General features: G+C 48.7%; 89 protein-coding genes and 3 pseudogenes. 66 read left to right on the top strand and 26 right to left on the bottom strand.

The window, feature by feature from the left end; genetic code table 11:
- Window positions 1-90 precede the first annotated feature (90 nt).
- The 10 genes and pseudogenes from ACYVH9_RS27305 to ACYVH9_RS27260 all read right to left on the bottom strand — a co-directional run bounded on the left by ACYVH9_RS27305 (window position 91) and on the right by ACYVH9_RS27260 (window position 13,271).
- Complete coding sequence (locus ACYVH9_RS27305; protein ID WP_460639607.1) at window positions 91-1,185, bottom strand: WD40/YVTN/BNR-like repeat-containing protein; 1,095 nt, start codon at window positions 1,183-1,185, stop codon at window positions 91-93.
- 198 nt (window positions 1,186-1,383) lie between these two features.
- Window positions 1,384-2,535, bottom strand: coding sequence for a lipase family protein (locus tag ACYVH9_RS27300; protein ID WP_460639606.1), 1,152 nt, complete (start codon window positions 2,533-2,535; stop codon window positions 1,384-1,386).
- 94 nt (window positions 2,536-2,629) lie between these two features.
- Window positions 2,630-4,159 (bottom strand): insecticidal delta-endotoxin Cry8Ea1 family protein, encoded by a 1,530-nt coding sequence (locus tag ACYVH9_RS27295; RefSeq protein ID WP_460639605.1) that lies wholly within the window; start codon window positions 4,157-4,159, stop codon window positions 2,630-2,632.
- Window positions 4,160-4,592: 433 nt separating this feature from the next.
- Window positions 4,593-5,969 carry an insecticidal delta-endotoxin Cry8Ea1 family protein gene (locus ACYVH9_RS27290; RefSeq protein ID WP_460639604.1) on the bottom strand — a complete coding sequence of 459 codons (1,377 nt, stop codon included), beginning with the start codon at window positions 5,967-5,969 and terminating at the stop codon, window positions 4,593-4,595.
- A gap of 119 nt (window positions 5,970-6,088) precedes the next feature.
- Complete coding sequence (locus tag ACYVH9_RS27285) at window positions 6,089-6,700, bottom strand: YceI family protein (protein WP_460639603.1); 612 nt, start codon at window positions 6,698-6,700, stop codon at window positions 6,089-6,091.
- Window positions 6,701-6,823: 123 nt separating this feature from the next.
- Entirely contained in the window at window positions 6,824-10,393 is a 3,570-nt protein-coding gene (locus tag ACYVH9_RS27280; protein WP_460639656.1) for a hybrid sensor histidine kinase/response regulator transcription factor, read from the bottom strand.
- A gap of 198 nt (window positions 10,394-10,591) precedes the next feature.
- Window positions 10,592-10,975, bottom strand: a pseudogene (locus ACYVH9_RS27275) (hypothetical protein); the annotation flags it as partial.
- 748 nt (window positions 10,976-11,723) lie between these two features.
- Window positions 11,724-12,788 (bottom strand): zinc-dependent alcohol dehydrogenase, encoded by a 1,065-nt coding sequence (locus tag ACYVH9_RS27270; protein WP_460639602.1) that lies wholly within the window; start codon window positions 12,786-12,788, stop codon window positions 11,724-11,726.
- 166 nt (window positions 12,789-12,954) lie between these two features.
- A complete protein-coding gene (locus ACYVH9_RS27265) occupies window positions 12,955-13,185 on the bottom strand; it encodes an erythromycin esterase family protein (protein WP_460639601.1) in 231 nt (76 codons plus the stop codon).
- The gene (locus ACYVH9_RS27260) at window positions 13,131-13,271 is read right to left on the bottom strand and encodes a hypothetical protein (protein ID WP_460639600.1); all 141 of its coding nucleotides are present in this window, start codon (window positions 13,269-13,271) and stop codon (window positions 13,131-13,133) included. The genes ACYVH9_RS27265 and ACYVH9_RS27260 overlap by 55 nt, the downstream gene beginning before the upstream one ends.
- 489 nt (window positions 13,272-13,760) lie before the next feature.
- Between ACYVH9_RS27260 and ACYVH9_RS27255 the strand changes: the two genes are divergently transcribed.
- From ACYVH9_RS27255 to ACYVH9_RS27240, 4 genes are all read left to right on the top strand, one after another.
- Window positions 13,761-14,213, top strand: a complete 453-nt coding sequence (locus ACYVH9_RS27255) for a hypothetical protein (protein ID WP_460639599.1) — start codon at window positions 13,761-13,763, stop codon at window positions 14,211-14,213.
- 140 nt (window positions 14,214-14,353) lie between these two features.
- Window positions 14,354-15,004 (top strand): cyanophycin synthetase family protein, encoded by a 651-nt coding sequence (locus ACYVH9_RS27250; protein WP_460639598.1) that lies wholly within the window; start codon window positions 14,354-14,356, stop codon window positions 15,002-15,004.
- Between the two features lie 18 nt (window positions 15,005-15,022).
- The gene (locus ACYVH9_RS27245; RefSeq protein WP_460639597.1) at window positions 15,023-15,502 is read left to right on the top strand and encodes an ATP-grasp domain-containing protein; all 480 of its coding nucleotides are present in this window, start codon (window positions 15,023-15,025) and stop codon (window positions 15,500-15,502) included.
- The gene (locus ACYVH9_RS27240; RefSeq protein ID WP_460639596.1) at window positions 15,499-16,854 is read left to right on the top strand and encodes a Mur ligase family protein; all 1,356 of its coding nucleotides are present in this window, start codon (window positions 15,499-15,501) and stop codon (window positions 16,852-16,854) included. The genes ACYVH9_RS27245 and ACYVH9_RS27240 overlap by 4 nt, the downstream gene beginning before the upstream one ends.
- Here ACYVH9_RS27240 and ACYVH9_RS27235 read toward each other — a convergent pair.
- From ACYVH9_RS27235 to ACYVH9_RS27220, 4 genes and pseudogenes are all read right to left on the bottom strand, one after another.
- Window positions 16,820-17,559: pseudogene (locus ACYVH9_RS27235) on the bottom strand (isoaspartyl peptidase/L-asparaginase family protein). The gene ACYVH9_RS27240 and the pseudogene ACYVH9_RS27235 sit on opposite strands and share 35 nt — an antisense overlap.
- A 281-nt stretch (window positions 17,560-17,840) precedes the next feature.
- On the bottom strand, window positions 17,841-18,071 hold the full coding sequence (locus tag ACYVH9_RS27230; RefSeq protein WP_460639595.1) for a hypothetical protein: 231 nt from the start codon (window positions 18,069-18,071) through the stop codon (window positions 17,841-17,843).
- 91 nt (window positions 18,072-18,162) lie between these two features.
- Entirely contained in the window at window positions 18,163-20,049 is a 1,887-nt protein-coding gene (locus ACYVH9_RS27225; protein ID WP_460639594.1) for a cytochrome c oxidase subunit I, read from the bottom strand.
- A gap of 710 nt (window positions 20,050-20,759) precedes the next feature.
- The gene (locus ACYVH9_RS27220; RefSeq protein ID WP_460639593.1) at window positions 20,760-21,500 is read right to left on the bottom strand and encodes a response regulator transcription factor; all 741 of its coding nucleotides are present in this window, start codon (window positions 21,498-21,500) and stop codon (window positions 20,760-20,762) included.
- A 1,009-nt stretch (window positions 21,501-22,509) separates the two neighbouring features.
- Here ACYVH9_RS27220 and ACYVH9_RS27215 point away from each other — a divergent pair.
- From ACYVH9_RS27215 to ACYVH9_RS27060, 32 genes are all read left to right on the top strand, one after another.
- The gene (locus ACYVH9_RS27215; RefSeq protein ID WP_460639592.1) at window positions 22,510-23,616 is read left to right on the top strand and encodes a sugar transferase; all 1,107 of its coding nucleotides are present in this window, start codon (window positions 22,510-22,512) and stop codon (window positions 23,614-23,616) included.
- A gap of 121 nt (window positions 23,617-23,737) precedes the next feature.
- Window positions 23,738-24,904 (top strand): DegT/DnrJ/EryC1/StrS family aminotransferase, encoded by a 1,167-nt coding sequence (locus ACYVH9_RS27210; protein ID WP_460639591.1) that lies wholly within the window; start codon window positions 23,738-23,740, stop codon window positions 24,902-24,904.
- Window positions 24,905-25,367: 463 nt separating this feature from the next.
- A complete protein-coding gene (locus ACYVH9_RS27205; RefSeq protein WP_460639590.1) occupies window positions 25,368-26,222 on the top strand; it encodes a polysaccharide biosynthesis/export family protein in 855 nt (284 codons plus the stop codon).
- A gap of 18 nt (window positions 26,223-26,240) precedes the next feature.
- A complete protein-coding gene (locus ACYVH9_RS27200) occupies window positions 26,241-28,586 on the top strand; it encodes a GumC family protein (RefSeq protein ID WP_460639589.1) in 2,346 nt (781 codons plus the stop codon).
- An 8-nt stretch (window positions 28,587-28,594) separates the two neighbouring features.
- A complete protein-coding gene (locus ACYVH9_RS27195; RefSeq protein ID WP_460639588.1) occupies window positions 28,595-29,170 on the top strand; it encodes an acyltransferase in 576 nt (191 codons plus the stop codon).
- 22 nt (window positions 29,171-29,192) lie between these two features.
- Window positions 29,193-30,188 (top strand): Gfo/Idh/MocA family oxidoreductase, encoded by a 996-nt coding sequence (locus ACYVH9_RS27190; RefSeq protein WP_460639587.1) that lies wholly within the window; start codon window positions 29,193-29,195, stop codon window positions 30,186-30,188.
- 3 nt (window positions 30,189-30,191) lie between these two features.
- Window positions 30,192-31,058: an ABC transporter permease gene (locus tag ACYVH9_RS27185; RefSeq protein ID WP_460639586.1), complete on the top strand. Its 867-nt coding sequence runs from the start codon at window positions 30,192-30,194 to the stop codon at window positions 31,056-31,058.
- 19 nt (window positions 31,059-31,077) lie between these two features.
- Entirely contained in the window at window positions 31,078-32,373 is a 1,296-nt protein-coding gene (locus ACYVH9_RS27180) for an ABC transporter ATP-binding protein (protein ID WP_460639585.1), read from the top strand.
- Window positions 32,370-33,128, top strand: coding sequence for a hypothetical protein (locus tag ACYVH9_RS27175; RefSeq protein ID WP_460639584.1), 759 nt, complete (start codon window positions 32,370-32,372; stop codon window positions 33,126-33,128). The genes ACYVH9_RS27180 and ACYVH9_RS27175 overlap by 4 nt, the downstream gene beginning before the upstream one ends.
- A 57-nt stretch (window positions 33,129-33,185) precedes the next feature.
- The gene (locus tag ACYVH9_RS27170; RefSeq protein WP_460639583.1) at window positions 33,186-34,253 is read left to right on the top strand and encodes a glycosyltransferase; all 1,068 of its coding nucleotides are present in this window, start codon (window positions 33,186-33,188) and stop codon (window positions 34,251-34,253) included.
- A 33-nt stretch (window positions 34,254-34,286) separates the two neighbouring features.
- On the top strand, window positions 34,287-35,225 hold the full coding sequence (locus tag ACYVH9_RS27165; protein ID WP_460639582.1) for a nucleotide-diphospho-sugar transferase: 939 nt from the start codon (window positions 34,287-34,289) through the stop codon (window positions 35,223-35,225).
- The gene (locus tag ACYVH9_RS27160; protein ID WP_460639581.1) at window positions 35,222-36,079 is read left to right on the top strand and encodes a glycosyltransferase family 2 protein; all 858 of its coding nucleotides are present in this window, start codon (window positions 35,222-35,224) and stop codon (window positions 36,077-36,079) included. Before ACYVH9_RS27165 ends, ACYVH9_RS27160 begins: the two co-directional genes overlap by 4 nt.
- On the top strand, window positions 36,076-36,783 hold the full coding sequence (locus tag ACYVH9_RS27155) for an FkbM family methyltransferase (protein ID WP_460639580.1): 708 nt from the start codon (window positions 36,076-36,078) through the stop codon (window positions 36,781-36,783). Before ACYVH9_RS27160 ends, ACYVH9_RS27155 begins: the two co-directional genes overlap by 4 nt.
- Before the next feature lie 261 nt (window positions 36,784-37,044).
- Complete coding sequence (locus tag ACYVH9_RS27150) at window positions 37,045-37,872, top strand: glycosyltransferase family 2 protein (protein ID WP_460639579.1); 828 nt, start codon at window positions 37,045-37,047, stop codon at window positions 37,870-37,872.
- 91 nt (window positions 37,873-37,963) lie between these two features.
- Complete coding sequence (locus tag ACYVH9_RS27145; RefSeq protein ID WP_460639578.1) at window positions 37,964-38,779, top strand: nucleotide-diphospho-sugar transferase; 816 nt, start codon at window positions 37,964-37,966, stop codon at window positions 38,777-38,779.
- Window positions 38,780-39,162: 383 nt separating this feature from the next.
- Window positions 39,163-40,236, top strand: a complete 1,074-nt coding sequence (locus ACYVH9_RS27140; RefSeq protein ID WP_460639577.1) for a glycosyltransferase — start codon at window positions 39,163-39,165, stop codon at window positions 40,234-40,236.
- Window positions 40,237-40,262: 26 nt separating this feature from the next.
- Complete coding sequence (locus ACYVH9_RS27135; RefSeq protein WP_460639655.1) at window positions 40,263-40,967, top strand: GNAT family N-acetyltransferase; 705 nt, start codon at window positions 40,263-40,265, stop codon at window positions 40,965-40,967.
- On the top strand, window positions 40,964-42,142 hold the full coding sequence (rffA, locus tag ACYVH9_RS27130) for a dTDP-4-amino-4,6-dideoxygalactose transaminase (protein WP_460639576.1): 1,179 nt from the start codon (window positions 40,964-40,966) through the stop codon (window positions 42,140-42,142). The genes ACYVH9_RS27135 and rffA overlap by 4 nt, the downstream gene beginning before the upstream one ends.
- A complete protein-coding gene (locus ACYVH9_RS27125) occupies window positions 42,111-42,950 on the top strand; it encodes a glycosyltransferase family 2 protein (RefSeq protein WP_460639575.1) in 840 nt (279 codons plus the stop codon). The genes rffA and ACYVH9_RS27125 overlap by 32 nt, the downstream gene beginning before the upstream one ends.
- Entirely contained in the window at window positions 42,950-43,903 is a 954-nt protein-coding gene (locus tag ACYVH9_RS27120; protein WP_460639574.1) for a glycosyltransferase family 2 protein, read from the top strand. Before ACYVH9_RS27125 ends, ACYVH9_RS27120 begins: the two co-directional genes overlap by 1 nt.
- Complete coding sequence (locus tag ACYVH9_RS27115) at window positions 43,900-45,021, top strand: glycosyltransferase family 4 protein (RefSeq protein WP_460639573.1); 1,122 nt, start codon at window positions 43,900-43,902, stop codon at window positions 45,019-45,021. The genes ACYVH9_RS27120 and ACYVH9_RS27115 overlap by 4 nt, the downstream gene beginning before the upstream one ends.
- Complete coding sequence (locus ACYVH9_RS27110) at window positions 45,014-46,429, top strand: glycosyltransferase family 39 protein (RefSeq protein WP_460639572.1); 1,416 nt, start codon at window positions 45,014-45,016, stop codon at window positions 46,427-46,429. Before ACYVH9_RS27115 ends, ACYVH9_RS27110 begins: the two co-directional genes overlap by 8 nt.
- Before the next feature lie 56 nt (window positions 46,430-46,485).
- Window positions 46,486-47,370 (top strand): glycosyltransferase, encoded by an 885-nt coding sequence (locus tag ACYVH9_RS27105; protein ID WP_460639571.1) that lies wholly within the window; start codon window positions 46,486-46,488, stop codon window positions 47,368-47,370.
- Window positions 47,367-47,996, top strand: a complete 630-nt coding sequence (gene hisH, locus ACYVH9_RS27100) for an imidazole glycerol phosphate synthase subunit HisH (protein WP_460639570.1) — start codon at window positions 47,367-47,369, stop codon at window positions 47,994-47,996. The genes ACYVH9_RS27105 and hisH overlap by 4 nt, the downstream gene beginning before the upstream one ends.
- A gap of 53 nt (window positions 47,997-48,049) precedes the next feature.
- Window positions 48,050-48,820 (top strand): AglZ/HisF2 family acetamidino modification protein, encoded by a 771-nt coding sequence (locus ACYVH9_RS27095; RefSeq protein ID WP_460639569.1) that lies wholly within the window; start codon window positions 48,050-48,052, stop codon window positions 48,818-48,820.
- A gap of 40 nt (window positions 48,821-48,860) precedes the next feature.
- Complete coding sequence (locus tag ACYVH9_RS27090; RefSeq protein WP_460639568.1) at window positions 48,861-50,018, top strand: N-acetyl sugar amidotransferase; 1,158 nt, start codon at window positions 48,861-48,863, stop codon at window positions 50,016-50,018.
- Window positions 50,018-51,124, top strand: coding sequence for a hypothetical protein (locus tag ACYVH9_RS27085; RefSeq protein WP_460639567.1), 1,107 nt, complete (start codon window positions 50,018-50,020; stop codon window positions 51,122-51,124). The genes ACYVH9_RS27090 and ACYVH9_RS27085 overlap by 1 nt, the downstream gene beginning before the upstream one ends.
- 65 nt (window positions 51,125-51,189) lie before the next feature.
- The gene (locus tag ACYVH9_RS27080; RefSeq protein ID WP_460639566.1) at window positions 51,190-51,600 is read left to right on the top strand and encodes a VanZ family protein; all 411 of its coding nucleotides are present in this window, start codon (window positions 51,190-51,192) and stop codon (window positions 51,598-51,600) included.
- An 8-nt stretch (window positions 51,601-51,608) separates the two neighbouring features.
- Complete coding sequence (wecB, locus tag ACYVH9_RS27075) at window positions 51,609-52,766, top strand: non-hydrolyzing UDP-N-acetylglucosamine 2-epimerase (RefSeq protein ID WP_460639565.1); 1,158 nt, start codon at window positions 51,609-51,611, stop codon at window positions 52,764-52,766.
- 165 nt (window positions 52,767-52,931) lie between these two features.
- Entirely contained in the window at window positions 52,932-54,392 is a 1,461-nt protein-coding gene (locus tag ACYVH9_RS27070) for a capsule assembly Wzi family protein (RefSeq protein WP_460639564.1), read from the top strand.
- Between the two features lie 27 nt (window positions 54,393-54,419).
- Window positions 54,420-55,088, top strand: a complete 669-nt coding sequence (locus tag ACYVH9_RS27065) for a hypothetical protein (RefSeq protein WP_460639563.1) — start codon at window positions 54,420-54,422, stop codon at window positions 55,086-55,088.
- 300 nt (window positions 55,089-55,388) lie between these two features.
- Window positions 55,389-55,922 (top strand): Rad52/Rad22 family DNA repair protein, encoded by a 534-nt coding sequence (locus tag ACYVH9_RS27060; RefSeq protein WP_460639562.1) that lies wholly within the window; start codon window positions 55,389-55,391, stop codon window positions 55,920-55,922.
- Between the two features lie 174 nt (window positions 55,923-56,096).
- Here the strand turns inward: ACYVH9_RS27060 and ACYVH9_RS27055 are convergent, their stop codons facing one another.
- Both ACYVH9_RS27055 and ACYVH9_RS27050 read right to left on the bottom strand, forming a co-directional pair.
- Window positions 56,097-56,936 carry an FtsZ/tubulin family protein gene (locus ACYVH9_RS27055; protein ID WP_460639561.1) on the bottom strand — a complete coding sequence of 280 codons (840 nt, stop codon included), beginning with the start codon at window positions 56,934-56,936 and terminating at the stop codon, window positions 56,097-56,099.
- 206 nt (window positions 56,937-57,142) lie between these two features.
- Complete coding sequence (locus ACYVH9_RS27050; RefSeq protein WP_460639560.1) at window positions 57,143-57,532, bottom strand: T9SS type A sorting domain-containing protein; 390 nt, start codon at window positions 57,530-57,532, stop codon at window positions 57,143-57,145.
- Between the two features lie 321 nt (window positions 57,533-57,853).
- Between ACYVH9_RS27050 and ACYVH9_RS27045 the strand changes: the two genes are divergently transcribed.
- The gene (locus ACYVH9_RS27045; RefSeq protein WP_460639559.1) at window positions 57,854-59,020 is read left to right on the top strand and encodes a glycoside hydrolase family 43 protein; all 1,167 of its coding nucleotides are present in this window, start codon (window positions 57,854-57,856) and stop codon (window positions 59,018-59,020) included.
- Window positions 59,021-59,405: 385 nt separating this feature from the next.
- Here ACYVH9_RS27045 and ACYVH9_RS27040 read toward each other — a convergent pair whose 3' ends face one another.
- Together ACYVH9_RS27040 and ACYVH9_RS27035 are read right to left on the bottom strand one after the other, a co-directional pair.
- Window positions 59,406-59,942, bottom strand: coding sequence for a GAF domain-containing protein (locus ACYVH9_RS27040; RefSeq protein ID WP_460639558.1), 537 nt, complete (start codon window positions 59,940-59,942; stop codon window positions 59,406-59,408).
- A 116-nt stretch (window positions 59,943-60,058) separates the two neighbouring features.
- On the bottom strand, window positions 60,059-61,462 hold the full coding sequence (locus tag ACYVH9_RS27035; protein ID WP_460639557.1) for a sulfatase family protein: 1,404 nt from the start codon (window positions 61,460-61,462) through the stop codon (window positions 60,059-60,061).
- Between the two features lie 259 nt (window positions 61,463-61,721).
- Between ACYVH9_RS27035 and ACYVH9_RS27030 the strand changes: the two genes are divergently transcribed.
- The gene (locus ACYVH9_RS27030) at window positions 61,722-62,510 is read left to right on the top strand and encodes a hypothetical protein (RefSeq protein ID WP_460639556.1); all 789 of its coding nucleotides are present in this window, start codon (window positions 61,722-61,724) and stop codon (window positions 62,508-62,510) included.
- Between the two features lie 259 nt (window positions 62,511-62,769).
- Here the strand turns inward: ACYVH9_RS27030 and ACYVH9_RS27025 are convergent, their stop codons facing one another.
- From ACYVH9_RS27025 to kaiC, 4 genes are read right to left on the bottom strand one after another with little or no spacing between them, the layout of a single operon-like run.
- The gene (locus ACYVH9_RS27025; protein WP_460639555.1) at window positions 62,770-64,050 is read right to left on the bottom strand and encodes a sensor histidine kinase; all 1,281 of its coding nucleotides are present in this window, start codon (window positions 64,048-64,050) and stop codon (window positions 62,770-62,772) included.
- Window positions 64,050-64,367, bottom strand: coding sequence for a circadian clock KaiB family protein (locus tag ACYVH9_RS27020; protein WP_460639554.1), 318 nt, complete (start codon window positions 64,365-64,367; stop codon window positions 64,050-64,052). The genes ACYVH9_RS27025 and ACYVH9_RS27020 overlap by 1 nt, the downstream gene beginning before the upstream one ends.
- A gap of 1 nt (window position 64,368) precedes the next feature.
- The gene (locus ACYVH9_RS27015; RefSeq protein WP_460639553.1) at window positions 64,369-64,662 is read right to left on the bottom strand and encodes a circadian clock KaiB family protein; all 294 of its coding nucleotides are present in this window, start codon (window positions 64,660-64,662) and stop codon (window positions 64,369-64,371) included.
- Between the two features lie 26 nt (window positions 64,663-64,688).
- Window positions 64,689-66,401: a circadian clock protein KaiC gene (gene kaiC / locus ACYVH9_RS27010; protein WP_460639552.1), complete on the bottom strand. Its 1,713-nt coding sequence runs from the start codon at window positions 66,399-66,401 to the stop codon at window positions 64,689-64,691.
- A 413-nt stretch (window positions 66,402-66,814) separates the two neighbouring features.
- Here kaiC and ACYVH9_RS27005 point away from each other — a divergent pair, with 413 nt between their 5' ends.
- Complete coding sequence (locus ACYVH9_RS27005) at window positions 66,815-67,510, top strand: SIP domain-containing protein (RefSeq protein ID WP_460639551.1); 696 nt, start codon at window positions 66,815-66,817, stop codon at window positions 67,508-67,510.
- Window positions 67,511-67,520: 10 nt separating this feature from the next.
- Window positions 67,521-68,387 (top strand): AraC family transcriptional regulator, encoded by an 867-nt coding sequence (locus tag ACYVH9_RS27000; protein ID WP_460639550.1) that lies wholly within the window; start codon window positions 67,521-67,523, stop codon window positions 68,385-68,387.
- 81 nt (window positions 68,388-68,468) lie between these two features.
- Here ACYVH9_RS27000 and ACYVH9_RS26995 read toward each other — a convergent pair whose 3' ends face one another.
- Complete coding sequence (locus tag ACYVH9_RS26995; protein WP_460639549.1) at window positions 68,469-69,455, bottom strand: site-specific integrase; 987 nt, start codon at window positions 69,453-69,455, stop codon at window positions 68,469-68,471.
- Between the two features lie 290 nt (window positions 69,456-69,745).
- Here ACYVH9_RS26995 and ACYVH9_RS26990 point away from each other — a divergent pair, with 290 nt between their 5' ends.
- From ACYVH9_RS26990 to ACYVH9_RS26975, 4 genes are all read left to right on the top strand, one after another.
- Entirely contained in the window at window positions 69,746-69,988 is a 243-nt protein-coding gene (locus ACYVH9_RS26990) for a type II toxin-antitoxin system prevent-host-death family antitoxin (RefSeq protein ID WP_460639548.1), read from the top strand.
- A gap of 486 nt (window positions 69,989-70,474) precedes the next feature.
- Complete coding sequence (locus ACYVH9_RS26985; RefSeq protein WP_460639547.1) at window positions 70,475-70,924, top strand: Hsp20/alpha crystallin family protein; 450 nt, start codon at window positions 70,475-70,477, stop codon at window positions 70,922-70,924.
- A gap of 407 nt (window positions 70,925-71,331) precedes the next feature.
- Window positions 71,332-71,709 (top strand): hypothetical protein, encoded by a 378-nt coding sequence (locus tag ACYVH9_RS26980; protein WP_460639546.1) that lies wholly within the window; start codon window positions 71,332-71,334, stop codon window positions 71,707-71,709.
- 240 nt (window positions 71,710-71,949) lie between these two features.
- A complete protein-coding gene (locus ACYVH9_RS26975) occupies window positions 71,950-72,519 on the top strand; it encodes an HdeD family acid-resistance protein (protein ID WP_460639545.1) in 570 nt (189 codons plus the stop codon).
- A 68-nt stretch (window positions 72,520-72,587) separates the two neighbouring features.
- Here ACYVH9_RS26975 and ACYVH9_RS26970 read toward each other — a convergent pair whose 3' ends face one another.
- Window positions 72,588-72,734, bottom strand: a complete 147-nt coding sequence (locus tag ACYVH9_RS26970) for a hypothetical protein (RefSeq protein ID WP_460639544.1) — start codon at window positions 72,732-72,734, stop codon at window positions 72,588-72,590.
- Between the two features lie 423 nt (window positions 72,735-73,157).
- Between ACYVH9_RS26970 and ACYVH9_RS26965 the strand changes: the two genes are divergently transcribed.
- Window positions 73,158-73,775, top strand: coding sequence for an outer membrane beta-barrel protein (locus ACYVH9_RS26965; RefSeq protein WP_460639543.1), 618 nt, complete (start codon window positions 73,158-73,160; stop codon window positions 73,773-73,775).
- Window positions 73,776-73,957: 182 nt separating this feature from the next.
- Here ACYVH9_RS26965 and ACYVH9_RS26960 read toward each other — a convergent pair whose 3' ends face one another.
- Window positions 73,958-74,176, bottom strand: coding sequence for a Kazal-type serine protease inhibitor domain-containing protein (locus tag ACYVH9_RS26960; protein ID WP_460639542.1), 219 nt, complete (start codon window positions 74,174-74,176; stop codon window positions 73,958-73,960).
- 262 nt (window positions 74,177-74,438) lie between these two features.
- Between ACYVH9_RS26960 and ACYVH9_RS26955 the strand changes: the two genes are divergently transcribed.
- Together ACYVH9_RS26955 and ACYVH9_RS26950 are read left to right on the top strand one after the other, a co-directional pair.
- Window positions 74,439-74,597, top strand: coding sequence for a hypothetical protein (locus ACYVH9_RS26955; RefSeq protein WP_460639541.1), 159 nt, complete (start codon window positions 74,439-74,441; stop codon window positions 74,595-74,597).
- A gap of 215 nt (window positions 74,598-74,812) precedes the next feature.
- On the top strand, window positions 74,813-75,088 hold the full coding sequence (locus tag ACYVH9_RS26950; RefSeq protein ID WP_460639540.1) for a hypothetical protein: 276 nt from the start codon (window positions 74,813-74,815) through the stop codon (window positions 75,086-75,088).
- A gap of 260 nt (window positions 75,089-75,348) precedes the next feature.
- Here the strand turns inward: ACYVH9_RS26950 and ACYVH9_RS26945 are convergent, their stop codons facing one another.
- Entirely contained in the window at window positions 75,349-75,885 is a 537-nt protein-coding gene (locus ACYVH9_RS26945) for a pyridoxamine 5'-phosphate oxidase family protein (protein WP_460639539.1), read from the bottom strand.
- A gap of 423 nt (window positions 75,886-76,308) precedes the next feature.
- Between ACYVH9_RS26945 and ACYVH9_RS26940 the strand changes: the two genes are divergently transcribed.
- The 19 genes and pseudogenes from ACYVH9_RS26940 to ACYVH9_RS26850 all read left to right on the top strand — a co-directional run.
- The gene (locus ACYVH9_RS26940; RefSeq protein WP_460639538.1) at window positions 76,309-78,306 is read left to right on the top strand and encodes a sensor histidine kinase; all 1,998 of its coding nucleotides are present in this window, start codon (window positions 76,309-76,311) and stop codon (window positions 78,304-78,306) included.
- 164 nt (window positions 78,307-78,470) lie between these two features.
- On the top strand, window positions 78,471-82,589 hold the full coding sequence (locus ACYVH9_RS26935) for a hybrid sensor histidine kinase/response regulator transcription factor (RefSeq protein ID WP_460639537.1): 4,119 nt from the start codon (window positions 78,471-78,473) through the stop codon (window positions 82,587-82,589).
- A gap of 345 nt (window positions 82,590-82,934) precedes the next feature.
- On the top strand, window positions 82,935-84,257 hold the full coding sequence (locus tag ACYVH9_RS26930; protein WP_460639536.1) for a beta propeller repeat protein: 1,323 nt from the start codon (window positions 82,935-82,937) through the stop codon (window positions 84,255-84,257).
- Window positions 84,258-84,339: 82 nt separating this feature from the next.
- A complete protein-coding gene (locus ACYVH9_RS26925; RefSeq protein ID WP_460639535.1) occupies window positions 84,340-86,304 on the top strand; it encodes a hypothetical protein in 1,965 nt (654 codons plus the stop codon).
- Window positions 86,305-86,688: 384 nt separating this feature from the next.
- Window positions 86,689-87,348 carry a sigma-70 family RNA polymerase sigma factor gene (locus ACYVH9_RS26920; RefSeq protein ID WP_460639534.1) on the top strand — a complete coding sequence of 220 codons (660 nt, stop codon included), beginning with the start codon at window positions 86,689-86,691 and terminating at the stop codon, window positions 87,346-87,348.
- A gap of 72 nt (window positions 87,349-87,420) precedes the next feature.
- Entirely contained in the window at window positions 87,421-88,443 is a 1,023-nt protein-coding gene (locus ACYVH9_RS26915; protein WP_460639533.1) for a FecR family protein, read from the top strand.
- 48 nt (window positions 88,444-88,491) lie between these two features.
- A complete protein-coding gene (locus ACYVH9_RS26910; RefSeq protein ID WP_460639532.1) occupies window positions 88,492-92,022 on the top strand; it encodes a SusC/RagA family TonB-linked outer membrane protein in 3,531 nt (1,176 codons plus the stop codon).
- Between the two features lie 27 nt (window positions 92,023-92,049).
- Window positions 92,050-93,840: a RagB/SusD family nutrient uptake outer membrane protein gene (locus tag ACYVH9_RS26905; protein ID WP_460639531.1), complete on the top strand. Its 1,791-nt coding sequence runs from the start codon at window positions 92,050-92,052 to the stop codon at window positions 93,838-93,840.
- An 18-nt stretch (window positions 93,841-93,858) separates the two neighbouring features.
- Entirely contained in the window at window positions 93,859-95,739 is a 1,881-nt protein-coding gene (locus ACYVH9_RS26900) for a glycoside hydrolase family 127 protein (protein ID WP_460639530.1), read from the top strand.
- Window positions 95,740-95,801: 62 nt separating this feature from the next.
- Window positions 95,802-98,879 (top strand): PVC-type heme-binding CxxCH protein, encoded by a 3,078-nt coding sequence (locus ACYVH9_RS26895; RefSeq protein ID WP_460639529.1) that lies wholly within the window; start codon window positions 95,802-95,804, stop codon window positions 98,877-98,879.
- Window positions 98,880-98,923: 44 nt separating this feature from the next.
- Entirely contained in the window at window positions 98,924-99,859 is a 936-nt protein-coding gene (locus ACYVH9_RS26890) for a ThuA domain-containing protein (RefSeq protein WP_460639528.1), read from the top strand.
- Window positions 99,860-99,875: 16 nt separating this feature from the next.
- Window positions 99,876-101,336 (top strand): hypothetical protein, encoded by a 1,461-nt coding sequence (locus tag ACYVH9_RS26885; protein WP_460639527.1) that lies wholly within the window; start codon window positions 99,876-99,878, stop codon window positions 101,334-101,336.
- Window positions 101,337-101,405: 69 nt separating this feature from the next.
- Window positions 101,406-104,444, top strand: a complete 3,039-nt coding sequence (locus ACYVH9_RS26880; protein WP_460639526.1) for a PVC-type heme-binding CxxCH protein — start codon at window positions 101,406-101,408, stop codon at window positions 104,442-104,444.
- A 22-nt stretch (window positions 104,445-104,466) separates the two neighbouring features.
- On the top strand, window positions 104,467-105,588 hold the full coding sequence (locus ACYVH9_RS26875) for a 3-keto-disaccharide hydrolase (RefSeq protein WP_460639525.1): 1,122 nt from the start codon (window positions 104,467-104,469) through the stop codon (window positions 105,586-105,588).
- 28 nt (window positions 105,589-105,616) lie between these two features.
- Window positions 105,617-108,274: a c-type cytochrome gene (locus ACYVH9_RS26870; RefSeq protein ID WP_460639524.1), complete on the top strand. Its 2,658-nt coding sequence runs from the start codon at window positions 105,617-105,619 to the stop codon at window positions 108,272-108,274.
- Window positions 108,275-108,323: 49 nt separating this feature from the next.
- On the top strand, window positions 108,324-109,952 hold the full coding sequence (locus tag ACYVH9_RS26865) for a glycoside hydrolase family 28 protein (RefSeq protein WP_460639523.1): 1,629 nt from the start codon (window positions 108,324-108,326) through the stop codon (window positions 109,950-109,952).
- A gap of 37 nt (window positions 109,953-109,989) precedes the next feature.
- The gene (locus ACYVH9_RS26860) at window positions 109,990-111,372 is read left to right on the top strand and encodes a hypothetical protein (protein WP_460639522.1); all 1,383 of its coding nucleotides are present in this window, start codon (window positions 109,990-109,992) and stop codon (window positions 111,370-111,372) included.
- A gap of 10 nt (window positions 111,373-111,382) precedes the next feature.
- Entirely contained in the window at window positions 111,383-114,910 is a 3,528-nt protein-coding gene (locus ACYVH9_RS26855) for a PVC-type heme-binding CxxCH protein (RefSeq protein ID WP_460639521.1), read from the top strand.
- 27 nt (window positions 114,911-114,937) lie between these two features.
- Window positions 114,938-115,343: pseudogene (locus ACYVH9_RS26850) on the top strand (VCBS repeat-containing protein); the annotation flags it as partial.

The following is a 115,343-nucleotide window of genomic DNA, read 5'->3' as shown; positions in this document are numbered from 1 at the left end:
CTGATTTGTGTGATAAAGAAGGATAGGTGATCCGGTGTTTTACATACACCGGATGTCGTTTTCTCCAGATAAAAGGTTAGGGGCAGAATTTTACGTGGGCTTATACAGGAAAAGCCTGATCTTTTCCCGAATGGGATCGTAGAGGACGATAGCAGGATAGCTAGGAGTTGCCAGGATCTTGGTTATCTGGGCAGAAGCCAGCGTGGAATCTGCTGCTACCGGCGTAATCTGTTTTCCTTCGTCAAAAGTTTCAAATAAGCTTAGCGAGGTTTGAGGACCATTGACGGCTCCTCCGAAAAGGAGGTGATGGGGATCGGCGGGGTCGATCCAGATGCCATAAAAATACGTATACGGAAATTTTGGATCGTCCTCCTCCACTTTAACGATAAACTGGGTGGTTGTCCCGGTTACTTTGGCCAAGGCGCCTTCCTGACCCACGTAAATGCTGTTTCCGGTATACGCGTTCGTCTGAAGTTCCACCGGCCTTCTATTGCCAAAAACATTTCTATTCACCACTTTGGTGAAATTTGTTAGTCGCACCGGATCCTGTCCATCAATGTCGTACCGACCTAGCCAGGCATCGTCCAATGGATTTTCACTGCCCTGAAAGAGTTGATTGGGATTATCGGGCAAAAAAACAATCGTACTTCGATATCCCCAGTGAGAATCTGTCTCATTATTCATTCTTTTCCAGTGGTTTCCCCCATCGGTTGATACGGCGATCATGCTGCCTCCTTCTACGTTGGCATAGATGTGATCGGGATGAGCGGGTCGAACGGCCAAACTGACATAGGTTTCATACTGATTGTTCAGCTTATCGAAGATCGGTGAGTTCGCTGCCGTCCAGCTTACCCCACCGTCGTTGGAGATAAACAATGATTTTTCGTTCGTCTGTTCGTTGGGCACAATACCGGCAAACAGCTTGTTGTCCTGGGTAGGGTGCTTGTAAATACAGGACACCTTCTGACCGGCAAATCCACTGATGGACCACTGTTTGGTTTGGAGATTGATTTTCCATAATCCATTTGAGGTAGCCACAAAGACAAAATTGTTATGGTAAACGGCCATCTGGAATTCATTGGAAGCGAATTCGGAATGGCCCGCTACCGGTACAGGTATTTCACCCAACTCCACAAGCGTACCCTGGCCCGCCCTCGGAGTAGGCACACCCCTTTCTCGGTTCATACAACCACTAGTAACCATTAAAAGTATACTCAATAGGATTAGTGGAATGATGAGTTTACATCCTATTATTTTCATGGTAGGGCTCATTAAAAAGATGATTATTCTTTCCTCGTGCTTGACAGGGGCCACCTTATCGTTGCTGAAGATCCGTGATCGTGTCAACCTGATTTCGGTTGAGCTGACGTATTTATACGGTAATTATTTCGAAATGGCATCAATAACCGCTTGGGGAAACGCAAAGGCGTCCTTATAATACGCCATGACATGTTGATACTTAGCCTCTTGAAAATAAGTGCCGGATCCATCAGGATACACATTCGCCCTCCCCTGGAAAACAAACTCCCGCTCGGGGGCAATGCGCTGGTAGGTTTTTGAATCAATCACCAATTTGAGCGCATCATACGCTAACTGGTCCTTGAGGGGTAAGCGAAATCCCGCTTTGCCACCCGGATTGAACGGGGGGGCGTTCTTGTACAACGACGGAATCTTTGCGAACATATCCTTTTGCCAGGCATGGGGAACGATGTCGTTGGCGTTGATGACCGAGTGGTAGCCCTCCCCAAATTGCCCGGTAGCATAAAGAGCAAACTCCTTGTTTCCGGGCGTGGGTCCGGCAATGGGGTAGACACTCACCGTCAGGTTGGTATAGCCCATCTGCTGCTTTTGCTCAATAAATTTGAGCGCCATCAGGGGTGAGAGAGCACCGCCCAGACTATGGCCCGTAAAGGCTACCTCGGTAGGCCCGTCATCGCTGAGCGTACTGAGAAACTGGAGCAATGTTTGTCCGGTGGCGGGATCGGTCATGGTGTTGAGGATGGTAAAGCCCAGTGCGCTGCCCGCACTGATTTTACCACTGTTGGGCGTATCCCAGGCCTTCTCGTTGATGACATTGAAATCTTCTGATAGGGCACCTTTGCGCGAGACCGCATTGGTACCCGCGATGGCTACCACATACTGCCGCTTCCCCGTGGCCAGTTCGGTGCCCCGGGCCACGTACATCGTATTATCGGTGACGAAACTGTCAACTTTACTAGTGCTGGATTTTCTGATGCTATTGGAAATCGCCGGACCCCAGACGACCTGCCAGTCGGTGCCCAAGTAAGCGCGGATCGTGGTGTTGTTTTGCAGGGCATCATTGATTTTGAGCGTGTTCTGACTTAACTCTTGCTCCGATGCTGCTACCAGATCGTAGTTGATATTCGAAAGCATACAGAGCAAGGCAATGCGTTTGTGGGCATCGGTTAGCAGGGTAGGTTCACCAATACCTGGCGGCACTCGGTGGTCGCTACAGGCCGCGAGGGTGATGACGCCCAGCAGCAGGGCGACCAACAGACTTTTCTTTTTTATCATGTTCACGTACGGCAGATAATTATGTCGCAAGGCAATCCCGGAAACAGGCTGCCTTAAAATGCTCAAGGCAGCCTGTTTACAAAGACGAAAAAGGCTATTTGGCAATCGATTTTATGTAATCCCAGTGCGCTCTGCGAGCTGCCCTTAACTCATTGGTAATCAAATCAGCTGGAATGGTACGATGCGGTAAGGCCTTGGCGAAATCAGCGGCTGATCGTTCTTTCGGACTTCTTATGTAGATGGCACGAATCGCGTTCAAGGCTTCTGCGGGTGAGTTCCAGTATTGGAACCCAAACACAATGCAGTCAGCGGAACCATAGAAACCACTTACTCCATTGATATGCATACTCGAAAGAGCCATGTTGGCATATTGCCAAGCAGCACCCTGACTACCAAATTTTCCGCCAAAATCATTGGTAGTTGTCCCGTCATTGAAGACAAACTGCATCGAATTAACAATGTCACCGAACGTGACTCTGGCTAGGGTAATCGGGTTATTGGGAGATATTGGCAGATTGCCCTGGTTACTGCCACCATTAGCACCCATTCGTTTTGTTTGAGTAACCCCACCTGGTCCGCTGTTTGCCGGATAAGTTAGCTGGACCGCATTAACTCGATCACCACCCCAGACGCTTAGATTAGTCGGGAATTGTGTTGCTGTAGGAGTCGCCATGACGATATTTCCGCTGTTATCGCAGGTACCCATTGGATCCGTGTAAATCTCGCGGGTTAACCGATCTTTCGATCCATTCGGGTAAACAGTGGCATCAAAATAAGGCCAGGCATCTCTAAAGTAAAACACCTTAAACGACATCTCGCGGTCCCAATGATTCACTGTTCGGAAAGGCTCGCAGTTATGGTCATTTCGCTTCGTACTGTTTACTATACGAGATCGGCCAATACCCCCTATTTCATCGACCCAACTTTGGTACTTTTGGATAGAAGCTGTTAATTTTGTAGCTTGGTCCTGCACTTGTTTATCAGTAAAACCCCACTTTTTCCCTGAGATAACCATATCGCGTAATACAGACAGGTGCATGTTGGCAAACTGCGCAAATAAGCCCAACAGTGGCAACTCGAACCCTTGTTCCTGAAAATTGGGCAAGTAAAGATCAAAATCGTCTGATAGGTCTATCCAATAATCTCTGAGAGTTTTTCCATAATCCTTCGTGGGATCATCCTGAATGATAGCATTAAAATTATTAATTTCATTTAAGTAGTTACCTGAAACGTTTTTCAGACCTGCCAGATTGCCTGTAACACGTCCGTAGACTTCATCTGTGATTTGCGAAGTGACTAATGCTATTACTTGATTTTTGACCTGGCTCCAGACGTCCTCCCCCGATTTGGGCCAAAAGATGTCGACCAAAGGCCCAAGGATTTCACCGGCTTCGGGTATCATCTCAATCCCGGTGGTGATTACAGTTTTCGCTGCGTCATTCCAATCAATACTATATCCCTCTCCAAGCGGAAGGATAGGCGGAATGACAGCCCCACCAGGGCTGGGAAAGTTGTGGTCTTTGATGCAGCTTTGCAGCATACTGGGCAACAAAAAGGCGCTACCAAATCCCAGCATGGAGCGTTGCAGAAAATTTCGGCGATGAATAACGTTTTGTGAAGACATGACTAACTAGTTTTGATAAGTAGAAATTGTATGGAAAGAAGTTGAGTAAACAGCGCTTCGAAAGAGCTTCACCGAATCCGTCACCTGACGGGCCGGCATGCCCCGGCTCGGGTCACGGATTAAGGATTTTGTTTCACGGCAACCAGCTTGAACTGTACATCCATGCCGGGGTTGATGTACTGGTCGTTCTTCCTATAAGCTTTGCGTGACGCCTTAGAATGGCCCGGCGGGGCCCGGGCCATTGATCAAGTAGCCGCTTCGCGGAGACTGAGACAACTTATTGGTTGGCAAGTGCTTTAATCCGCTCCCGGTGTGGTTTGCGAGCTGTTCTTATCATCGTTGTGAACGAATCAGCCGAAAATCCAGGATTGGGAAGGTGTTGGACCCATTAGTCGCCGAGCGTTCGATAGGGCTTGTTACCGGCCAATCGCGATTAGTTGTGGAACGGCCAGGGCACAAAGCCAAACACGATGCAGTTGATACTTTTGCCCGGATCCCAATAACTGGTTCCCTGAACGTAAATGCTGGACAGTGCATAACCGGCATACCCGATGGAAAATAGCTTGGAATCCCCAGTTGTTTTGCCCATCCTACCAGTACCTGTGCCATCGTTAAAGATGAACTCAAGCGTATCAGTAGCCATTTCGTCACCATTGGAGGGGGAGTGATACGTATTAATATTTACCTGAGTAATCGGATTGAAGGGCGAAAGGTTAAAGGTATGTGCAGTACCCCCATTTTTGTCCCCCATCCGGGGCGTTTCTGAAGCGAAGCCGGGTCCACCATTGGCCGGATAGCCGGCCACCTGAACCGCATCAATCCGATCGCCCGACCAGACGGTTAGCAGAGTCGGAAGCTCGGTGGCCGGTGAGGGTAATATGAGGGGCATTACCGGGTTGTTCCCAACACCTAAGATATTGCCATGCGGGTCTGAATAGATTTCGCGGATAAATAAGCGCATCGGTGTTCCATCCGGGTTCTTGGCTCCATTAGGATATCTTGTGTAATCATAATAGAGCCAGGTGTCTTTGTAATCAAGAACTAGCATTGTCATCGTGCGGTCAAATTCGTTCGTGGATCTAAACGGTTCGACTTTCCACATATCCACATTTTTATTCGCCCGAGGTGATCTTCCTTTATCATACCAGTTATTGACCCAATCTGTAAATTCAGTGACTCTATCATGTGTTAGGTCGACATATGACTGCCACTCAGTCTGAGACATTCCCCAGGTTTTGCCGTAGAGTATCCCATCACGTAACAGACCCAGGTGCAGGTTGACAAATTGCGCAAACAAAGGCAGCAGAACCAACTCTTGGCCTTCTTCTTTGAACTGCTCTTTATCATGCTCAAGTTGATAAAATACATTTGACCAACTCGTATAGACGTTGGTATTGTTCTTGACAGCGCGATTGTAATCGTCGATGATAGCCCGATCACCTTTTAATACAGACGCCATGCGATCGTAAGCTTCAGTAGCGATTTTACTATCTATTAAGGCACCCACCTGGGCTTTGACCTGGTCCCACGGACTGTCTCCGGAGCTGGGCCAAACGATGTCAAGCAAATTGCTAAGGAATTTACCAGCTTCGGGTAACTCGCCAAGCCCTTCGCTGACAACTTTTTTAGCCAGGCCATTCCAGTCAATGTCAAGGTCTAAGAGGGGACCATCGGGGCCTTCGGGACCGGGAAAGTTGTGGTCTTTGATGCAGCTTTGCAGCATACTGGGCAACAAAAAGGCGCTACCAAATCCCAGCATGGAGCGTTGCAGAAAATTTCGGCGGGAATTCAGCCTACTTTGTAATGACATGACTAACTAGTTTTGATAAGTAGAAATTGTATGGAAAGAAGTTGAGTAAACAGCGCTTCGAAAGAGCTTCACCGAATCCGTCATCTGACGGGCCGGCATGCCCCGGCTCGGGTCACGGATTAAGGATTTTGTTTCACGGCAACCAGCTTGAACTGTACATCCATGCCGGGTCTGATGTACATGCCGTTCGTTACCGTTTCATCACTGGCGTAGTTCATGCCCCATTGGGTTCGGTCGATGCTGGTTTCACCGGTTACTTCCAGCCTGTTTCCCTGCGCGTTTAGCTTTATCGGAAAGCTGACCGGTTTGGCTTTTCCCAACATGGTTAGCTCACCTGCTGCCTGATAAGTGCCCGGCAGTAATGGATCCGGAGTCAGGGAAGTAAGCCGGAAGCCAATTTCAGGGTGGACGGCCATGTCGAAAAAGTCCGGACTTTGCAGGTGGTGGATAAGCTGGTTTTTGAGCTCATCGGTGGGCAGGTTGATATTGATCAGTGATCCCAGGGGCAACCTGATCTGTCCGCCGATGAGCTCGCCTGTTTCAGCGCCCAACAATTCTCCTTTGATTTGAATGGTGCCGTTGTTGCCACTGCCATCTTTCAGGTACCCTTTCCATTCCATGGCAGATGCCGACTCGTCGATGGTAAAATGATGCAGGTTGTCTGCCTTCTGGCAGGCCGTCAGCAGAAGCAGGCAGGAGGTAAGCAGCGCTACGATCAGGCTTATTTTCATAGTACTTCAATTTGTAGTCCGTGACACGGTTACAAAATTGAAGGCTGGGCAAGAAATGGACTATAAGCCACGTTGCAGATCCTATAACTGATGTTGCAAGGTGTGATATGTCCTACAATAGCTTTAAAAAGTGCTATTTATAAAGTCGGATGGTGTGACTCCGTAGAATTCCCGGAAACATTTAGTGAAATAGGCCGGACTATCAAACCCGGCTTTGTAAGCGGATTCTGAACTGCTAAATCCTTCTTTGAGAAAGGCAGCGGCTCTGGTCAGTCGGAAATTTCTGACCAAATCACTGACGGGCATACCCGCCACGGCCCGCATTTTGCGGTGCAACTGGGATCTGCTCATGTTCATCCGCGACGCCAGTTGCTCCACGCTCACCGAAGAGTCGTCAAGGTCCTGGTCAATCACTGCATAGAATTTTGTTAAAAACGGATCCAGTTCGACGCTTTTCCCGGACTCGGCAGAAGGTGAGCTGAGCTGCTTCTGGATGTGTGCGCGCAACCGGCGCTGGCGTTCCAGCAGATTATAAACCCGCAGGTTCAGCTCCGGTACATGAAACGGTTTGGTCAAATAGTCGTCAGCTCCCGTCCTCAGTCCTTGCATGCGGCTTTCAAAGGCCACTTTTGCCGTCAGCAGGATTACCGGGATATGGCAGGTTTGTTCGTGGTGTTTTACTTGTTCGCAGAATTCAAATCCGTCCATCACCGGCATCATGACATCGCTGATGATCAGGTCAGGAATGGTCTCCAATGCTACTTTGAGACCATCCGCTCCATTAACTGCCCGGTCGATACTATAGTGGCCTGGTAAGCTACCGGCAATTAAATCGGCTAACTCGGTATTGTCCTCCAAAAGCAGAATGTGGATTTGCTCGGTTTCCAGGACAGGTATATCCAATGATTCGTGCAGCCCAGCATTCAAAAGGGTTACATCAACCGGTTCTGCGGGGCGGTAAGGCATGAAAATGCGGAAGGTAGTGCCTTTTCCAGGCTGGCTTTCAACCTCGATATGCCCCTGCTGCATCTCAACCAGCTCCTTGACGAGCGCCAGTCCTATGCCACTGCCCTTAACGGTCTGACTATCGTTCTCATGTACCTGATAGTACCGCTTGAATATAGACGCCATCTGGTCGGTGGGGATGCCAATGCCGGTATCCGCAACCGAGTACTGAATATACTCGCATGCTGCCGCTACGGCCATCGTGATTGCTCCACCGGCAGGGGTGAACTTTATCGCATTTCCGATCAGATTGCTCAGAACCCGTTCCAACTTAGGGCCGTCAAACCAGAAATGCCCCTGCAGCTGATTGCTGAACTTGACTGCGATGCCTTTTTTAGCCGCTTCTTCCCGAAACAAATCAAGTATATTTTCCGCGAATAGGCCAGGATCACCTGCCGACTCGTCCACGGCCAACATCTTGGCGTCGAGTTTTGAAAAGTCCAGCAGCTGATTGATCAGGGCCAATACTTGTTCGGCATTTCTTTTAATGGACAGCAATTTGCCCTCGTCTTCCGTCCCGGTGTATTTCCGGATTAACGGGGCCAAGGGTGAAAGGATCAACGTCAGCGGGGTCCGGAAGTCGTGGGTGACATTGGTAAAGAAACGCTCCTTGAGTTCCACCAGAGCCCGGAGCTGCTGGGCTTCTTGTTTCTTGAGTTCAGCGGCTTTGCGTTGCTCTATTCGGGCTAACTGCAGACGCAGCCAATACCATAGGCTACTGCCGATCACCAAAGCATAAATCAGATACGCCCACCAGGTCTGCCACCAGGGCGGCCGAACGATGATGACGAGTTTCTTTATTTCTTTGCTCCAGCGCCCAGCCGTATTACTGGCATTGACCGAAAACTCATAGCTGCCGGGCGGAATTTTTGTGTAGTTTGCAAAGGATATTTGCCCCGAATTTACCCAGTCATTGTCATATCCTGACAATTGATACCGGTATCGCAAATCCTGCGGCTGATTGAACTGCAGCCCTGCGAAGAAAAAGGTAACCGTGTTTTGATCGTAGGGCAACACGAGTTCCCGGGCCGCATTGACCGGTTTTGTAAGCAACCCGTCTGCGGATGGTGTTATGGTCTCATTGTTGATTTTAAGCGCCGTTAATGCAATCGAAGGTTGGTAAACATCGTCTTTTATCTTATCCGGATCAAAGACGGTCCAGCCATGCGTCCCGCCAAATGCCAGGCGACCATCCGGCAACATTAACTGGTGAAACCGGTTGAATTCGTCTTCCAGCAAGCCATGCCGGGTCTGAAAAACCCTAACTTTGTGCGTAATCGGGCTGAATATGCAGAGCCCTTTGTTGGTTCCAAACCACAAGTTACCGTAATGGTCGGTCAGCAGGGTATAGATGGTGTTGTCTGGCAGACCGGTCCCGGTGTTGAAGATCGCTGCTTTGAGCGTTTTTTTGTTCAAACTAATCAGGCCATTACGGCTACCGATCCAAAGTAAATCGGGCCTCGACGGATCGGACTTCAACCCCAGTAACTGGTTGGTCGGCAAGCTCCCGGGAGCCTGGGTATACCTAAGTTGCCTGATCTGACCCGTTTTACGTTCAATAAAGAGTAATCCGTCCATCTCAGTTGTGATCCAGATGCGCTCGGCATCCATCGCGATGTCCTGAGGGGTAAGCTTGGTGCCAACTTGAAGGCCGATCTTTCCGGGTGGCACCAGCCAGTCCCACGTTGCTTTGGTTTGATTGTAAATCAACACGTTCAGGTTATACCCGATCACAACGGGTGCGCCCTCGGGACTCACGGTCAGCCCCTTGATTCCAATTCCGCTTTCAGCCGGATTGGATACCTGGGTTAGCCGGGGAAGCTTCGAAAAGGTTTTGGCAGCCGTGTCGTAGCGAACAACCTGTTCCTTTAAACCCATCCAGAGCATCCCGGATTGATCATACACCGAACGCAGATGGTATCCCGATGCCGCAAAACGCTGGTCCCTGGGCCCCCAGGTAAACAAGCCCGATAATGACTGCTTAAATTCCTTTTGCAGGATATCGCCGGCAAAACCGTCCCTGACCGGAAAGGATGGAAAAAAGGGCGTAGTAAGGTCTACCTGGGTGATTCCGTGGGCATTGGTGCCCAGCCAAACCAAACCCGACTGGTCCACTAAAAACGATTGAATGGGATCTTTGTCCACTTCGGTTTGGCCATAAACCAACTTTAGACCCGTTTGATCGTTGTACCGGTAAATCGCGCTCCCCCGCTCGAAATACTCGCTCCCGTCAGCTCCCGTGCGTATCCAGGTTACCCCACGGTCACTCGGCGAGGTAAAACGGATTTTCTTCGAAAACATCTTTCGGGAAACAGAAAAAAAATACAGGAATTTTCGGTCAGCCCACATCAAATCGCCATTCTTTCGTTGATGCAGCCCCACGGGGAAACGGACTGCATTGCGGTAATCATGAAAATCGGGCAGTTGTGGTGATCCATAATTTTCAACCTTACCTGATTTCCTATCCAGGCTGCTAAGCCCATATTGGGTCAATAGCCATAAACGTTCGTCGGTTCCTTCACACAATCCCCAAAGTGTATCACTGTCAAACCCATTGGATTTTCTATTGTAAATTTTGGGTGTTGCGCCATATTGGATCAGGCCGGCTCCATCTATGATGCGCCAGATAGTACCCCTGGAGTCGGCTAGCCAGGCGCGACGAAGAAAGGCACCACTGGTGAACTTCATCGGAATAGAATAGTGTTTGAGCTCTTCTGAAACGGGATCAAGCTGATCAATGACACCCGTTTCGTGCTCGATCCATATGCTATTATGAAATCCTTTAATGTTGATAATTAAATTGGAGGCAAGTGAAGAGGGGTCAGCATTTTTATGTTGGAAAACTTTAAAAGTGATCCCATCATACTGGGCGAGCCCGTTTCTCGTACCTACCCAAACAAATCCGGCTTTATCCTGTTCCAGACCGGACACAAACGATTGCGGAAGACCGTCAATCGTGGAAAGGTTTCGGGTGGTCTGCCCAGCTACCTCTGTAGTAGCCAAACCCGATAAAATATAGATAATAGGAATAGCACCGAAAACTGTTTTAGTAATGGCAAGGGGTTTTATGTTTTTCCAAAAGCTGTTCGGACGGTTGAATAAAGTCTCCAGGCAGTTTAGTATTTGCGATGTGAGTGTCAAATAAAGTAGATTAGAATAAGCATAGCTTTGACGGTAATTGGAAGGTGGGTTTGGCCAGATATTCGAATTGGCACCCGTGGATTTGATACCACTGTGCCAAAGGCTGACCTGATTGAATACATCTTTCATCGGCTCAAAACGGGTTGCCAGCGGCAGCTCTCCAAGAACTCTTTAGCAAAAGGTCTTAAAGTGGAATTCCGTCTTTTCTACTACAGCAAATAAACGGGGCCATCCGGCAGGAAGGCCGGCTGTTGGCGCTCCAGCTGGGCTAATATACTGACGAAAAATGAAAATAGTTGGCCCTTTCAAATGTTGAGCTAGCGTGAGCCACACACTAGCCCAAAAAGAGGGGGGCTGCGATTGGGCGTTTTAAGGACGTAAAGCCTGTACTCAAGCGAAATACTTCGTTTTGCGGGAATAAAGTCTAGGGCCACTCCCAAAGAGGACCAGCTTCATGACCTGTTTCAAATTTAGGTTTTGATTGAGCAGAGGTGTCAGCTGCTCAAGGAAGGCTATCTTACCCCTTGAAGCGTTTGACATACTGTGGCGACGGATCGCTTGTAAAAACGGCCGGCTTACCGGTATGCTTACTCCACTTAACCTCGGGAACAATGAGCAAAATACGACAAACGTTCTTGCCAGAGGACCGTTACTTAGTGGGTCAAAAAGCCCAATATGTTGGGACCTCCAACGTTTGTCCGAGGTATAATCGTTGATCCATTCTGCTCCAAAGAAAATGGATTACGTTACTGTTTTTTGCTAACTTTTACTTCTGACACAGGTTAATGAACAGTCTCTCCCGTTAGAAGATAAAGCAACGCCCGCTGGTCACCTTCCGGGTGATTAGGGGCTAATCTGGGAGATCAATACCGTGCCTTCAAATAGTTAACGCCACAAAGACGGCATGCGTTTTTTCTTTGTCTTGAGCCGTTTCAAAAGCCTGATTAATTTCATCCAGGGAGAATTGATGAGTGATCAACTTTTGAGCATTTAATTTCCCTTTGGCCAGCAAATCCAGGCACATCTGCATTTCCGGATCAATGCCCCAGAATGAGTAGCTCGCACTTGGAATGAGCTGGATTTCGGCCATTTGAATACGTTGCCATTCCAACGCGATGCTGGTTTTGCCTGGATCAAAGCCGCCAACAATCACGACTTTTCCGCCGATGCGGGCGAATGAGGTCGCTTGTGGCAGGGTCGTGGGCATCGATGGACCCCCGGCGCATTCAAAAGCAATATCAACGCCCCGGTTATTGGTAAATTCCATCACTTTCTGGTAACTGTCTTCCGTCTGGGTATTTACCACAACATCTGCGCCCAGCTCTTTTGCCAGTTGCAGAGATGAATCAACTACATCCGTAATAATGACTTCGGCCCCACTTAATTTTGCCAGTTGCAACTGCCCTAATCCGATCGGGCCGGCACCAATCACGGCCACCTTGTCGTTAATCTTGATGCCACTCAGATGGATGGCGTGCAAGCTTACCGAGAAGGTGTCCAGTAAGGTCGCTTCTTCGTAACTCACCTGATCGGGTAATTTATAAAACTTTTTGGCGGGCCCAATTACATACTGAGCGAAGGCTCGGGAAATTGTTTCCATACGTACCTCATAGAGGTGCGGGCACAGGTTATATTGCTGAACCCGGCACCAGTCACAGGTCTCGTCGCCCAGCAGGGTTTCAATCACGACTCGGTCGCCGGGTTTGACGTGCTTAACCGCCGGTCCAACTTCTACCACTTCGCCGGCCAGTTCGTGGCCCATGATCTTGCATTCCAGGTGAGGCTCTTCCTTTTTCCAGTGTCGCAAGTCCGTTCCGCAGATTCCCGCTACTTTAACCCGGGCCAGAACCCAGTCCGGTTGCGGGATGGTAGGCATTTCAACTTCAGTTACTTCAAACTCACCATTGGCGGTCTTGAGAGCCGCTTTCATTGTTTCTTTCATCGTGTTTTCTAAATTTCGGTTCAGCGGGTGAGGCCGCTTCTAAAAAGATATCCAATTGTCGCTGTTCATCAGGCACCCTTAAGTCAGGCTCCTGGCATTGGAGTCAGGCCTTCAGAAATTGGAAGTAGATTCGTCATTCATTTAGTCGTCACTTTGGATTGATAATCTAGTCATTGATAAGAACATACGTCCCGGCGGGAGCCTTGGTCTGGTCTTTTCGAACTTGCTGAGTAATGGGTAGTGGGTGGAGGGCCTGAGTCTGATCAAAAAACACATACCTATCATACCGTTGCCGTAAAATGGTTGGTACATAATGACCCTGTTCATGAGCCGGGTCATACACTACGCCAATGGCTCGCTGCCTCCGTTGTTGGGCCGAAGCGTCTGCTTCAAGCATTGATTGAGATAGACGATCCGGTTTTGCGGGCCGGTTCGGTGCAAGAATTCATTCCAGCTTCCCCGCTGAGCGTTCGGCACTGACATTCGCTCGGCGGGTGCACCCCAATAGTCTCCGGCAATTACCTCGGCTTAAAAGGTGCCAAATCCAACAAGGTATACGCCTTCGGGTTGGTGTGCCTGCCGGATCAACAGACCTAAATTAACCATTCCACCCTGCGTTAATGAATCGGTACTTTTTCACGACTTAAATCCCCCTCAGCCGCGTTGCTTTTCCATCGCATTAACCCCGAAAAAATAAAACCCGCTGGCTGTAAGCCGTTAAATAAGGCAACGGTCTGGCCGTAGAAAATCAGACCATGAACCGTACGCACCGACCCTCCACCGCTGTGAGGGCTTTTTTTAGGTCGGAAGGTGATTTTTAGGGAGGAGCGAATGGTGCGCTGGGTGTCAGTGGTGAGGATCGCCTAGACGGGCAGGCCGAATCCTCACTCTTTGCATTTCCCCGGTGACTTATTCGAATGGCTGCCTGTTGATGTGATTATTTAACGAATAAATTGCAACGCAAAGGAAGCCATGAAAAAAGTAGTTTGGGTAGCAGCGATGGTGGTGGTGATGGCCAGCCTTCATGCGCAAGCGCAGTCAACTGCCGGGAGCAGTTCTTCTTCATCCAGTCAGCAACGCCCCAATACCAGCGGTAGCGGGACAAGCGGACAGACGAGTGGTGCTGGTGCGCAGTCATCTGGTAACTCGGGCCAAAGCAGCGGAACGGGTACATCCAGCACGGTGGACCAAGGGAGAAGCGGTACAACATCCACGACAACGGGTACTGATCAGCAAAATAGGAATGGCCGTTCAGGTACCCAGCTAAATTCGGGTTCTGGCGCTATGGGGCAGGGAACCATGCAGGGCAGTGGTTCGGGCAATAACAAAAAGATGAAACGTTCCAACAAAAAGAACAACAATGATCCGAGTGGAACCTCATCGGGGAGCACCAGTGGATCTTCACGGAATGGTACGCAGCGATAACGGTTTGGGCAGTGCAACGGGACGCAGTCGAAAATTACGGGCTGCGTTCCCCTTTATTAAAATCCGATTGGACCCTACTCGCTCAACCGTTCATAAGCTCTCCCTCCACGCCAGTTAGTACCGTGATTTAGTATCCTACCATGAAGATCATTGAGATTCGCGCTTTACGAGGACCCAGCTATTGGTCTGTGCGCCGAACCAAGCTCGTTGTGATGACGTTGGATCTGGAGCAGTTAGAAGACTCCCCCACCAATACCATCGACGGATTTTACGAACGCCTGAAGCAATTATTACCCAGTTTGCATGAACACCGCTGTTCAGAGGGGCGGCCAGGCGGTTTTTTTTACCGGGTGCAAACCGGCACCTGGATGGGTCACGTTATTGAACACATTGCCCTCGAAATTCAAGCGCTGGCGGGGATGGAATGTGGTTTTGGACGCACCCGTTCAACGGGCGACTATGGGGGCTACCATGTTGTATTTGCCTACCAACAGGAACGAGCCGGTTTGTTCGCAGCGCAATCTGCCGTAAACATTGCGCAGGCGCTTGTGGAAGGCCTGGCGTATGATTTGCAGGCCGATATTGCGTTTCTTCGTCAACTGGATGAACAGGAACGGCTAGGCCCCAGCACTTCGGCCATTGTCAACGCTTGCCTGCGGAAAGGAGTGCCTTTTATCCGGTTGGATTCGGACTCGACGGTGCAGCTGGGTTACGGGCCCCGCCAAAAACGTATTCAGGCCACCGTTAGCAGTCAGACCAGTGGTTTGGCTATTGATCTAGCCGCGAACTAGCAGGAGACCAAACGCCGATTGAGCGATGCCAATATTCCCGTACCCCGTGGCAACGTTGTCCGTTCCGAAAAGGATCTTCAACATGCGCTCCGACACCTGGATTTTCCTCTGGTGGTCAAACCGCTGAATGGCAATCACGGCCGGGGCGTTACGACTAACATTCAAAGCGTTGAAGCGTTGTATACCGCTTTTCTGCTGGCAAAAAAACAGAGTGAGGAGGTGCTGGTCGAACAGTTCGTGGAAGGAGATGATTACCGGCTGCTGGTGATCGATTATAAACTATATGCCGTGGCGAAACGGGTTCCGGCCCGGGTCATCGGCGACGGTTTTTCCACGATTCGGCAGTTAGTCGATCAGGCGAATCGTGACCCCCGGCGTGGAGAGGGACATGTTAACCTGTTAACTAAGATTAAACTGGATGAAGCAACCCTCCACCTGCTGGCAGAGTACCAACTGACTGTCGATTCAGTTCTGGAAGCTGGTCAGGAGCTCCCTTGAAAAAAACCGCTAACCTGAGTACGGGAGGAACAGCAATCGATATGACCGCCCATGTGCATCCCCAAATTAAGGCGCTGGCCGAACGTACGGCCCGGATCATTGGTTTAGATATTTGTGGGATTGACCTGATGGCTCGGCATATTACAAGTCCGTTGCGTGCTTCGGGGGCAATGGTTATTGAAGTCAACGCCGGGCCGGGTTTACGAATGCATACGCACCCCTCGGAAGGCCAGCCCCAAGACGTTGGGAAAGCCATCGCCGATATGCTCTTTCCGGGCGATAATCCCGGGGGTATTCCCTTGGTCGCCGTGACGGGTACTAACGGCAAAACAACGACAACTCGGTTAACGGCGCACCTGTTCCGTCAGAATGGACTTCAGGTTGGTTATACAACAACGGAGGGAATTTACGTCGGTGATGATCTCCTGGAGGAAGGCGATTGCACGGGTCCCGTCAGTGCGTCCAAGGTTCTGATGGACCCTACAGTGGAAGCGGCCGTTTTGAAATGCGCCCGGGGAGGAATTCTGCGTTCGGGTCTGGCTTTCGATCAGTGCGACGTGGGCATTGTTACCAACGTCGCAGAAGACCACCTGGGTTTAAAAGGAATCCACTCCATTGAAGAAATGGCCCGGGTCAAATCCATTATTCCTGAAACCGTAAAAAAGAAGGGGTATGCGGTCCTGAACGCCGATAACGACCATACGTACGCCATGCGGGATAACCTGGCTTGTCATGTCGCGCTATTTAGCTTGAATCCGGAAAGTGACAGAATTCGTTCACACTGTGCCAATAATGGGCTGGCGGCTGTCTATGAAGACGGTTTTATCACCATTCGTCATCGAAATTGGAACGTTCAGGTCGAACATGTCAGCCGAATTCCTCTTTCTTTCGACGGAAAAGCGTTGTGTATGGTCGAGAACATTCTGGCGGCCACCTTAGCCGCTTATTGTTTTAACCTACCCGCCAGCAAAATCGCGGCTGGTTTACGGACCTTTGTGCCTTCTCCCCAAAATACGCCGGGTCGAATGAATCTGTTCCAATTCGAGCAGTTTAGCGTTATGGTGGACTATGCACATAACGCGCACGGTTTGGCGGCCCTGGGCAATTTCATTCAACAAACCGGATTATCCCGTAAAGTGGGTATTCTTACGGGCGTGGGCGACCGGCGTGATCATGATCTCACTTTGCTCGGCCAGGTCGCAGCCGGGATTTTTGACGAAATCATCATTCGGTTGGATGACGACACTCGTGGACGCGACCGCGAACAGATTGTTAAATTACTTCAGGAAGGTATTCAAACCGTCAACAGGAACATTGTCATCGAAGTGATACCGGACGAACGGCCCGGATAAAAAACTCACCATAACCTGTACACGGCACCGTGCAGGTTTCGTCGTTGGCGTATGTTCCGGCCCCGATGACCGGCGTGTTACCCACGCGCCCGTATTTTTATTCGTTAATCCTCCCGTTGAGGTGGCAGCAGCCAGGTTGCCATGCTTATCAAGCGCCACTGCCCCGACCGTTCCTTTCCCGGTATTTTTTTTGCTGTGATCCAACTGCGTTTTATTGGCTTTTTGGGCTTCTTTGAGTTGCCGAAAGCGCAATTCCGGAAAAAAGTACTCATCCGGAAAAAAGTACTCATCCGGTTCAAGCGTCAAATTATGGTCTTGAGCGAAGGTTTTTGCTCCGTCTCCCAGTAACAAGACATTTTCCGATTGCTCCATGACGGTCCTGGCTAGCGTGATGGGATTGCGGATGTTGGTTACACTGGCCACAGCTCCGGCTTTTAGCGATCGACCGCACATGATCGACGCATCGAGCTCGTGCTTGCCTTCGGCCGTAAAAACCGCCCCTCTGCCGGCATTGAAGAGTTCATTTCCCTCCAGACTCCTGACGGACTCTTCTACTGCATCCAGGGCTGAACCGCCCCGGGCCAGAATATGGTATCCGGCATCCAGGGCATCATTCAGACCCAATCGGAAAGCGTTTTCTTGTTCGGGTGTAATTTCAGACCGGGTAATGGTTCCAGAACCTCCGTGTATGGCGATGGTATACATAGCAAATCGTCGATTTAAAGCAGCCAACTTAGTCGTGTTTACCCAATCAAAAGGGCGTCGGATAGCCGTTCTGCTGCCTTCGTTTGGCAATATGCGCTGCCTCCTTATTGCGGGTCTATTCCGCCGGCGATTGGAACGGGAAGGGCGGCTTCCAATCGCCGTTATCCAACCCGTATTGGCGTTGTCGTTCACGGTATCATCAGAATCCGCCACCCTCAATCCATTTACTTGACACGCGTTTTTAGTTAATTAAAGCTTCAGCTCTCGGCGGAAATCTCCCATCATTTATCGCCCTGTTCCTCCTCGGGGTACCGGTAGTTCTCGCCAGAGGTGACAACGCCACCACTGGTCCATAAACCGCCACCGCGCGCTCCGTTATTTTTCGTGTTTTCTCCACTGGGTCCATCCTTTGGCACGTTCCGTTTCTTTTTTGGGTTGGTTTCTTCTACGTGCCCTTTGGGTACAGCGTCAATGCTGGCTCGTACCTCTTCCGTTGACTTGGTCTTTTTCATGATATAACTGATTTGATAGTAGGTTACCTATGACTGGGATTGGCAGAACGGTCTCCGTACCACCGGATTATAGGGTAATTCGTTTGGTATCTCAATGATGCTGTTTGAATTGATCGTTAAAATTTTGGGTTTCGATTGCTTTTTCCTGTTTGATTAATTCATTTTCATGGGGCAAATTTGATTTCGGAGTGAAAGAGTAGGGCACATTTTGGGGAATGAAATCCTGAGCGGCACCCGGTTTGCTGTAGTCATAAGGCCAGCGATAAACGGGCGGAATTTCGCCCGGCCAATTACCATGTCCCGGCTCAACGGGCGTTGTCCATTCCAATGTATTGGCCTGCCAGGGATTTTGAGGAGCCTTTTCACCCCAAAACAGATTATAAAAGAAATTATACAGAAAGATCAACTGGGCACCCGCAGTTAGAAAAGCCGCTACGGAGATAAATACATTCAGGTCGTTGTATTTGTGAAACATTTCAAAAGCGGTAAAGGCATAGTACCGCCTGGGAAAGCCAGCAATACCCAGATAATGCATGGGAAAAAAGACTAAATAAATACCGACAAAGGTCATCCAGAAGTGAATGTGCCCCAGTGTAGAATTGATCATGCGTCCGAACATTTTAGGATACCACTGGTAGATGCCAGTTAACAGACCAAAGGCGGATGCAGCCCCCATGACCAGGTGAAAGTGAGCAACAACGAAATAGGTATCGTGCAACTGGATATCCAAAGTGCTATTGCCCAGGACAATTCCCGTAACGCCCCCAGAAATAAAGAAGGAAACCATCCCAATCGCAAAGAGCATAGCGGGTGTAAAGATGATGTTCCCCTGCCATAACGTTGTGATGTAATTAAAGGCTTTGACCGCTGAGGGAACCGCAATGATCAACGTTAGGAACATAAAAATGGAGCCTAGGAACGGGTTCATCCCCGACACGAACATGTGGTGCGCCCAGACGATGAACGAAAGAAAGGCGATGCCCAGCATCGAAACAATCATGGCCCGGTAGCCAAAAATGGGTTTGCGAGCGTTTACGGAAATAACCTCTGACGTAATGCCCAGCGCTGGCAAAATCACAATGTATACTTCCGGATGGCCCAGAAACCAAAACAGGTGCTGGAACAAAACTGGAGAACCACCGGCGCGTGCCAAGGGCTCTCCGCCAATGTAGATTTCGCTCAGGTAAAAGCTAGTGCCAAAGTGGCGGTCAAAGATCAACAGTAAAACCGCGGAAAGCAGAACTGGGAACGAAATCAACCCTAGTACAGCGGTTAGCAGAAAGGACCAGATGGTTAACGGCAGTCGGCTGAAGGTCATACCCCGTGTCCGGAGATTGATCACCGTGGTGATGTAGTTGATCCCGCCGAGCAACTGTGATACGATAAAAAATGCCATGCTGATCAGCCAAAGCGTCATGCCCGTTCCTGAACCTGAAACCGCCTGGGGTAAGGCGCTTAAGGGTGGGTATACGGTCCAGCCGCCCATGGGCGGTCCTGTTTCCACGAATAAGGATCCAAACATGATGAGGCTGGCCAGAAAGAAAAACCAGTAGGAGAGCATGTTCAGAAACCCGGAAGCCATATCGCGGGCACCTATTTGCAGCGGAATTAGAAAGTTGGAGAACGTGCCACTCAGCCCTGCTGTCAGGACAAAGAAAACCATGATCGTCCCGTGCATCGTGACCAGCGCCAGGTAAAATTCAGGATCAAGTTTGCCACTATCGTCAATCCAGCTCCCTAAGAGAGGACGAATCCAATCCAGCTTCGCATTCTGAAACGCCAATTGTACCCGAAACAGCATGGAAAGCAGAATGCCCAGTATTGCCCAGAAGATACCGCTGAATAGATACTGTTTGGCAATGACCTTATGGTCTTCAGAAAAAATATACCTGCGCCAAAACGGGAGTGGGTCATGGTGGTCTATTTCCGCAATTTCTCCCCGTGTAATGGTTAGGGCATGTGGGTCAGGCGATTCCATAGTTAACCATGTAAAGATGTTCGCGATTGCTACAAAAACACGGTGGTTATGGGAGGGGCAGAAAAAAAGCAGAGTTAATAAGGCAATGGCCCGCTAAAAGCGCCTTGGGAATAAAGTAAGGTCCCATTTCCCACGAAGCAGGGTCGCTGATTCCAGGAGGCCAATTGGAGAAAATCTTCGCATCGGATAACCCGTTGGTGAGATGGACATGCAGGAGGTGATTCTCAAAACTCAATTCGGTTCCAAAAAAATCGCAGCTGTTTTGATAGAATGCTAAAAAAGGTCCAGTAGCCATTTCATATAAGAAAATGTAAGTATTCACCTCCAATGCGTGTGACTTTCCTGAATAAGCTACGTCTTACAAGGCAGCTGGTCTTGCAGGAGGCTGATGGGAGCCAGCGTGAAAACTCTGTTCTATCTTTAACCCGGTCGCTTGCGACCGGGTTTTGTTTTTTACAGAAGGTTTCCTGTTTCTTCTAACGAAACGCAGTGGACTTGCTTCGCAGGTTAAAAATGGCCGGTTTTGTTTATCATTTCCCTACCGTATCGGACCTGAATTCAACAGGTTACCTTATCCCCAAACAAGCCACGGTACATTTTATACGTCAGTTGGCAGTGCTTGGCGGCGTATCATTGAAAATTAGCTGAATAGCAATGGGGCTGCAAGCAAGAGAAGCCCAATCGTTTTCATGGCCATTGATGCTGTTACGTCAGCGTGTACGAACAATGACCAGTCGTTTTAAGAACTCACTACGGTTTCCTTCTGGAATAGTAAAAGAGTTTTTAAGGTCTAGCATAAACAGTTGATTCCCTTCAATTCGATCTAGATGATCTAAATTGATCATGAGAGAGCGGGATAGCCGATAGAAGTTTGATGCTTGAAAATAATGAGCCACATAACCCAGATTCATCGTTAACAAGAGGGGAGGGGCTTCATTCATCATAAAAATTTTGACGTATGCTCCTTCGGCCTGAAGATAGATTACGTCTTTTTTGGTGATTTTTTTATACCCTTTATTGATGGGCAAATAAAGGGTTTCAGAGACTAACAATTTGTCTGTTTGCCTGTTCTGTGACCGGTGATTATAATGAGCTAATTCAATCTGTAACATTAGCTCATGATGGCGGAAAGGTTTGAATAGGTAGGCAGCAGGCATTGTTTCTTTAGCTTGCTGAAAATAAGTAGGTTCTGAAGTGTCCGTGAGATAAATAATGGGCATGGAGTGATAGATTAATAAGTTGCGGGCGGCATCAATGCCGTCGCCCGTAATCCCGTCGAGCCGGATAGCAATCAATGCTACATGGGGTGGTTCTTTCTTGACAGCCGCAATGGCTTCCTGGGTATTTCGGGCGATGGCTGTTACGGTATGCCCAGCACTTTCTATAGTAGCTTGGATGTCAGTGGCGGTAATGAGCTGGTCTTCGACAATCAAAATCTTTAATGGCTCCATTTTAATACGTACTCAGTTAAATGGTACTGTGATATGGTATTATCGTTTGTTTGCTCAACCTAAATCATAGGTTTACTTCTATCTATCCGTTTCAAAGGCAATCCGAACTTCTGTGTAAATGTAGCCTGCTGCTAAAACCTTAGTGGTCGTGCGGTAGATAAAAGGGAGCATCGAGTCTCCTTCTTAAGCCGGCGGTCATCTTTTATGGTAGAGCCGATCTAGTTTGTGAAATTTTTTGCGAGGTTCCAAGGTTCATAAAAATTAACTGAGTAATCATTTCCAAGTCTTAAGGTCCGGTTTTTACTTGTGCGATAGCCGCGAAATGGAATTTGGAGTAATCGTACTCAGGTAAACCGAGTCAGCGGAGAATAGTTATCAGTTAAAAGGGCCCAAAAAAGCAGTTCGTTGGGTTATAAAGCAAGTTACCCATTGAATAGTAAAACAAGTTGAGGAAACCCAATTAATGCGATTTAAGTATGGAGTCATAACGGAAGAGAGATAACGGTTGCTATCAGTAGGATAAGTTATGTTAAAAATGAAAAATTAGGTCTGATATTTGATTAGAATACTAGAAAGTAACAGTATTTGTTAAAGGTATAAGTTTTGTGAATGATTATTGCAAACTTAGATACTTAAAATTAACATTTACTCTTATTGGTAACATAAATTTATGTAAAGTATGAATTTTAAAATGTTACCGATTGATGTTGTTTAGTGACTTATTTGCTGGTTTAGTTTGCTATATTTCCTTGTAATAGGTACTTAGAAAATCTCTTAAGTTTATTCACTTATGGAATTGAATTCGTTAAATGAAAACGTATCTCCGTAAAGGAAACAGGTGGTTTAATACAATATATTGTGTCTTTTTACCCGCTTGTACTATATTAGAAACCACTATAACAGCCTGGGATATAAGGCACGAGCAGCAGCTATAAAGGGGCTTTCAACTATGTTGAAGTGTCACTGATCTTTCAATCGGAATCGAATTAGCAATTGGATCTTACGGATTATGATAATACCCTCTACTGCGCTTTCCACCGAATCCGAATTAGCGTACCACCAAACTCAACCTGCCCCGGAAGAAACGGTGTGTGAGGCTTCTGATCCTATCAAGCCTGAGCCTGACCTTGTCCAATTTCTGGCAAAGCTGGCTCCGATTGAACAGTGGCAGTCCATTACTCATTCCACGATTGCGAAGCATCAGGTCCCACCTACCCGTCAGCATGTGTATTTAGATAAATTGCTTCTGAAGGCAGATAATCCGAGTCACCTGTTTGAACAAGTGCGGGAAGGGTTGTCACCCAATCATTATTTTGCGTTCAAAATTACCACGGCTGAAAATATCAAATCACTGATCAAAAGCAGATACTCGAATTTTCTGTTTACGGCTTATTACCCGTTTCACTTCCTTGGCCATCGAGTGCTACCTAAATTAAAAGGCTTCCGAAAAGTATGCCGACTGCTCCATATCGCTGTTGATATGTCGAAGGCTGAGGTAATGGGAAGACTGATTTTTCACGGGTTTGAAATTGTCCAGCTCATGGAAACCGATCAGGAGACGTATTTCGTGACCAAGCCCCACCCCTCGTATAGGCCCAGCGTTAGTCTTTCCCCCCCTAGCGAAGGTTTTTTATTCACCATGAAACGCGTAGGGAAAGAAAATAAACCGATAACGATCTACAAACTTCGGTCCATGCATCCCTACGCCGAGTATGCTCAGGAATATGTGCATAAAACCCAGGGTTTGGACACGGGCGGAAAATTCAAAAATGATTTCCGGGTTAGTACGGGAGGGAGGCTCATTCGAAAATACTGGATTGATGAACTGCCCATGCTGTATAATCTTCTGAAAGGCGATATCAAACTCATTGGTGTACGGCCCATTAGTGAACATTATTTTAATCTGTATCCTGAACGCCTTCGGGCAATTCGATGTAAACACAAACCGGGTTTATTGCCGCCTTTTTATGCCGATTTGCCAAAAGGCCTTGATGAGATTGTTCAATCAGAATTAATGTATCTGGAAGCTTACGAGAAAAATCCACTCAAAACCGACTTGACCTACCTGGGGAAAATTCTTAAAAATATAGTAGTAAACAAAGCCAGGAGCCAATGACTGAGCGCGATGCACTGGGTTCAAACGACTTGTAAAACACCTCAGCAGTCGTTCAGGTTGAAAATGCAAATCATGATTCGGAAAAAGAAAGTAATCGAAGTCAAGTAGCTGTTTCGTACGTATGGGTACTTATTCAGGGGTGGATGACACCATCCAAATGGTTGATTTAAAGAAACAATACTTGCGTAATAAAGTGGCAATCGATACTGCCATGCAGCGTTGTGTTGATGATGCAACTTTTATTAATGGTCCCCAAGTCGGGCAATTTGAGCAGGCCTTGTCCGGGTATCTAGGGGTACAGAGGGTGATTTCCTGCGCGAATGGCACCGATGCTCTGCAATTGGCCATGATGGCTTTGAATCTTAAACCAGGCGATGAAGTTATTGTGCCGGCATTCACTTACGTAGCTACAGCTGAAGTTATTGCGCTGCTGGGGTTGGTGCCGGTAATGGTTGATGTTGATCCGGTTACCTTTACCATTGCGGTACAAGAGATAGAGAAAGCGGTATCGAAAAAGACACGGGCGGTCGTTCCTGTGCATCTGTTCGGCCAGTGTGCCGATATGGAATCAATTTTAAAAATTTGCCAATATAACGATCTGGTAGTAATTGAGGATACCGCTCAAGCCATTGGAACTCAGTATACCTTTAGTCATGGGGAGGTTAGGTCGGCAGGTTGTTTAGGCAACGTAGGAACTACTTCTTTTTTTCCCTCTAAAAACCTCGGCTGTTTTGGCGACGGAGGAGCCGTTTTTACCAATGATCCTGCGGTAGCGGACCGTGTACGTCAAATTGCAAACCACGGACAAAGCCAGAAATACAAGCATGATGTAGTCGGTATCAATTCTCGGCTGGATACACTGCAAGCCGCTGTACTTCTTGAAAAATTAAATTATTTAGATGCCTATACAGCAGCTCGCCAACGGGCTGCTACCTGGTATGATCAGGCATTTGAAGATGTCTCAGCCATTGAACTCCCAGGACGCGTGCCTTACTCAACCCATGTATTCCACCAATATACGTTAAAGGTTCCTGCGCGTGACCGCGATAGACTAAGGGCTTTTCTCCTTGAGAAGCACATTCCAAGTATGGTATATTATCCTATTTCTTTAGCAAAACAAAAGGCTTATCAAGGGGTAGGGCGGGTCATTGGTGACTTGGCTGTAACAGAGGAGCTATGTCAACGTGTTGTTTCTCTTCCAATCCATACGGAATTGTCGGAATTGCAATTGGATTACATCTGTCATACGGTAAAACAATACTTCAATATAAAAAAGTATACAAATTGACAGGACAAACGAAGCTTTTGGTGTAATTTTTGTTTGGCTAACAAAATATACCACCGTTGACTTGAAAGACTTTTGAATGAAGAGTGCCAAAATCTGCATTGCGTAAAAGCTGAACGGAAAATAATCGGATACGTAACGGATAAGTTTCAATACGGATGAATTCATTTACATCTGCAGAAAAGGGTTACAACAAAACACCCACATCGAATGTCGAAAGTTTGATTTCTATGTTTTATTCAGCGAAAGTTATTTGATAAAGCTTTCAGTATTGTTTTGTGTAGTATACAATGCATTAGTGGAGGATCTTATTAATTACTTCGCTAATCAAACGTATTAATACAATTCCCCATTCCCATATTATTAATTCATTTATTTATAGGTTACCAGGGTATGGGACTGAACGGGCGAAGCCATCGATAATTTACAGCCAACTAACTATAGTGCGTATTTAGATCACTTGTTTATGCTTATAGAAATGGGTAAAAAATTCTTTTGTAAGAATACTTTATATATTTTCCTCTTTTTTGTACACGTATTCTATCTTTCATCTTGTGTTACCACAAAACAACTTCCACCTCAATTAGAATATTTTCAGAGTAACGATTCTATTTACCCCGTACTTGTTGAAACCGCTATCCCCCCTGTATCGACAATTCAAAAAGGAGATATTTTAGGGATCATCGTTAGCAGTTTGAATAAGGAATCTAACGAAGTTCTTAATTTCTATAACATTAGTTCCTTACCCTTAGCGTCGTTTTCGCCAGGCACGGCGGGTGTTGGTACACAGCCTTTGGGGTATCCAGTCGACTCGTTGGGTACTGTTTCAATGCCACTTATTGGGAAACAAAAATTAGAAGGAATGACCCTTCAGCAGGCCGAAGAAAAGATTCGGATTGAAGTTGAAAAAACCTTAAAAGATCCGGCAGTAAATATTCGGTATATGAACCATAAGTTCACGGTTCTGGGTGAGATCGGAAATCCTGGTATTTTCAATTTACTTAACGATAAAACTACTTTGATAGAAGCGATAACCGTTGCGGGTGATTTGTCAATTTATGGTAAACGAGATAGTATTACGGTTATAAGAGATAGAGGAGGTAAACGAGAAATTGGAAAAGTAAATCTTCATACCAGAGATATTTTTATGTCTCCATATTTTTTTGTACAAAATAATGATATTATATATGTTGAACCTACGAAAGAAAAAATGATTCCGAAGCAACAAGATCAGAAAAGCTTGTTTGCGCAGCGCGCTCCTATATACTTAAGCTTAACAACGACCTTGTTGTCATTTGTTTATTTAATATCTCGTTTCTAATAACTGTTTGTATAACCCATGAGTAGCGTTGAGCAACTATTTACTGAAGGAGATGACAGCGATATTCTAAGTTACTTTTATAAGTACATTAGGTACTGGTATTGGATAGCGTTGTCGTTAATTATAAGTATTGCATGTGCTTATATCTACCTAAAGAAATATACTCCTATTTACCAAGTAAGCGCAACGCTTCTTATTAAAGATGATAAGAAGATGAATACAGAGGTGCTTGAGAAACTGGATATGGGTGGTCGAAGCAAATTAGTTGAAAATGAAATTGAGGTTTTAAAATCTAGAGCACTGAGTAAAAAAATTGTTGAGGATTTAAATTTAGAAGTTACGTATTGGAAAGAAGCTAAGGCTCGTGATAATGAGTTACATACCACGAGTCCTATTGTTCTGAATGCATCGAATATTTCTGACTTTGCATATGATAATCCATTATATATAAAGAGTGAATCTGCTACTAAATACAAATTGTTGGATCATGATCAAGTTGAAATAGGTGCCTTTCATTACAGCCAATTAGTGAGTTCTAAATACGGTAAATTTCGCGTCTTTAACCGAGAAAAGTTTAAAACTAATGATGCTATTGTTAAGGTTGTATTTCAAAAGAAAGACTTCTTGGTAAATGACTTGATTCATGGACTCCAGATATCGCTATTAAACCCTAAAACTACGCTCATCTCATTAGGTCTTGAGACTTCAGTTCCTATAAAAGGAATCGATATTTTGAGTAAGTTGCTGAATGAATATACATTCTTATCATTGGAAGACAAGAATCGGGAGGCCACAAATACCCTTCGTTTTATTGAGGAACGATTAAAATTAGTTACAGCAGAGCTTGGGGATGTTGAACAAAATGTCGAAAGTTATCGGAGGAAAAAAGGGGTGAATGATTTAAGCTCTGAGGCTAATCTTTTTTTAGGTAAGGTAGAAGAGAATGATTCAAAACTCAATGAATTAGAGATTCAATTAAAAGTATTAGATGGAATCGAAAAATATTTAAATAGTGCTCAAGTGGGTATAGTGGCCCCGGCTACTATGATGGGCGTATCTGATCCTGTCTTAAATTCCTACATTGAACAGCTCTCGAAACTTGAGATCGAACGTAGTAAATTAGCGCAGACCGTTCAGCCCGGTAATCCCTATTTAGAAACGATTCTGTCTCAAATGCGGAATGTGAAACAGGCCATTAATGAAAACTTAATCAATCAGAAAGCTAGTTTAAATGTTTCTAAAAAGAGTTTAATTGATTTGAATAATAGATTAGAGGCTTCCATTTCATCGATACCAAGAAAAGAAAGAGAGTTTGTTGGTATTAAACGGCAGGCCAATATAAAAGAGGATTTGTATTTATTATTGCTTAAAACGAGGGAAGAGACGGCCTTATCTTATGCGTCCGCTGTTACAGATAGTCGTATTGTTGACGCTCCTTACACAACTGGCGATCCGATCCGACCTAATACTCAGAATATATATTTGGTAGCGCTATTATTGGGTATAGCCGTGCCAATTGCCCTAATTATTGCTAAAGAATCGTTGACAAATACGGTTCAGTCAAAAAAAGAGATTGAACGAAAAACAGGATTAGAGGTCTTTGCTGAAATAGGTGTGAAAGATAGAAGTGACAAAGGAGAAGTCATTGATATCAAAAGCCGTAGCTTTGTTAGCGAGCAAGTTCGAATGCTCCGGTCAAACCTTCAGTATTTATTTCATGAAACACAGGAAGACGTAGGAAAGACGGTACTCATCACTTCGTCTTCCAGCGGAGAGGGCAAAAGTTTTGTCGCGATTAACTTAGCAGCGTCATTAGCTTTCCTTGATAAAAAAGTTGTGATTTTAGGCTTTGACTTACGAAAACCGAAGGTTCAGGAATATCTTCAGGTGAGTAACATGACGGGACTCTCAAATTACCTGATCGGAAAAGCGGATATTGAAGATGTTATACAAACGACCAGTACCAATAATGTCTACATTATACCCAGTGGTCCAATCCCTCCAAATCCTTCTGAGCTAATCGCCAACGGCCGAGTAAAATACTTATTTGATTCCTTAAGAAAGTCTTTTGACTTTGTTATCGTTGACACCCCGCCGGTAGGGCTTGTGACCGATGCAACCCTTTTAGCTTCTTTTACCGACGTGTGTTTTTATCTGGTTCGTCACGAAAGAACGCCCCGTTTATACCTAAATACGATTTCTGATCTAAATAGGAAAGGGGTCTTTAAATCACTGAACATAATTTTCAACGGAGTCAATTATAAGAATTCCGCTGAGTACGGATATGGCTATGGATACGGCGGCTATTATGAGGAAAAGGTGACTCAAAACGGTTGGTTGAGCCGACTTGTAAAACGAGGATAGGGAGAAAAGTGGAAAAGGTTTTTATTCACCCAACAGCGGTTGTTGATGAAGGCTGTGAAATAGGCGAAGACACCTGTATTTGGCATTTTTCACACATTATGCCAGCGTGCATTATTGGAGCAAAATGTAATATTGGCCAGAATGTGGTTATATTTCCGCATGTTATTTTGGGTAATAACGTGAAAGTTCAGAACAATGTGTCAATCTATACGGGAGTCATTTGCGCGGATGACGTGTTTTTGGGACCTTCTATGGTATTTACGAACGTCATAAATCCACGTAGCGCGATCAACCGGCGGGGCCAATACCTTAGTACCCGCGTGGGCAAAGGAGCTAGTATTGGCGCGAATGCGACGATTGTATGCGGAAATGATATTGGTGAATTCGCTTTTATTGGCGCGGGTGCTGTTGTGACCAAAAGCGTGCCACCATACGCCTTGGTTGTTGGAAATCCGGCCCGTCAACTAGGGTGGGTCAGTGAATACGGGCATCGACTATTTTTTGACTCGCTAGGTCGTGCAACCTGCCCGGAAAGTGAAACTGATTACGTACTGAAAGAAGGCAAGGTTATGGCCATCGCCTAAATCGCTTCTATTTTTTTCGCTCATGAAAAAGTTTGCTCTGATCGGTGCGGCAGGTTATATCGCACCTCGCCATCTGAGAGCTATCAAGGATACGGGTAACCAACTCGTAACGGCTTTCGACAAATTCGATGCGGTAGGCGTTATGGATAGTTTTTTCCCCGATGCGGATTTCTTTACTGAGTTTGAGCGGTTTGATCGGCACGTCGATAAAATTCGACGGGATGGCGATTCGATTGACTACCTGGCGATTTGTAGCCCTAATTACCTTCACGACGCCCATATTCGGTTTGGCTTGCGTAATGGGGCCGATGTCATTTGTGAAAAACCACTCGTGTTGAACCCCTGGAACATTGAGGGATTAGCCGAAATGGAGCAGGAAACCGGTAAGCGAGTTAACAATATTTTACAACTCAGGTTGCACCCAAGTTTAATCCGTTTGAAAGAGCGGGTGGACCAGGGACCCGTTGGCAAAATTTACGATCTGGACCTGGCGTATATTACCTGCCGTGGGAAATGGTACAACATAAGTTGGAAGGGGGATCCAGCAAAATCTGGTGGTATTGCCACGAACATTGGGGTGCATTTTTTTGATATGCTCACCTGGATATTCGGAACGGTAAAGCAGAATATCGTTCATGTTCGTGAAGAAAATACCGCTGCAGGTTACCTGGAATTGGAACGGGCCCGTGTGCGCTGGTTTCTGAGTACAGAGTACGGATCATTGCCCGAACCCATCAAACTTGCCAACCGACGTACGTACCGATCGCTGCAAATAGAAGGGGAAGAGATCGAATTTAGCGACGGTTTTACGGACCTGCACACAAAGAGTTATGAAAAGATTCTGGAAGGGGATGGGTTCGGCTTGGGAGAAGCCTATCCTTCCATCGACATTGTACACCATATTCGAAATGTTAAACTGACGCGCCTGAACGGGGACTATCACCCTTTGATTAAGGTAAAACGGAATGGAATTGTGAGGGTCCCCGTAAATTCCTTTTTAAGCGATTTTGGCAGGTAGATAATGGTTCAAAATAACGAGATTGCAGATAGAGAAACCTATTCTCATTCCATTACCCCACAGAACAGCCTGTTCGATTTGCGTTTAAACGAGATTTGGCAATATCGGGATCTTCTGATGTTGTTTGTTCGCCGTGATTTTGTGGCAAAATACAAACAGACCATTCTTGGGCCAATCTGGTTTTTCGTTCAGCCTATGTTCCAAACATTGGTAATGGCCATCGTCTTTGGGGCCATGGCCGGTCTCTCTACCGATGGCGTTCCCCCCATCCTGTTTTACCTGGCAGGGGTTACAGCCTGGAATTATTTTTCCAATTGCCTGCGGGCTACGTCCAATACCTTCACTGCCAATGCGGGTTTATTTGGTAAAGTATATTTCCCCAGAGCAGTAACCCCACTGTCGATTGTCATTAGTAACCTGATTCAGTTTGGCATGGGCATGATCCTGTTTACGGTGCTGTATTTCTGTTATATATTGACAGGCACCCGGGTACATCCAACGAATGCCCTGCTTTTATTGCCGCTCCTTGTCGGTATGATGGGTTTTATGGGCTTGGGCTTGGGCATGCTGGTATCTGCAATGACCACCCGCTACCGGGATTTGCAATATTTGGTAGAGTTTGGGGTGCAACTCTTGATGTATGCAACTCCTGTTATTATTCCGTTGGCGGCTATTCCTGCAAAGTATAAATGGGTTATGCTCGCCAATCCCATGACGGGTGTTATTGAAACCTTCAAATACGGTTTTTTCGGAACAGGTACCTTATCTGGAGGGCTGCTTGGCTATTCGGCTGGATTTACCATCATTGTTTTTCTGGTTGGTTTAGCGGTTTTTAACCGGATAGAAAAAAATTTTATGGACACGGTGTAAACCGGTCTTCTTTGTCGGAATGAAGCCAAGTATAAGAGTCGAAATGTTATCCAAACAATACCGGTTAGGAACCATTGGAGCTGGAACCATTCGGGAGGATGTGCAGCGATGGTGGCACCGTATCCGGGGAAAAGAAGACCCCTATCTGAAAATTGGGGATACCAACGATCGACGTAGCAAAGGGAGTAGTGATTACGTATGGGCGCTTAAGGACATTAATTTCGAAGTAATGCCCGGGGACATACTGGGAATTATTGGTAAAAATGGGGCCGGTAAATCAACCTTGCTAAAAATTCTTTCGAAAGTCACTGGACCCACCACCGGCCGGATTGACTTCAATGGACGAATTGGTAGCCTTCTGGAGGTTGGAACCGGTTTCCATCCGGACCTAACAGGCCGTGAAAATATCTTTCTGAATGGGGCAATTTTAGGGATGACCAAACGCGAAATTCGGTCAAAGCTCGAGGAAATAATTGACTTTTCTGGTTGTGAACGGTACATCGATACGCCGGTTAAACGCTATTCTAGCGGCATGACAGTACGCTTGGGATTTGCTATCGCTGCTCATTTGGACCCGGAAATTCTGGTTGTCGATGAAGTTTTAGCTGTGGGGGACGCTGAGTTTCAGAAGAAGGCAATTGGGAAAATGCAGGACGTTAGTAAGAATGAAGGACGAAGCGTATTATTTGTTAGCCATAATATGGGTAGCATTCGTCATTTATGTAATAAAGGAGTGCTGCTTTCAAATGGATGTGTGGAGACAGTAGGAGCGATTGATACACTAATAAATCAATATCTAGAAGTACAAGCGAATACGGCCAACATTACCCATGTTAATATTTCAAGTCTCAACCGACGGTTTGAGACATCCAGACAATTAGAATTCATAGAAGTATACCGAAAGAATGCTTATCAAATTGCGATGGATGAACCTCTTCAAGTCTCTTTGCTCATTAAGAGAAATAATCAGGTGAAGCGGGCGAGGCTAATAGGCATGCTAAATTACGAAGATGAAACTCGAGTTGGATTGTTTTTTTCAAAGGAATTCGAGGTGCCTAATGATCAGGAATATTTCTTATTAAATGTAGTTTTGGAGAATCATAATTTGGCGTATGGGCGCTATTTCTTTGACTTTAACATAGGGCGTGGAGATTATACAACGACATCAATGGAAGATTATGATGTTGTATACAATACGGTTTCATTTAAAGTCGAATACAGCGATCGGGTCAGTCGGAGCTATATTACTAGTTGGAAAAATCATTGGGGAAGAAACTGCTTTCAGGATGTAGAAGTTAATCTAGCTCAGGTATGAAGAAATATCTAATCGAAAAGATAAGGAAATTGGTTGGGGTAGAAAAAAATAAGTTTCTGCTTGAAGCAGTTTTAATGAGACTTGATAAGCAAGAAACAGTTTTAAATGAGATATACAATGCGAATCTATTCAGGGATTCTATATCCAGTAGTGAATGGTTGGAAAAAAAGAGTTTTTCTCCTGGCCGTTGGGCTGTAGATTATTCTTTTCTTTATATATTATATAGGGTATTGAATCATGTAAAACCTAAATATATTGTCGAGTTTGGCTTAGGTCAATCGACAAAAATGATTTCTCAATTTGCTGAATTTTATGATTTGGAACTTTCAGTTTTTGAAAATAATCAAGAATGGATAGATTTTTTTCAAAAAGATTTTGATATAGGGCGGAATTGCCGTCTCAACAAGGTAGAATTAGAATCTGTGCATTATGATGGGTTCGAATCTATTCGCTATAAAGATGTTGTTCATTATCTCTCTGCTTCAGAAATTGAGCTAATTGTACTTGATGGTCCGATAGGATCAAAACGATATTCGAGGACTCAAGTTTTAGATTTAATCCCAAAATACATTAATCAGAAACATTTTTGCGTATTGATTGACGATTATAATCGCCAAGGGGAAAAAGATACGGTTAACGAACTGTTGAATCAGCTAGAAGTTGGCAATATAGACTATGCTAAAGTCGTGTACACGGGTGAAAAAAATGTCATGTTAATTTGTTCTACAAACAATATTTATTTGACATCATTATAGTTGTTTGACAGACCCCTGCTTGATCTCTTACGATAAATATTGATATACATAGAGATTATGGATAACTCACTCGTCTCAATCATTATCCCTGCGTTTAATAGGGAAACCCTAATTGCTGAGACGCTAGAATCTGTCTTATATCAAACTTATCCATATTGGGAGTGCATTGTTATTGATGATCACTCAAATGACAATACAGTGGAGGTTGTTAAAGCTTATTGTAAACAGGACCACCGGTTTAAGTTAATAAGCCGAGATAGAGATCCTAAAGGAGCACAGACTTGTAGAAATATTGGCATCCAGCAAAGCAAAGGGGTGTTTCTACTTTTTTTAGATTCGGATGATTTACTATTTAGGAATGCAATACAGGATAGGGTATCTTTTTTGAAAGAGAATACAAATTTAGATTTTTGTGTATCACAGGGCGTACTAGGCCAATATCCGCTCTCAAATGACAATAAATATTACTATACAACGGATTTATTGCAGACGGATTATATTTTTAAATTTTGTAGATTTTTAGCCAGTTGGATTACGCTAAATGCAATGTGGAAAAAAGAAAGCATTGTTAAAAACGAAATGTATTGGAATGAAAAATTGCCCGCTCTGCAAGATATTGACTTTCACCTAAAGGCCGTTTTAAAATGTTTTAATTTTGAATTTGTATCCAATACACCCGATTGTTTTTACCGAAACCATTCTTTAATAAGAATAAGTGTGAACGCTAAAAGAGAAAATGCATCATTGGTTATTTTGAATGAAAGCGTACTCCCCTTAGTTTCAAAAAAAAATAGAAATGATGTGTTGCCTTTGCTAAGTTATATAATTAATACTCACTATTTACTTCAAAATCCCATGTGTGGGATTTCTGAATTTGTTTATTTTAAATTGGTTGGTGTTCAGGGATTTATTCGTTTATGGCTAACTCTTCCAATACTGAGGAGATTGCTGTATATGAGAATTAAGGGTAGGTCATACCTATTGAGATGGCTTAACGATTTGTCTGGAATAAACCGTTATCTTACTATTGATGATAACGTAAAAAATTTTTCCAATGAAATAAGTAATGATGTATTACTGTACTCTAAGGAAGCCTTGGGTTTAACACGTAAAATTGATGTGTAGTGGTTTTATATAATATAAATATTACTAATTCAAATGCTTAATACGCCTATTTTATTTATAATATTTAATAGGGTAGATTTGGCTAAAACTGTATTTGATAAAATTCGTGCGCAGAGGCCTGTTAAATTATTTATTGCAGCTGACGGACCTCGGCCAGGGATTGAAATGGATCGGATAAACTGTGAAGTAGTTAGAAAATACGTCTTAGATAGTATTGATTGGGAATGTCAAGTGTATAAGCTCTTCAGAGAGACTAATTTAGGCTGTGGCCGAAGTGTTTCTTCGGCCATAAGCTGGTTCTTTGATGAAGTAGAAGAAGGAATCATTTTGGAGGATGATTGTGTGCCTAACGAACACTTTTTTAAATTTTGCGAAACGCTTCTGCAGCGTTATCGTAGTAATCATTCTATCTCTGCGATTTCTGGTAATAATTTCCAGCCATTGCAGCCTATGCTGATAGAGCCTGATTATTACTTTTCTGTTTTTCCATCAAGTTGGGGTTGGGCAACCTGGAGGAGAGCTTGGACGGGCTTTGATTTACATATATCAGATTGGCCTACAGCCCGGCAAAAAGAACTGGAATCGTTTCTATTCCAGGAAAAAAAATATTCGCACTGGTGGAAAAGACAGTTTGATCACTATTCTCATGATAAGGTTGAGCATACCTGGGATTTCCAATTTCATTATTTATCGATGAGCCGAAATCAACTTGCTGTGTTGCCAAAAGTGAACCTAGTATCGAATATTGGTACTGGAGATGATGCGACTCATTTTAAATCTGCTGAAAGTGAGTTGGTTAACATGCCAACTTTTAAGCTTTCGTTTCCATTGAAACATCCAAAATCGATTAGTAGAAATTATGAAGCGGATTTGTATCATCAAAAACTACTATTTGGTGAGGTAGAAATTCACAGCATCTACAAACGATTTAAGAAATTTGTAAAACGGGTTATCCGCTATCGGTTATTTTGATAACGTTGTCCATCATAACGGTTAATTTGAATAATAAGGATGGGTTGGAAAAGACAATACGTAGCGTATCCCAACAATCTTTTTCTGATTTTGAATATGTGTTAATCGATGGTGGCTCTACCGATGGCAGTATTCAAGTTGTTCTTGATAACGAGTATTTGTTTCAATATTGGACTTCAGAATCTGACAACGGTATTTACCACGCCATGAACAAAGGCATACTTGCTGCGAAAGGTGAGTACTGCCTGTTTTTGAATTCGGGTGATTGGTTGGTGTCTGCTGAAACGTTAGAAAAGGTGTTTGCCCCAAATCCACAAGCTGATGTGATTGCGGGAGATGTTTATTTTTTCAATACGTCAACAAACCAGGTGAAATGGCATAGTAATTCGCCTGATCGACTCACGGCTAAAACGCTGTTTCTAGGCACCTTGCCCCATCAGGCAACATTTATTCGACGAAGTTTATTCTCTAAACTAGGCTTATACAACGAACACTTAAGAATAGCATCGGATTGGCTTTTTTTTCTGGAAGCGTTGCTGGAGCACCATAGTTCATACCATCACCATGCCGAGCCGGTTGCTTATTTCAACATGGATGGGATTAGCTGTAACCCCCAGACGACCGATTTACCGCGCCGGGAGCAACTTACTATCCTTCAGCAAAAGTATCCGCGTTTTTTGCCTGATTATGAAGAGTTTGATCAACTCGAAAAACAAAGCCAGCATTGGTTGCAGAGCCGTGAGTACCGGGTTTATTGTTTTTTGAAGCGTATTGGGGTCATTCAGGTTGGTATTTGGGTGCGTCGGCTAAAACGATTCCTGCTACGAATTTTTAAATTGGATCACCTCGTTTGAAATCCTTTGTAAAGAAACTTGCCCAACGCTTTGGGTACGATATTCAGCACCTACCCACCGATCCTATTGTTCGGCAATGGTGCGATTTGATGCAGTCTAACGGTATTGACTTAATTTTTGATGTAGGAGCCAATATTGGTCAGTATGCTTTAAAAGTCAGGGGGTTGGGTTATGCTGGTGATATTATATCATTTGAACCCATGAGAGAGGCCTATCAACAGCTGCAAGTAAATGCCGCAACTGACGCTCGCTGGCATACCCTGCATACGGGCATTGGTCATTATGACGGCACCGCAGTGATCAACGTTTCTACCAATTCGTACAGTAGTTCGATCTTAGATATTTTGCCGCTGCACCTTGAAAGTGCACCTGATGCGGTGTATACCCGACAGGAACCTATTTCCATTCAACGATTAGATACACTGATTGATCAATTTTACAAACCAGGCAAGAATCTGTTTGTGAAGATTGATACGCAGGGATTCGAGCGGCAAGTGTTTGAAGGAAGCAAAAATGCCCTAAATAAAATCCGGGGGTTTCAGATGGAGTTGTCGCTCCAGCCGCTGTACGAAGGCGAAACCCTAATGCAGGAAATGATTGTGCTGATGCGTCAGAACGGATTCAAATTGAAACTAATTGAAAGTGGTTACCGAAGTGATGAAACCGGAGAGTTAATGCAAGTGGAAGGATATTTTTTCAGATAGGCAGCCTACCAACTAGTTACTAAAGGATTATTCCAGGGCAGAATATGGGCTATCGTTTCATTACCAGGCGGGGTACGTATTGAAACTTTGTTTTTTCGAGAAGCCCCAACGATAAACCATTGAGCGAACGGAATGCCATCACACGGACCGAAAAGAGCAGGTCGATGAAATCTCCAATAGATCGATATCATTTCTAGAAACGAGATGGAGCCAGTTTGCGAGGAAGGATTGCAGGGTAGGCAGCTTGTATCCATCATAACCGTGAATCTTAACAACGCTGGCGGGCTACAAAAAACAATTGATAGCGTTTTTCAGCAAACCTACACGGATTACGAATACTTGATTATTGATGGAGGTTCTACTGACGGCAGCCGTTTCGTCATTGAGCAGCACGCTCACCGGCTAAGCTATTGGATATCAGAGCCGGATGGGGGCATTTATCCAGCCATGAACAAGGGGATTGAACGGGCTAAGGGGGCGTATTGTTTATTCCTAAATTCAGGCGATTGGCTGGTCAATGAATACGTTCTCGAACAATGTTTCGGGATAAGACAAACAGCTGATGTATTGATCGGAGGGTGCCAGGTTTCAAAAAATGGGTCGATCGTTCATACGTACACACCATCTGAAGAGATCACCCTTCAATCCTTTTATGAAGCGACCATACCCCACCAATCAACCTTCATAAAAAAAACGCTCTTCGACAGGGTGGGGATGTATACGCAAACGTATAGGATTCATGGCGATTACGAATTCTGGATTCGCGCCATCATCATTCATCATTGCTCTGTCTCGCTTCTTAAATCTATTGTAGCTGATTATAACCTGGAGGGCTTGTCGAACAGCGCTGCGTGGCGCAGCCAATCGAAGGAAGAGGTTTATCAAATCCTTCGATTGATGATTCCAGAGCGTGTCTTGGCTGATTATGCAAGTTGGAAGGCTAAAAAAAGCGAACAACAACTTTGGGATTGGGTGAAATCTAAATATTTGATTTATAAGGTAATTCGGTTTGCCTACTTGCTAGCCACGAGGATGGTAGCACTAAAACGCGGACTGAAACCGCCAAAATCAGACCGAAAAAATGATTGAGACGCCCGTTTTACTCATCATTTTTAACCGACCCGACCTCACCCAGCGCACGTTTGATTCGATTCGAGCCGTAAAACCGCGAAAACTGTTTGTGGCTGCCGATGGGGCACGGTCCACTAAGCCAGCAGATATAGAGCGGTGCCGCGCTGCGCGTTCAATAATTGAACAGGTGGATTGGCCATGTGCGGTTCAGACTTTGTTCAGGACCGAAAATCGAGGTTGTGGACGTGGGCCAGCCGAGGCTATCACCTGGTTTTTTGAGCAAGTTGAAGAAGGAATTATTCTGGAAGATGATTGTTTACCTGATCCCAGTTTTTTTTCCTATTGTCAGGCATTGCTGGAGAAATACCGGCACGATGAACAAGTTTATATGATAAGTGGTACTAACGCCCTCAAGAAGTGGAGGCCTTACAAGTCGTCCTACTTTTTCAGTTATATGGGCCATAGCCTTGGTTGGGCTTCCTGGCGCCGAGCCTGGGCCGCCTTTGATTACGACATGCGCGGTTGGTCCACCGAAACCGGTAAGCAAAAGGTTCTTTCTACGCTCTCGTCACCCCTGTATTTTAACCATTTTAGCGGTGAATTTACCAAGTATCAATTAAGCCGGCCCGACGATGTATGGGATTTTCAATGGTTATTTGCCCGTTGGTCCAACGGCGGACAAACAATTGTTCCTGCCGTTAACCTGATTACGAACATTGGATTTCATGCAGATGCTACGCACTCATTCAATGAGACCGATTTGCGGGCTAACCTTCCTCGCTATGAAATACCGTTTCCCCTTGTTCACCCATCCCATCGAATCGATAAACTGTTCGACTGGTGTGTATTTGAGCGGTTTGTGAATCCGCAACGAAGACCATTCTGGAAAAAAGTATTGCTGAAGGTAATAAAGCTCATAAGTTGAAATAAAGCACAATAGAAGGCTTCCGCAACCGGAACGGCTTTCCAGGGGCTGCTTCCTGATTCGCGGCAGTCAGGTTTCGGTCTGTAAAGGAAAATTGTTCAGGGATAAAATTAGTTGAAAACGTCTTTTTCGATAGGGCAGGTTTCTGGTATCCTGTTAATAACTAAGTTCTTGGCTATTGAATGGGCCAAATAGCTGACGTAAGATGTATGGTTCTTCCGAACAAAGTAGTACTTAATTTATCCGCTTTAGATTATGGTGGGGCTGGTAGGTTCGCAGTAGACTTCAACCGGCTGCTGGTGGAGAATGGGTTATCATCGTACTTGGTGGTTAAAGACTGTAGAACAGATGGCCAGAATGTTATTGCCTACCCGGATAGACCGATGGACAACCTGTTTGGAAAGTTCTGGCGCAGGCATTATAAGCAAAAACGACCCGACGATTTATTTGCGTATGATTACTACTTCTACAATCGATATGAGACATTGTCGGTCGTGTCGGCACGAACTATATTGGCTTTGCTACCCCAAAAGCCGGACGTTATTTTTATTCATTGGGTGACGGATTTTATTAATGCCGAGGTCATGCACGAGTTAAAACGACTGACGAATGCTACGCTTTACTGGCTTGTCATTGATAACTCCCCTTTGACCGGGGGCTGTCACTATCCCTGGTCTTGTGAAGGGTATAAACATAGCTGCTCGTCCTGCCCCGCCATTCTAGCCGAACCGCTCAAGAAACTTGCTGAGCAAACGTTAGCGTATAAGCAGAAATACATACCCCTTGATCTGCGACTGATTACCTTTTCGCAAAAAGACTATGCCCGGGCCAAACAATCAACGCTCTTCCGTAATAAATCAGTGTTGAAGTGGCTGGGTTTTGTGGATGACGAGATATTCAAGCCGGGCAACCAAACCGTGGCCCGACAGCAGTTTGACTTGTCGGCAAATCAGCCGGTATTGTTTTTTGGAGCGGCTTCATTGAAAGAAAAACGGAAAGGAATGCAGTTGTTACTCGATGCGCTGGCGCTCAACCCAATTGACAATTGTGTGCTTTTGATGGCGGGTGACTTTCCCACGGAGCATTTGCCCACCAATGTCAAAAAGCTGGGATATCTGAATGATACCGAGCTGGTACTGGCCTATCAGGCTGCTGATGCATTCATCTGTCCATCCCTGGAAGACTCCGGCCCGATGATGATCAACCAAGCTCTAATGTGCGGAACTCCGGTAGTAGCCTTCGATACGGGTGTTGCGCAGGACTTAGTGATAACCGGCCAAACAGGCTACCGGGCCCAATTAGGCGATGCTCAGGATCTGGCCCAGGGCATAGTTTATATCCTCAATCAAAGTGCAGAAAGCCGGACTACTCTCCGAAAGCATTGCCGTACCCTGGCCTATAAATCATACGGCCGCGCAGCGTTTTCGGATCGTTTGCAAGAGGTACTAACTACTTAACCGAGCGCTGTTTGAAGGTGTCAACGATGAACCCTGTCTTTCTGGAGTGGGATAGTCAATTTTTCGGATTTAAAATTGGTCAGCTTACTCAAATACATGCTCAACACCTTACGGAAGTGCTAGAAGTGGCTCGTAAGCAGCACTATAAGCTACTCTATGTCTTTACTGATGTTGAGGTAGCGATACCTGAGCAGACACTGCAAACCTACAACGGACGGTTTGTCGATCATAAACGCACCTATGAAAGAGAGCTGATCAGCAAAAGTGTACCACTGGCAACGTCCGTTCGATTGTTCCAAGCAAATGATGACATTCACCAACTGTACAAGTTGGCTTATCAGAGTGGCGGATTTTCACGATTTAAAATCGACCCGGCTTTTGGGGAAGCAAGGTTTCAGGAACTATACAGGCAGTGGATTGACCGCTCTGTTGCCGGGGGAATAGCAGATGCCGTGTTTGTCTGGAAAACGGCGGGTTTCGTCAACGGATTGATTACAGTCAAGCAAAAAGGAAACACCGGCGTAATTGGGCTACTGGCCACCGATGCGCACCACCGGAAACAAGGCATTGGTACAGGCTTACTCACTCAAGTGGAGCAGTACGCCTTCAATGCAAATTTGACCCGGCTGGAAGTAACCACGCAGGGGGCGAATGTACTAGCCTGTCAGTTCTACGAAAAAAAGCAGTTTGTGGTGAAGAGCGAGACAAACGTATATCATTTCTGGCTGTGAGTAAGTATAGGATTCCATTTAACAAACCCTTTCTTTCCGGGCGGGAAACACGCTACATTACGGAAGCGGTGAAATCGGGAAAGATTTCTGGAAATGGACTCTATACGCAAAAGTGCCATACTTTTTTTACGAAGCGGTACGGATTTGCTAAAGTGCTTTTAACAACTTCCTGTACCGATGCTTTGGAGATGGCAGCCATCCTAAGCGATATCCAGCCGGGTGATGAGGTGATCATTCCTTCTTACACCTTTGTTTCAACCGCCCTGGCTTTTGTCAGGCAAGGCGCGACAATCGTTTTTGCCGATAGCGGTTCCGACAATCCAAACTTGGACGCAGATCGACTGGAGTCGCTTATTACATGCCGTACAAAAGTCATTGTACCCGTTCATTATGCGGGTGTGGCATGCGATATGGATAAAATTATGAATCTCGCGGACCGATACAATTTACTGGTGGTTGAAGATGCGGCCCAAGCCATTGATTCCTATTACAAAGGTCGCCCGCTCGGGGCAATTGGCCACTTAGCTGCCTTTTCATTTCACGAAACAAAAAATATAATAGCAGGTGAAGGTGGCATGCTCGTCATAAATGACAAACGGTTTCTGAAACGAGCAGAAATAATTTGGGAAAAAGGTACGAATCGTAGTGAGTTTTTCAGAGGGGAGGTCAATAAATATGGGTGGGTTGATACCGGTTCATCTTTTCTTCCTTCAGAAATCATATCGGCCTTTTTGTATGCCCAGGTAGAGCAAATGGATTTAATTCAACGCCAGAGAATACGTTTATGGAACTACTATTACCAAGCGTTGTTGCCCCTGGCGCTGGCCGGTTGCTTTCGATTGCCGTTTATTCCTGGCTACTCAACAAACAATGCCCATCTGTTCTATTTGATTTGCCACACAACAGGTGATCGTGAATACCTCATCGGTGCCTTAAAAGAACAGGGTATACTAGCCGTATTTCACTATTTAAGTTTACACAAAAGCCCGTATTACAATTCTAAATACAATGGGCCAGAATTGCCCCAGGCGGACCGATATACGGATTGTCTGGTTCGACTGCCTTTATACTACGAACTGACGTTTTCAGAGATTGATCAAATTGTAGCTGTAATCACTCATGTTTATCAATTGAAATACCGTGTTGAAACTGTCTATCATAACGATCAATCTTAACAACGCTAGCGGTTTATCAAGAACGATTGAAAGCGTTTTAAGCCAGACTTCAAGTGAGGTTGAATTTATTGTGATTGATGGAGGGTCAACGGATGGCAGTACAGAACTACTTAGACAGTATCAGGACAAAATTGACTACTGGATTAGTGAGCCTGATCACGGTATATACCATGCTATGAATAAAGGAATTAGACTGGCGAAAGGGGTCTATTGTCAGTTTCTGAATTCGGGTGATTATCTAGCAAGTCCCGATGTCATTGAAAGAATGCTGGATAATATACCAGATGCTGGTGTTGTCATTGGAAACCTGCTCCTTATTGAACGGGATGGGAAGGTGAGAAGGGATAAGGGCACGACGAATGATATTTCTTTTTTAACGTTTTATCGAGGGACGCTGAACCACTCCTCAGCATTTATTAAGCGGGAACTGTTTGATCTGTACGGGCTCTACGATGAAACGTTAAGGGTTGTTTCTGACTGGAAGTTTTACCTGATAGTTGTGGGCATACATAATGAGAAGGTCATTCATCGCAATATTGATGTGTCTTATTTTAAGTTAGATGGAATAAGTACTAGCCAGATTGGGTTATTACAGGAAGAACGAAGGAAAGTGTTAAATGATTTAGTGCCAAAAGGTATATTACTGGATTATGACCGTTATTGGTTTGATATAGAGCAAATGAATCGTTTGAAAAAAAACTCATTTATTAGATTATCGATCTACTTTTTGGAAAGATTTATTTTTAAAGTAGAGGCTTTTGTGAAAAATTATAGAACGTTATTTAATCAAGTCGATAAGTCGTTGTAGTGATATCTGTTATTATTCCCTTATATAACAAAGCTGATTATATTAAAAAATCAGTTCAATCTGTCCTTCAGCAATCCTTTCGTTATTTTGAATTGGTCATCGTTAATGATGGATCGACCGATAACAGTCTAAATGAACTACTAAATTTTACTGACAGTAGAATTTCTATTATCAGTCAAGAAAATGCTGGCGTTTCAGTGGCTAGGAATAATGGCGTAAAGAAAGCAAAATACGATTTCATTGCCTTTCTGGATGCCGATGATTGGTGGGATCCGCACTATTTGGAAGAAATGTTTAGTCTTATACGTGATTTTCCTGAAGCCTCAGTTTTTGGATGCCAATACTATTGGGTTAAAGGAGAAACGTTTACACCTTCGGTTAACCCATATGTAAAAGGGTTTAGAGGATATATTGATTATGTTAAAGCGTATATACATGCCTGGTGGATGCCGCTTTCTTCCATATCTGTTGTCATTGATAAAGCCACTTTTCAGAAACTCGGTGGATTTAAAGAAGAATTGAAATTTGGAGAAGATTTTGATCTTTGGATTCGGTTTGCATTGTACTATAAAGTTGCTTATTTCAATAAACCTCTTGCTTATTATAACCAAAATGTTTCATCAACCTCACGAGCTTTAGGTAATGATAAGCTTTATAATCCTAAAAATCATTTTATCTTTAACTTAACGTTTCTTCGCACTTTTGAAGAAAGTTCGAGCGAATTGAAATGTTTGTTAGATGGCTTACGGGTACGCAACCTTACTTCTTATTATACGTCGCAACTTTATATATCAGAAGTTAACCAAGTATTAGGAGAAGTTGTTTTTCAAAAACAACCATTTTTTTTTCAACTTGTATATAGTTCTCCTATTTGGTTCGTTCGTTCATTGTTTAGACTTAAATTTATCGGTTCGCATGTTAAACAAACTCTAAAGAAAGTTCTAGCGAGATGAAAGTCGCTTATATGCTGGGGGGACTTGACCGAGGTGGATTAGAAACAATGCTATTGGATACCATCCGGCAAATAAACCCGGCACAAATAGAAGGTCTGGTTATTTATCGCAAGGATGGTGCGTTAAAAGATGAATTTACGAAAACCGGTATTTCACTTATCCATTTACCATTTCGAATCCCATTTAGCTTTACTTATTTTTACCAACTTCGGAAAATACTTCGTTCACATCATGTGCAAATAGTTCACGCCCAACTTCCGTTCGATGCCTTTCTTGCCTACTGGGCCTGCTTTGGGACGAGTATTCGGGTGATATTAAGTGTTCATGGATATGATTTTGGTTACAACTTCTTAACCCGTTGCTTGGTAAAGTTTATCTTGTTGTATTCTCACTTAAATATATATGTAAGTGAGAGTTTAAAATCATACTACATTTCTACCTATTCATTAGGAATTTCCGAACGTCAACAAGTTGTTTATAATGGTGTAGATTTTACCAGGTTAGATAGGGTTGAATCTCCCGGAGGAATTAGAAAAGAATTAGGAATTCCGTCCAATGTATTAGTAATGGGTTGCATCGGGAATTTTGTTCCCGTTCGAGATCACCTACTCATCTGCCATTTTTTGAACAAATTAAAAGAAATACCGGTTGATTTTCACTTTATTTTCGCCGGTGCCCGTAATTCCAACTTGCCGCATTTATATGATGACTGCGTTAACTTTTGTCAATTAAATAACCTGCTGGATCGCGTTCATTTTATTGGGTCGCGCCGGGATATACCAGTTATATTAAATGATATAGATGCTTTTGTGTACGCAAGCAACCACGACACCTTTGGCATTGCTGTGGTTGAGGCCATGTCGGTTGGTAAGCCTGTTTTTGTAAATGATTGGTCAGCAATGATGGAGATCACGGAAAATGGCCGTTTCGCCCAGCTTTATAAAACAGAAGATAGTTTAGACCTTTTGAAAAAAATTGAATACTTTCTAGATAACCGCGAATTTGTAGAAAATATTGCTCAAGAGAACAACGCGTATATTCGCGATAAATATTCTATAAATACCCATATTAATAAATTGATACAAACTTACACGTCCTTGTTGCATTTAAATGAATAATTCCACGATCAGATATATTCCATTTTATTTTACTCGAAAAGGATTATTGACCTTTTTTTTTATTGTTGTTTTTTTATCTGTTCTGTTTATTCAGCAAGTATTGCCCTTACAATGGACTCTATTTGGTTTTGTTGTAACCTTACTTTTTTTCTACTATACTTCTAAAATATCTGCCCTCTGGTTAAATATTTCAAATGAAAAGTTTTCAAGAAAATTGCTTTACACTGCCTTCGCTATTAGATTATTTTGGGTTGTATTAAGTTATTTCTATTTTATATGGTCTACCGGAAAACCCTTTGAGTTCTTAACCGCTGATGCTTTAGGGTATCATAATGAGGCCATTTGGCTCGTTGGCCTGCTTCGAGATGGTAAATTTGACCTGTATTTAAATTATATTGGTTCAAATTATGCGGATATGGGCTATCCCTTTTACCTTGGCATCTTATATTATTTGTTTGGGGATGGTGTAATAGTACCACGAATTTTAAAAGCTGCGTTAAGTTCTTATACCTGTCTGTTGGTTTATTACATTGGACGCAATAATTTCAACGAGTCTGTTGGTCGAATGGCTGGTGTTTTAACGATGCTGGTGCCAAACCTTATTTATTATTGTGGTATTCACGTGAAGGAAACGGAAATGGTTTTCCTGACGGTTTGCTTTATTTATCTGGCGGATCGATTTATCCGTGAGCCTACCGTGTATTTCGGTACGGTTGCTGGCCTCATTTTAGCGGGAGGCTCACTATTCTTCTTTCGAACGGTATTAGCGGGTTGTCTGATTGGATCGGTGGCTATGGCGACGTTTTTGACTTCCAGTCGAATTTCAACAAGAAATAAACGGTTCTTGCTCATTATGTTGCTTGTAATGGTCGTTTTTCTTATTTATTCAACGTCTCTGGGGCAGCGGATTGATGAATATTGGACAACTGGCGATCAGAACCTTACCTCACAAATGGATAATTTTGCTACGAGGCAGGGCGCGAATCGGCTCGCTCGCTACGGATCGAAAAGCCTTTTTTTACCAATTATGTTGATAGCCCCTTTCCCGACGCTGGTCAATATTCCTGAACAGCAAAATGCAATGATGTTAGGTGGGCCTATTTTTACCCGCAATGTTTACGCTTTTTTCGTTATCATCGGGCTTTGGGCTCTTTATAAACAGAAAAAAATACGGGAACATATTCTGTTATTGGCCGTGCTTTTCTCCTATATTTTTGTGCTCGCTTCCAGTGGGTTTGCTTTATCGGAGCGTTTTCATTTACCCCTTATACCGTTCCTGCTGATTCTGGCGGCTTATGGTGTTTCCCAGCTTAACCAACGGAATAAAAAATATTACGTTCCTTATCTATTCTTGGTGTCGGTTATCATTATCGGCTGGAATTGGTTTAAACTAGCAGGTCGGTCGTAGGTATCGTGCGTATACTTGTCGTATGTAGTGGCAATGCACCACGTTTCGATGTCCGATTGCATCAGGCGTTTGTTTATGACCAGGTGGAGGCACTAAAACAGCTAGACCCTACGCTGCAGTTTGATTACTTTTTCATTCGTGGAAAAGGGATCCCGGGGTATCTTTCATCCTTCAGTAAGCTGGTTGATCAACTACAGACTTGTTCGTATGACGGGATTCATGCCCATGTAACGATGTCTGCGCTATTGGCAAATCTCCAGCGGAGTGTGCCTGTCATTACAACCTTTCATGGCTCCGACATAAACGTGCTTCCGGTACGGATTATTTCGCTTCTTGTGGAATTACTCAGTTATCGAACCATCTACATAAGCCCTCATCTTTTCACCAAAGCAATTTATGCGCGGAGCGGTAAAGCAGCCATAATACCCTGTGGTGTCGATTTTGACTTATTTAAACCCCGTCTTAAATCGGTAAGCCGGCAACAGCTGGGTTTGGTAAAGACAAAGAAATACGTGCTGTTTTCGTCGTGCTTCACCAATACCGTTAAAAATTATCCATTAGCGAAGGCGGCTGTTGCGATGCTGGAAGGTGATGTTGAACTGCTGGAACTGAAAAACTATTCTCGTGAGCAAGTGGCATTGCTGTTGACGGCGGTCGATGTGGCCCTGTTGACTTCGCATTCGGAAGGCTCTCCGCAATTCATTAAAGAAGCACTGGCCTGCAATTGTCCGGTTGTATCCACCCGGGTTGGCGATGTTGAGTTGGTTTTAAGCCCCATTGCCGGTTGTTACCTCACATCGCATGATCCTGCTGATGTCGCAGACAAATTAAGGACCGTACTGAAAAACCCTGAACCGATCGCTTCGCGGGAATTAGTTAGGCGTTTTGACAATCGGCTCATTGCTCAACAAGTGCGTGACGTTTATCAACAATTGCTATGAGTGCGCAAACCGATCTTGTCATCATCGACTATGGCATGGGAAATCTACGTTCGGTCCAGAAAAAATTTGATCGGCTGGAGGGCCGTGTCCGGGTTTCATCGGATCGCCAGGAGATTGCCCATGCCGATAAACTGGTGCTTCCTGGGGTTGGACATTTTGCCAACGGGGTCAAAAAATTAAAAGAATCAGGTATTTGGGACGTGTTGAATCAGAAGGTACTCGTTGAGAAAACACCCATACTGGGTATCTGTTTAGGAATGCAATTAATGGCGCGATTTAGTGAAGAAGGAAATACCGCGGGGTTTGGCTGGCTGGATGCGGAGGTGATCCGGTTTCGTGTGCATGATGCATTGACCCATAAGGTTCCGCACATGGGTTGGAATACGGGTGAGCGGGCCAAGCAGTCCGACCTGTTGGCTACTATACCCGATCAGGCGCTTTTTTATTTTGTCCATTCGTATCACATGGTTTGCCGGCAGCCGCAGGATATACTCACCATGACCACCTATTCGTATCCATTTGTATCGGCGGTTGAGAAAGCCAATATCTATGGTACCCAATTCCATCCCGAAAAAAGCCACGATTGGGGAGAAAGAGTCATGGCCAATTTTATGGCCATGGATTAGAAGCAGGCTTCCTGCTCAAATACCGCACTACTCCGTCGCTACATTGTTCTAGCATGTTCAGACCACGTGTTATTCCACTATTGCTCGTCCGCAACAAAGGGCTGGTAAAGTCGGTCAACTACAGAGACTATACCTATATCGGTGATCCGATTAATGCGGTAAAGATATTCAATGACCTCCGGGCCGACGAGTTGGTACTGTTGGATATTCTGGCAACCCGGGAAGGGCGCTGCATCGATCTTGAGTTTGTCCGGCAGGTTGGCGACGAGGCTAACATGCCGTTCGCGGTAGGGGGAGGGATTCGGCGGATTGATGAGATACGAAAACTAATTAATGCCGGCGCGGAGAAAGTAATCATTAACTCGTCCGCCATCAATAAACCGGCTTTTATTAAAGAAGCATCGGAAGAGTTTGGCTGTTCAACCATTGTGGTCTCCATCGATGTCAGGAAGAAGTTTTTAGGGAAGCAGCAGGTTTACGCCGAAGGGGGAAGCCGAGCTACTGGACTTGATCCTGTTGGCTGGGCGCAGCAAATGGAAGCCAATGGCGCCGGCGAATTGATCGTATCCTCCATCGCGCATGAGGGGATGATGCAGGGGTATGATCTAAAATTGATCCAAGAACTGGCGGCTGCCGTTCGTATACCGGTGGTGGCTTCGGGTGGGGCAGGATGCTTAGCCGATTTAAAACTGGCTGTCCAGACAGCCAATGCGTCGGCCGTAGCGGCTGGTTCGCTGTTTGTGTATCATGGTCCCCGAAAGGCGGTTTTGGTCAATTACCCGAAAAATGAGGAGCTTCTAGCCTTATTTGCCAATCGTAACTAATCTTCTTACCCCCATAGGAATTGGGGTTTTCAAAGTCATCATGAAAATTTGTGCAAAAGGCGTGTGGGATGAGACCATCCCCGGGATTGCCTTCGATGAGGACGGTGTATCGAACTTCTGTAGGCTACAGGAGAAGATGATGGCCGATTACCCCCGAGGAAAACAGGGGCAGGACGACTGGGGGAAGTTGGTCACTGAAATGAAAGCGGCTGGTAAAAAAAGGCGCTACGATTGCATAGTTGGCGTCAGTGGGGGAGTTGATAGTTCTTATTTGCTGCATCTGATTCACCAGTACGGTCTTCGTCCACTAGCGGTTAATTTAGATAATGGCTTTAACAGCGAAACGGCTGTTCAAAACATTTATAAGGTAACATCGAAACTCGGCATTGATCTGGAGACCTACGTAATCAATTATGAAGAAATAAAAGATTTACTTCGGGCGTACATGAAAGCGGGAGTGCCTTGGATCGATACGCCCACCGATTTGGCAATAAAAGCTGCGATGTACAAAGTGGCGCGTTCGGAGGGAATTCGGTATATTCTGCGGGGGAACGATTTTCGGTCGGAGGGCAAACAACCCAAAGAGTGGACATATGCTGACGCGAAGCAATTACGGTTTATTCACAAGCGGTTTGGCTCCGGTATTGCCCTTAAAACCTATCCCTTACTAACCTTATTTACACTAATCTATTCGGGCCTGGTTCGAAGAATTAGGGATATTCGACCGTACTATTATCTGGACTATAAAAAGCAGGATGCCAAGCGGCTGATGATGGATGTCTATGACTGGAAAGATTATGGCGGCCATCACCACGAAAATTTATTTACCAAGTTTTCTATGGCTTATTGGCTTCCCCGAAAATTTGGAATTGATAAGCGAAAAATCAACTTGTCGGCGCAGGTACTTAGCCAGGCCATAACCCGTAAAGAAGCGTTAGCTCAGCTGCAACAACCTTTTTCCACCGATTCGGATTTAGAGCTAACCAGAGCGTATATACAGAAGAAATTAGCGCTCTCCGATCAGGAATTTGAACAGATCTGGGCCGCATCAGCCAAACAAACATTCGATTATCCGTCACATTATGACCTGATTTTTGGATCAATTGGACGGCTTCGCCCGCTTTTGAAAAAACTGTATGCCTTCACGCCCCTGTCTGTTTCGGCGAGCGCTGTTCTGGATACCAAACCACGGCATTGATGAAGTTTTTATTTTACTTTGGTCATCCCGCTCAGTACCTTTTTGTACGGGAAACAATCAAACAGCTCTCGGCTGCACATCAGGTTACCATCCTGATAAAAACAAAGGATGTGTTAGAAGATTTGATTCGAGAAGATGGACTGCCGTACACCAACATTTTAAGTAAGCCGCGGGGCTCAACGCATTGGATGATCATTTTGAGCTACCTCAAACGGCTACTGGTCATTATTCCCATCATCCTGCGAAACCGCTTTACCCTATTGATTGGTACCGATGCCACCATTGCCCAGTTGGGGAAAGTATTTGGGATCAATCGAATCACGATTCTTGAGGACGATTATGAAGTAATAAAAAGCCTGGCTCAAATAACGTATCCGCTCACGCAGACGATTCTTTGCCCGGAGGTATGCCAGGTTGGCCCCTGGACGTCCAAAAAAGTTGGGTATAAGGGCTACATGAAACTGGGGTATTTACATCCGGCGGTTTTCAAGCCTGACCCCCAAACTCCGGCGAAGTATCAGTTGAGCAATCCGTATGTATTAATTCGGTTGGCCCGCTTAACTGCCTACCATGACGTTGGAAAACGAGGTATTGATTTAGCCTTGTTAAAGCGAATCATCAGCCTGGTAGAAGCCAAAGGGTATGCCGTTAAAATCTCCAGCGAAGATGGGTTGGGTGAATACTTCAAGGATTATATACTCAGGCCCGATCCCAGGGATATGCATCATTTATTGGCTCATTCGGCTCTTTTGATCTGTGATAGCCAAAGTATGAGCGTAGAAGCAGCCATGCTTGGGGTGCCCTCCATACGGTATAGTGACTTCTCTGGTAAAATATCAGTATTGGAAGAATTGGAACATACCTATCAGTTAACCTATGGTATTCTGCCGGGGCGAGAAACCGAATTATTATCCAGGATCTCAGAAGTAATGGAGCGTTCAGCCAATGATTTTTTACAAAGAAGGAATAGAATGTTGAATGAAAAAATAAATGTAACGCCATTCCTGGTATGGTTTTTAGAAAACTATCCGGCCAGTGTAAAAACGCTAAAAGCAAATCCTGCCTATCAGGATCGATTTATAGTTCATGCCGTTGCTGAAGTTTAAGTTACTTGCTTTTGTTAGAGTGTAACCTTTTGGTAGCATTTTGTTGAGTAAAATTTGGGCAATTAATGGTTGAGATTTCTAATCTGGCTAAAATAGCTACCTGGATTTATACTGGATTGATCCTTTTGGTCGTAATGTTGCCACTGAATGGAGATGGGCAACATTTAGGTAAGATCAATGATAACTATGTACTACAAATTCGGTTGGATTATCTAGCACATTTTCTGCTGTTTGTGCCTTGGGTAGTACTCCTCGCGTATGGCTATAGAATACCTCATAGAGGCAGCATATGGATTGGGCTGTCGTATGTGCCCGCTTTGACCTTTGCGCTTTCTTGCGAATTATTACAACGGTTTTTGCCCTACCGTACTTTTAATGTCAATGATTTAGTAGCCAATTTCTTGGGTGTTACACTCGGTTATTTATTGGTTGGTTTTTGGGCAAGGTTAACCAAAAAAGCGCAGCGGGTTACGTAAACTTCAATATGCTTACACTGCTCACTATTATTGGTGCCCGGCCGCAGATTATCAAGGCGGCTGCCATTAGCCGTGCTGTGAAAAATAAATTTTCCTCTTGTATTCGTGACATTATTGTACATACTGGTCAGCATTATGATGCGCAAATGTCCGATGTGTTTTTCAATGAGTTGAAAATTCCAAAGCCGGATTATAACCTGAACGTTGGCTCCGGAAATCACGGAGTACAAACCGCAAAAATGATTATTGGAATAGAAGAGATATTGGAGATAGAAAGACCCCACTTTCTAATTCTATATGGAGATACTAACTCAACGATAGCAGCTGCTATAGCCGCTTCTAAATTGGATATCCCCATCGTTCATATTGAAGCGGGGTTACGATCATATAACAAAAGAATGCCTGAAGAAATAAATAGGGTGGTGAGTGATCATGTCGCGACCTATCTGTTTCCACCGACTGAAACTGGTTTTAAGAATCTAATCCTTGAGGGCTTTAAAACCGATACCAAGCCACCCTATACCATCAATAAGCCCGGAATCTTCAATGTGGGGGATGTAATGTACGATAATACATTGTTTTTTAGTGGTGTAGCGGAGCAAGAAACATCCATTCTTGAACAGTATACTCTTAAAGCAGATGGCTATGTTCTGGCCACCTTGCACCGAAATTCTAACACGGACGATGCGGCTCGACTGAAGGCTTTGTTTCGGTCGTTTCAGCGAATCGTAGAAACGTTTGCTACCAAGGTTGTGCTACCCCTTCACCCCCGTACGGTTAAACAGATGGAGTTACTATTGGACGCCGAACACCTTCAGAGCATTAAAAACCATACACAAATTTTATTGATTCCGCCGGTTTCCTTTCTCGAAATGATTCAATTGGAAAAAAACGCCCACCTGATTCTCACCGATTCAGGGGGAGTACAGAAAGAGGCTTACTTTTTAAACAAACCGTGTATCATCATGCGGCCCGAAACGGAATGGGTGGAAATTGTGGAAAGTGGGGCTGCAATTCTATGCAATGCTGATGAAAACCGTATTCTTCAAGCGTATGAATATTTCGAAAATAAACCTGCCATCACTTTTCAGCCCTTTTACGGAGACGGTCGCGCGGCCGAAAGAATACTAAAAATCCTGATGGACTATCATCCTTCCAAAGAATGATTCCTGCCCTCTATACGATCTTGTTGAGTAAATGACCTGGTTTGTCGTTTACACCAAATTGCGATCTGAAAAGCTATTCATCACTGAAGGAGAGATAGAAAAGTTGAACAACGGCTAGTTCAGCAATCCCTTTTGTCTACCAATAATCGAATTTACCTACCAATTATGAAGACGACTCATCCGCTCTTCCTTGTTATTGTGTGCTGTTGCCTAGTTGTATCTTCAGCCGTAAAGGCTCAGCGTCCGAAGAGGCCACTTTATTCCGTTGAAGCGGGAACCTTTCTGGCGACGCAGGGCACGAATCCCTTCTGGATACGGTCGAATGAGTTTGGTGAAATTCCGCTGAATTCACAGGGATTTACTATTCGGGCTCAGGCGAAAAAAGAGTATGACAGTGTGTTTACGAAAAAATTTTCCTACGGATACGGTGCCCGGGCTGTACTTAATGTGGGCAAAACTAACCAGGTTTTGTTGGCTGAACTGTACGGCAAGATTCGTTACGGTATCTTTGAATTTTCCGCCGGAAGGCGCCGGGAAATCCAGGGATTAGCTGACTCGAGTTTAAGTGCTGGCTCTTACATTTGGTCGGGAAACGCCCTACCGCTGCCTAAAGTAGAGGTCAGCATCCCGAAGTATACCCGAATTATGAAAAACGGGTTAATCGCTGTAAAAGGGAATTTTGCACATGGCTGGTTTGGGGCGGCAGATTCAATGAAAAACTATTATTTGCACCAGAAAAGTTTTTACCTGCGGATCGGCAAACCCGACTGGCGATTTAAATTTTATGGCGGGTTTAATCACCAGGTGCAATGGGGCGGGACACTTTTGTATCCACGTATAGACCGGGGCGTTCAAATAACAAAGTACGGTAGCGATCTGGAATCCTATCTGTACGTAGTCACCGCTAAATCCTTGTATACGGGGGATTTGGTGATTCGGAATGGAAAAGCATCAGCGGAGGGAGGAAACCGGGTTGGCAACCATCTGGGCACCTTCGACATTGGCCTGGAATATGAAAATTCGTCTGCCAAATGGTTTTTGTATCGTCAATCCATCTACGAAGATGGTTCACTCTATTATTTGAACAACATCGCCGACGGCTTGCTGGGCCTTTCCGTCAGTCGCAAACAGGCTGATCGGGGGGTGTTGCGGGTAGTATTGGAATACCTGAACACCACCAGCCAGGGTGGCCCCTACACATCCAGCGCTGGGGGCGATGACCGGTTGCGGGGACGTGATAACTATTTCAATAATGGACGCTACATAGACGGGTGGACGTACAAGGGGCAAACCATCGGCACCCCGTTTATCATGCCCTTACGCTACACCACGGGGCTTCCCCAAAATTTGGCCGCTAATCCTAACCTCATCGTTAACAACCGTATACGAGCGTTCATGGTCGCCGTTAGAAGCCAAGTAAGTAAGTTTGATTTGATAACGCGGATTTCGGTAAGCGAAAATTTAGGCAGCTACGATATTCCATTAAAGTATAATCAAACCTCCCTACAACAACAGGTTGTTTATGCGCTGAATAACTACACGATCAAGGCGACTGTTGCGTATGACAACGGCGGTTTGCTGAAACAAAATTTTGGGGCCAGCCTGCTGGCAAAGCGGTCTTTCTGAAAAGTTTTCATTTTATAGCCTACCTTGATGAAACTACTTGTATCCATCCTACTGTGGGGGTTATCGGTTCCTACCTTCGCGCAATTTTCTACATTTAACTGGCCTGGAAGTGAACATGCAGTTTCTGCTGCAGGTATTCAGGTGGCAAGAGGTGATTTTGCTGCAATTGCTCCAACAAAATCCCAACCCACTAGCGCGGCCGTTTTGGCGGACGATTCACTCTGGTCGAAACGGAATTTCTTTACAACAACCATCCACAGTAAAGCCGGAAAGCTGTCGAATACTACCCTTAGGGAAATGTTTCAGGCTGCGCCAAAAACACTGGTAAAATACCGTTGGGGGCAAATTTTACAACCCGTTGGTCCGTTGGTTTCTCTCGCTGGCGTTGCTGTTGCGTACAATGGGCTTAAGGGCCACAAAGAGATTTCCTACGTTCGTGGTCCTCGCACTCCAACAAATGCGAACCCTTCCGATGTAAAGGTTGAATACACCGTTCGTAGTTTGCCCAAAATTCTCGGCGGACTAGGGCTTTTTGTAAGTGGTATTTGTTTGTTTGAGCTTTCCCATGAACTGATCGCCAAATCAGCCAGGCAATTTACCGTACGTTACAGCTACAGTAATAAACGCATGCCTCCGAAACTAGTTAAATTGGGGTTGACGACGAGTGGAAATTTGGGCCTTGAAGCCCAATTCTAATTAGCCCAGTAAGCAATTGCTCGCAAAGAAAGTATCAGAACGCCACTGTCGGGCAATGCTATTAAGAGATGGTGAATGCCCGGGCTTCAGTTTCCCACGCCCCATTCCCTCATCATTCAAAACCGGAAATTTCATCGGGAGTTAACAGGGCAATAAAAGCTATATTGATGTCACTTGTGACTGATCACTTCGAATAGCCGGACAAGACCGTCCGGCTATTTTTTTTGCATAAAATCCACCTTATCCTGCTATGAGAGATCGATTTTGCCCTATTTTTTGTTGAATAGGAAACAACCTACTATGGACATTACCAAACTAACTGCCCCGCTGCGGGCCGAGGAGATTGAATGGCGCGTGCAGCAGCAAATTGAAGCCAAAAATGGCAAACCCGCCAAGTTGATTGTGGTTCCCTACATCACCAATCGTTGTGTGATGGAGCGCTTTGATGAGCAATTTGGCTGGGCCAACTGGAGCAATGAGGTCAGAGAAATTGATGGCGGTTTTCTGTGTAGTATTACCGTGACATTACCAACTGGCGAAAAGGTCAGTAAAACCGATGGGGCAGGCCGTACGGCCGTGGAACCGCTCAAAGGAGGTATATCTGATTCCATGAAACGGGCGGCTGTTCATTTTGGTTTGGGCCGTGGGTTGTATTCCTTTCCTAAAGTGTTTATTGAGGTGGAGGGCAAATACATTCCTGAATGGGCGAACCGCCTGCTCGATGCTTTGGTGGACTCTATCAACAGTGGGAAGCCGCAACGGGATGTGATTGTATTGAAAGAAGACCATGTTCGGCGGTTGCAACCACCTCAACCGGTCCGATCGGCGGCCTGAACGCTAAGCCCGGTATTTACCGGGCTTTTTTGTGTTCTCTCGATAGCAATTTCATAAACGCTTTCTGGCGATCTTAACGGTCATCCTACACGAATCGGACGGGTTGCGCTTTTTCGTTTATTTTCCGGGCAATCCGATGAATTGCGTTTCCATCGAAGGTGAATGTGGAGAAAGTTATTCCAGGGGTGCCCAAAGCAACAAGGTCAATTGAAGAGTGCTGTTCAGCGAAGGGTCAGTTGCGTAGCCGACTTTAAATACGTTTGCCGGGGCGGTAAATAGAGCGGTGAACCCTTTGGTAATGGTCACCTGTTCCCGCATTAAGGTTGGATACTCGGGGCTGCTACTTAGTTGAAGCAAGACCCGATTCACCCGCGATGCGTCAAAATTTTCCACCGTGAGCTGATCCAGCACTTTGGACAAAAGTTCTTCACTGCGGTTGGTTCCAGCGGCTTGCTGCCGAACAACAGCGGCACGGCCCCGGCCCCGTAAGACGTGTCGTACATCATAATAGTCTACAGAACCCAGGGTTTGGGTGCAAATATCCAGTATACCTTCCAGCGCCACCGTGAGCTGAGAAAGCAGGTACTCATGGCTTCTTTTCGGAGCTTCAAAAACCAGCAGGCCCTGGCAAATATCGGCCAGGGAAGAAATCGGGGCTGACAAGGTGGAGTCAATGGCCTGAGAAAGCGCCAGAACCCCAATACAGGGTTGGTCTACCGCTTGCAAAAAGCGGGCGGTGGCCAGAACGGTTTGTAACGTCGCTTCGTCATGGACTTGGGCGATCACAAAAACGAGCTTGGCGGTTTTAACCAATGGAGAAAGTGACTCTGTCCAGTGGGTATCGGAAGCGTTCAGGGGAAGCAGAATTTTCTCCCGAATACGCGAGGCCTGGAGTGAATTCAGATCGCTCAGACAGGCGACGGCCGTTAAGTCGGGCAGACCCCGATCGGTCAAATGGTCCAATACCTGCACACCCGCGGGTCCGATTCCAATGATTGTAAAAGAGGTTTCCATGTTGGTAGGGCTGGAAAACCGAAAATTACGGTTTTTAGCCGAAGTCAGAATATAGCTTCGGCTGTAAAATAAAAATAATACTTAGGGTCAATACCCTTCATGACCCTGCTGTTCCAAACACCAAAACGGCTCACCCTAGGGTAAGCCGTTTGGCGGAGAATCATCAAGTTTGTTGTTACTGTTCCAGAGGGGAAGGTAAGTTCGAATTAGTGAATAGCAACCAGGCGGGGAGTGGCCACCGGCTGCTGAGTAGCCAGCGTCACTTCTTTGGTGGTCGTTTCTACACCATTGCTGACCACCACCTGGTAGACTCCGTCGGGCAGGTGGCTGACATCCATCCGGAAGCGAACCGCCTGTTGGCGTTTTGCCATTCGTTGGCTAAAGACTTCTTCGCCTTTTGCATTGCGCAGCTGCACCAGGATCGGGCTGGTGGTCTCTTTCTGAATGGCAACCTGCAACTTGCCTTGGGTAGTAGTGTAAATGCCGGTCTGGAAAGCGGCCGCTTTCTTGGGATGGTTGGGATTGGCGTTGGCTGGGTTGAAGCTGGCAGCGGTAATAGCAAAAGCGAGGATCAGGGTATTGACGAAGGCTTTCATGGCGTATGTTGTTTAGAGTTGTCTTCCTGTTTGATTGAGTCAAAGGTCGGCTGTTTGGCGGGCAAAGCCTGTCACAAATGAGTCAACTCCTGGTACTTTTGGGAAACATCGCTAAAATCTTTGTCTGCCGGGAGAAAAATGGGCTTACAAGTAGGGGAAATTAGCTAACCTTTTACGGCAAAAGCAACCACTGTTGGCTACCAAGGGTTATTCCGTAGAAAGCCGAAAAACGGTAGACCGCTGTCCCTTCGTTCTTTCATGAGAAGTCTCTTTAACCAGTCAGGCAAATGCCTGTCTTTTTTACATGATTCGCTATCCGCTATGAAACGATTCCTGTTGCAGATTTTAGTTGGCTCTTTGCTGTTTTTGGCCCCTGCCGTTGCACAGACCACCCGAAGCGTGCCATCCAATAAGACCACTTTTTCGAATCCCTTGCCGGTACAGCTTGGAGATCCGTACATTTTATATACCAAGGGCACTTATTACTTATACGGAACGGGCGGTGGCGCTAACAAGGGATTTAGTACCTACTCCTCCACCGATCTGGTAAACTGGAAGCCAGAAGGCCAGGTTTATTTTCATGACAATAAAAATGGCTGGAGTGACCCCAAAGCCAGTTGGGGCGGGGCCTATTGGGCACCGGAAGTGTATGAAGTGAAGGGAAAGTATTACCTGTTTTACAGTGCCCAGTGGAAGGTCAATCCGACCCGCGAAGTAGAAAATTTTCGCATTGGGGTGGCCGTCGCTGACAAGCCGACGGGTCCTTTTGTTGATCTGGCGAACCAACCCGTTTTTGATCCGGGCTATCCCATCATTGATGCCAATGTCTTTTTTGATACCAACGGCAAAGCTTATTTGTATTACTCGCGGGCCTGCTACAAACATCCGGTGAAAAGTGAAGTGGCCGATTTAGCGCGCCAGAAAGGCTGGTTCAAGGAAATTGAAGAAAGCTGGGTATACGGCGTAGAACTGAAACCGGATTTCACCGGTGTAATTGGGCAGCCCGTTTTAATCTTACGCCCCCCAGTTCGGCTCAGCGATAAGCAGGCCGAATGGGAGAGCCGGTCGGTAACGGCCCGCGAAGTAAACCGTCGCTGGACGGAGGGGTCGGTTACGTTTAAAAAGGACAACACCTATTACATCATGTATTCAGCGAATCATTTTGGCGGTCGTTATTATGCCATTGGGTACGCTACCTCCTCGTCCCCGTTGGGTCCGTTTAAAAAAGCCGCTAACAATCCGATCTTGCAGCAGAATGTTGATAAGGGCGGCTCGGTAACGGGCACTGGACACAACAGCATCGCTTACTCACCGGATGGCAAAGAGATGTTCTGCGTCTACCACGGTCGAACCGCTCAAACCGGCGATGAACGGGTTGTATTTATTGATCGGATGCAGGTGAAAAACGGAACGATCACCATTGCAGGTCCTACTACGACTCCCCAGAAGCTGCCTTCAGGGACCGGTAAACGCCCTAAAAAACCGTAAACGGGGTATTACCGTTTCCGGAGTGATACAACCTTTATAAAATGACAATGTGTGAAAAGCTTTGCTCGAAATGAAACGGTATCTTTTTCGTAACGAAGCCATACGTTGACATCTTTTTGCCGTCGAAATTGCTCGGGGACCTCATCAGCCGGGAAAAATTCTGAGCCAACTTCAAAGCGCCAACCCGCACAAGGATTGTACGTGTCATCCTGGAACCCTCTTAAAACAGCTTTTACTTCTCTGGGAGGAACACGATCCGAGCGGCAAGCTGACAGAAGCAAAAGAAGTATTACGGCTATTCGTGCGCTCATTGGGATTGCTATTTTTTCGGGAGGGATTCTGGTACCACGAAAACCGTTGGAAATAGGTTATAGAAAGTGGTAAATTAGTGAGCAGACGCGACAAAAGCAGCTATAACGGGCTGTAGGAGCGGCAGTAGGGTCTCAATCTGCGTTTTTTCTTCGTCAGTCCAGTGTCGGGGGCGCCCAAACAGGCAGGGCTGCAAAATTCCCCAGAGTTGGTTATCCTGGTGAATGTGGGCATGAATCAGGGCCCGGTGACCGAAGGTTTCCCGCTCGAACTGTCGATTGAGCACCTCAGGGCCTGCGGTTTCAACATCATCCACATACACGGATGGCTTCATGGCCAACGCGGCACGAATCAGCGGGTCTTCAGCGGGTAATGTGGTGGTATCGGGTTGCCAGTTGGGCTGTATCGTGTTTTTGTCGGAGATTTTCTCATTTTTACGCCAGCAAAAGGCGGTTCGTCCCCGCTCCTGATCGGGCTGCCTGACGTACAGGAAGCATCGGTCGGCATTCAGGGCCGTCCCGACGCATTGAACCACCAGCGATAATGTTTCAGAAGGCGAATGGCCGGCCTGGACAATGTTGTCAATGGTTGCCGCTAAGGTGTGTATAGGCATCATGGATGCTTAACCCCTGATCGCTGGTCCTGGTTTTCAGATTTATTTAACCAATCTGCCTCACTTTACCTGGACTGGATTTTAACCTTCGAACGGACGGGCCAGGACGCCAATAGTCACTCCGGTTTTCGAGTGTAAGTGATGTCCAGGGCGGCTCCTGCATCGCCTTGCTCGTTCATCCAGGCTTCTAATTTCTGTCGGTAGTGCTGAATCCTGTTTTGGAATGCCGGATTTGCCGCCAGGTTGGTAAACTCTCCGGGATCGGTCTGGGTGTCGTAGAACTCAACGGCGGGTCGTTTCACAAACCGGTCGGTAATGCGCTTGGCTTTCGGATCGCTAGTGGCCTGATCGACCCAGGAAAACCACACAGAATTACCATCTTTCCGTTGGGGATTCATCATAAACCGATTGTAGTATTCCTCGTTGGGCGTCAGGTTCAGAATTAATTTATAACGCGTATCACGGATGCTGCGGATGGGATACGGATTTCCCTCCGGAATGTTGTTGTGAATGCCGTACGCATACGAGCGGGCCTGCTGCCTTTTTCCGCGCAAGACCGGCAGGAAGCTGCGGCCGTCCAAACCGGCTATCGGCTTTCCACCCGCCAGCTCAATGAGCGTCGGGGTGATGTCTTCGTATTGAACCAGCGCATCGGTTTCGGTTCGGGGTTTGACGGTTCCGGGCCATTTCACCAGCATGGAGCTTTTCTGTCCCACATCCCACAGATTCCATTTGGCCCCGGGAAACTGGGCACCCTGCTCGCCGAGAAAGATAACGATGGTGTTTTTTTCCTGCCCGGTTTCTTTCAATAGGCGGGTAATATCGCCCACCTGGTTGTCAAGCCGCCGGATTTCGGCCAAGTATTTGACAAATTGCCGGCGCGTCAATTTGGTGTCGACGCAATAAGAAGGCAACATCAGTTGATCCGGATTAAACTCGGTGGTATCGCCGACGGTCCAGGGTGTATGCGGATTGATGCTCATCACGAAGAGACAATACGGTTTGTCGTCCCGGGTGATGTATTCCTTGACGCCATCCAGTGTGTACGAATCGGTTGCCGCCACGCAGTTGGGTTCAAAACCGCTTACCTTGTCGAAGGGGAATACGGTTTGGGGTTTGGTACTGTGGTCTTTGCCCGTCAATCCAACCCGGTAACCCAGAGCGGCCAGGTAATGGCCAATGCTTTTCAGGTGTGGGTAAACGGGTTTGTGATTCTGGAACGAACCATGCCGGACTGGGTACAGGCCCGTGAACAACGACGCCCGCGTGGGCACACACATGGCTTCGGACGCATAAATGTGGTTGAATTTAATACCCTGATCGGCCAAGGCGTCGATGTGGGTGGTTCGAAGGTTCTTTCCCCCGTAGCAACTCAACTGGCGACTGTCGAGGTCGTCAGCCATGATGATGACAACATTGGGTGGAGTGGCGGCTGGCCGTTGGGCAAATCCCGCATTGCTACATCCAACTGACAGGATCATTAATCCGATTAACCAACTGCTATTCTTTTTTTGGCGCATTGCAATCCAGGTTTTAGGGATAAAGGCAAACGAGCGGTTTTCCGGGGTTCCAATTCGTTCCGTCGGCTCGGGGTAAAGTCAATGCAACGGAAACCCGTATGATAAATTAAACCAGCACCTAAGTTACTCTAAAAGGGCTTGTTTTTCAGTTTTTTAAGCGTTAGCTGTACCGCTTGGTCAATGACCTTTGGGGGCAATCCAACCTTTTAACCCAAAAGCATGTCTCTACTAAAAATTCACCCTAAATCACCTGATTTTTATGAAGCGACTTTTCTTTACGCTGCTGCTTCCGTTTAGTGTCGTGATTTTGTTCGATGCCTGCACGGTTCAGGATCATCAGCCTGGGCCGTCGGCCTGCCAGCTGCTGACGTTTACGGTTATTGATAAATCGGCCCGTTCCGAGATCCCGTATTTCCAGCCTTTGAGTGAAACCGCTGAATTGGACGGCAAATCCGTTCAGATTGGAACCCGGTTCACCGAGAAGTACACGTATGATGAGCAAGGCCGGTTAAGTCAGTATGTTTTTGACCCTACTGGCAACTTCACACCAACGACTCTAAACTATTCCTACCAGCCTGGATTGATGAAGGGAGGTTACTCCGATTTGGCTTTGAATGAACAGGGACTGTTAGCGGATGTTACCACCAATACCCAGGTTCCCACCTACTATACGTACAATGCGGAAGGATACTTGATAAGAAAGGAAACGGATGGACTTGTTCAAATCTATACGGTTGCGGATGGTAATATAATCAACGAGGAAGCCATCGTAAAAGCTACTGGGTCAAAGATGGTCTATGAGTACGAATACGACTTTACCCGGCCCAATTTGCCAAACATTGCGCCCCAGGAAGGCAAAGCGAGCAAAAACCTGCCGATTCAATTAACCGTGAAGAATTATGGCACATCGTCCGATCCGATCGTAAGCGTCTACAAGTACAACTACCTGTATGACGAGCAGGGTCGGGTCAAACGGAAATACTTTCTGGAAATGAGCGCTAGCACTCCTTATTACCGGGTGATGGATTATAGCTATACCTGCCGGTAGGTTGTCCCTGCTCTGGTACCTCATTTGTTCTCAGATAGTCCAAAGAGGTCTTTGGACTATCTGAGACGTTGCCACAGAGGGTTGTCTGTGGGGATGGTTGAGATTGAGAAGCGGATTATTCAGGCGACTGGACCGCAATCGAAGTCAGTCCGCTTCGGTTGCCTCGACAAGGTCGGAAACCGTACCGGAGGAAAGCGATTGGTAGGCACTCGGGGTACGAGGCTTGAAATTACTGATGTTATGTTAAGCCTGGATGCTGTCAAACCGGCAAATAAATGAAGAAGGTAGCGCCCTGTCCCGGTTGGCTTACAGCGGTGATTGCTCCACCGTGATTGTCCACTACTTTCTGGCAGATGGCAAGGCCAATGCCCGTGCCTACGTACTCGTTCTTGCCGTGTAGCCGCTGAAAGACCTGAAAGATGCGGTCGAGGTACTTTTCATCAAAACCTACTCCATTGTCCTTAACGGCAATTTGGTGATACCGGTCTGCGGGCTGGCTGGGCTGGAGACCCAGGGGCAAATCACCGGCCGCCAGGGCCTGATACTGGATCTGAATATGGGGTGGTTGGTCGGCTTGCCCAAACTTCAACGCATTGCTCAGCAGGTTCTGGAACAGTTGGCCCAGTTGCAGGGCATCGCCCGGTAGGGAGGGTAATGCATCCACGTCAATGACGGCTTTTGCCTCAGTGATCACGAGTTCTAAATCAGAGAGCACCGTATCCACCACCTGATTCAGGGAGACTACTGTTTTACTTTTTTGCAGGATCGAAATACGGGAATAGGTCAGTAAGGCACGAATCAACGTCGACATGCGGCTGGCGGCTGACTGCATTCGTTCCAAGTAGGTTACCCCATCTTGTAACTGACTTGCATACTGACTTTTCAATAGGTCGCCAAACTGTTGAATTTTCCGCAGCGGTTCCTGTAAGTCGTGGGAGGCTACGTAAGCAAACTGTTCCAGGCTTTCGTTTGACCGGTACAAGGCCTTATTGGCCGACGCCAGCGCTTCATTCGCACTTTTCAGTTGCGCCTGCGTTTGCTTCTGTACAGTTAAATCGGTCAGTATTAAACTCAAACATTTTCCTTCATCCAATACCAACGGGGTAGCGGAAACCAGGCATACCAGGTCATTCTGGCGTTGATAAAGCGTCAGTTCGCGCTTGCTGGCATTTTGCCAGCTTTCCTGGATAAAGTCCTCGTACGCGGACTGACAATTGGGGCTGATGTATGGCTTGAATGCCGTCCCGATGACACTTGACAGGGGCTTTTCAACCATCCCGGCAAAGGTAGCGTTGCTGTATAAAATAAGCCCCTGCTCATTCAACGTTACGGCACCTTCGTGCATGGTTTCAATAAATACCCGGTAGGTTTGATCAGCCGTTTTGAGGGTGTAAAGTTCATGTCCTTGCTGGCCTTCCACCACAATAGCGTCTACCTGCCCCAGGCGAATGGCCTGAATGGTTTCTAAAGCTTCCTCTAACTGAATGCGTAACTGCTCGTTTTCGGCAGAAACCTGGTCGAACGTTTTTGGGGGAATCATCAGCTAACAATGCCTAAACCTTTCAATACCTTGTCTGTGTCCGAGAGGTCGCCGATGAATCGGCGCTCGGGCCAGGGCGTTTCTTTGATGAGCAAAGGAAGGGCGATCAGTTGCGCTGCCTCGGAAAGCTGCTTCTGCTGATGCACATCAATAATGTTCAACGAATAACGGCCCGGTAGGTGGGTTTCGCAGATGTGTTTGATGTTGGCAATCGCCCGAACCGAATGCGTTGAAGCGCCCGTTACGTACAAGCGAAAGTGAAAGAACTCCTGCTCCTTCGGTTCATCGACACCTTCCCAATCGGCTGGCTGACTCATCTTATTTTTTCGCCGAGCGAATGTCTAAACCCACCAAGACTTTTTCTTCATTTGACAAATCTCCAATGATCTTGCGGATGGGTTCAGGTACTTTTTTCACCAAGGTTGGAACGGCCAGAATCTGATCGCCAGCCGCCAGTTGGGGATTTACTAACAAATCAATTACTTCAATAACATAGTTGCCCGCTAAATGTTCTTCACAATAGCGCTTCAGATTCGCAAGCGCCGTTACGGATTTAGTCGTCTTGCCAGCTACATAGAGTCGCAGCTCCCAGACGTTTTCTTGATTTTCCATTCTTAAAATGGGTAAATAACCGGTGCTTATTCGTCGTTATGACGATTCCGGATCATTTGATCCCGATTTTGTTCGATAATCTCTTTTCGTAGTTCTTCTTCGACAAAGGTACGGTTCAATTCCTCCTGTACCGATTCGAATTCTTCTTTGAGGCTGGCAATTTTTGATTCCAGGACCAGGCGTTTGCGTTCAATTTCCCGGTCTTTGCGGGTTACGGCATGATCCCGTAGGGCAACTCCGGTTGCTTCCTGCAGTTGCTGGGCTTCGCGGGCAGACCCGGTCAGTACGCCCTCTGCACCCAGGTAGACATCGATCAAATCCACCCCTGTGTCGGTAATGACAAATTCCCGAACCTGATTGGAGTGCTTCATGCCCCGTGATTTCATCACATACAAACCGCGGTTTCGCTCCCCATTCGATTCAATGTCACGCACCAATAACCAGGCATCTACCAGAGAGGAAACACCCTCGTCGGTTTGTTGGTCAACAATGGTATTGAGGGAGAGGGCTGTAAAGAGTACGGTAATCTGCTCGGCCTGCAAGAAATCAATGAGCCGGATGAGCATCGCTCGAACTTCCCGTAAGGTTCCAACAGTTACCAAGTTGGTAATCGGGTCCAGCACAACAACGGCGGGTTTGAACGCTTTGACGAGCTTATGGATGGTTACCAGGTGCATTTCCAGCCCATTAAGTGTTGGCCGGGAGGCCTGGAATTCCAACAATCCTTTTTTCGTGTGGGCCTCCAAATCCATACCAATCGAACGCATGTTGCGGCATATTTGCTGGGGCGATTCTTCGAAGGCAAAGTAAAGTACTCGCTCACCCCGCCGACAGGCCGCATGAACAAAGCTGGCCGCCATACTGGTCTTCCCTGTTCCGGCCGTTCCCGACACCAGAATGCTACTCCCTTTGTAGAATCCCTTGCCGTCCAGCATTTTATCCAGGGCCGGAATGCCCGATGAAACGTGGTCGAGTGAAACGGGATGATCCAGCGTGAGGGAGGTGATGGGCAATACCGAAATTCCGTCTTTGTCAATTAAATACGGGTACTCGTTGGTGCCATGTACGGACCCCCGGTACTTAACGATCCGCAGCAGCCGGGTCGATATCTGGTCGACAACCCGATGCTGAAGGAGAATGACACAGTCGGAAACGTACTCCTCCAGTCCATCCCGGGTTAGCGTACCGGTTCCCTGTTCCCCGGTAATAATGGCCGTTACTCCTTTTTCTTTTAACCAACCAAATAACCGGCGGAGTTCGCTGCGAATAATGGCCTGATTGGCCAAACTGGAAAACAAGTTTTCAATGGTGTCAAGCACCACGCGTTTGGCTCCAATGCTATCGATGGCGTATCCTAACCGGATGAACAAACCATCGAGGTCATACTCACCGGTTTCTTCAATCTCATTCCGATCAATATGAACGTGATCGATCTTGAGCAATTGGTCGGTTTGAAGTTGGTTCAAATCGAAGCCTAGCGAGGCTACATTGGCGGCTAATTCATCGGCCTTCTCCTCAAAAGCGACAAATACGCCGGGCTCATTAAACTCCAGGGCACCGCGGACAACAAACTCCAGGGAAAATAGGGTTTTTCCGCAACCTGGTCCTCCGCAGAGGAGCGTTGGTCGCCCTTTCGGTAGGCCACCATTGGTGATTTCATCAAAGCCGCCAATACCCGTAAGAACTTTGGGTAACGAAGGATGATGCGAATTAACAGGCTGATGAGTGGGTGAATTCATTAAATAGGTAGGTAACTAACCACGCTAAAGTCTAAAACAATGGGTTTTCCAGGGGAGTTAGATTATTCCGAGACTCCATTATTAGGTGGATTAAATGGAGGGAAGCTAACACCAACCCCTTCTTAAGCTGAGCAGCCATTAGCATAATCAGACACAAGAGGGAGCCTACGCAATTATAATAAAAAATTCTTCTTATACAATTCTGGGTAGATAGGCAGCAGGCCATTGATGCAAGATGGCGAATTGACAATCGACGACCGATCTGTCCGTCGTGAAGGTTTACGCTTGAAAAGCCACAAATCTAAATCGGCTTCATTTTTGCCTTAATATGCTTTTTGTCCACCTCCTCCCGCCATTTGTAGGACGAATCCCATATCCTCCGTTGCTAGTTTTGCCGAAAAGTAAAACAGATCATGGCAAATATCTTGAAAAAAGCAGCAGCCGGTCTGCTGGAGATGATGTTGACTCCGGCCCAGGTAACGGATGTTCGGGCCTGGCAACCGGCTACTCTTTACGAAGTCGATGTGTACCTACCCACGGTTAATATGGAAAAATGGAATTCGATCAAACGTTTCAAATGCAAGGTCGATGCCTTTGCCTATCGGGATTATACCCCGGCCTTGTGGAATGCCAACCGACAGGTGTGTACGCTTTATATTGAAGCGGGGCATCAGGGAGCCGGAAGCCGTTGGGTTCAGCAACTCCATACGGGCGATGAAATTTTTCTGGGCGTAGCCCACGCAGCCCCGCTGCCCACGCAGGTGGGTAAAATATTGTGCCTGGGTGACGGAAGTGCCCTGGGCCATTTTTTAGGATTGAAGCAATTGACAGATCGGACAAACTACCCGTTGGAAGCAGCGGTTGCGCTGCATGACAATTACCAATTGCCCACCGCTTTGCTTAAGAACAATCCCGAATTTGAATTCATCATAAAGCCACAAGGTGATAGCCTTACTCAATTAGCCCAATGGTATGCGTCAAAAGATTTAAGTGCTTATTCGTCGGTGTATATTGCGGGAAATATCCCCATGGTAACGGGTTTACGAAGAAAGCTGAAAGCGATGCAGGACGTACACGCCAGAATTTATTCCCATGGATTTTGGTCATAAAAATGAAAGGATGGCGAAAGAAAAAATTCAGATTTATTCTATTGCCGAAAGTTTGACCGGCGTAGAAATTTTTCACCTATCGGACCCAACCGCCCTCGAACTGGGTGAAGAAAGGGCCCTTATCCCACACCGTCATGATCATTATTTTTGCTTTTTACTCGAGGAAGGGGTTCTAAACTTTAGCGTAGATTTTCAGAACCTGGAGATTCAGGCTTCTTCTCTTTTAGTATCTTGTCCGGGGCAAGTTCACCAGACGGGTTATGCCAGGGACGTGGCGGGGTGGATCCTGGTGTTCGATGCAAGATTCATTGATATAAATGCCCGAATGGTGATTGAGCAATCGTTGGCGAAAGTTGCGTTGCTCCAGTTGGAATGTTCCGAACAGGAATGGATTACCGGAGTTTTCCGGTTAATGCAGTCTACCCTGCACGAAAAAAGGCCGGAATCCTTTTATCCCCAGCTACTGCAAACCTTGGTCAATGCGTTCTTCTACAAAGCTGTGAGTCTGTTTCAGTTGCAAGAAACGAAACGTATTCAGGAGTATTCGCTGCGAAGCATTGAAATCGCCAAGACGTTTCAGCAACTGGTGAAAGAACATTTTTTTACCTCTAAAAAACCGGCTGATTATGCATCCAAGATGAACCTGACCGTCAGCTACCTGAACGATACGGTGAAGTCGGTGACGGGTTTTCCTTCGACCTATTTTATTCAGCACGAAATAATCCGTGAAGCACAACGACTACTGTTTTATACCGCTAAAAGTGTGAAAGAAATTGCTTTCCAGCTGGGGTATGAAGATCACAAATATTTTATCAGGCTGTTTAGCAAAACCGCCGGAATATCGCCGGCTAACTTTAGGAAAACCAACAAACAATAGGTTTTATCGAGTTACCACTGCACAACGGGCAATGGGCGTGTAGGTCTCCCCATAAAGGCCAAACAACACTAAAGTAGTAGCTTATAGGTTAAGTTTTCGGCCTGCATTATGCTGGCGGGCGTTCTGTACCCGGGTGTAACGCCGAATCATTTCCGTGGTCTTGTGGCCGGTCTGCTGCATGATTTCTGAATCGACCGCCCCGTTCAGTTTGGAAATCGTGACAAATGAGGCCCTGAGTGAGTGGGCTGAAAACTCCTCGCCCAGATACTGTTTGGTAATTCGGTCTACGGCCTTGTCACTCAGCCGCTCGGTGGTTACCTGATTACCTTTCCGAATTCGTACGAAAAGGGGACCATCGGTCGTACCTGTTTCCAGTTCCCGAACCCGTATCCACTCCTGAAGCATTCGTACCGGGCACAGCGCGCGTTCCGGACTGTAGAAGAATACCTTCGTTTCCCGCTGACCCAGTTGATTCGTCTTGCTGCGTGTTTGGGTAATCATGGCCCCGTCTGCATCGAATTGAACTTGATTCGTGTCCAGGGCTACCAGCTCGGAACGACGAAAAGCACCCGCAAACCCGACCAGCAGCAGGACTTTGTCCCGCAAGGCGGTAAACAAGGGCACTCCCTGGCTTTCGGTTTCGACGGCGCGTAATCGATTCTTAATCGTCTCTAGCTCAAAAGCTGGGGCCTGGTGCTGGGGTTGGGCGTGTTCCCGTTGAATTCCCTTTAGCAGGGCTTTCAAGCTGGCATCTTCGAAATCGGCGGGCTGCCCCATGAGTTGATGCCATTTGCGAATAGCCGCCAGGCGTCGTCCCAGTGTGGCCCATTTGAGCTCGGGGCCCACGGCTGTCAGGTATTGGGTAAGGACCTGAGACGTAGCGGGCAGATCTACCAAGTTGTGTTGCTGGCACCAGTTGCGGTAATGGCGCAGATCGGAAGCATACCCCCTCACCGTATTTTGGGCTCCTTCCAGACCGCGCCGGATGTATTGCTCCCGCCGGGCGTTGAGCTCAGAATCCGGAACGACAGGCAGGGATTCGTTCGATAAGTCCACTATTTCGCTCATGGGCATTTGTTAAGTCCAAGGTATTTTCGTCAAGTATACGGCTCCGAAAAGCGCCACCATTACTAAAACCTAAATGTAGCGTGCATTTCTCTTAAAATCGATTGAGTCCGATAACTTTTACTTGTCGGACCAATTAAGCATTGTCAAAATTAGCGTACAAGTAGCTCTTACCACCTTATTGAAAGAAGATTAAAGCCAACCAGTAACCACCTTTGCCCTACTTGTTTTATTTGGAAATAGAGAATCGGGTTGTATTTTAGCTAATCAGACCATTAACGATAGTCCAACAAGTGGAAAATACAACGACAATTACCGCACAGCAATTACGGAAAGAATCGACAGAGTACCTCAATCGGGTCTATTATACCGGTCAGGCGTATACCATTGTTAAAAGTGAAAAGAATGCCAAACCGTTTGCAGCCCTGGTACCAATGCATGTGTTAGACCGCCTGGCTGAACTGGAAGCTTTGTTGAGCGCTCAGGCGGAAAGCGGACAATCCTCTTTGACGGACGAAAGCTCCAGTGTACTTTAAACGGATCTTTTCAATTGCGAGGAAAGTACCGTCTACTTTCCCTTTTGACTCCTGACCCAATTGGGTTGAATGGACGAGGTGAGCTGTGTGAAACTACGGTTGCTTGAGTACACCCCATGCCTGCAAAAACGGTTACTAGTGCTTTGTGAAAATAAGCTAAAAGCCATTCCTTAACGCGGGTTGATTGAAACCCGCTGAGCACCGCCCCTGATTGTAAAGGCGTCTTATTCCTTCTCTACAACTATTTTCCGGTACATCAAAAGCTGTATTACTATTCCCGGGTTGCCAGGTGCGCGCTCTGCCTGCAAACTGACAAAATTTCAGTGTTAACCCCGGTGAAAGAGTATGAAAAAATGACAGGCATGGCCTGCGGATTGCTGCCATGATTGGTTTGGCATAGGGTTTGTAAGGACGGTTTTTGAAGGGTAATCTCGGGGTTTTCCCTTCAGTAAATTCTTGTTTAACATTTAAAAAGTTAGGTTAATCATGTCACTCATCAAAAGAAATGGGGCATTGCCCACGGCATTTCCGGCGCTCTTCGATGACTTTTTTGGCCGGGATCTTTTTAACTGGAACAGTCGGAATTTTTCGTCCACTCAAACCAGCCTACCGTCGGTCAATATTAAAGAAACCGCCGATGCGTTCGAGGTAGAAATGGCCGCTCCCGGCATGGAGAAGCAGGATTTCAAGGTTGAACTCAATGGTAACCAGCTAACCATTTCCTCCATCAAAGAAAACCGGGAGGAAAAACAGGAAGGGGGTTATACCCATCGGGAATTTAGCTACCAATCTTTCCAACGCAGCTTTATGCTGCCTAAGGATGTGGTTGATGAAGACCGGATCGAAGCCCGGTACGAAAACGGGGTTTTACATTTGGCAATTCCCAAAAAAGAGGATGCTAAACTAAAAGCGCCCCGTCGGATCGAAATCCGCTAAAATGGCTCCCGTCTGTTTGGCCTGTACCCCTACAGGGGTACAGGCTTTTTGTTTTTATCTTTACCCAAAGTCGTCTATTCGTCAAGGAGTTTGCTGCTTCAAAAGAAACCTTGAGTGGTGGGTAGCCCTCGATTTGTCAGTAGGTCTGCTTTATCGCTTGAGAAGGCTACAAGTTAATCCATCTCCCCGGCCTTTTTGTTAATGGTACGATTACAGGATAGGATGATAACCTCCCGTTTTCTCACTTTCGGCACCAACCGTAGTCTTATCGCTTCCACCGTTCGTTCAGCGAAAGAGTATTTTACGAATTGTAAAGCCAGTGGCTTGATCGGAGAGCGTAACCCGAGTACGGGGGAGTTTGAATGAACAGGTAGGTGCTGGTCTGGGATATTATAACAAATCAAGCCATGAAAAAGAGTCTTTCATTCGGTAGCCTATGGGTAATTCTTCTCTTTTTACAAAGTAGTTGTACGAGCGGTGTTCGTGACCTTGATTTAATCAATCAACAATTTCAGGTCACGTATAATGTTGACTCGACTCGGGGGTTCGATTCCACCCAGCTGGCTACCCTGCAAAGCTCCAAAGCCATCTATGTATTTAGCGAGGATGGGAAAGGCACCAGCCATGTTTCAATGGGTATGGTGTCGAAAGACAATCCATTTACCTGGTCGCTGAACAAAGATACGCTCTTGATTGACCAAACCGCCTACCGCATTCGGAAGGAAGGTCAGCGGTTTATTCTGCGTTCCGATTCCGTAAAGATTCTGATGAGCCAGCAAAAGTAAGTGGTGATTCAACCCGCCTTTATTTTTGCATGCGGGAACGACAGACAGCTGCCGTTTGACAGGAAAGCTGAAGGGTGGCCGTTGAGCACTGGGTGGCAACACGCGAAGGTAGGTATACGACAATCTAAGCACCCCGAAATTCCGTCGCTGGAGTCGACTTTAAGGCACTAGTTGGATTCAGCGCCTTGCAACATTACCACTGAATGGGGGTTTATGTAGAAACTAAGAGCATAAAATACGATGGAAAATAAGGTTGAAGATCCGCTTCAAAAGGCAGTCAAGTACTGGTGGATTCCTTTGCTAATCGGTTTACTTTTAATTGCATTCAGCCTATGGATTGTGTTTACTCCTGTGGCTTCGTATGCAACCTTAAGTGTACTGTTTAGTCTTATGCTTACCGTATCCGGGCTTTCCGAAGTGGCTTCGGCGGTCAACTACCGCCAATCGGTTAAGGGGTGGGGCTGGATGCTCGTTGGAGGCATCATTGATCTGGCATTTGGCATGTACTTACTCATGAATCCTTCTGTTACCATGGCCGTGCTGCCGATACTTTTAGGGGTTGTGTTGCTGTTGCGTGGAGTCTTCTCAATGGGGCTATCATTGAATCTGCGGGCTTATGGTACCCCCAATTGGGGCTGGATATTGTTGTTGGGAGCCGGACTGGTCATTTTTGCCATTATGATGATTACCAACCCCGCATTTGGCGTATTTAATATTGTCATTTGGACCGGAATGGCCATCTTCTTTGCTGGCATTTTCCGGGTTTCGCTGGCAATACGGCTTCGCAGCATGAAAAAGCGGATGGAATAGGAAGGCTTGCTAGCAAAACGGGGGAGTTACGAAACGCGTACACGTTATTGCAACGGGAATCAAAATGATTATTCAACAGTAGAATTGAACGAACGAAGCCCTTCATTCAAAATATCAAAAAGCGCATTGGTATTGATGAATCCCGTTTTATCCATCTGTTTTACCGCTTCATGGGCGCTGAGCGGTACGGTTTCTCCCCAGCTTGACTTTGCCATGATGATCATTTTTTCTCAGGCGGGAAAATTTCATTGATTTGTCGAACCTGCTCGTTCAGTTCTTCGGGCGTTACGGGCTTTATTTCTTTCTTCTTTTCATGCGGTAAAGGTACGGAAAAGCCCAGCCTTGCAGCTAAGTCTCTTTATTTCTTTCGCACAATAGGGAGACGGGGAAAAGTAACGGTTCCTAAGAGGTACAATTGGCGTGTAAGCACCGAAACGACGGTCTGTTTAGTCGTTCCATTACTAAAACCTCCTGTTCATAGGATGGGCCTAGCCAATAGGACGCGTTACCGGAAAATTCAAGATATTTAGTAGAGATTGAGGAGTTTATTGCTTGGTAAATAAATAAACGCTGCGCGTAGTCGGTTGTACAAATTTGTTAATCATATGGATATCTTTTGTAAGTTTCGTTCGTGGCCTATGAAAAGGATCGGATTTACCTTTTTATTGGCTGTTGCACTGGGAGGATCAGCTTTCGCCCAGACCGAAAAAGGCCGCTGGCTAGTGGGGGCTCAGGTGGGCGAATTCTCCTATCGGATATACAAGAATAATTCGGGCCATTATTTCTCGGTCAACCTGACGCCATCAGCTGGCTATTTCATCGCTAACAATTTGCTGGTTGCCGCCGTACTTCCCTTTGATGTTAACACCCAAAATGTCAACTACGGTCCAAGCTTTTACAATCGGAGCATCGGAATTGGGCCGAGTATCCAGTATTATGTGGGAAATAGGAGGCTCAAGCCTTACTTCGGAATTGGCTACACCTATAGCCGGAGCTACACCAAATGGACAAATTTGGGAGGGATTGACCCGGAAAGCATCACCAAAAGCTACGTTGGTAACCTGACACCGACGGCGGGAATTGCTTATTTTATCAATCGAAATGCGCTAGTAACAGCCGGTTTCAATTACAACATACAGCACAACGGGCAGGAGACGTATTCTCCCTCCCGACCAACTACCGTTACCAATAGCTACGCCGAAAATTTCAAATCGCTGTCGCTCGGAATTCGCTTTGCTCTCCTATTCGGGAAGTAAGCCCCGACTTACTTTCGGAAACAAATTGATCAGTTAAAATACGCAGAACCATGAAGAGGTCTTTGTACCATGCTAAAGGCCGATATCGTTCTGTATTCACTCATCTATGCACTGGCCGCCACCGTCCACGTTATTCCTCCACAAGAATCTCGATAGGGAGCTTTCTGACTGACTCCAGCACCTTATTTAGTGCGGCACTCACCAGAAGTGTAGGTATTGATACCATATGCTTTCGCAATGCAGGGGTTATCATAGGTTTTTCCATTACAACCACAAACCGGATTCAACTCAAATGTGCATAAAACCGGTGTATGTAACGGTTTTTCAATACATGCTGGGTCTATTTCTTTCTTACAGCTGCCAAAAGCGCCGATTAGTAGTAAACTCAGTAAAATCCTCATGGTGTTTCGCGGTTTGAGTAATGACCCTGGTAAATCCAGAAGGGTTTAAAAGAACGGTTTTCGAATCTGCTGACTCATTGCGTCACCCGGATACCAACAGGACCATTCGCTTACTATTCAGGTCACTGGCAAGATTTGGCTGGTAATTTGAGGTAATACTTCTATCGGTTGTTCTTCTTTCTTTATACCGTTGGCTTTGGCCATTCGATCCATTGGGTGTGCTAAATTTTGCTAATCCACCGAACGAATAATACTTTACCCCATGTCTCCAGAATCGATCAAAGCTCAGCTTCAGGAATTGGAATGGGTCGTCTCAAAAGGATTTCAATTGAGGCATCATCGTTCCAAACGGTTTCCGCCTTCCATGATTAAAGATGCAATCATCCTGATTCGTCAGTTTCGCAAGTTGAATCGTTCTTAACGGGGGGCTTGTGAAGGACGTGACAAACCGGAAGGCCAGATCCTTTGGCAATGCGTCCCGAGGTGATCATAACTACTTATTGAGCGAACGAATGACTGCACTTTGTTAGCCATTTTTAAACGGATTTCCCCCTGAATGGCCTTTTTGACGTTTTCTATCCATATGCTCTAACTTTTCAGAACAAGTCAGGTTATTATTCAGTTATCGTCTTTTTTATGGAGAACGACCTACATCTTGCTTCGTTAAGAAAACAGATTGACTTGCTGGATGGCTACACCCAACGGCTGGAAGAGTTTCTGCTAAAAAATGAGACCATGCTGAAAAGCGCAGAAGCGCAATTCAAGGATACGAATCTGAGGAAGCGCTGGATTACGCATTACCAATCCCAACATCTCCTCCTAAAACGTGTTCTGATTAGATTCAACCAACTAAAACAACAGACTACGGTCCAATTGCAGCAGTTTGAAGCAATCGATTCCTATTACGAATGAGTGGTGGCGGTGTCGATTACTGCGATTTTCGCGCTCATGAAGGGGCGTTTTATCATCGCGAAACGTTTAAGAATTTGTTTCGGGCAACGGGTAAACTACGCTGATTCGCCGTTTCACGGCATCCGAAAAGACCGGACATCCTTCACAAATCTATTCAGTGGGTGATTGAGAAATCCACGAAGAATGAGTCAGGTTCGACTTATACGCCTACACCTGGCTCTATTCCGTATTCAAATACCTGGCCCACAGTGGGTTGAAAGCTAAACGGTCAAGTTGCCCTCGATTGAATCATCCAGTGTTTTTCCGAGCACAGCACCGGTTGCCATTTTCAGAAAGGCGACCACATTGCCGTGTTTGTTATCCCAGTAGTACCCTTGTTGAGTGACCACTTTGATCACCGTAATCCGAGGATCATCGATGCCTTCTGTAAACCAGGTTTTTAACAACGGTTCCCACAATTCTTCAATGAGCGCCCGGTCCGTAGAAATGCTGGCTTCGCCGTATACACTCAAAAAACCGGAATGCTCCGAGCCCTGAAAGAGCAAGTGTACCCGACTGTCCCGGGCTATTTCGGCATTTTTATGACTGTCGTTCGCGCTCAAAAACCAGAACACGCCACTTTCTTCCACTTTTTGCACCGACATGGGACGCGTGCGCAGCGGCTCACCGGTGGTAAGTTGGGTACAGAAAAAGCAAGTGCTGCTTTTGTCCACCAACTCCTTAATTTTCAGGCCTGCTTCGGAGCCGGTCAAATCCTGGTGGTTTTCTTCCGGCTGTTGTTGATTGATGCTATCCATGCGTGTGTGATTTGAACAAAGTTGATTACCTGAAAAGTCTAACTACCCAAAGCGATAATCGTCTTTCCAAACCATATATTTCTTTTAGCAGGGTTGAAAAACCGTTCACAGCTTTTTACAAACCTAGGACCTTGTCGCGCAACCCATCCGATTGACAAGCTGCTGAGCGGTTTTCTGAGGGTGAAGTGAGGAGAGAATTCGTCCGTTTTCGTCCTGGCCAACACGGTCATTTTTTGAACCAAGCCGGTAGAAATTTGTTAAGTCCTCATACGCTTAAGCCCCAGTGAATTAGGTGTAGGTCATCTACGGGCAGGAAGGATGCCGTACAAAAGAATTATGGATTCGTTCTTGCACCGAAACAGATTTGAGTTTTAAGTTTTGGGCACTATTAATCCCCGTAACCCGAAAGCATCTGCTTTTATCATGCAGAACAACTACTATTTACTCCTTCAAAATATCAGTGAAGCCCTGTTGATCTTAGACGTCAATGGTCAGGTCAATGATGCTAACCCGGCGGCCTCATCGCTTATGGGGTATTCAAGGGGCGAGTTTTTTCATCTTTCGCTGGCCATGCTTTATCCTCAGCGCAACGATGACATTAAAATGGATTATGAACTGACCCAGGCTCGCAAGCAGGGAAAGCTGGTGGTGGAGGGATGGAAAGTAAAAAAAGACGGTACACTGTTTTGGGCGGAAATGACCCTGGCACCGGCTTACGATGAAAACCATACCCTTACGGGGTATACTTGTCTGATTCGGGATGTTACCCAAAAAAAGGAACAGCGGCTTGAGCTCCGGAAAAGTGAAGAACGCTACCGACTGATGGTGGAAGGTGTTCGGGATTATGCCATTTTTATGCTCGATACGACCGGGCATATTCAGACCTGGAATGAAGGAGCCAAACGCATTAAAGGCTACGTGAGTGACGAGATTATTGGCCAGCATTTCTCTATTTTCTATACGCAGCGGGACCTGGATGACCAGAAGCCTCAACGGGAGTTGGAGATTGCCCTGGCAACGGGAAAATACGAGGAAGAAGGCTGGCGAATCAAAAAGGACGGCTCTATTTTCTGGGCGAACGTGGTTATCACAGCCTTGTTCAATACCCAGAATGAATTAGTTGGCTTTTCGAAAGTAACCCGGGATTTGACCGAACGAAAATCAATGGAAGAAGCGATTCGCCGGAGAGAAGAGCTATTTCGTTCGCTGGTTGAGCAGGTGACCGATTACGGCATTTTCATGTTAGATGAAAAGGGCCGAATTGTGAGTTGGAACGAAGGGGCCAACCGCATCAATGGTTATAGTGAAGAGGAGATCATCGGAAAATATTTTTCCATATTTTATCCTGAGGAAGACATTCTGAATGGCAAGCCTGCTTACGAATTGAAAGTAGCGCGGCAATCCGGTAAATACGAGGAAGAAGGCTGGCGGCTGCGGAAAGACGGCAGTTCGTTTTGGGCCAGTATTGTCATCACGGCGGTCTACAACAGCGCGCAGGTACTCATTGGCTTTTCCAAGGTGACCCGCGATCTGACCGAGCGCAAAGAAGCCGAAAAAGCGTTGCGAAACAGCTATGAGCAGCAGCGGTTGCTGGCCCAGCAATTGCAAACGACCAACGAAGAGCTGGCCGCCATGAACGAAGAGTTAGCAGCGATGAATGACGATATGGCCGAATCCAACCGGTTGCTGCTGCGTTCTAACCAAAGTCTGCAACAGTTTGCCTACGTGGCCAGTCACGACTTGCAGGAACCCCTGCGCAAAATTCTTTCGTTCAGTACTTTGCTGCAAACTCAATTCGCGGACCAGTTGGGAGAGGGGGCCGATTACCTGGAGCGGATGCATTCCGCAGCGGGCCGCATGTCGGCCCTGATCCGGGATTTGCTTACGTTTTCACGGCTTTCAACCCAGAATGATACGCATCAGGCGGTCTCGTTGAATGCCGTGGTTCAGCAGGTGGTGACTGATCTGGAGTTAACCATTCAGGAAACCGGTGCCGAAGTGCTGGTGGGTGCCTTGCCAACCGTGCCTGGAAACATCGTGCATTTGCAGCAACTGTTCCAGAATTTACTCAGTAATGCGCTGAAGTTTCGCCGGCAGGACGTCAAACCGATCATTGAAGTTTCTGCCCAAATCCTTTCAGGCGAGGAGTTACCCGTATCCATCAAGCCGGTTCGGACGGCAACGGTATACCATCGTATAGAGGTATCCGACAACGGAATTGGGTTTGAAGAAAAATACGCTACCCGCATCTTCGAAGTCTTCCAGCGACTGCACACCCGTAGTAACTACCCCGGCACGGGCATCGGCCTGGCTATTTGCGAAAAAGTTGTCGCTAATCACGGAGGCACTATTTTGGCACGAAGTCAACCCATGCAGGGCGCAACGTTTAGTATTTATTTACCGGTAGTCGATACTGAGTAGCGTCGCCAGCCGCATTTAACGGCCTGCATGAAAGGTTTTCAGCAGCCGTGGGCGATACGGGCAACCGTTTAGTAGGGTGGCGTTTGAAATCAACGGAGTAAGTATTCTAAATAAATACTATCTTATGGCTCTGTTACAGCTCTGTTCATCCGTACTGCCTGCCGATGTCAAAACTGCTGGCCTTATGCACCTTCCGCTTCTGTGGGCTATTGATTCTGCTCCTGGCACCACCGCGCACGGGCGCGCAGTCGCTGCCATCCTCACCGGCACCCGAGAGCTATCCGATTGCCAATCAATTTGAACACCTGAGCGCGGAAGATGGCTTATCCAATAATTACGTGACGGCTATTCTCCAGGATCAGGACGGTTTTATGTGGTTCGGAACGGCGGATGGCCTGAATAAGTACGACGGTTCAACCTTCACCGTGTTCAAGCCCAATCCAGGCGAGCCCAGCCGCAGTTTTCAAAATGGATTTATCATGGGCCTGTGTGCGGGAGACGCCAACCAACTCTGGGTCGTTACCGATGGGGGCGGATTGCACGAAGTCAACCGAAAAACGGGTCAGGTGATACCCCACCTGATTCATGCGCCCCAGGCCAATCGCTGGAACACCCAACTTTCCGTTTATCGGGACCAGCAACGCATGCTCTGGATCAGTACCCAGGCGGGTTTGGCTCGCTATGAACCAGCTAAACACCACTTCACCCTTTATCCGTCGCCCGTCGCCGACATTGCGGTCAAAACCGTTTTCGAAGATCGCCAGCATCGTTTTTGGGTGGCAACCCACCAGGGTTTGTACCTGTTCAATCGCTCAACTGGCCAATTTACGCTCGTTCCTCTGCTGGATTGGAAAAGCTCCCAACCCTCCTTTCAGTCTTTTTATCTGGATCAGAATGAGGTGTTGTGGTTGGGAACAGCAACGGCCGGCTGTAGTCTGTTTAAGCTCGACCTGCGCAAACAACCCTGGCAATTGATTCCGTACAACCCCGGCAGGCAACTTAATCCCTATATCTGGCGCAACACCATTCACCGGGACACAACGGGGCTGGTCTGGGTAGGTACCACCACGGGTTTACAGGTCATTGATCCGACCACTGATAGGGTGTTTACCTACCAGTCCACTCCGAATGATGACAAAGGACTCAGCAGTAGCAGCGCTCAGGCGGTTTATCATGACCGGTCGGGTATGCTATGGGTTGGTACCGATAATGGCATCGATCGGCGGGCAGCCAACACCAAACCCTTTTCAACCTACCAGGTCAAGCCCAACGTACGCGGGGCGAGTATGCCCGACAACCGAGCCTTTGCGGTGTTTCAGGATAAGCGTGGTCAACTCTGGTTCAACAATTCGCCGACTTTGTACCGGCTTTCCGCCGATCAGCGCCACCTGGACCGAATACCGGCTCACCAATTGGGCAACAGTGAGCAACATGCTAACGAGGTGACCGCCTTTTTGCCCGACGAGAAAGAAGGTATTTGGATGGGTTCGTACGATGGCTTGTATCATTATGAGCCCGCTTCGGGTCAGTTGATAAGCTATCCATCCGAAATACCGGCCCAGTTCATTGCGGTTCAGTACAACAATCGAAAACCGTCGGGTGATATCTGGGTGGGAGGGGAGCGGGGGTTTGCCTCGTTTAATCCCCGGACCTACCGCTATACGTACTACAAATACCGGCCCGGGGATTCCAACGGTATTCCGGACCAGTACGTTTACGGGATGCTGGTCAGTCAGACGGGCGACGTATGGATTATCATCAACCATTTGGGGCTTTGCCGATTGAACCCTGCAACTGGGAAGATGATCCGCTACTCCGCGGGGGATTTGGGTGAGCTGAGTACAAACGAGGTGCTGACTTTGTACGAAGATGATGCGGGCATTATCTGGATCGGCACGCACCGGGGCGGGTTGAACCGGTTTGACCCTAGAACGGGTCTGTTTTCAGTGATTTCCCATCAGGACGGCATCCCCGGCAACACCATTGTCGGCATAACCGGGGATGCTTCAGGGCAGCTCTGGCTAAGCACCAACGCCGGTCTTTGCCGGATCAATCCCCGCACCAAAGCCATTCATACCTACACCCTTTCAGACGGTTTGCCGAGTGATAATTTCAAGCAAAATGCCGTTTTTCGGAACGGCGATCACCTCATTTTTGGCAGTGAGAATGGGATTGTTCAATTCAACCCCGCGCAGATCCGCGATGATACACGACCCTTTCCGGTGCACATCACCAGGCTCTCGGTTTTGGATAAACCCCGGCCACTGACGGACAAGACGATTCGGTTGAATCATGACGAGAATCTATTGACGATTGGGTTTGCGGCTTTGACGTACGAGCAACCCATTAAGAATCAATATGCCTATCAGCTCGTTGGCATCAACAAGGACTGGGTACCCAACGGAAACCGCACAGTGGCCTCTTTTAACAGCCTACCGCCCGGCGACTACACGTTTCGGGTAAAAGCGGCTAATGCCAATGGATTCTGGTCTTTCCGGGTTGCTTCCCTTCAACTCATTGTGTTGCCGCCTTGGTGGGCTACGTGGTGGGCCTATGGAGGGTATAGCCTGCTTCTTGTTAGCGGCATTTGGGGTGCCATCCGGTTTTTTACCCATCGAATCCGGCAACGCCAGGAACTGGAGCTAAACCGTCGCCAGGCCGAACAGCTAAAAATCGTTGATGAGCTGAAAACACGGTTTTTTGCAAACATCACCCACGAATTCCGTACCCCCCTCTCGTTGATAATCGCGCCCGTTGAGAAATTGCTGCACGAAAGTCGGTTTGATGGTCCGATCCTGACGCAGGTCCACCAGAATGCCGAAAAGCTCCTGCGGCTCATCAACCAGTTGCTGGATCTGGCCAAACTCGAAGGGCACCACATGAATAGTACGCTCAGGCGAGGGCTACCCAATGCGTTTATCGACCAGCTCCTTACGGATTTTCGCCCAGCAGCGGAACAGAAAAATATAACCTTCACCTGGGATTTGAAAGGCTTCCCTCCGCAGGAGCTGGTGTTTGATGCGGATAAATGGGAGAAAATAGTTACCAATTTAGTTGCTAACGCGCTCAAGTTTACCGGCGCTGGCGGACATGTCCGAATGACCGTCGAGCCGGTTCGGGGGGGCGATGAACCAACGGGCGTGCACTTTCAATTGGTAGATTCAGGCATCGGCATCGGCCCCCAGCAGCTACCGCATATTTTTGACCGGTTTTATCAGGTTGACACCTCTACCACCCGGGCCCATGAAGGAACGGGCCTTGGGTTGGCCTTGGTTCATGAATTGATTCAGCTGCTCGGCGGCCAAATTACCGTAGAGAGTGAATTGGGGATCGGAACGACTTTCCGTTGGACCTTACCCGTTGGACCTGGATCGGCAACGGAGGAGCTTCCATTGGTGAGCAGGCCTACACTGCACCCACTTCCCGTGGAGGTAAGTTCGTTCCGGGAACCGGTTCTTCCGGTTCCTAACCGGGAACCTCAGCCCGCAGCCCGAATCCTGATCGTGGAAGATAATGTAGAATTGCGGGAGTTTCTGGTCGGGGAGCTGACCCCATTGTACCAGGTTCTGGCGGCAGGCGATGGCCAGGAAGGCTGGGATATTGCGCAGGCTGAGCTGCCCGACATTGTGCTGACGGATGTCATGATGCCCCGCCTGGATGGCTACGAATTATGCCAACTCATCAAAAACCATCCGGATACTGACCATGTAGCCGTGGTGATGCTGACGGCCAAAGCGACTCAACCAAGCCGGATTCAAGGGCTGGAACAGGGTGCCGACGAGTATCTTTCCAAGCCCTTCAGTATGGTTGAACTACGCCTGCGGCTGCAAAACCTACGCACGCGGCAGCAAAAATTGGGGGCGTACTACCGGAGAATGTTCACCCTGCCAGAGCCGCCCAGCGATTCACCCCTTCCGCCTGCCAACTTTTCAATACCCATCCTGTCGGGTACTGCTGACCCCTTTTTAAGGCGGGTTTTCGCTCTGCTGGATGAGCATCTGGATGATACAACCGTTGGTGTAGACTGGTTAGCGGATGCGTTGGCCATGAGCCGCAAGACGCTATACCGAAAACTTCAGAGTCTGATCCAATTACCGCCCGCTGACTTAATCCGGCAATACCGGATCCGAAAGGGTGCCGATTTCCTGCTGGCCGGTCACTCGGTGGCCGAAACGGCAGATTTGGTCGGCTTTAGTACACCTTCTTATTTTTCGCTGGTTTTTAAAGAAATGGTCGGGCAAACGCCAACCGAGTTTGTCGCCCGGCACGCAAAAACCACCTGATTTTTCCCTCCGCCGGGTTTCTTCGGCTGATTTGTCCCCAATTTGACGATATCTGTCCCCAATCTAACCGCCTTCTGGCGCTTGATAAAGCACTTTTGTGCTTATAAATCGACGCTATCCACACCATTTAAACAACTCCTTTGAACCAATCGAATAGCCGCACGAGCACTGAATGCGTCCGCGTTCAGTGCTCGGTGAATGCGCTTGATGAAAATGATCGGGCGCCATTCACCTATCGGTGCCAACGCCGATATAAAGCTGATCATGACTTAACGGGCGGTTTTGATGCGATCACAACCCCATTCTTTTTCAAAAATTACCCGAACCTACAAAGAGTACGGCAATATGGACTTATCATCAAAGTATTTTACCCTGCTCAGGGCGCCAGGCCCGGAGGTCTTGAAGCATGCCTGGCGTTTTGGGCTGGATATTCACCGAGTTGGCAAACTACGGGAGTTGATTTCTTTTATCCTCTGGGAGATCAGGCACCGGTTTCACATATATCGATACCATGATCGGTACCTTAAATTTACGGCTCACCCGAGTGTATCGATCTCCAGGCAGGAACAGGAACCCGCCGATGACCTGATAACCAGCGCATTTTTAAGGGAGAACGAGCTATGTTTCCGTCGGATTGCCATTGACTGGAAATTCTGTTTTCAAACAAGGAGCGGGCTTTGTTGGGGTACCCGGTTCGAAGATCCTAATGCCCTGTATTGCAGTCAGGACCAGAGCCAGTCGGCATTTTCGGTTTATGAATTTGCGCATCCGATTATGGCACTTTTTGTCAGTCGGCAAAACGTACTTTTCATTTGCTCCAACGGAATCGTTTACGCCAGTACTGATCAGGGCGTATCGTTCAATCCCGTTTTACGGTTTTCGTCTTCCATTAGCTATTTTTTATTTAACAACGGCATGACCGAATTACCCGACGGGACTCTGATAATCGGGGAATACGGTTCTATTTGGCAGGGCAATAAGTGGCAGAACCTGGCTTACCTGTACTCTTCTACGGATGGGGGAATAACCTGGGAAAAATCGGATTTTTTGATTCGGCAGGGCGTCAACAAACACATTCATCTCGTAAAGTACTCACCCCTGTTAAAAGCCATCCTGCTCACCGATGGCGATAACAAGAAGCAATTGTGGCTGAAAAAGAATGCCACTGCCGTGAAAGCGGACAAGGAGTGGCATTTAGTGACCAAATTCCACCATCAGACGGGGGGCTATTTGTCGATGGCCGAAACGGAAGAGGGGGTGCTGTTTGGCAGCGATTATTTAGGTGGAACCAATTTTGTGGTCAGTACAACCGATGGGCAGCGGTTTCGGAAGTTGGTGCTACCGGACCCGTATCGTCGAAGCCCAATCATGAACATGGTCTGTCGGCAGTCGGCTTCCTCCTCTGAAATTTGGGCAACGTCCTACAGTTGCCTTTCAGATAGCGCCCGAAGTTTAATGATGTGTACCCGAGATGCCGGAAAAACCTGGACACGGGTGCTGGATTTTGTGGGGGCCAAACATGAAGTTCGCTTAGTCAACGCGTCGCACGACCGTACCGAAGATCTTTACATTTCCATCACGGAGTTCCAGGAAAACCAAGACCAACCCACGCACCGGGTTTACAAGCTGGATCGGGTATGCCACGCCCGGGATGTGGCCTCCAGCTAGTGCCACGCAGCATTACTGGCGTACCCAGCCATTTCACTTTCTAAGTACATCGTCCTATTCATGCACCCAAAAACGGATCACTATGTTAACCTCTACGGCTTCTCATCGGCCCTGGCAGCCCTCAGTCGGCAAACTTATTAACACCCAAATTGATCGGCCAGCGCTCAAGTACGGTTTTGTAGGGCTGCTGTTGTTGCTCACCTTTCCGTACCTGGATTTTGTGCATACACCCACCGAAGGCATCGATAATTCGTGGCGCATTGCCCTGGAGTTGATTCATCAAAAAGGGCTGATCTGGGGGCAGGACGTTATTTTTACCTACGGGCCGCTTGGGCGTTGGTTGCAGCGCTACACCATCATTACGTCACCGGCGGAGCTTTTACTGGTTGACCTGTTCTTTGCCCTTAATGTGGCCTGCCTTTTGTATAGTTTCCTGCCCAACCCGCTTAAGCTTTGGCACTTACCCGTATACTTCCTCATTTGGGCCATTGTCAACGGCATGTGGGGCGAATGGATTCATTTTACCTGGTTTTATATTGTCATTTACTGGGGAATCCGGCTGGTTTTCCAACCTGCTCCAAACCGCGGGTTACTTATTTACTTAACGGTTGTGTGTACCATCAATTTTTATCTAAAGGTTAATTTTGGACTGATTGCCATTGGCTATTTAGGGGTTTTGGTAGGGTACCTTTTTTGGGACAACCGACTGACGACAGGGCAATTGCTGGAAATTCTTGGGCTACAGATTCTGTTGGTGGTGCTGGGAGCGTACTGGCTTCGTACGGATTTGATCCGGTATGTTACTTCAAGTGTCCATGTGATTACGGGTTACAATGAATCACAGGCTATATTCCCCCACAACAGGTTACGAATAGTCGCTTTCTCGTATGCCTCTTTTCTGTTGCAAGTGTTCTTGGCCCTGGTTTACGTTGTAAAACGGGTTGCAGGCCGTCAGAAACTAGACCGGCAACACCGCAACACCATCTTCGCCTTGTTCTGGGCGCTGACGATTTCCTTTATCGTTCTTAAGTATGCGTTCACCCGGGCCGATGATGGCCATCTGACGGCTTTTGTCAAGCAATCCAGTCTGGTGTTGATCCTGCTGGCGGTGTGTGTTCAGGAAGAACGGCTCCGAAAAGCCGTTTTTGGCTTACTGCTTTTAAATTGCGGTAGTTACCTCATTTTATATGTCCCTCTCTTTGGAAAAATACCCGCGAATCATGCAATGATCTTTCCCCACAAAATACAGCTGGTCATGCATTACTTTCAGATGGCCGCCCATCAAACGTATCCTGATCCTCAACCAACGATCCCACCTTCAATTCGGCAAAAAATCGGGCGGCAGACGACCGATGTCATTCCCAATGATATCGCCGAAGTTTATTTTAATGGATTGAATTACAACCCGCGCCCAACACTTCAGTCTTACCAATCGTATACTAGCTTTCTGGATCACAAAAACCGGGAGAAGTACCTGTCCTCCACGGCGCCAGACTGGGTTATCTATCGCTACGAATCCATCGACGGGAAATATCCTCTGGCGGATGAAACCCAAACCCTTCTGGCTATTTTGCAGCGATACCATGTTGATGATCAGTCTGATAAGCGGCTTTTCCTGAAGAAGAACTCTCAAACGAAGGCGTTGACACTAATCAGCCAACAAACCGTTCAACTCCGAATGGGCGAAAAGTTACAAGTGCAGGGCCCCGACTCGCTGCTGCATGTCCTTTACGCAAAAACGCATTACACATTCTGCGGTAAAATGCTGGGAGTTCTTTTTCAGCCGCCCCAGCTTACCATGACCCTTGAGGCTGAAAACCACACGGCGGTGCAGTACCGCGCTATACCGCTTTTACTGGAGAAAGGACTTCTGATCAATTCCCGGGTTGATGACCTGAACGATGCCCGCGAATTTCTTACCACACAACGTGTCAGGAACAAACGCCTGACGGGCCTTCGCTTTCACCAGGCGAATTGGGACCCAATCGGGTTTGAACCTGTCATGGAAGTTACTATTCAGTCCTACCAGAGTCAGACACCCCATTGATGGGCCTTGCTAAAGGCTGAACGTTATCCTCTTCTTGCACAGAAAATGATTTTCACCCCTTGAGCTCCTGCCGGGCTGCTCAAGGGGTGAAAACGTTTCCAGGGGGTGAGCGCTTTTTAGCCCGCATAAGCTGCTGTGCTAAGTTCAGGGTGTAATTTCACGTGTTCTGGCGCTCCATGCCGTTGTTGGGAACGACAAAAGCTCCCTATTTTCCACCACCTCACAGCTACCGAGCGAAACGCACCCTTTTGGGGGCGTTTGTCGGCCCTGTTAAGACAGTATTAAATTTTTTTGAAGTTTATTTAGGTGTTTTTTTTCGCTTCAATTGTCTTGTAGATAGAGGAAAGATAGGTGGTCTGATTGTCTAATTTTGAATGAGCTCAAATGGAGAATGCCGCAGAATTAAAGGGGCGTAAAAAACTGGAGGTGCTGTGTGCCCACCTGGACCAACATTGGGACAATACCGTGCGCATTCTGGACGCTGAACAATTGATCCGAAAAGCGTTCGATACGGATAAAAATCAGGGGATAGAGCTGCTGTTTCGCTGGTATTACCGCCCGCTTTGCAGCCATGCGGTCCGGTATGTTTCCTCCAAGGAAATCGCAGAAGACATCGTATCAGACGTTTTTTTTCAGTTCCATTTCGGAGAGCTGTATCAAACCGTCACCACCTCGTTTCGAGCGTATCTTTTTACGGCCGTGCGTTACCGGGCCTTTAATTATGTGAAGGCCGAAATGAAACACAACACGACCATTGAGTACGCCGAAAATGTATCGATTGAACACCATCAGTACCCGGATCAGATCACGCAGTTCGAAGATCTGTACCACGATGTAGAGAACGCCATCAATGCGTTACCCCTGAAACGCCGTAAGATTTACGTCATGCACCGATTCGAGGGAAAACGGTACCAGGACATCGCCAATGAACTCAATCTGTCGTTGCGCACGGTGGAGGCTCAGGTGTATATGGCGTTGCACCAGGTTAGAAAGTTGCTGAAAGACAAATGGTTACTGGTTATTCTTCTCGCCCTGTTCAAATAGGAACCGCATCATGAATACAATCCTTAATAGAGGTGTCTTGCTGGCTGGCCGGCGCCCAAAAAGTAGCAAACAATGAAACCAGAAATCAGTAAAGAAATGGTTTTCAATTATTTCGAAGGAAGAGCGACGGTTTTTCAAAAAGAAATGATTGAAGGGTGGGTAAACGAATCGGTCAATTTCGAGCAGTTTTTCGTGTGGCTTCAGGAGTGGGAAAATAACAACCTGCAATACATGACCGACGTCGATGCCGGGATTGACCGACACTGGGAACGAATCAATACCCAGACTACCCTTCTGGATAACAGGGTGGAAGAGCCCCAGAATGCGCCGAGACGATTTCGACAGGTGTTGTTTACCCGAAAAACCTGGCTGGTGGCTGCCACCGTCTCGGCGATTTTAGTGGCTGCGGCCGGGCTTTTCAACGACCGCATCAGGTATAAAACGTACACCACCGATTTTGGCGAAATTCGTCGGATTGAATTGACGGACGGCAGCAAAGTCATACTCAATGCGAATTCCTCGCTTCGGGTGCCGCGCTTTGGTTTTGGAGCGGAGACCCGCGAAGTACACCTTTCGGGTGAAGCCAATTTTTCCGTCGAGCATACCGTGAACAACCAACGGTTTGTCGTAAAAACCGAGAAAAAATTTGAGGTAGAGGTCTTGGGAACGGAGTTTAACGTATATGCGAGACCGTTAGTTTCTGCCCGTGTGGTATTGAACAAGGGTAAAATTCAGCTGAACTATCAGAAAGATCGAGAACGCAAAAAGTTGATGATGCAGCCCGGCGATCTGGTTACGGTGCATGCCAACGGGCGGGCGGAGCAACAGAAGACGACGAATCCCCAGAAGTACTCGGCCTGGAAACTACACCGGTTTGTGTTTGAAAAGACCGCCTTGAGTGAGATCTGCCTGCTTTTTAAGGAAAATTTCGGCTTGACCGTTTCGATCCCGGATAAGGAGCTGGCCAAGCTAACGGTTTCGGGCTCTTTTACGGCTTTGAATGCCGAAGAATTACTGGATATCCTGACCCTTGACATTAATCTGAAGTACACCAAATTAGAGGATGGTTCCGTCGTAATCCGGGCGTCTCCGTAACGTAATCTTCCTCAAGGCTATTCCTAAACGACTAAACCCTAAGCTTTTATGAAAAAAACAGTACAAGCCGTTCTGCTATGGCTTCTGATTGGCTGGCATTGCGAGTCGGGATTCGCCCAACTCCTGGCGAGTACACCCAGAACAACCGTTCAGCTACCGGGAAAGCCTGTAATGAAAAATCTGAAAGATGTTTTGGCGGACTACAAAAATCATTACCGGGTGGATATTTTGTATTTCGACCACCTGGTAGAGGGTCACGTCATTGCTTCCGACGAGGTTACGTACGAAAACCGCATTGAGCGAAGTCTGGAACATTTGCTCAAGCCATTTGGCTTGGGTTACCGAAAAACCAGAAACGGGGGGTATGTGGTAATTCAAAAAGTGGAAGTACCCAAATCGGGCAGGAGTCAGGGATTGTACGACAACGGTTCGTTTCACGAAACGCTGAAAGCCAGGCATTTGAACAGCTCCCCTTTTGTGCCCTCTCTAAAACTTCCCGACAATAACAGGATCGACCGGGCGATCAAAGGGAAAGTCAGCGACCAGAACGGGGGCAGTCTGCCGGGCGTGAATGTAGTGGTGAAGGGAACGTCGACCGGTACGGTGACCGACGGAAATGGCAATTATTCACTCACGGTGCCGGATAATGCCTTGCTGGTGTTCTCATTCATCGGGTACGTCAGCCGAGAAATTGCGGTCGCCAACGTTCAATCGACCCTGAACATAACGTTAACCGCCGATGTGCAGACCCTGAGCGAAGTAGTCGTGACGGGGTATTCGACGGAACGCAAAAAAGACATTACGGGCTCAGTGGCCATCGTTGATACCAAATCGTTGAAATCCATTCCGGCGGGTTCGGCGGTACAAGCCTTACAGGGACAGGCCGCCGGGGTGAATGTGATCAGTTCGGGCTCCCCGGGGGCCGGAAGCAATGTATTTATCCGGGGCATCAGTTCGTTTGGAAATACCCGTCCACTGGTCATTGTGGACGGTATTCAGGCCGAACTCAACGACATTAGCGCCGATGATATTGAGTCCATGCAGGTGTTGAAAGACGCTGGTGCTGCGGCCATCTATGGGGTTCGCGGTTCCAACGGGGTGATTATCGTAACCACCAAAAAAGGAAAATCAGGACAGCCCACCTTTACCTATGAAACATACTACGGTGTACAACAACCTTTACCGGGGAACCCCTTTGATTTATTGTCTTCGCAAGAGTACGCCCGGTTGAGCAAACAGGTGAACCCCAACAGCGTGCTGTTTGCCAACGGCTTGCCCGATTTTTTGTACAACGGCCCGGCCGGATCGGGCGTGGCGCGGGCGGGCGATCCGGCGGTCGACCCTTCCCGCTACAACCTGGACCTGACCAATCCTACCCGAAACTACCTGATTCAGGAAGTGAACAAAACGGGAACCGACTGGTTTCACGCCATTTTTAAGCCTGCCGCCATGACCAATCATAACCTGACGGCGAGTGGCGGTACCGAAAAATCCAGTTACCTCTTTACGCTCGGTTACTTCAACCAGCAGGGTACGCTGATTGAAACCTACCTGAAACGCTATTCTGCCCGGATCAATACCGAGTATAAACTCCGTCCCAATATCCGGGTGGGTGAAAACGCCTATGTTTTTTACAAGCAAAACCCGCAGATTAATAACCAGAACACGTTCAACGCCATTTCGGGCGCTATGGTGATGCTGCCCATTATTCCGGTTCGGGATATTCGGGGCAACTACGGTGGCACCTGGGCGGGCCCGGAACTGGGGAGCTGGGGAAACCCCGTGGCAGCCCAGGAAAATACCCGGAATAACCGCAACAATACTTGGTCGGTGGTCGGAAATGTATACGCCGAAGTCGACCTGTTCAAGCACCTGACGGCGCGAACCAGTTTTGGCGGCAACTTCACCAACGGCTATTACCACACCTTTACCCCTACGCCGTATTTCAACCGGGAAGGATACAGTAACCCGAATTCCTTCTCCGAAAATGCCTGGTACGAAAGCAATTCCATGTGGACCAACATCCTGACGTACAAAAACCAGTTTGCCAAACATTCGCTTTCGGTGTTGGCGGGTTCCGAAGCGATCCGGCGCTACGGGCGGGCGCTGGGCGGTAGCCGAACCGGTTTTTTCGCTACTAATTACGATTACCTCGTTCTGACGAATGGGACCGGTACCATTACCAACACGAGTGGGGCTTACGAAAACACCCTGTTTTCGCTGTTTGGCCGGCTGGATTATTCGTACGACGGCAAATACCTGCTGGGGGCAACCGTCCGGCGCGACGGTTCGTCCAAATTCGGAAAAGAAAGCCGTTACGGGGTGTTTCCGTCGGTCAGCCTGGGCTGGCGGATCAGTCAGGAAGCGTTTATGAAGCAGATTTCCTGGGTGAGTGATGTAAAAATCCGGGCCAGTTACGGGGTTCTGGGGTCTGAAGCCAACGTTGACCCGTCCAATGCCTACACGCTATTCGGGCAGGATCTGAAAAAATCATATTACGACATTGCCGGGACCAGCAACAGTGCGCAGCAAGGCTTTTATCAGATTGTCAACGGTAACTCCCGAACCGGTTGGGAGCGGAACAAAATTACCAACATTGGCCTGGACGTTAGCCTGTTCCGGTCACGCCTGGATTTCTCCGTGGAATATTACAAGAAGGCCGTTGACGGATTGCTGTTTCACCAGCCAGTTCCGGCCACCACGGGAGAGGCTAACCCGCCGGTGATCAACATCGGGGATATTCAGAACACCGGTTTTGACATTGCTGCCGGCTACCGGGGCCGGTTTGGCAACGGGTTGCAATACAACGCCAATGCCAATGTAACGACCTACAAAAATGAGGTTATGTCGATTCCGGCCCCCGGTTATTTCGATGCCTCTTACCACGTTCGTAATCAAGTCGGTATGCCGGTCAGTTCGTTCTTTGGGTACGAGGTGATGGGCTTGTTTAACAGTGCTGACGAGGTCGCAGCGGCTCCTACGCAGGAAGGCGCAGCACCGGGGCGGTTCCGCTACCGGGATGTCGATGGTGATGGGGCTATTACGCCCAATGACCGGACCTTTTTTGGTAATCCGAATCCTAAATTTACCTACGGTTTAAACCTGGGTTTGGAGTTCCGCGGGTTTGATCTGGCCGCCAATTTCTACGGCTCGCAGGGCAACGATGTCCTCAATGCAACCCGAATGACCACCGACTTCTTTTCGACGACAGTCAATAACAAAAGCAACCGGCTACTCAATGCCTGGACGCCCGAAAATACGAATACGACGATTCCTAAACTTGAATCACAACCTTCTTTCAGTACCACCACCGTTGTCAACTCCTACATCCTGGAAGATGGCTCGTACCTGCGGCTGCGATCGCTTATTCTGGGCTATACCCTCAGCCCGGCCCTGCTGAAGAGAATTGGGCTGACCAAACTACGGGTGTATACGCAGGCGGCCAACCTGTTCACCATTACCAACTACACGGGACTTGATCCGGAGCTGATGGGAAGCAGCGCAGCATTTGGCGTCGATTACGGCAATTACCCCAACAACCAGCGGAATTTTATTCTGGGACTCAATCTGGCATTCTAGACCCATTGGCTTTCAAAACCGAAGGACATGAAAAGAGCGTATCATAAAATTGTAGTGGCAGCCTGCCTGCTTTCCCTGGTGTCGATCAACGCCTGTCGAGACAGCTACCTGGATGTGGAGCCCAAGGGGAACCTGAATGAAACGGCGCTGGCTACCAAAGCCGGGGTGAATGGTCTGCTCATCGGCGCTTATTCACTGCTGGATGGAGTTGGCGGGCCAGGGACGTTTTTCCTGACTGGGGTGGCCAACGCCATTGTTGGCAGCATGGCAGCTGATGACTCACACAAGGGCGGAACCTACGGTGCCCAGCAGGACATTAATCTGATTGAAAACCACTCCCTGGACCCTTCGAATGGAATTATTAACGAAAAGTGGCGGGTGTATTACGCGGGCATTCAGCGAGCGAACGATGCGCTGCGTGTGCTGGCGAAAGTTCCGGCGGGTGAACTGACCCCGCAGGAAATCACTCAAATCCGTGCCGAGGCCATCTTTGTCCGGGCCGTTCAGCACCTGGAAGCCGCCAAAATGTGGCGAAATGTGCCGTACCTGGATGAGTCCGTTTCGTTTGCCAACAACAACTATTACGTCGACAATTCCACATCGGTATGGCCTAAAATCGAAGCGGATTTTAAATATGCCGCTGATAATCTGACGCCGACCAAGAGCGAAGTCGGGCGGGCCAACAGCTGGGCGGCCAAAGCGTTTCTGGCCAAAACATACCTGTTTCAGCGAAAATTTGCCGAAGCCAAACCGTTGCTAAAAGAGATCATCGATAACGGGGTAACGGCTTCGGGTAAAAAATACGCCCTGGTTCCGCTTTTTGCCGATACCTGGCTGGCGTCGGCCAAAAACAACTCCGAATCGGTTTTTGCGGTACAGTCCTCGGTCAACGACGGGGCCGTTGGCTACAATGGCAATGCCGGAGAAGCGCTTAATACGCCCACCATCCGCAATGGTGGTACCAATCAACCTTCGTTTTCCCTGGTCAACGCGTACAAAACGGATTCGGCTACGGGACTACCGCTGTTGGAAACGTTCAACAATACGAACATGAAAAACGACATGGGCCTGACCGTGACCGAACCGTTTACACCGTATACCGGAACCGTCGATCCGCGGCTGGACCATACCGTTGGCCGGCGTGGCATTCCGTACCTCGATTGGGGCTTGCACGGGCGGCAGTGGATTATTGCCCAGAACGAAGGAGGGCCGTTCAGTGCCAAGAAAACCTGGTTCAGAAAGGCCGATCTGGCCAAATATTCCGAATTGATCGACGGCTGGGCCGACGCCACTGCCAACAATTATACCATGATTCGCTTTGCCGATGTGTTGCTGTGGGCCGCTGAAGTAGAAGTAGAGATCGGAAGCCTGGCCGAAGCCGAACGACTCGTAAACCTCGTCCGGGCGCGGGCCGCCAACCGCGAAGGATGGGTGAAAACGTATGTCGACAACAGCGACCCGTCCAAAGGTTTTACCAGCACGCCAGCCGCCAATTACAAGATTGGCTTGTATACCGGGCAATTTGCGGCCAAAGGAAAGGAGTTCGCCCGCGAATCGGTACGGTTTGAACGCCGGTTGGAACTGGCGATGGAGGGGCACCGGTTCTTTGATCTCCAGCGCTACGACAATGGTACGGGTTACATGGCGGATGTGCTCAATGCGTACATCAAACACGAGACGACCACCTACGATTACCAGATTCTGAAAGGAGCCCGCTTTGTGAAGGGGAAACACGAACTGTATCCCATCCCCTTGGCGCAGATTGACCTAAGTATGCAGAATGGGCAGCCAACTCTGAAACAGAATCCCAATTACTAAACCGTTGGAACGAGTACAATGAAAAATAGAATTTGGCGCCTGTGGGTGGGCGTGGTGGCATGGCTGGCTCCCATCGCTGGATGGGCCCAGGGGTATGCCATTCAGCCCGTACCGTTTACATCCGTTAGCATCCGGGATCAATTCTGGGCGCCCCGGCTGAAAAGCCACGCCCAGACGACCCTGCGAATCTGCATCGCTCAGATGCGGGATTCGACCCAGCGCATCGCCAATTTTGAACGGGCTGCAGGTTTAAAATCCGGTGGACACCAGGGTATCTTCTTCGATGATTCGGATGTTTACAAGGCGATGGAGGGGATGGCCTACTCCCTGCAACACAACCGCGACCCGGAGATTGAAGCGGTGATGGATCACTGGACGAGCCTCATTGCCAAAGCCCAGCAGCCCGACGGCTATATCAACACCTATTTTACACTGGATCACCCGCAGGATGAGTGGGGCGACTCAGGACGCTGGACCGACGTGGGGCGGCACGAAATGTACTGCGGAGGGCACCTCATTGAAGCGGGCGTCGCCTATTTTAAAGCAACGGGCAAACGGGCCCTGCTGGACGTGGGAATCCGGTTTGCCGACCACTGGCTCGCTATCTTCGGGCCCGGCAAACGGCACTGGGTGGAGGGTCACCAGGAACCGGAACTGGCGCTGGTTAAGCTTTACCACGTTACCAATGATGAGCGGTATTTGAATTTTGCGCACTGGCTGCTGGAAGAACGGGGGCATGGCCACGAAAAAGGACCCATGTGGGATGCCAACCCCAATGCCAGACGGGACATTCAAACCGAAGTGCCGGTTAAGGACCTGGCCGATATCAAAGGCCATGCGGTGCGGGCTACTTACATGTTTACCGGCATGGCGGATGTGCTGGCCAACACCCGGGATAAAACTTACCTGCCCGCCCTGTTGCGGGTCTGGGATGATGTGGTGTTGCGGAACATGTACATCACGGGCGGCATTGGGTCATCGGCTACCAACGAAGGATTTGTGGAAGACTATGATCTACCCAACAAAACCGCCTACAGCGAAACCTGTGCTTCCGTAGGCATGGTGTTGTGGAACAGCCGGATGAACCTGTTGTCTGGTGATGGTAAGTACGCCGATGTCATGGAACGGTCGATGTACAATGCGGTGCTGGCAGGAGTATCCCTCGCGGGAAACCGATTTTTCTACGTCAATCCGCTGGAATCTGACGGAGCGCACCACCGCCAAAGCTGGTTCGGCTGCGCGTGCTGCCCGAGCAACATATCCCGGTTTCTGCCATCAGTCGGTAATTATGTTTACGCTCAGAAAGACCGGGAGTTATTGGTTAACTTATACGTAGCCAGTGAAACGCACCTGCAACTGGGAACAACGCCGGTAGTCATCACGCAGGAAACGGCCTACCCCTGGGAAGGCCGCATCAAGCTGGCGGTCAAACCGGAAACCGCCGTGGATGGCGTGATCAAACTCCGGATTCCGGGCTGGTGCAAGTCGTATTCTGTGCAGGTAAACGGCCGGAAAATGGAACCCAAAAAGTTGGACACAGGCTACTGGACGCTGGACCGGACCTGGAAGAAAGGGGATGTGGTCACGTTGGATCTGGATATGCCCGTGGAAGTGGTTGCGGCTGACCCACGCGTCAAGGCCAATGTTGGAAAGCGTGCTATTCAGCGCGGCCCCATTGTCTACTGCCTGGAGCAGATCGACAACCCAGGCGTGGACCTGAATACCCTGAAAATTTCGGCCAAAAACCGCTACCGTATCGCGGAAAGCGATGGGATGCTCCAGGGAATGAAAGTGTTGCAGACGACCGTAGCGAGCCAGCCACTGACGTACGTGCCCTATTACGCCTGGGACAATCGGGCGGCCGGAAAAATGCGGGTCTGGGTCGATTATACCAACTGAAACTGGACGGCGATTTCCCGTGAATTCATCACTCAACTAGACCCTTAACCTCGAAAACCCAAATGAACCCTTTCAGTACCCGTTCATTTACCCAAACCAAACTGGTTGTGTTTGTTTTCTCGGCTGTCGTGTTTTTGACAGCCGGGAATTCAACCCATGTCCCGCAGCCCGTTTCCCAAACCCGGTTCGATACGCTGCTGACGGAAGACCAGAAACGCTTGCCCCAAAATGCCCTGAAAGGGCTCTCCGTGGCATCGGGTCTCACCGTACAGTTGATGGCAACCGAACCAACGCTTAAAAATCCTACGAACATTGACATCGATGCGCGCGGACGCATCTGGGTAACCGAAGCCCACAACTACCGCTCCGCTATCAATGGAAATCCGGCCAATCCCGCAGGAGACCGGATTCTGATTCTGGAAGACCGGGATGGCGACGGGCGGACGGAAATCAGCAAGGTGTTTTACCAGGGGCCGGAAATCAACGCGCCGATGGGCGTTTGCGTCCTCGGCAATCGGGTGTTGATTGCCCAAAGTCCCTACGTCTGGGCGTTTTACGACGACAACGGCGATGACAAGGCCGATCGCAAAGAAGTTCTTTTTCAGGGAATTGGCGGGGAGCAGCACGATCACGGCATGCACACCTTTACCACTGGACCGGACGGTAAACTCTATTTTAATTTCGGAAACGAAGGCAAAACCCTAAAAGACAAAAACGGAAACGTGGTGCGCGATCAGGACGGCGACGAAATTGGTCCGAAGAAATACCGGCAGGGGATGGTTTTCCGCTGTAACCTGGATGGCTCGCAGGTAGAGTGCCTGGGGCATAATTTCCGAAATAACTACGAAGTGGCCGTGGATAGCTACGGCACGATGTGGCAAAGCGACAACGACGATGACGGCAACCGGGGTGTGCGCATCAACTACGTCATGGAATACGGCAACTATGGCTACACCGACGAAATGACCGGCATGGGCTGGCCTGCCAACCGCACCAACCGGGAAGATTCCATTCCGTTGCGGCACTGGCACCAGAACGATCCGGGCGTAGTTCCCAACCTGTTACAAACGGGGTCAGGCTCGCCGACGGGCCTGATCGTGTACGAAGGAGCTTTATTGCCGGAACCGTTTCGCAACCAGATGATTCACTGCGAACCGGGGCACAATGTGGTCCGCTCATACCCGGTCGAAAAACAGGGGGCAGGCTACCGGGCCACCCTCGTCAATATCCTGAAAGGCGAAAACGACCAGTGGTTTCGCCCGGCCGATGTGTGCGCAGCACCCGACGGGTCGCTGATCGTCGCTGACTGGTACGATCCGGGTGTGGGAGGGCATGGTGCCGGTGACCAGCAGAAAGGCCGTCTGTACCGCATTGCCCCTGCAAACGTGCCTTACCGGATGCCCGCGCTTGATTTTTCCACGCCTGCCGGGGCCCTGATCGCCTTGGAAAATCCGAACAAAGCCGTTCAGTTCCAGGCCCGGGAAGCTTTGCAGCGCTTTGGAAAACAAGCTGTTGCCGGTCTTGAAAAACGCTGGAAATCAGCAGAGAATCCGCGGATGCGGGCCCGGGCGTTTTGGGTGCTTGCGAAACGGCCGGGTGGAGACAAATACATTGATCAGGCCATTCGGGACAAAAATCCGGATATTCGAATCTGCGGTTTGCGGGCAGCCCGGCAGCTCCAGATGCGCACCATCGCCGTGGTGGGTCGGCTGGTCAATGATCCGGACCCACAGGTGCGCCGGGAATGCGCCCTGGCCCTTCGGCATAATCCGTCGCCGGAAGCCGCCAAACTTTGGGCTGCGCTGGCCAATCAGTACGACGCCCGCGATCGCTGGTACCTGGAAGCGCTCGGCATTGGGGCAGACCGGCAGTGGGATCGGTTCTTCGAAGCCTATGAGCAATTGCAACCCAAGCCCATGCAAACGCCAGCGGGGCGGGATCTGATCTGGCGGGCCCGCTCCGAAAAAACGTTGCCCCTGCTGGCCAGGCTGGCCACGGATGCGTCGGTGGATTGGAAAAGCCGTCAGCGGTATTTTCGGGCGTTTGATTTCAACACGGGCCCGGTGAAGTCAAAGCTTCTGTTGCAAATGCTGGCCGACAACACCGCCCGCGATCAGGCGTTGACCATTCTGGTTCTGCACCACCTGGACGTTGACGATGTAACCCGGTCGGCGGTGGCGAAAAAGGCCCTGAGCGAAGTGTTGAAATCGGTATACGGCACGGGTACGTACATCGAACTGGTGCGGCAATACCAGCAAGTAAGCGAAAAACCGCAATTGATGCGGCTCATCCTGGAGCGCTCCAACGAAGACATTGCGGTGGAAGCGGTTCGGCTGTACCTGGCTTATGATGGTGAGCAGGAACTGCGCGGCATGATTGCTGGCCAGGATGCCGATAAAATCGATCATTTGCTTTCGGCGCTGGGGCGTGTTGGCTATACGCAGTCCATCGATATGATCCAGACAGTTTTGTTATCGGAGGCTTACAGCAAACCGCTGCGCTTGAAAGCCGCCGACCGGCTCGGGAAAAGTTTTGGGGGGGAAGATCGGGTGCTGGAATTACTACAAGCTAAAAAAGTGCCGACGGAATTGATTCCAACGCTGGTTGAAGGCCTGAAAGGCGGTATGCGAACCATCATGCACCTGAAAGCATCAGCGTTTCTGCCCGGCGCTGCCACTACGGAAAGCGAAGACGGCGCGTTTGATCCGCGCGCGGTTTTGGCCCTTAAGGGAGATGGAAGGAAAGGAAAAGGTGTATTTCAGACCAACTGCGCGGTTTGCCACCAGGTCAGAAATGAAGGCGTAAATTTTGGCCCAAAACTGACAGAAATCGGTTCTAAATTACCCAAAGAAGGCTTGCTGGAGGCCATCATGAATCCCTCGGCCGGCATTAGTTTTGGCTACGAAACCTGGGAGTTAAAACTCAAAAATGGATCGACCCTCATGGGCCTGATCACGGGGAAAACCGAAGCCGAAATCGACTTCAAATTCCCCGGAGGGGCAACGCAGAAAATAAAAACGAAAGACGTCAAATCCCTGACTAAACTGCCGGAGTCGCTGATGCCCGCCCTGCACGAGGCCATGAATAAACAGGACCTGGCCAACCTGATCGAATACCTTTCAGGGCTGACCAAAAGCTGACTTCCGAGAAGGAGTTCGTTCAACCAATTAAACGATAGCTACTTATGCGTCACCTTATCATAATCACAGGACTGTGTGTCGCTTTCCTGATCGCGTCCTTTCAATCTCCTACTGATCCGGGGAGGGCACCGAAACGTCAGAAATTGTCCGAGAAAAAAATTGTATTCATTGCGGGCGTCGACAGCCACGGTCGGGGGGACCATGAACACTCGGGAGGCAGCCGGTTGCTCGCCAAAATGCTCAATGAACACGCCAAAGGTTTCAAAGCCGTTGTAGTAACCAACGGATGGCCTGCCGATGCTTCGATTCTGAACGATGCCGACGCCATTGTCACCTATTGCGACGGTGCTGAGCGTCACGTCCTGTACGATCATCTGGAGGAAACAGACAAATTAATGAAAAAAGGGGTCGGTCTGGTGAATCTACATTACGCCGTTGAGGTGCCTAAAGGCCGGGCAGGTAACGCCTTTCTCAATTGGGTGGGTGGTTATTTTGAGCTATGGTATTCCGTCAATCCGGTTTGGACGGCACGAATCGAAGCGCTGCCCAAACACCCGATTACCAACGGGGTAAAACCGTTCGAGTTGCTCGATGAGTGGTATTACCACATGCGGTTTGTGGATGGCATGAAAAACGTTACGCCCATTTTGCGCCTGCTTCCACCCGCGTCTACGCTGGAACGCGGGGACGGTCAGCACTCCAACAACGAACACGTGCGCCGGGATGTGCTGGAACGCAAAGAACCCCAGACGCTGGCCTGGGCGTACGAACGACCCGGCGGTGGTCGGGGCTTTGGCTTCACGGGCGGCCATATTCACAACAACTGGAAACACGACGATTACCGGATGCTGGTGCTGAACGCCATCGTCTGGGCGGCCAACGGCAAAGTCCCGAAAGGGGGGATTACAACCCCCACGCCCTCCCAGGCCGAACTGGATTCTTATTTAAGACCGCTGGAGCAACCACAGGCTGGTAAATGAGCAGACGAAAGAGGGCATGAAGAAAATAAGTTGGCTTTTTGGAGTATTTACGGTGCTCATCGCCTGCCGGGGTGCTTTCGCCACCGAATTGCGCATTGGCACGGCCACGATGGACATCACCCCGCCGTTGCCTTTTGCCCTGATGGGGCAGTTCGATCTGCGGATAGCCCGGACCGTGGAAACGCCCCTGACGGCCAACGTTATTGCGCTTGAGTTGCGGAACGGAAACCACTCCCAGGAAACCGCCATTCTGATTTCCTGCGATCTGGCAACCATCCCAACGGTTTTACTCACCCGTCTCCGGGAATCGGTTCGTAAACAGTTGCCCGAGCTGGATGTGCGTAAAATCATCGTCAATGCAACGCACACTCATACGTCGCCTGTATTGGCCAATGACCTTTTGACGTATCCCATTCCGAAAGAGGGGGTTACCCAATTGGAAGCCTGCCAGACATTTGTCGTCAATCGCCTGACCGAAGCCGTGGTGAAAGCCTGGAAAAACCGGTCTCCCGGGAGTGTGTCCTGGGGGTTGGGACAAGCCGTTGTCGGGGCAAACCGGCGGGTGGTGTATGCCAACGGTGGAGCTGCGCTGTACGGCGGAACGAACGTGCCCGAGTTTCAACACCTGGAAGGTACCGAAGACCACGGCATTCATTCCCTTTTTTTCTGGAACACAAGCGGAAAGCTGATGGCGATTGGGGTAGCCGTAGCCTGTCCGGCGCAGGAAGTGGAAGGCCATCTGGCAGTTAACGCCGATTATTGGCATACCGTCCGTATACAGTTGCAGAAACGGTTTGGGGCCGGATTGTGCGTACTGGGGTGGGTCGGTGCTTCGGGGGATGTGACATCGCATCTGCTTTATCGGCAGGCTGCGGAAGAACGAATGCTCAGATTAAAAAAGGGCAACAGTTTAGAAGAAATTGGTAAGCGTATAAGTAATACCGTTATAGAGACGTACGAAGTAGTCGAGAAAGAACGGACTTCAAACGTACCTCTGGTCCATACCGTAGCCACCCTGTCGCTGCCCATGCAACTCGTCAACGACGCAGACTACGCGGTTTCGAAAGCGGAACACGATAAAGCCGTGGCTCAGATGGCAGCCGATGTCCGGACCACGGAAAAGGTGTATGCTTCCATGAGCTGGCACCGGGACGCCATGACCCGCTACGAAACACAAAAAACCGTTCGGAATCCCACGTTGGAAACGGAGGTGCATGTGTTGCGGCTGGGCGACGTGGCCCTCTGCACCAATCCGTTTGAGCTGTTTACCGACTACGGGATTCAGATTCAGGCACGCAGCAAAGCCCTGCAAACCGTGGTGGTGGAGCTAGTAGGCCCAGGAACCTACCTGCCCACGGAACGAGCGGTTCGAGGGGGCGGCTACAGTGCCATCAGCCAGAGCAATTTGGTGGGGCCGGAAGGCGGGAAAGTGCTTGTGGATCGAACGGTGGAGTTGATCAATGACCTGTGGCGGTAAGTATAAAGAAATGTTGAGAATTGAGCTGGTGGCTGTTAACCAGTTTGTTATGCGAGTTATTGGTTGATTATGGAAAAGAGACAATGCCAACGTTGGCGTCGATGGGGTTGGGCGCAGGTGCTGAGTGTGTTGCTGGTGTTGCTGGCGGGGTGTGGCGAAAAACCGGATACGGACCTGGCTGCCGGGGCTGTGCCCCCGGATAAGGCGCTGGCTACGCTGGAAGTGGAAGCGGGTTTTCAGGTCGAGCTGCTGGCTCACGAGCCGCTGATTGCCAGCCCGGTCGACATGGAGATTGACGAGTACGGACGGCTATACGTGGTGGAAATGCCGGGCTATCCACTCGATAAAAGTGGCTCGGGGAAAATCAAACTGCTGGCGGACACCGATGGCGACGGCCAGATGGACAAAAGCACGGTGTTTGCGGAAGGCCTGACCTTACCGAACGGCATTATGCGTTGGAAAAAAGGGGTTCTGGTCACCGATGCCCCCGATGTATTGTACCTGGAGGACTCCGACGGCGACGGAAAAGCCGATATCCGGCAGAGCGTGCTGACGGGTTTTTCGCTGTCTAACCCGCATATCAACGTCAACAATCCAGTCTATGGGCTGGATAACTGGATCTACCTGGCTCATCATGGAGCCATTTCGACCCGGAAATACGAAAAGGAATTTGGCGATGAGGGCACGAATATCCATTTCCCGGAGAAAACCGGTGCCCCGCGCTTACCCAAAAATGCAGAAGGGCGGACGGTACGGTTTCGGCCCGACGCCCACCAGTTGGAAATGACCTCAAGCCGCAGCCAGTTCGGCCACACTTTCGATCCCTGGGGGCATCATTTTCTGACGTTCAACCAGAACCATATTTACCAGGAAGTGATGGCCGCAGCCTACGTCGGACGGAATCCGGAATTACCGCTGGCCGAAGCTACCCAGTCTATTTCTGACCACGGCGATGCCACGGAGGTGTTCCAGATTACCGACAACCCGGACCGACAGTTGTTTACGCCCGCCGGATTGACCACTTCCTCCAGCGGCATCACGGCCTATACCGGGGGCGCTTTCCCCGAACCGTTCAATACCAACGCCGTGTTTGTGACCGAATCCGTCAGTAACCTGGTGCACGTCGATTTGTTGAAAGACAAAGGTGCCAGTTTTGTGGCCAGCCGCCACCATAATAACAAGGAATTTCTGGCCTCTACCGACTCCTGGTTTCGCCCGGTGAATATGTACGTGGGACCGGACGGCGCGCTGTACGTGCTGGATTACTACCGGCAGATCATTGAACACCCCGAGTGGATGTCAGACGAAGCCATTCAGGCCGGCGGACTGTACAACGGCAAAGACAAAGGTCGAATTTACCGCATTAGCCCGAAAGGGGCGAAGCGGGCCGACTGGACCACCGGACTCAAACTGGGCGATGCCAGCCGTGCAGAGCTGGTGGAAAAATTGACGCATGCCAACCAATGGTGGCGGCTGCACGCCCAGCGCCTGCTGGTGGACCGAAATGATGTAAAAAGCGTTCCGTCTCTGGAGGCCCTGGCACAGCACCCGACGTTACCACTGGGCCGACTGCACGCACTCTGGACGCTGGAAGGCATGGGGCAGTTAAAACCAACGTTGATTGAACGGGCGCTCCGGGATTCAGTGGCCGGGGTTCGGCAGAACGCCATCAAACTGGCTGAACTCCACCGAAACGAAGCGCCCGAACTGGCGGTAAAGCTACCGGCGTTGCAAAACGACCCGGATGCAAAAGTGCGGTATCAGTTGCTGTGCACGCTGGGCTTTATCAACAGTCCCGAGTCGGATGCGTCCCGTCAGCAGCTCTTATTTCGAGATCTGGACGACCCCTGGGTGCAGGTGGCGGCTTTGTCGGCGTCTTCTGCGCAAGCCGGGGCGCTGCTGGATGTGGTGTTGAAGAACTACCAATCCGATGTTCCGGCCTACGCTTCGCTGGTGCAACGGCTGACCACGATGGTGGGGGCGGGGAACGATGCCGGTCGAATTCAGGCACTGATTCGGCAGGCCACCCGTTCCAACACTGCCGATTGGCAGGCACCGATTCTGGCCGGGTTGACGGAAGGGTTAAGCCGCCGGAAAATTGACCTTTCCCGTTTGCGGGAAGAACCGCGTCAACTGGTGCAAACCTGTTTCGATCATCCCGCAGGAGCGGTGCGGAAGGCCTCTCTTCAACTGCTGAAAGTAGTTGGGATGCCGGACCCGGCGCAGGCCAGAATCGCCTTCGATAAAGCTGTGACCAGGGCCGGAAACCGATCGCTGTCGGATGAGAAAAGAACGGAAGCGCTTGATTTTCTGGCCTTGGGCGATCCGACTCCGCAGGTATCATTTCTCAAAAAACTGATTACCCCCCGGGAACAACCGTCGGTACAGCTGGCGGCTCTGCGGGTATTGAGTCGGGTGCCCGGTCAAACCGCTACCCAGTACGCTTTGCAGCAATGGCCGACTTTGACGCCCGAAATTCGGGATGAAGCGCTGGCGGTTTTTATGGCAAACTCCGAGCGAACTGCGCTTTTGCTGAATGCCCTCGAGTCCGGAAAAATCCAGGCGGCCAGTTTGGGCTGGGCGCAGAAAACGCGGCTGATGGGCCATTCGGACGAAAAACTTCGGGATCGTGCCCGAGCCCTGCTGTTGCGCAACGACGAGCAGAAAATTAACGAAGAATACCAGCAATCGCTCAAGCTGAAGGGCGATGCGGTGAAAGGGAAAGCCGTTTACCAACAGAGCTGTTCGCTTTGCCACCAAGTGCGGGGAGAACTGGGCGTGGCCTACGGGCCCGATCTGGGAACGGTGCACAACTGGCTGGCCAAGGACATAATGGCCAATGTGCTGGCACCCAACCTTTCGATTGCCCCCGGCTTCGATTTCTGGGCCATTGAACTGACCGACGGCAGTTCGTTGCAGGGAACGTTGGCGTCGGAGACCTCGGCAGCCATCACCGTTCGAACGGCACCGGGGGTTACCAAAACCCTGAACCGGCAGACGATCAAATCGCTAACGCTGCTCAACATGTCGCCCATGCCGAGTTTTGCGGGCCAGATGGACCAGCAGCAAATGGCCGACTTACTGGCTTTTTTACGACAGAAAAACTAAGTATTCCTAAACCCTTGTTTCAATGTACAGTACAATTCGACGTTGCTTTTTCTGGCTGGTTTTGGGGTTAAACGGTTTTGGGGCCGCTGCGCAAAAACCGGCTGCCTGGAAGCAACTCTTCAACGGGAAAGACCTGACGGGCTGGGATACCTACCTGCGGGCAACGAACCTAACGGGTTATCTGGATGATCCGGCAATTCCGTACGAGCCGCCCATTGGTCTGAATAACGATCCACTGAAGGTATTTACCGTTCATGATGGACTGCTGCACATCTCCGGTCAAATCTGGGGCGCGATTACGTCCAAAGAATCCTACAGCAATTATCACCTGCGGTTTGAAACGAAATGGGGGCAGAAAAAATGGGCACCCAAAGACAAATCCCTGCGCGACGGTGGCCTGCTTTTTCACTGTTCGGGTCCGTTCGACTACGGTTTTAAGTGCTGGATGCGAAGCCTGGAAATGCAGATTCAGGAAGGTGAAATCGGGGATTTCTTCAACGTAGACGGCGGTGAACCCGAATTTCAGGCGACCAAAACAACCACGAAAAACAACGAAACCGCTGAGCAGTATGATCCATCAGCTCCCTTGAAACGCTACGGCGGGCGGGTGTACCGCTCTGGTGACTTTGAAAGCCCACCTGGCGAGTGGACCACCAGCGAAATGGTGGCCCGCCAGGCCGATGCGGTTTTTATCGTTAACGGTTTTGTTGTAAACCGGCTGTACAACATTTTCCGGCAGGACTTACAACGGCAGGTGACGAGTGGCAAACTGCAGTTTCAGAGCGAAGGGGCGGAGCACTTCTACCGCAAGATTGAAATCCGACCCATCGCCTTTGTGCAGGGGAAACCCGCTTTGGTCAGTAACCACCGGGAGCTTGTGGTGAACGCGGACCAGACCCAGCAACTCGAAATTACGAACCAGGGTGAAGCCGTGGAGCTGATTGCGGTCGAGCTGCTGGGTAAGGAGATTGAACAATTCCGGGTGAAACTGCCAACCTTTCCGCTGGTGCTGAAAAAAGGCGGAACACTGACCCTTCCCGTGACGCTGAAGCCGGGCGGATCAGAGGGTAACCAAGTCAGGTTTCGGCTGGAAACCGTCTTGGGCCCCGTTCCGGATTTTGAGGTGAATCTGGTGGCAAAATAAACAAGGAGTTCATCTGAATCGATTGCGTATGAAAGGGGTTGTGCTTCGTTGTTGTAACATTCTGGTAAGTTTTGCGGTGGGGTTGGGAGTAGTGGCCTTTTACACCGATTCGGGCAAACGGTTTCGGAGCCAGAACCCGGTGAATCCCAAGCTGGACAAGCTAAAGCTACCGCCGGGTTTCCGGGCTGAACACCTCTACAGTCCGTCCGAAAACGGTACCGGCTCCTGGGTCTCGATGACCTTCGATGGGAAGGGACGATTGATTGCTTCGGATCAATATGGTGCGCTGTATCGGCTGGAGCTTCCGCCCATCGGCGGGACCCAGAAACCGGTACGGGTTGAAAAACTGACGCTAAAAACCGGTGCACCCCTGGGCCGTGCGCAGGGATTGGTCTGGGCCTTCAACAGCCTGTATGCGGTTATCAACACGGAAACCGACAGTGTTTTCAGGCAGGGTAGTGGTTTTTACCGGTTTCAGGACACCGATCACGACGATCAGTTCGACCGGGTTACTTGCCTCCAATCGTTCACGGGCTTTGAAGAACACGGCCCGCATAGCGTGGTGCTGGCGCCCGACCAAAAGTCGCTGTACCTTATTGCCGGCAATTTTACTCAAACGCCCCGGACGAATGCGACCCGGTTTGCGATGGGTTCTCAACGCGACAACCTGCTGCCGGACCGCTCCAATCCCGACGGCCGGGCCAACGCCGGTGGGGGCTGGATTGCCCGGGTCGATTCGGCAGGAAAGCATTGGGAGTTGATCAGTCGGGGCCTGCGCAACCCCTTTGACCTGGCTTTTAACGAAGCGGGGGAGCTGTTTACCTATGATTCCGACATGGAATGGGACATTGGTATGCCGTGGTACCGGCCCACCCGCATCTGCCACGTCACCAGCGGGAGCGAGTTTGGCTGGCGCGACGGCAACGCTAAATGGTCGCCCGACTGGCCGGATAACCTACCTCCGGTCTTGAACATTGGTCCGGGATCGCCCACCAACCTGATTTCGGCCCATACCGCACGTTTTCCCGAAAAATACCGCCATACCCTGCTGGCCTTCGACTGGAGTTTTGGCCTTATTTACGCCGTTCATCTACAACCGGCGGGGGCGTCGTATCAAGCCCGGGCCGAGGAGTTTATTTCGGGCGCGCCCTTGCCGTTGACCGATGGCGTTATTGGACCGGATGGGGCCCTGTACTTTTTGACGGGCGGGCGTCGGCTGGAATCGGACTTGTACCGGGTCTACTACGTCGGGGATGAAGCAACGGCTGCGGTTTCTGAAGGATCGGAAGTGAACCGGTCCACGCAACTCCGGCGGCAACTGGAACAATTTCACGGAACTCAAAATCCGCTGGCCGTTGAAACCGCCTGGCCGTTTTTGAAAGATCAGGATCGGTTTATCCGCTATGCCGCCCGGGTCGCCGTTGAGCACCAGCCCGTGAGCCAGTGGCAGGAACGTGCCCTGACGGAAACCGACCCGGTGAGCCGGACGCAGGGGCTGATAGCCCTGGCGCGGCAGGGTGAAAAAACCGTGAAAAACCGGCTGCTCGATGCCCTGATGAAGGTCAATTTTGACCGACTGTCCTCAGCCCAGCAGCTTGATCACCTGCGGGCGATCGAGCTGACACTGGTGCGAATGGGCCGCCCCGACCCCGGGCAGACTGCCCGGCTGGTGGCGTATCTAAATCCTCGCTATCCCGCTCGCACCAACGCCCTGAACCGTGAACTCAGCAAACAACTGAGCTTTTTGGAAGCAACCCAGGTGGTTGGGAAAACGCTGGCCCTGCTGGCGACGGCCAAAGACGATACGTTGGGACAAGCGACCGTAGCGCAGTCCTCGGACCTGATCTTCCGGAATCCACAGTACGGCATGGATCTGGCCAGTGTCCTGACCAATATTCCTCCCGCGCAGCAAATTCATTACGCCTTGGTGCTGAGCGGAGTGAGCAAAGGCTGGACGCCTGCTTTGCGAGAAAATTATTTCAAATGGTACCATAAAGCCTACAGCTACCGGGGTGGCCGTCAGTACATTGGCTATCTGGATAAATGCCGGGATAGAGCCCTGAAAACCGTTCCCCGGGAGCAGGTAGCTCACTACGACCGGCTGTCGCAGAATCAACCGTCCGTTGATTCTGCGATCGACTGGGTCAAGATCATGAGTGACGGCGGACCCGGTCGCAACTGGAAGCTGGAGGAGGCTTTGGCCGCCGTTCAGAACGACAAAACAGTCCGTAGTTTTGAGCAGGGGAAGCTGATGTTTGCGGCCAGTGCCTGCAACTCCTGCCACGGGATGCGTGGCGAAGGCGGGGCCATTGGGCCGGACCTGACCCAGCTCGGAACCCGGTTTTCACCCCGCGACATACTGGAATCCATCCTTGATCCCAACAAAGTCATTTCGGACCAGTATGCCGCGACGGTTTTTTTTCTCCGAAATGGCAACTCGGTGGTGGGTCGATTTAGCCGGGAAGATGACCGCCATTACTACTTGTCCCAGAACCCATTTGCGCCCCAGACGTTGCGGGCGGTGGCTAAGCAGGATGTTGTTGGTACGCGCCTGTCGAAGGTTTCGTTCATGCCGCCGGGATTGGTCAATAGCCTGAACGAGGAGCGGCTGAAGGATTTGATGGCGTATCTCGTTGCGGGCGGCAACCGGGATCACCCGATTTATAAGGAACTACCAAAAGAGTAAGGCCGCCGTCCGATAACGAATGAGGTTTTTAACCGGAATCAACTGGATGATGAAACGCAGAAATTGGATTGAAAAAATGGGTATAGCCTCCCTCGGTGCGCTGTGGAGCAGCGGTCCGGCCGAAGCCGCTACCGGAAAGCAGGGGAAGCCCAGGCACGCCGATGCGACAGAAAGATCGGTGTATAACGTCCGGACATTTGGTGCCACAGGAAACGGTAAAACCAACGATGCCCCGGCTATTCAAAAAGCCATTGACACCTGCGCGAAAAACGGCGGTGGTGTCGTGCTGCTCGATAAAGGTCGCTTTTTAAGTACCGGCATTGCGTTTAAAAGTCACGTCGAATTGCGGCTGACCTCCACCGCAACGCTGCTGGGCTCGCCCGATCTGAGCCGGTACAACAAGGATGATAAATTTGGCTTTAGCGATAGCGTGCGCTCCCTACTCTACGCGGATGGTTGCCAGCACATTGCCTTGACGGGTTCTGGCACCATCGACGGGCAGGGCAAGCAATTTCGGTCCGATCGGTCCTATGCCGAACGTCCGCAATTGATTCAGTTACGGGGGTGTCAGGACGTCCGGATCAGCGATGTATTACTGACCAATTCCGGCATGTGGGGTTGCTGGCTATTGCAGTGCGTTCGGGTTCGGGTGGAAGGGTTGCGGATCAAAAACCTGCTGAGTCCTAACCGGGACGGGATTGATATCGACGGATGCCGCGAAGTGTTTATTGCCAACTGCAACATCGACACCGAAGACGACAGCATTGCCTTTAAGGGCAGCGAAAAGGGATTTCCGTGCCGGGATGTGGTCATTACCAACTGCCTGATCAGTTCGCGTTGTGCCGCCATTCGCCTGGGCCCCGACGCTGTGGATGCCATCGAAAACATTACGGTTTCTAATTGTGTCATCCGCAACACGCACCTGAACGGCATCAAAATTCAGGAAACAATGGGGGCGGCTATCCAGAACATTACATTTTCGAACATCGTCATGGAAAATGTGCGCGGCCCCATTTCCATCCGGCTAGCGGGCTGGAAGCTGGACCCGTCCATCCAGATCTGGGCTAAGTTCGACGACAGCCACTGGGAACAGGGCAAGCTTCAGAATATCCTGTTTGAAAACATCCGAGGAACGATGCCCAGAGACAACATTGCCATGTCCATTACGGGAACGACCAAAACCCGCCCCCGGCAGATCACCTTCAGCAACGTTGATCTGACGTTTGCGGGGGGCGGCACGGCGGCCCAGGGTGCCCGGCGCAGCGTACCGGATCTGGAACGGGATTACCCGGAGATGTACATTTTTGGAGAGTTACCGGCCTACGGTCTTTACATGCACCACGTATCCGGGGTTGTGATGAACAACGTGCAGTTCCGGCTGGCCGATGACGATCAGCGCCCCGCCCTGGTTTGTGACGATGTCGATGACCTGGAGTTGGCGGGGTTTAAGGTCGCGGGCAGCGCGCGGGCCGAATCGGTCATCCGATTGCAGAATACGCGGCACGTGTTTATTCATACCTCCCGGGTGTTGAACGAAACCGGAACGTTTCTGCGGGTGGAAGGTGCGCAAAGCCGGGATATTCTGCTGACTGGAAATAAACTCCAATTGGCCAGGAACGTTCTGGACACCGCCACCGATGTACCCAATGATGCGGCCTTGCTGGCGCACAATTATTAATCGCTTAAAACGGCAGGAAAGCTGCCATTGAACAAAAATGAAGAGTACGATACGGTTTGGCGGGTTGCTGTGCGGGTTGCTGCTAGGGTTACTGCGTACGCATGAAGTGCGGGGACAGCGGAGTACCGCCGATAGCCTGAAAAGCATGAGCTACATTCAGAATGAACAGGTGAAACTCGGCATCGACCTGAACCTGGGCGGGGCCATTACCTACCTGGCCGATGCCCGAAAGCAGGAAAATCTAATCAATAATTTCGACTGGGGGCGGCAGGTGCAGATGTCGTTTTACAGCGGCCCCGTTCCCTATGAAACGCCCGATAAAAAACCGCATAAAAACTGGACGTTCATTGGCTGGAATCCCATCCAGTCCGGAGACGTGGCCGGTAATCGCTCGAAAGTGATCGCGCACAAAAAGACCAAAAACAGCCTGTATGTGAAGTGCATTCCCATGCACTGGCCGCTGGACGGCGTTCCCGGCGAGTGTACGTTTGAGTCCTGGATTCAACTGAAGGGCAATGCCGTAGAGGTGCGAAGCCGGATTGTTAACAACCGCAAGGATACCACCCAGTACGCGGCCCGGGGCCAGGAGCTTCCGGCGGTTTATACCAACGCGCCCTACCATCGGCTGGTGACGTACCGGGGCGAAAAACCGTTTACCAACGACACACTCAGCGTTATTCGCAACCACAATTCACCGAGTGCACCTGAAATCCGCTGGGCCGACTGGCAGGCCACCGAAAACTGGGCTGCGAGTGTCAACGAGGACAATTACGGGCTGGCCATCTGGAACGAGGCCGTGCAGGGCTTCTCGGGCGGATTTTTTGGCGACCATTCCTTTCAGGGGGGCAGCAAAGATATTTCCACCGGCTACATTTCTCCGGTGAACGTAGAAGTGCTGGACCACAATATTACGTATGACTACACCTATTCCCTGATTCTGGGGACAGTAGATCAAATCCGGTCGCATGTCTACAAAAACCGTTCGGTGGGTGGTTTGCCCTGCTATAACTTCCGGCAGGACCGGCAGCATTGGGTCTATGAAAACACGACTGATGCTGGATGGCCCATTCGCAGGGGGCTGGTGGTCAAAACCGCCAAAGAGGCCGCCATGCGGAGTCCGTACACCTTCTGGCTGGCCGAACAAGCACCCCGGCTGGTGGTGGAGGCCATGTACCCCCCCGGCAGCGCTGCCAACGCCCGGGTGTATTGGCGCCCTCTCAACGGCGGCTTTGATGCAAAAAACAGCCAGGAGTTCGCGGTGATTCCCGACGGAAAATTGCATACGTATACCATCCCACTCCACCAGTCCAAGCAGTACAAGGGGGCGTTGAGCGGGCTGAAGATGACGCTGACTTCCGGTGGAGACGCCGGGCAGGCACAAACCGCAACGATCAAATCCATTTGTTTACAAGGTAACTAAACCCAGATCCATGAATCGATTCCACAACAACAGACTGCTGATCTGTTGCACCGGATTGGTATTGCTTTACGCCCAGGGGTGCCAACTGCCCGGCAAGAGCACCAGCACCCCGAATGACCGGGCCAAATTTGGGGATAACGTCCGAACGACCGCCTTCCGCACGCCCGAAGAAGAACGATTGGGTTTTCACCTGCCCGAGGGCTTCGAAATTACACTGTTTGCCGCCGAACCCGACATCACCAAACCCATGAACATGGAGTTCGATGACCGGGGCCGTTTGTGGGTCACCCAGTCGTCGGAATACCCGCTACCTGCCGATCCGGGCAACGGGAAAGACCGCATTACCATCCTGGAAGATACGGATGGCGACGGCAAGGCCGACCGCTTTACCCCTTTCGACAGTAAGCTCAATATTCCCATTGGCATCCTGCCGATGACGGACGGGGCCATTGCCTACAGCATTCCGAACCTGACCCGCTACCGGGATACGGATGACGACGGGAAAGCCGATCAGGAGAAGGTGGTGCTGGGGCCGTTTGGCTACCGCGACACGCACGGCATGGTCAACAACCTGGTGCGGGGGTTTGATGGCTGGGTGTATGCCTGCCACGGTTTTACTAACCTCTCGACGGTCGCCGGAAATGACGGCGATTCCATCACCATGCATTCGGGCAACACCTTCCGGTTCCGGCCTGACGGCAGCCGGGTGGAGCAAACCACCTTTGGCCGGGTCAATCCGTTTGGCAACGCCTACGACGAACGCGGCTACTTGTATTCGGTAGATTGCCACTCCAAGCCCATTTATCAACTGATTTTTGGCGCCGAATACCCGCACTTTGGTAAGAAAGCACCGGGCATCGGTTTTGCGCCAGAAATGATGAGCTACGAACTGGGGTCGACGGCCATTGCGGGGCTGGTGTATTACACGGGGTTGCAGTTTCCGGAAGAATACCGGCACAGCTTTTTTTCGGGGGATGTAGTGACCTGTCAGATCAACCGCAACACCATCACACACACGGGTTCAACGCCCATTTCCAAGCGGGAAGCCGACTTTCTGATCAGCGATGATCCGTGGTTCCGGCCGGTGGATATTAAAGTGGGTCCGGATGGGGCGCTGTACGTGGCCGATTTTTACAACCGCATCATTGGGCATTACGAAGTGGATTTAAAGCATCCGGGCCGGGATCGGGTCAGTGGCCGCATCTGGAAAATTAGGTATGTGGGCAAGAAACCGCATCAGAATCTGCCCGTAACCGACTGGTCAAAAGCCAGCTTGCCGGAGCTGGTAGCGGGCCTGAATCATCCGCAGCTGAATGTTCGGCTGAAGATTGCCGACCGGCTGGTGGAGGTAGGGCAGCAAAAAGCCGTTGAACCCGTTCGGCAGCTGATGGCAGCGCCCAACGTTGCCCCCAAAACGTACGTGCAGGGTCTGTGGATTCTGAACCGACTGAACGCGCTTTCCGACGAGCAGTTGGGCGTTGCCCTGACGCACGCCGAGCCGCTGATTCAGCTGCATGCCTTGCGGGTGCTAATTGAACGCCCTGTTTTCTCCGAAAAACAACACCAGCTGGTAACGCAGGCATTGACGAGTGCGCAACCGGATATCCGGCGCGTTGCCGCCACGGTTTTGGGCCGCTTTCCGAACAAGGCGGACCTGGCTGCTCTGACGGATTTGTACGATAAAACAGGGGTGGAAGACTCACATTTACGGCATACGGTTTTGGTGGCTGTGCGGGATTTGCTGCGCGAGCCTGCCATCATGGCGCAGGTGCCGGGCCAACACTGGACTGCTCCCCAATTGGCCGTACTGTCCAAAGCCCTGACCGATGTGCCGACACCCCAGGCGGCCGCCTACGTGCTGGATCAGTTGCAGCGCGACCGCCTGCCCGCGGACCAGTTGAACGATCTGATGGCCTACATCAGTCGCTATTTACCCGCATCCCGGCAAAATGAAGCCATCGAAATGGTGCGGAAGAAGTTTGCCCGTGCCTACGATAGCCAACTAAGCCTGTACCAGACCATGCTCGGCGGTATGGCGCAAAGTGGAACCGCCCTCAGCCCGATTATGAAAGAGTGGGGTATTGACCTGGCTAAACACTACCTTTCTGGCATTTCGGAAACGAGTGATGCCTGGAAAATTCGCTCGCTGGATAAACCCGGCGAAACCAGCGTTTGGACGGTTTCGCGTGATTTGGCAACGCAAAAAGTGTCGGCGGTCCGCATGCTACTGGGGCAGTGGGCCACCACTTCGCAACTTTACTCGACGACGTTTGAATTGCCGCAATCGCTGCGGCTCAACGTGTACGATAACGATCTGTTTAACCGCGAAACAAAAGTCGGCCTATCGAAAAATGCTGTTCGGGTCCGGTTGGCAGATGGTGGCAAAATCATTGCCGAATACCGGGCGCAGCAGCAGAATCCGGCGCAGGACGGTGATCTGATTCAGCAACCCACGCTGGATCTGGGGGCGTTCCGGGGGCAGCGTGGGTACCTGGAAGTGATCGACAGCTCTAAAACCAGCACCATCGGCATCGGACAATTGGAACCGGCGGTCTTGGCCATCCCGGAAAGAAGCCCCGGCGAAATCGCCGAGCAGCGCATTCTGGCAGCTGAACTGGCGGGCAAATACAACATAACTGCCCTGGAACCGGCGCTGCAACAACTGCTCCGGGCTAGGTGGATGGATTACCGCGTGCGCACGACCGCAGCTGCGTCCCTTATGGGCATGGCTCCGGAGCGGAATACGGCGTTGCTGGCGGAGGTATTTACCGATCGGCTGGAACCCGTGGCGCTGCGGCAAAAGCTGGTGGCTTCACTGGGTCAGGTAGCATCCGAGAAAGTGTATGCGCAACTGGCGAACGGCCTCTCGGGTAGCGCCCGGCCCTTGCAGGTGGCTATTGCCAACGAGCTGGCGAATTCCCCGGCGGGGATCAGTCACCTGATCATGGCCCTAACCGATGAACAGGTGGGCCCCGACGTTTTGGCGGAAACCTCGGTTCGGGAGCGCCTGGCCGCCAAAGCCAGCGCCGAACAGCAAAAGCAATTGACAAATCTCTTGGCGAGCGGAGCTAGTGAGCGCGAAGAACGGGAAAAGCTGATTTTGGCCCGTACGGCCGGTTTGAATGCCGCGAATGCCTCCACCGAGGTAGGACGCAGCGTCTTTATGAACAATTGTAGTATGTGCCATCAGATCAAAGGCAGTGGCGGGCTGGTTGGGCCGCAGCTTGATGGGATTGGCAACTGGGGTCAGAAAGCCCTAACCGAGAAAATTCTGGACCCGAACCGCAGCATTTCGGAGGCCTTCCGCACCTACAACATCGTGCTTAAAAACGGGCAGACGCAGACCGGCTTATACCGCCGGGCGGAGGGGGAAGTGATTGTGTTTGCCAACCTGGATGGCAAGGAGTTTTCGGTGGCCAAAAGCGATATGAAGGAATACAAGGCGTCGAAATACACGCTGATGCCCGACCAGTTTCGGCACACCATTCCCGAAAAGGATTTTTATGCGTTGGTGACCTATTTGTTGAGTGTCAAATAGTTGGTTTTGGGAAAAGGAGGAATTAAAATGACCGATAAAATAAAAAAACGACCAAGGGGTTCTGTAAACCGGGTCGCCTTGCTGCTTGGCAGCTGGCTGATGCTGGGTGTTTCTGCGGCAGAGGCTCAAAAGGGAAAAAGTGGGCGCTCGGTGCCGTTTACCCGGCAGGTGCTGACCCGGGATTTTATTGCCGAAGGTGCAACGGTGCTGGATGTGAATAAAGACGGCAAAAAAGATGTGGTGTCGGGCGCTTTCTGGTTCGAAGCCCCCAATTGGACGCCCCACCAACTGGCCAAACCCCAGAAATTTATCTACAACGAAGGCTACAGCAACTCCTTCCTCAACTTCGCCCTGGATGTCAACCAGGACGGCTGGGTGGACGTCATCCGCATCGACTTTCCCGGAAAAGCCGCCGTCTGGCACGAAAATCCCA

The sequence above is a fragment of the Larkinella harenae genome (assembly GCF_054780515.1).
This window is presented reverse-complemented; position numbering and strand designations above follow the sequence as displayed.

Bases quoted from the DNA above. Each gene is read 5' to 3' on its own strand.
- ACYVH9_RS27115 (WP_460639573.1), top strand. From the start codon at position 43,900: ATGAAAGTCGCTTATATGCTGGGGGGACTTGACCGAGGTGGATTAGAA.
- ACYVH9_RS26855 (WP_460639521.1), top strand. From the start codon at position 111,383: ATGAATCGATTCCACAACAACAGACTGCTGATCTGTTGCACCGGATTG.
- ACYVH9_RS27295 (WP_460639605.1), bottom strand. From the start codon at position 4,159: ATGTCTTCACAAAACGTTATTCATCGCCGAAATTTTCTGCAACGCTCC.
- ACYVH9_RS26935 (WP_460639537.1), top strand. From the start codon at position 78,471: ATGTCAAAACTGCTGGCCTTATGCACCTTCCGCTTCTGTGGGCTATTG.
- ACYVH9_RS27285 (WP_460639603.1), bottom strand. From the start codon at position 6,700: ATGAAAATAAGCCTGATCGTAGCGCTGCTTACCTCCTGCCTGCTTCTG.
- ACYVH9_RS27225 (WP_460639594.1), bottom strand. From the start codon at position 20,049: ATGGAATCGCCTGACCCACATGCCCTAACCATTACACGGGGAGAAATT.
- ACYVH9_RS27215 (WP_460639592.1), top strand. From the start codon at position 22,510: ATGATAATACCCTCTACTGCGCTTTCCACCGAATCCGAATTAGCGTAC.
- ACYVH9_RS27185 (WP_460639586.1), top strand. From the start codon at position 30,192: ATGGTTCAAAATAACGAGATTGCAGATAGAGAAACCTATTCTCATTCC.
- wecB (WP_460639565.1), top strand. From the start codon at position 51,609: ATGCTTACACTGCTCACTATTATTGGTGCCCGGCCGCAGATTATCAAG.
- ACYVH9_RS27200 (WP_460639589.1), top strand. From the start codon at position 26,241: ATGAGTAGCGTTGAGCAACTATTTACTGAAGGAGATGACAGCGATATT.
- ACYVH9_RS26995 (WP_460639549.1), bottom strand. From the start codon at position 69,455: ATGAGCGAAATAGTGGACTTATCGAACGAATCCCTGCCTGTCGTTCCG.
- ACYVH9_RS26890 (WP_460639528.1), top strand. From the start codon at position 98,924: ATGCGTCACCTTATCATAATCACAGGACTGTGTGTCGCTTTCCTGATC.
- ACYVH9_RS27095 (WP_460639569.1), top strand. From the start codon at position 48,050: ATGTTCAGACCACGTGTTATTCCACTATTGCTCGTCCGCAACAAAGGG.
- ACYVH9_RS26910 (WP_460639532.1), top strand. From the start codon at position 88,492: ATGAAAAAAACAGTACAAGCCGTTCTGCTATGGCTTCTGATTGGCTGG.
- ACYVH9_RS27300 (WP_460639606.1), bottom strand. From the start codon at position 2,535: ATGATAAAAAAGAAAAGTCTGTTGGTCGCCCTGCTGCTGGGCGTCATC.
- ACYVH9_RS27005 (WP_460639551.1), top strand. From the start codon at position 66,815: ATGGCAAATATCTTGAAAAAAGCAGCAGCCGGTCTGCTGGAGATGATG.
- ACYVH9_RS27255 (WP_460639599.1), top strand. From the start codon at position 13,761: ATGAAAAAAGTAGTTTGGGTAGCAGCGATGGTGGTGGTGATGGCCAGC.
- ACYVH9_RS27025 (WP_460639555.1), bottom strand. From the start codon at position 64,050: ATGATTCCCCCAAAAACGTTCGACCAGGTTTCTGCCGAAAACGAGCAG.
- ACYVH9_RS26870 (WP_460639524.1), top strand. From the start codon at position 105,617: ATGAAAGGGGTTGTGCTTCGTTGTTGTAACATTCTGGTAAGTTTTGCG.
- ACYVH9_RS27250 (WP_460639598.1), top strand. From the start codon at position 14,354: ATGAAGATCATTGAGATTCGCGCTTTACGAGGACCCAGCTATTGGTCT.
- ACYVH9_RS27280 (WP_460639656.1), bottom strand. From the start codon at position 10,393: ATGAAGTTCACCAGTGGTGCCTTTCTTCGTCGCGCCTGGCTAGCCGAC.
- ACYVH9_RS26965 (WP_460639543.1), top strand. From the start codon at position 73,158: ATGAAAAGGATCGGATTTACCTTTTTATTGGCTGTTGCACTGGGAGGA.
- ACYVH9_RS26915 (WP_460639533.1), top strand. From the start codon at position 87,421: ATGAAACCAGAAATCAGTAAAGAAATGGTTTTCAATTATTTCGAAGGA.
- ACYVH9_RS27290 (WP_460639604.1), bottom strand. From the start codon at position 5,969: ATGTCATTACAAAGTAGGCTGAATTCCCGCCGAAATTTTCTGCAACGC.
- ACYVH9_RS27030 (WP_460639556.1), top strand. From the start codon at position 61,722: ATGAAGCGACTTTTCTTTACGCTGCTGCTTCCGTTTAGTGTCGTGATT.
- ACYVH9_RS26960 (WP_460639542.1), bottom strand. From the start codon at position 74,176: ATGAGGATTTTACTGAGTTTACTACTAATCGGCGCTTTTGGCAGCTGT.
- ACYVH9_RS27175 (WP_460639584.1), top strand. From the start codon at position 32,370: ATGAAGAAATATCTAATCGAAAAGATAAGGAAATTGGTTGGGGTAGAA.
- ACYVH9_RS27135 (WP_460639655.1), top strand. From the start codon at position 40,263: ATGAACCCTGTCTTTCTGGAGTGGGATAGTCAATTTTTCGGATTTAAA.
- ACYVH9_RS26925 (WP_460639535.1), top strand. From the start codon at position 84,340: ATGTTAACCTCTACGGCTTCTCATCGGCCCTGGCAGCCCTCAGTCGGC.
- ACYVH9_RS27260 (WP_460639600.1), bottom strand. From the start codon at position 13,271: ATGTCAGTGCCGAACGCTCAGCGGGGAAGCTGGAATGAATTCTTGCAC.
- ACYVH9_RS26985 (WP_460639547.1), top strand. From the start codon at position 70,475: ATGTCACTCATCAAAAGAAATGGGGCATTGCCCACGGCATTTCCGGCG.
- ACYVH9_RS27165 (WP_460639582.1), top strand. From the start codon at position 34,287: ATGCTTAATACGCCTATTTTATTTATAATATTTAATAGGGTAGATTTG.
- ACYVH9_RS27035 (WP_460639557.1), bottom strand. From the start codon at position 61,462: ATGCGCCAAAAAAAGAATAGCAGTTGGTTAATCGGATTAATGATCCTG.
- ACYVH9_RS26880 (WP_460639526.1), top strand. From the start codon at position 101,406: ATGGAAAAGAGACAATGCCAACGTTGGCGTCGATGGGGTTGGGCGCAG.
- ACYVH9_RS27050 (WP_460639560.1), bottom strand. From the start codon at position 57,532: ATGAAAGCCTTCGTCAATACCCTGATCCTCGCTTTTGCTATTACCGCT.
- ACYVH9_RS27205 (WP_460639590.1), top strand. From the start codon at position 25,368: ATGCTTATAGAAATGGGTAAAAAATTCTTTTGTAAGAATACTTTATAT.
- ACYVH9_RS27265 (WP_460639601.1), bottom strand. From the start codon at position 13,185: ATGCTTGAAGCAGACGCTTCGGCCCAACAACGGAGGCAGCGAGCCATT.
- ACYVH9_RS27090 (WP_460639568.1), top strand. From the start codon at position 48,861: ATGAAAATTTGTGCAAAAGGCGTGTGGGATGAGACCATCCCCGGGATT.
- ACYVH9_RS27015 (WP_460639553.1), bottom strand. From the start codon at position 64,662: ATGGAAAATCAAGAAAACGTCTGGGAGCTGCGACTCTATGTAGCTGGC.
- ACYVH9_RS26955 (WP_460639541.1), top strand. From the start codon at position 74,439: ATGTCTCCAGAATCGATCAAAGCTCAGCTTCAGGAATTGGAATGGGTC.
- ACYVH9_RS26945 (WP_460639539.1), bottom strand. From the start codon at position 75,885: ATGGATAGCATCAATCAACAACAGCCGGAAGAAAACCACCAGGATTTG.
- ACYVH9_RS26865 (WP_460639523.1), top strand. From the start codon at position 108,324: ATGAAACGCAGAAATTGGATTGAAAAAATGGGTATAGCCTCCCTCGGT.
- ACYVH9_RS27170 (WP_460639583.1), top strand. From the start codon at position 33,186: ATGGATAACTCACTCGTCTCAATCATTATCCCTGCGTTTAATAGGGAA.
- ACYVH9_RS27110 (WP_460639572.1), top strand. From the start codon at position 45,014: ATGAATAATTCCACGATCAGATATATTCCATTTTATTTTACTCGAAAA.
- ACYVH9_RS27270 (WP_460639602.1), bottom strand. From the start codon at position 12,788: ATGAAAGAAACAATGAAAGCGGCTCTCAAGACCGCCAATGGTGAGTTT.
- ACYVH9_RS27045 (WP_460639559.1), top strand. From the start codon at position 57,854: ATGAAACGATTCCTGTTGCAGATTTTAGTTGGCTCTTTGCTGTTTTTG.
- ACYVH9_RS27080 (WP_460639566.1), top strand. From the start codon at position 51,190: ATGGTTGAGATTTCTAATCTGGCTAAAATAGCTACCTGGATTTATACT.
- kaiC (WP_460639552.1), bottom strand. From the start codon at position 66,401: ATGAATTCACCCACTCATCAGCCTGTTAATTCGCATCATCCTTCGTTA.
- ACYVH9_RS26860 (WP_460639522.1), top strand. From the start codon at position 109,990: ATGAAGAGTACGATACGGTTTGGCGGGTTGCTGTGCGGGTTGCTGCTA.
- ACYVH9_RS27055 (WP_460639561.1), bottom strand. From the start codon at position 56,936: ATGGAAACCTCTTTTACAATCATTGGAATCGGACCCGCGGGTGTGCAG.
- ACYVH9_RS26950 (WP_460639540.1), top strand. From the start codon at position 74,813: ATGGAGAACGACCTACATCTTGCTTCGTTAAGAAAACAGATTGACTTG.
- hisH (WP_460639570.1), top strand. From the start codon at position 47,367: ATGAGTGCGCAAACCGATCTTGTCATCATCGACTATGGCATGGGAAAT.
- ACYVH9_RS27000 (WP_460639550.1), top strand. From the start codon at position 67,521: ATGGCGAAAGAAAAAATTCAGATTTATTCTATTGCCGAAAGTTTGACC.
- ACYVH9_RS27220 (WP_460639593.1), bottom strand. From the start codon at position 21,500: ATGGAGCCATTAAAGATTTTGATTGTCGAAGACCAGCTCATTACCGCC.
- ACYVH9_RS27020 (WP_460639554.1), bottom strand. From the start codon at position 64,367: ATGAGTCAGCCAGCCGATTGGGAAGGTGTCGATGAACCGAAGGAGCAG.
- ACYVH9_RS27140 (WP_460639577.1), top strand. From the start codon at position 39,163: ATGGACAACCTGTTTGGAAAGTTCTGGCGCAGGCATTATAAGCAAAAA.
- ACYVH9_RS26900 (WP_460639530.1), top strand. From the start codon at position 93,859: ATGAAAAATAGAATTTGGCGCCTGTGGGTGGGCGTGGTGGCATGGCTG.
- ACYVH9_RS27180 (WP_460639585.1), top strand. From the start codon at position 31,078: ATGAAGCCAAGTATAAGAGTCGAAATGTTATCCAAACAATACCGGTTA.
- ACYVH9_RS26885 (WP_460639527.1), top strand. From the start codon at position 99,876: ATGAAGAAAATAAGTTGGCTTTTTGGAGTATTTACGGTGCTCATCGCC.
- ACYVH9_RS27230 (WP_460639595.1), bottom strand. From the start codon at position 18,071: ATGAAAAAGACCAAGTCAACGGAAGAGGTACGAGCCAGCATTGACGCT.
- ACYVH9_RS26940 (WP_460639538.1), top strand. From the start codon at position 76,309: ATGCAGAACAACTACTATTTACTCCTTCAAAATATCAGTGAAGCCCTG.
- ACYVH9_RS27210 (WP_460639591.1), top strand. From the start codon at position 23,738: ATGGGTACTTATTCAGGGGTGGATGACACCATCCAAATGGTTGATTTA.
- ACYVH9_RS26980 (WP_460639546.1), top strand. From the start codon at position 71,332: ATGAAAAAGAGTCTTTCATTCGGTAGCCTATGGGTAATTCTTCTCTTT.
- ACYVH9_RS27065 (WP_460639563.1), top strand. From the start codon at position 54,420: ATGAAACTACTTGTATCCATCCTACTGTGGGGGTTATCGGTTCCTACC.
- ACYVH9_RS27305 (WP_460639607.1), bottom strand. From the start codon at position 1,185: ATGAACCGAGAAAGGGGTGTGCCTACTCCGAGGGCGGGCCAGGGTACG.
- ACYVH9_RS26895 (WP_460639529.1), top strand. From the start codon at position 95,802: ATGAACCCTTTCAGTACCCGTTCATTTACCCAAACCAAACTGGTTGTG.
- ACYVH9_RS27040 (WP_460639558.1), bottom strand. From the start codon at position 59,942: ATGCCTATACACACCTTAGCGGCAACCATTGACAACATTGTCCAGGCC.
- ACYVH9_RS26905 (WP_460639531.1), top strand. From the start codon at position 92,050: ATGAAAAGAGCGTATCATAAAATTGTAGTGGCAGCCTGCCTGCTTTCC.
- ACYVH9_RS26975 (WP_460639545.1), top strand. From the start codon at position 71,950: ATGGAAAATAAGGTTGAAGATCCGCTTCAAAAGGCAGTCAAGTACTGG.
- ACYVH9_RS27190 (WP_460639587.1), top strand. From the start codon at position 29,193: ATGAAAAAGTTTGCTCTGATCGGTGCGGCAGGTTATATCGCACCTCGC.
- ACYVH9_RS26930 (WP_460639536.1), top strand. From the start codon at position 82,935: ATGGACTTATCATCAAAGTATTTTACCCTGCTCAGGGCGCCAGGCCCG.
- ACYVH9_RS27070 (WP_460639564.1), top strand. From the start codon at position 52,932: ATGAAGACGACTCATCCGCTCTTCCTTGTTATTGTGTGCTGTTGCCTA.
- ACYVH9_RS26920 (WP_460639534.1), top strand. From the start codon at position 86,689: ATGGAGAATGCCGCAGAATTAAAGGGGCGTAAAAAACTGGAGGTGCTG.
- ACYVH9_RS27060 (WP_460639562.1), top strand. From the start codon at position 55,389: ATGGACATTACCAAACTAACTGCCCCGCTGCGGGCCGAGGAGATTGAA.
- ACYVH9_RS26875 (WP_460639525.1), top strand. From the start codon at position 104,467: ATGTACAGTACAATTCGACGTTGCTTTTTCTGGCTGGTTTTGGGGTTA.
- ACYVH9_RS27085 (WP_460639567.1), top strand. From the start codon at position 50,018: ATGAAGTTTTTATTTTACTTTGGTCATCCCGCTCAGTACCTTTTTGTA.
- ACYVH9_RS26970 (WP_460639544.1), bottom strand. From the start codon at position 72,734: ATGGCAAAGTCAAGCTGGGGAGAAACCGTACCGCTCAGCGCCCATGAA.